119 protein-coding genes, 1 tRNA gene, 4 pseudogenes and 2 riboswitches (2 of these 126 only partly in view) are annotated in these 112,498 nt (G+C 64.5%); of the genes and pseudogenes, 58 read left to right on the forward strand and 66 right to left on the reverse strand.

The genetic code is table 11. The features are described from left to right. Positions 1-79, reverse strand: a riboswitch (glycine riboswitch); it reaches 23 nt to the left of the window's first position. Beyond that, a riboswitch (glycine riboswitch) is annotated at positions 80-173 on the reverse strand. Positions 174-366: 193 nt separating this feature from the next. From OHQ90_RS38425 to OHQ90_RS38460, 8 genes are all read right to left on the reverse strand, one after another. Further along, positions 367-1,152 (reverse strand): IclR family transcriptional regulator, encoded by a 786-nt coding sequence (locus OHQ90_RS38425; protein ID WP_328406184.1) that lies wholly within the window; start codon positions 1,150-1,152, stop codon positions 367-369. Positions 1,153-1,165: 13 nt separating this feature from the next. Beyond that, on the reverse strand, positions 1,166-2,977 hold the full coding sequence (locus OHQ90_RS38430; RefSeq protein WP_328413414.1) for a putative nucleotidyltransferase substrate binding domain-containing protein: 1,812 nt from the start codon (positions 2,975-2,977) through the stop codon (positions 1,166-1,168). A gap of 64 nt (positions 2,978-3,041) precedes the next feature. Beyond that, the gene (locus OHQ90_RS38435; RefSeq protein ID WP_328406186.1) at positions 3,042-4,598 is read right to left on the reverse strand and encodes a GMC family oxidoreductase; all 1,557 of its coding nucleotides are present in this window, start codon (positions 4,596-4,598) and stop codon (positions 3,042-3,044) included. Further along, positions 4,591-6,129, reverse strand: coding sequence for an APC family permease (locus OHQ90_RS38440; RefSeq protein WP_328406188.1), 1,539 nt, complete (start codon positions 6,127-6,129; stop codon positions 4,591-4,593). Before OHQ90_RS38440 ends, OHQ90_RS38435 begins: the two co-directional genes overlap by 8 nt. A gap of 62 nt (positions 6,130-6,191) precedes the next feature. Beyond that, a complete protein-coding gene (locus OHQ90_RS38445; protein ID WP_328406190.1) occupies positions 6,192-7,673 on the reverse strand; it encodes an aldehyde dehydrogenase family protein in 1,482 nt (493 codons plus the stop codon). A 6-nt stretch (positions 7,674-7,679) separates the two neighbouring features. Continuing rightward, positions 7,680-8,816, reverse strand: a complete 1,137-nt coding sequence (locus tag OHQ90_RS38450; RefSeq protein WP_328413416.1) for an aromatic ring-hydroxylating oxygenase subunit alpha — start codon at positions 8,814-8,816, stop codon at positions 7,680-7,682. Between the two features lie 49 nt (positions 8,817-8,865). After that, on the reverse strand, positions 8,866-10,029 hold the full coding sequence (solA, locus tag OHQ90_RS38455; RefSeq protein WP_328406192.1) for an N-methyl-L-tryptophan oxidase: 1,164 nt from the start codon (positions 10,027-10,029) through the stop codon (positions 8,866-8,868). A 4-nt stretch (positions 10,030-10,033) separates the two neighbouring features. Beyond that, positions 10,034-12,487, reverse strand: coding sequence for a GcvT family protein (locus OHQ90_RS38460; protein ID WP_328406194.1), 2,454 nt, complete (start codon positions 12,485-12,487; stop codon positions 10,034-10,036). Between the two features lie 193 nt (positions 12,488-12,680). On the opposite strand from OHQ90_RS38460, the gene OHQ90_RS38465 reads away from it, so the two are divergent. The 7 genes from OHQ90_RS38465 (at position 12,681) to OHQ90_RS38495 (ending at position 18,994) form a co-directional block, all read left to right on the forward strand. Continuing rightward, the gene (locus tag OHQ90_RS38465) at positions 12,681-13,031 is read left to right on the forward strand and encodes a bifunctional 3-phenylpropionate/cinnamic acid dioxygenase ferredoxin subunit (RefSeq protein WP_328406196.1); all 351 of its coding nucleotides are present in this window, start codon (positions 12,681-12,683) and stop codon (positions 13,029-13,031) included. 358 nt (positions 13,032-13,389) lie between these two features. Continuing rightward, positions 13,390-14,559, forward strand: a complete 1,170-nt coding sequence (locus tag OHQ90_RS38470) for an NAD(P)/FAD-dependent oxidoreductase (protein WP_328406198.1) — start codon at positions 13,390-13,392, stop codon at positions 14,557-14,559. Between the two features lie 9 nt (positions 14,560-14,568). Next, entirely contained in the window at positions 14,569-15,654 is a 1,086-nt protein-coding gene (locus OHQ90_RS38475; RefSeq protein WP_328406200.1) for an S-(hydroxymethyl)mycothiol dehydrogenase, read from the forward strand. A 141-nt stretch (positions 15,655-15,795) separates the two neighbouring features. Continuing rightward, complete coding sequence (locus tag OHQ90_RS38480; protein WP_328406202.1) at positions 15,796-16,422, forward strand: MBL fold metallo-hydrolase; 627 nt, start codon at positions 15,796-15,798, stop codon at positions 16,420-16,422. A gap of 180 nt (positions 16,423-16,602) precedes the next feature. Then, a complete protein-coding gene (locus OHQ90_RS38485) occupies positions 16,603-17,316 on the forward strand; it encodes a M24 family metallopeptidase (RefSeq protein WP_328406204.1) in 714 nt (237 codons plus the stop codon). Between the two features lie 107 nt (positions 17,317-17,423). Next, positions 17,424-17,633: a TOBE domain-containing protein gene (locus OHQ90_RS38490; protein ID WP_328406206.1), complete on the forward strand. Its 210-nt coding sequence runs from the start codon at positions 17,424-17,426 to the stop codon at positions 17,631-17,633. Between the two features lie 407 nt (positions 17,634-18,040). Further along, positions 18,041-18,994: a hypothetical protein gene (locus OHQ90_RS38495; RefSeq protein ID WP_328406208.1), complete on the forward strand. Its 954-nt coding sequence runs from the start codon at positions 18,041-18,043 to the stop codon at positions 18,992-18,994. A gap of 302 nt (positions 18,995-19,296) precedes the next feature. On the opposite strand, the gene hutG is transcribed toward OHQ90_RS38495, so the two are convergent. The 4 genes from hutG to OHQ90_RS38515 are packed head-to-tail and all read right to left on the reverse strand — an operon-like array spanning position 19,297 to position 24,633. Beyond that, positions 19,297-20,292: a formimidoylglutamase gene (hutG, locus tag OHQ90_RS38500; RefSeq protein ID WP_442941275.1), complete on the reverse strand. Its 996-nt coding sequence runs from the start codon at positions 20,290-20,292 to the stop codon at positions 19,297-19,299. Continuing rightward, on the reverse strand, positions 20,289-21,470 hold the full coding sequence (gene hutI, locus OHQ90_RS38505) for an imidazolonepropionase (protein WP_328413420.1): 1,182 nt from the start codon (positions 21,468-21,470) through the stop codon (positions 20,289-20,291). Before hutI ends, hutG begins: the two co-directional genes overlap by 4 nt. Positions 21,471-21,499: 29 nt before the next feature. Further along, positions 21,500-23,200, reverse strand: a complete 1,701-nt coding sequence (gene hutU, locus OHQ90_RS38510) for a urocanate hydratase (protein WP_328406210.1) — start codon at positions 23,198-23,200, stop codon at positions 21,500-21,502. Continuing rightward, positions 23,197-24,633: a purine-cytosine permease family protein gene (locus OHQ90_RS38515; RefSeq protein ID WP_328406211.1), complete on the reverse strand. Its 1,437-nt coding sequence runs from the start codon at positions 24,631-24,633 to the stop codon at positions 23,197-23,199. Before OHQ90_RS38515 ends, hutU begins: the two co-directional genes overlap by 4 nt. A 203-nt stretch (positions 24,634-24,836) precedes the next feature. Between OHQ90_RS38515 and hutC the strand changes: the two genes are divergently transcribed. From hutC to OHQ90_RS38535, 4 genes and pseudogenes are all read left to right on the forward strand, one after another. Next, positions 24,837-25,586, forward strand: a complete 750-nt coding sequence (gene hutC, locus OHQ90_RS38520) for a histidine utilization repressor (protein ID WP_442941276.1) — start codon at positions 24,837-24,839, stop codon at positions 25,584-25,586. A 431-nt stretch (positions 25,587-26,017) separates the two neighbouring features. Then, complete coding sequence (locus OHQ90_RS38525; protein ID WP_328406212.1) at positions 26,018-26,536, forward strand: type VII secretion system-associated protein; 519 nt, start codon at positions 26,018-26,020, stop codon at positions 26,534-26,536. Between the two features lie 225 nt (positions 26,537-26,761). Beyond that, complete coding sequence (locus tag OHQ90_RS38530; RefSeq protein ID WP_328406213.1) at positions 26,762-27,379, forward strand: hypothetical protein; 618 nt, start codon at positions 26,762-26,764, stop codon at positions 27,377-27,379. 105 nt (positions 27,380-27,484) lie between these two features. Further along, positions 27,485-27,886: pseudogene (locus OHQ90_RS38535) on the forward strand (UTRA domain-containing protein); the annotation flags it as partial. Positions 27,887-28,014: 128 nt separating this feature from the next. Here the strand turns inward: OHQ90_RS38535 and OHQ90_RS38540 are convergent. Both OHQ90_RS38540 and OHQ90_RS38545 read right to left on the reverse strand, forming a co-directional pair. Beyond that, the gene (locus tag OHQ90_RS38540; RefSeq protein WP_328406214.1) at positions 28,015-28,710 is read right to left on the reverse strand and encodes an NAD(P)-dependent oxidoreductase; all 696 of its coding nucleotides are present in this window, start codon (positions 28,708-28,710) and stop codon (positions 28,015-28,017) included. Positions 28,711-28,755: 45 nt separating this feature from the next. Further along, the gene (locus OHQ90_RS38545) at positions 28,756-29,835 is read right to left on the reverse strand and encodes an NAD(P)/FAD-dependent oxidoreductase (RefSeq protein ID WP_328406215.1); all 1,080 of its coding nucleotides are present in this window, start codon (positions 29,833-29,835) and stop codon (positions 28,756-28,758) included. Between the two features lie 166 nt (positions 29,836-30,001). Between OHQ90_RS38545 and OHQ90_RS38550 the strand changes: the two genes are divergently transcribed. Next, entirely contained in the window at positions 30,002-31,003 is a 1,002-nt protein-coding gene (locus OHQ90_RS38550) for an RNA polymerase sigma-70 factor (protein WP_328406216.1), read from the forward strand. A 279-nt stretch (positions 31,004-31,282) separates the two neighbouring features. Here the strand turns inward: OHQ90_RS38550 and OHQ90_RS38555 are convergent, their stop codons facing one another. Together OHQ90_RS38555 and OHQ90_RS38560 are read right to left on the reverse strand one after the other, a co-directional pair. Continuing rightward, positions 31,283-32,251, reverse strand: a complete 969-nt coding sequence (locus OHQ90_RS38555; RefSeq protein WP_328406217.1) for a patatin-like phospholipase family protein — start codon at positions 32,249-32,251, stop codon at positions 31,283-31,285. Between the two features lie 702 nt (positions 32,252-32,953). Beyond that, positions 32,954-33,175: a hypothetical protein gene (locus tag OHQ90_RS38560; RefSeq protein ID WP_328406218.1), complete on the reverse strand. Its 222-nt coding sequence runs from the start codon at positions 33,173-33,175 to the stop codon at positions 32,954-32,956. 184 nt (positions 33,176-33,359) lie between these two features. Here OHQ90_RS38560 and OHQ90_RS38565 point away from each other — a divergent pair, with 184 nt between their 5' ends. Both OHQ90_RS38565 and OHQ90_RS38570 read left to right on the forward strand, forming a co-directional pair. Beyond that, entirely contained in the window at positions 33,360-33,896 is a 537-nt protein-coding gene (locus tag OHQ90_RS38565; protein WP_328406219.1) for a type VII secretion system-associated protein, read from the forward strand. Positions 33,897-33,909: 13 nt separating this feature from the next. Next, on the forward strand, positions 33,910-34,929 hold the full coding sequence (locus OHQ90_RS38570) for a hypothetical protein (protein WP_328406220.1): 1,020 nt from the start codon (positions 33,910-33,912) through the stop codon (positions 34,927-34,929). A gap of 46 nt (positions 34,930-34,975) precedes the next feature. Here OHQ90_RS38570 and OHQ90_RS38575 read toward each other — a convergent pair. From OHQ90_RS38575 to OHQ90_RS38605, 7 genes and pseudogenes are all read right to left on the reverse strand, one after another. Beyond that, positions 34,976-35,167, reverse strand: a pseudogene (locus OHQ90_RS38575) (transposase); the annotation flags it as partial. Between the two features lie 108 nt (positions 35,168-35,275). Continuing rightward, entirely contained in the window at positions 35,276-35,548 is a 273-nt protein-coding gene (locus OHQ90_RS38580) for a helicase associated domain-containing protein (RefSeq protein WP_328413424.1), read from the reverse strand. Continuing rightward, a pseudogene (locus OHQ90_RS38585) lies at positions 35,528-35,911 on the reverse strand (helicase associated domain-containing protein); the annotation flags it as partial. The gene OHQ90_RS38580 and the pseudogene OHQ90_RS38585, both read right to left, overlap by 21 nt. A gap of 12 nt (positions 35,912-35,923) precedes the next feature. Next, entirely contained in the window at positions 35,924-38,260 is a 2,337-nt protein-coding gene (locus OHQ90_RS38590) for a DEAD/DEAH box helicase (RefSeq protein ID WP_328406221.1), read from the reverse strand. 93 nt (positions 38,261-38,353) lie between these two features. Beyond that, the gene (locus tag OHQ90_RS38595; protein ID WP_328406222.1) at positions 38,354-38,539 is read right to left on the reverse strand and encodes a hypothetical protein; all 186 of its coding nucleotides are present in this window, start codon (positions 38,537-38,539) and stop codon (positions 38,354-38,356) included. Between the two features lie 369 nt (positions 38,540-38,908). Then, positions 38,909-39,247: a hypothetical protein gene (locus OHQ90_RS38600; RefSeq protein WP_328406223.1), complete on the reverse strand. Its 339-nt coding sequence runs from the start codon at positions 39,245-39,247 to the stop codon at positions 38,909-38,911. Next, the gene (locus OHQ90_RS38605; protein ID WP_328406224.1) at positions 39,247-39,618 is read right to left on the reverse strand and encodes a hypothetical protein; all 372 of its coding nucleotides are present in this window, start codon (positions 39,616-39,618) and stop codon (positions 39,247-39,249) included. Before OHQ90_RS38605 ends, OHQ90_RS38600 begins: the two co-directional genes overlap by 1 nt. Positions 39,619-39,951: 333 nt before the next feature. Here OHQ90_RS38605 and OHQ90_RS38610 point away from each other — a divergent pair, with 333 nt between their 5' ends. From OHQ90_RS38610 to OHQ90_RS38655, 10 genes are all read left to right on the forward strand, one after another. Beyond that, positions 39,952-40,842, forward strand: a complete 891-nt coding sequence (locus tag OHQ90_RS38610; protein ID WP_328406225.1) for a helix-turn-helix domain-containing protein — start codon at positions 39,952-39,954, stop codon at positions 40,840-40,842. Next, entirely contained in the window at positions 40,839-41,048 is a 210-nt protein-coding gene (locus OHQ90_RS38615; protein ID WP_328406226.1) for a DUF397 domain-containing protein, read from the forward strand. Before OHQ90_RS38610 ends, OHQ90_RS38615 begins: the two co-directional genes overlap by 4 nt. 57 nt (positions 41,049-41,105) lie before the next feature. Further along, the gene (locus tag OHQ90_RS38620; protein WP_328406227.1) at positions 41,106-41,321 is read left to right on the forward strand and encodes a DUF397 domain-containing protein; all 216 of its coding nucleotides are present in this window, start codon (positions 41,106-41,108) and stop codon (positions 41,319-41,321) included. A 278-nt stretch (positions 41,322-41,599) separates the two neighbouring features. Then, positions 41,600-41,989: a hypothetical protein gene (locus tag OHQ90_RS38625; RefSeq protein ID WP_328406228.1), complete on the forward strand. Its 390-nt coding sequence runs from the start codon at positions 41,600-41,602 to the stop codon at positions 41,987-41,989. Beyond that, a complete protein-coding gene (locus OHQ90_RS38630; protein ID WP_328406229.1) occupies positions 41,986-42,363 on the forward strand; it encodes a Tn3 family transposase in 378 nt (125 codons plus the stop codon). The genes OHQ90_RS38625 and OHQ90_RS38630 overlap by 4 nt, the downstream gene beginning before the upstream one ends. Positions 42,364-42,457: 94 nt before the next feature. Further along, positions 42,458-43,030, forward strand: a complete 573-nt coding sequence (locus OHQ90_RS38635; RefSeq protein ID WP_328406230.1) for a DUF3558 domain-containing protein — start codon at positions 42,458-42,460, stop codon at positions 43,028-43,030. Positions 43,031-43,066: 36 nt separating this feature from the next. Further along, the gene (locus OHQ90_RS38640; protein ID WP_328406231.1) at positions 43,067-43,546 is read left to right on the forward strand and encodes a hypothetical protein; all 480 of its coding nucleotides are present in this window, start codon (positions 43,067-43,069) and stop codon (positions 43,544-43,546) included. Positions 43,547-43,761: 215 nt separating this feature from the next. After that, positions 43,762-44,154, forward strand: coding sequence for a hypothetical protein (locus OHQ90_RS38645; protein WP_328406232.1), 393 nt, complete (start codon positions 43,762-43,764; stop codon positions 44,152-44,154). A gap of 404 nt (positions 44,155-44,558) precedes the next feature. Beyond that, positions 44,559-45,002 carry an aminoglycoside 6'-N-acetyltransferase gene (gene aac(6'), locus OHQ90_RS38650; RefSeq protein ID WP_328406233.1) on the forward strand — a complete coding sequence of 148 codons (444 nt, stop codon included), beginning with the start codon at positions 44,559-44,561 and terminating at the stop codon, positions 45,000-45,002. Between the two features lie 9 nt (positions 45,003-45,011). Then, positions 45,012-45,497, forward strand: a complete 486-nt coding sequence (locus OHQ90_RS38655; protein WP_328406234.1) for an NUDIX hydrolase — start codon at positions 45,012-45,014, stop codon at positions 45,495-45,497. A 281-nt stretch (positions 45,498-45,778) separates the two neighbouring features. Here OHQ90_RS38655 and OHQ90_RS38660 read toward each other — a convergent pair whose 3' ends face one another. Together OHQ90_RS38660 and OHQ90_RS38665 are read right to left on the reverse strand one after the other, a co-directional pair. Continuing rightward, entirely contained in the window at positions 45,779-46,078 is a 300-nt protein-coding gene (locus tag OHQ90_RS38660) for a hypothetical protein (protein ID WP_328406235.1), read from the reverse strand. Continuing rightward, positions 46,078-46,239, reverse strand: a pseudogene (locus tag OHQ90_RS38665) (IS1380 family transposase); the annotation flags it as partial. The gene OHQ90_RS38660 and the pseudogene OHQ90_RS38665, both read right to left, overlap by 1 nt. Positions 46,240-46,580: 341 nt before the next feature. Here OHQ90_RS38665 and OHQ90_RS38670 point away from each other — a divergent pair. From OHQ90_RS38670 to OHQ90_RS38685, 4 genes are all read left to right on the forward strand, one after another. Beyond that, the gene (locus OHQ90_RS38670; RefSeq protein ID WP_328406236.1) at positions 46,581-47,267 is read left to right on the forward strand and encodes a HEAT repeat domain-containing protein; all 687 of its coding nucleotides are present in this window, start codon (positions 46,581-46,583) and stop codon (positions 47,265-47,267) included. Further along, entirely contained in the window at positions 47,261-48,268 is a 1,008-nt protein-coding gene (locus tag OHQ90_RS38675) for a HEAT repeat domain-containing protein (protein WP_328406237.1), read from the forward strand. The genes OHQ90_RS38670 and OHQ90_RS38675 overlap by 7 nt, the downstream gene beginning before the upstream one ends. A gap of 588 nt (positions 48,269-48,856) precedes the next feature. Beyond that, a complete protein-coding gene (locus OHQ90_RS38680; protein ID WP_328406238.1) occupies positions 48,857-49,765 on the forward strand; it encodes an alpha/beta hydrolase in 909 nt (302 codons plus the stop codon). Positions 49,766-50,578: 813 nt separating this feature from the next. Next, entirely contained in the window at positions 50,579-50,881 is a 303-nt protein-coding gene (locus tag OHQ90_RS38685; RefSeq protein WP_328406239.1) for a hypothetical protein, read from the forward strand. An 873-nt stretch (positions 50,882-51,754) separates the two neighbouring features. Here OHQ90_RS38685 and OHQ90_RS38690 read toward each other — a convergent pair. After that, a complete protein-coding gene (locus tag OHQ90_RS38690) occupies positions 51,755-52,408 on the reverse strand; it encodes a hypothetical protein (protein ID WP_328406240.1) in 654 nt (217 codons plus the stop codon). 629 nt (positions 52,409-53,037) lie between these two features. Here OHQ90_RS38690 and OHQ90_RS38695 point away from each other — a divergent pair. From OHQ90_RS38695 to OHQ90_RS38715, 5 genes are all read left to right on the forward strand, one after another. Beyond that, entirely contained in the window at positions 53,038-53,169 is a 132-nt protein-coding gene (locus OHQ90_RS38695; protein WP_328406241.1) for a hypothetical protein, read from the forward strand. Between the two features lie 695 nt (positions 53,170-53,864). Then, a complete protein-coding gene (locus OHQ90_RS38700) occupies positions 53,865-54,434 on the forward strand; it encodes a DUF3558 domain-containing protein (protein WP_328406242.1) in 570 nt (189 codons plus the stop codon). 34 nt (positions 54,435-54,468) lie between these two features. Continuing rightward, positions 54,469-54,948 (forward strand): hypothetical protein, encoded by a 480-nt coding sequence (locus OHQ90_RS38705; RefSeq protein ID WP_328406243.1) that lies wholly within the window; start codon positions 54,469-54,471, stop codon positions 54,946-54,948. 14 nt (positions 54,949-54,962) lie between these two features. Further along, the gene (locus tag OHQ90_RS38710; RefSeq protein WP_328406244.1) at positions 54,963-56,117 is read left to right on the forward strand and encodes a WXG100 family type VII secretion target; all 1,155 of its coding nucleotides are present in this window, start codon (positions 54,963-54,965) and stop codon (positions 56,115-56,117) included. Positions 56,118-56,299: 182 nt separating this feature from the next. Further along, entirely contained in the window at positions 56,300-57,070 is a 771-nt protein-coding gene (locus tag OHQ90_RS38715; RefSeq protein ID WP_328406245.1) for an ESX secretion-associated protein EspG, read from the forward strand. Positions 57,071-57,408: 338 nt separating this feature from the next. Here OHQ90_RS38715 and OHQ90_RS38720 read toward each other — a convergent pair whose 3' ends face one another. After that, positions 57,409-58,704 carry an FAD-dependent monooxygenase gene (locus OHQ90_RS38720; protein ID WP_328406246.1) on the reverse strand — a complete coding sequence of 432 codons (1,296 nt, stop codon included), beginning with the start codon at positions 58,702-58,704 and terminating at the stop codon, positions 57,409-57,411. Between the two features lie 595 nt (positions 58,705-59,299). Between OHQ90_RS38720 and OHQ90_RS38725 the strand changes: the two genes are divergently transcribed. After that, positions 59,300-59,896 carry a hypothetical protein gene (locus OHQ90_RS38725; RefSeq protein WP_328406247.1) on the forward strand — a complete coding sequence of 199 codons (597 nt, stop codon included), beginning with the start codon at positions 59,300-59,302 and terminating at the stop codon, positions 59,894-59,896. Between the two features lie 133 nt (positions 59,897-60,029). On the opposite strand, the gene OHQ90_RS38730 is transcribed toward OHQ90_RS38725, so the two are convergent. Beyond that, entirely contained in the window at positions 60,030-60,458 is a 429-nt protein-coding gene (locus OHQ90_RS38730) for a hypothetical protein (RefSeq protein WP_328406248.1), read from the reverse strand. Positions 60,459-60,710: 252 nt separating this feature from the next. Here OHQ90_RS38730 and OHQ90_RS38735 point away from each other — a divergent pair, with 252 nt between their 5' ends. Next, a complete protein-coding gene (locus OHQ90_RS38735) occupies positions 60,711-61,049 on the forward strand; it encodes an ankyrin repeat domain-containing protein (protein ID WP_328406249.1) in 339 nt (112 codons plus the stop codon). 391 nt (positions 61,050-61,440) lie between these two features. Here OHQ90_RS38735 and OHQ90_RS38740 read toward each other — a convergent pair whose 3' ends face one another. From OHQ90_RS38740 to OHQ90_RS38765, 6 genes are all read right to left on the reverse strand, one after another. Continuing rightward, positions 61,441-61,704, reverse strand: a complete 264-nt coding sequence (locus OHQ90_RS38740) for a hypothetical protein (protein ID WP_328406250.1) — start codon at positions 61,702-61,704, stop codon at positions 61,441-61,443. Between the two features lie 317 nt (positions 61,705-62,021). Next, a complete protein-coding gene (locus OHQ90_RS38745; protein WP_328406251.1) occupies positions 62,022-62,888 on the reverse strand; it encodes a hypothetical protein in 867 nt (288 codons plus the stop codon). Positions 62,889-62,902: 14 nt separating this feature from the next. Then, complete coding sequence (locus tag OHQ90_RS38750) at positions 62,903-63,217, reverse strand: type VII secretion target (RefSeq protein WP_328406252.1); 315 nt, start codon at positions 63,215-63,217, stop codon at positions 62,903-62,905. Between the two features lies 1 nt (position 63,218). After that, positions 63,219-64,028 carry a hypothetical protein gene (locus tag OHQ90_RS38755; RefSeq protein WP_328406253.1) on the reverse strand — a complete coding sequence of 270 codons (810 nt, stop codon included), beginning with the start codon at positions 64,026-64,028 and terminating at the stop codon, positions 63,219-63,221. A gap of 771 nt (positions 64,029-64,799) precedes the next feature. After that, on the reverse strand, positions 64,800-65,021 hold the full coding sequence (locus OHQ90_RS38760; protein WP_328406254.1) for a hypothetical protein: 222 nt from the start codon (positions 65,019-65,021) through the stop codon (positions 64,800-64,802). A gap of 52 nt (positions 65,022-65,073) precedes the next feature. Continuing rightward, positions 65,074-65,427, reverse strand: coding sequence for an Rv2640c family ArsR-like transcriptional regulator (locus OHQ90_RS38765; RefSeq protein WP_328406255.1), 354 nt, complete (start codon positions 65,425-65,427; stop codon positions 65,074-65,076). A 98-nt stretch (positions 65,428-65,525) separates the two neighbouring features. Here OHQ90_RS38765 and OHQ90_RS38770 point away from each other — a divergent pair, with 98 nt between their 5' ends. Next, positions 65,526-66,053, forward strand: a complete 528-nt coding sequence (locus tag OHQ90_RS38770) for an ArsI/CadI family heavy metal resistance metalloenzyme (protein ID WP_328406257.1) — start codon at positions 65,526-65,528, stop codon at positions 66,051-66,053. A gap of 2 nt (positions 66,054-66,055) precedes the next feature. Here the strand turns inward: OHQ90_RS38770 and OHQ90_RS38775 are convergent, their stop codons facing one another. After that, complete coding sequence (locus OHQ90_RS38775; protein ID WP_328406259.1) at positions 66,056-66,241, reverse strand: hypothetical protein; 186 nt, start codon at positions 66,239-66,241, stop codon at positions 66,056-66,058. Between the two features lie 278 nt (positions 66,242-66,519). Continuing rightward, positions 66,520-67,002 carry a hypothetical protein gene (locus OHQ90_RS38780; RefSeq protein ID WP_328406261.1) on the reverse strand — a complete coding sequence of 161 codons (483 nt, stop codon included), beginning with the start codon at positions 67,000-67,002 and terminating at the stop codon, positions 66,520-66,522. Positions 67,003-67,414: 412 nt separating this feature from the next. Between OHQ90_RS38780 and OHQ90_RS38785 the strand changes: the two genes are divergently transcribed. Next, positions 67,415-67,726: a hypothetical protein gene (locus OHQ90_RS38785; RefSeq protein ID WP_328406263.1), complete on the forward strand. Its 312-nt coding sequence runs from the start codon at positions 67,415-67,417 to the stop codon at positions 67,724-67,726. Between the two features lie 578 nt (positions 67,727-68,304). Here OHQ90_RS38785 and OHQ90_RS38790 read toward each other — a convergent pair. Both OHQ90_RS38790 and OHQ90_RS38795 read right to left on the reverse strand, forming a co-directional pair. Next, positions 68,305-68,829, reverse strand: coding sequence for a CAP family protein (locus tag OHQ90_RS38790; protein WP_328406265.1), 525 nt, complete (start codon positions 68,827-68,829; stop codon positions 68,305-68,307). 432 nt (positions 68,830-69,261) lie between these two features. Further along, the gene (locus OHQ90_RS38795; RefSeq protein WP_328406267.1) at positions 69,262-69,531 is read right to left on the reverse strand and encodes a hypothetical protein; all 270 of its coding nucleotides are present in this window, start codon (positions 69,529-69,531) and stop codon (positions 69,262-69,264) included. Positions 69,532-69,778: 247 nt separating this feature from the next. Between OHQ90_RS38795 and OHQ90_RS38800 the strand changes: the two genes are divergently transcribed. Further along, a complete protein-coding gene (locus OHQ90_RS38800) occupies positions 69,779-70,114 on the forward strand; it encodes a hypothetical protein (protein ID WP_328406269.1) in 336 nt (111 codons plus the stop codon). Between the two features lie 212 nt (positions 70,115-70,326). On the opposite strand, the gene OHQ90_RS38805 is transcribed toward OHQ90_RS38800, so the two are convergent. Continuing rightward, positions 70,327-70,485, reverse strand: coding sequence for a hypothetical protein (locus OHQ90_RS38805; protein ID WP_328413466.1), 159 nt, complete (start codon positions 70,483-70,485; stop codon positions 70,327-70,329). On the opposite strand from OHQ90_RS38805, the gene OHQ90_RS38810 reads away from it, so the two are divergent. Then, positions 70,480-70,815 (forward strand): hypothetical protein, encoded by a 336-nt coding sequence (locus tag OHQ90_RS38810; RefSeq protein WP_328413426.1) that lies wholly within the window; start codon positions 70,480-70,482, stop codon positions 70,813-70,815. The two genes, OHQ90_RS38805 and OHQ90_RS38810, sit on opposite strands and share 6 nt — an antisense overlap. Here the strand turns inward: OHQ90_RS38810 and OHQ90_RS38815 are convergent. From OHQ90_RS38815 to OHQ90_RS38825, 3 genes are all read right to left on the reverse strand, one after another. Then, the gene (locus tag OHQ90_RS38815; protein ID WP_328406271.1) at positions 70,701-73,133 is read right to left on the reverse strand and encodes an arylsulfatase; all 2,433 of its coding nucleotides are present in this window, start codon (positions 73,131-73,133) and stop codon (positions 70,701-70,703) included. The genes OHQ90_RS38810 and OHQ90_RS38815 overlap by 115 nt on opposite strands. 602 nt (positions 73,134-73,735) lie before the next feature. After that, on the reverse strand, positions 73,736-74,302 hold the full coding sequence (locus tag OHQ90_RS38820) for a hypothetical protein (RefSeq protein WP_328406273.1): 567 nt from the start codon (positions 74,300-74,302) through the stop codon (positions 73,736-73,738). Between the two features lie 410 nt (positions 74,303-74,712). Next, entirely contained in the window at positions 74,713-75,834 is a 1,122-nt protein-coding gene (locus tag OHQ90_RS38825; RefSeq protein ID WP_328406275.1) for a phage tail tip lysozyme, read from the reverse strand. A 341-nt stretch (positions 75,835-76,175) separates the two neighbouring features. On the opposite strand from OHQ90_RS38825, the gene OHQ90_RS39695 reads away from it, so the two are divergent. Together OHQ90_RS39695 and OHQ90_RS38830 are read left to right on the forward strand one after the other, a co-directional pair. After that, positions 76,176-76,571 (forward strand): MarR family winged helix-turn-helix transcriptional regulator, encoded by a 396-nt coding sequence (locus OHQ90_RS39695; RefSeq protein ID WP_442941529.1) that lies wholly within the window; start codon positions 76,176-76,178, stop codon positions 76,569-76,571. Positions 76,572-76,582: 11 nt separating this feature from the next. Next, entirely contained in the window at positions 76,583-77,281 is a 699-nt protein-coding gene (locus tag OHQ90_RS38830) for a hypothetical protein (RefSeq protein ID WP_328406277.1), read from the forward strand. Positions 77,282-77,481: 200 nt separating this feature from the next. Here the strand turns inward: OHQ90_RS38830 and OHQ90_RS38835 are convergent, their stop codons facing one another. Further along, positions 77,482-77,895, reverse strand: a complete 414-nt coding sequence (locus tag OHQ90_RS38835) for a hypothetical protein (protein WP_328406279.1) — start codon at positions 77,893-77,895, stop codon at positions 77,482-77,484. Positions 77,896-78,004: 109 nt separating this feature from the next. Here OHQ90_RS38835 and OHQ90_RS38840 point away from each other — a divergent pair, with 109 nt between their 5' ends. Next, entirely contained in the window at positions 78,005-78,184 is a 180-nt protein-coding gene (locus OHQ90_RS38840) for a hypothetical protein (protein ID WP_328406281.1), read from the forward strand. Between the two features lie 92 nt (positions 78,185-78,276). Here OHQ90_RS38840 and OHQ90_RS38845 read toward each other — a convergent pair whose 3' ends face one another. The 7 genes from OHQ90_RS38845 to OHQ90_RS38875 form a co-directional block, all read right to left on the reverse strand. Beyond that, positions 78,277-78,864, reverse strand: a complete 588-nt coding sequence (locus OHQ90_RS38845; RefSeq protein WP_328406283.1) for a hypothetical protein — start codon at positions 78,862-78,864, stop codon at positions 78,277-78,279. Between the two features lie 46 nt (positions 78,865-78,910). Further along, positions 78,911-80,035 carry a hypothetical protein gene (locus OHQ90_RS38850; protein WP_328406285.1) on the reverse strand — a complete coding sequence of 375 codons (1,125 nt, stop codon included), beginning with the start codon at positions 80,033-80,035 and terminating at the stop codon, positions 78,911-78,913. Positions 80,036-80,927: 892 nt separating this feature from the next. Further along, positions 80,928-81,000: transfer RNA gene (locus OHQ90_RS38855), tRNA-Ala, on the reverse strand. 86 nt (positions 81,001-81,086) lie between these two features. Beyond that, positions 81,087-82,280 carry a divisome protein SepX/GlpR gene (gene sepX, locus OHQ90_RS38860; protein ID WP_328406287.1) on the reverse strand — a complete coding sequence of 398 codons (1,194 nt, stop codon included), beginning with the start codon at positions 82,278-82,280 and terminating at the stop codon, positions 81,087-81,089. Between the two features lie 287 nt (positions 82,281-82,567). Next, positions 82,568-83,218 (reverse strand): GNAT family N-acetyltransferase, encoded by a 651-nt coding sequence (locus OHQ90_RS38865; protein WP_328406289.1) that lies wholly within the window; start codon positions 83,216-83,218, stop codon positions 82,568-82,570. 12 nt (positions 83,219-83,230) lie between these two features. Beyond that, positions 83,231-84,490, reverse strand: a complete 1,260-nt coding sequence (glp, locus tag OHQ90_RS38870) for a molybdotransferase-like divisome protein Glp (protein ID WP_328406291.1) — start codon at positions 84,488-84,490, stop codon at positions 83,231-83,233. A 207-nt stretch (positions 84,491-84,697) separates the two neighbouring features. Then, on the reverse strand, positions 84,698-85,666 hold the full coding sequence (locus OHQ90_RS38875; protein WP_328406293.1) for a UTP--glucose-1-phosphate uridylyltransferase: 969 nt from the start codon (positions 85,664-85,666) through the stop codon (positions 84,698-84,700). Positions 85,667-85,777: 111 nt separating this feature from the next. Here OHQ90_RS38875 and OHQ90_RS38880 point away from each other — a divergent pair, with 111 nt between their 5' ends. The 4 genes from OHQ90_RS38880 (at position 85,778) to mscL (ending at position 87,992) form a co-directional block, all read left to right on the forward strand. Beyond that, positions 85,778-86,368, forward strand: a complete 591-nt coding sequence (locus OHQ90_RS38880; protein WP_328413428.1) for a 5-formyltetrahydrofolate cyclo-ligase — start codon at positions 85,778-85,780, stop codon at positions 86,366-86,368. A gap of 69 nt (positions 86,369-86,437) precedes the next feature. Continuing rightward, on the forward strand, positions 86,438-86,731 hold the full coding sequence (locus tag OHQ90_RS38885) for an FmdB family zinc ribbon protein (protein WP_328406295.1): 294 nt from the start codon (positions 86,438-86,440) through the stop codon (positions 86,729-86,731). A gap of 79 nt (positions 86,732-86,810) precedes the next feature. Beyond that, a complete protein-coding gene (locus OHQ90_RS38890; RefSeq protein ID WP_328406297.1) occupies positions 86,811-87,479 on the forward strand; it encodes an SAF domain-containing protein in 669 nt (222 codons plus the stop codon). A 108-nt stretch (positions 87,480-87,587) separates the two neighbouring features. Then, positions 87,588-87,992 (forward strand): large conductance mechanosensitive channel protein MscL, encoded by a 405-nt coding sequence (gene mscL, locus OHQ90_RS38895; RefSeq protein WP_328406299.1) that lies wholly within the window; start codon positions 87,588-87,590, stop codon positions 87,990-87,992. A 573-nt stretch (positions 87,993-88,565) separates the two neighbouring features. Here mscL and OHQ90_RS38900 read toward each other — a convergent pair. The 9 genes from OHQ90_RS38900 to OHQ90_RS38940 all read right to left on the reverse strand — a co-directional run bounded on the left by OHQ90_RS38900 (position 88,566) and on the right by OHQ90_RS38940 (position 97,782). After that, on the reverse strand, positions 88,566-89,420 hold the full coding sequence (locus OHQ90_RS38900) for a patatin-like phospholipase family protein (RefSeq protein ID WP_328406301.1): 855 nt from the start codon (positions 89,418-89,420) through the stop codon (positions 88,566-88,568). Between the two features lie 213 nt (positions 89,421-89,633). Beyond that, the gene (locus OHQ90_RS38905) at positions 89,634-90,302 is read right to left on the reverse strand and encodes an MspA family porin (protein ID WP_328406303.1); all 669 of its coding nucleotides are present in this window, start codon (positions 90,300-90,302) and stop codon (positions 89,634-89,636) included. A gap of 62 nt (positions 90,303-90,364) precedes the next feature. Then, positions 90,365-91,039 carry an MspA family porin gene (locus tag OHQ90_RS38910; protein ID WP_328406305.1) on the reverse strand — a complete coding sequence of 225 codons (675 nt, stop codon included), beginning with the start codon at positions 91,037-91,039 and terminating at the stop codon, positions 90,365-90,367. 321 nt (positions 91,040-91,360) lie between these two features. Further along, entirely contained in the window at positions 91,361-92,029 is a 669-nt protein-coding gene (locus tag OHQ90_RS38915; protein WP_328406307.1) for an MspA family porin, read from the reverse strand. A gap of 62 nt (positions 92,030-92,091) precedes the next feature. Next, positions 92,092-92,766, reverse strand: coding sequence for an MspA family porin (locus OHQ90_RS38920; RefSeq protein WP_328406309.1), 675 nt, complete (start codon positions 92,764-92,766; stop codon positions 92,092-92,094). Positions 92,767-93,455: 689 nt separating this feature from the next. Beyond that, positions 93,456-93,950 (reverse strand): MogA/MoaB family molybdenum cofactor biosynthesis protein, encoded by a 495-nt coding sequence (locus OHQ90_RS38925; RefSeq protein WP_328413430.1) that lies wholly within the window; start codon positions 93,948-93,950, stop codon positions 93,456-93,458. 122 nt (positions 93,951-94,072) lie between these two features. Further along, positions 94,073-95,509, reverse strand: a complete 1,437-nt coding sequence (locus OHQ90_RS38930) for a S1C family serine protease (RefSeq protein ID WP_328406312.1) — start codon at positions 95,507-95,509, stop codon at positions 94,073-94,075. A gap of 102 nt (positions 95,510-95,611) precedes the next feature. Then, a complete protein-coding gene (locus OHQ90_RS38935) occupies positions 95,612-97,084 on the reverse strand; it encodes a HAMP domain-containing sensor histidine kinase (RefSeq protein ID WP_328406314.1) in 1,473 nt (490 codons plus the stop codon). 11 nt (positions 97,085-97,095) lie between these two features. Next, on the reverse strand, positions 97,096-97,782 hold the full coding sequence (locus OHQ90_RS38940) for a response regulator transcription factor (protein ID WP_328406316.1): 687 nt from the start codon (positions 97,780-97,782) through the stop codon (positions 97,096-97,098). A gap of 351 nt (positions 97,783-98,133) precedes the next feature. Between OHQ90_RS38940 and OHQ90_RS38945 the strand changes: the two genes are divergently transcribed. Genes OHQ90_RS38945 through OHQ90_RS38965 form a run of 5 tightly spaced genes read left to right on the forward strand, consistent with a single transcriptional unit; the run spans position 98,134 to position 103,124 of the window. Then, positions 98,134-100,935, forward strand: coding sequence for an ATP-binding protein (locus tag OHQ90_RS38945; RefSeq protein ID WP_328406318.1), 2,802 nt, complete (start codon positions 98,134-98,136; stop codon positions 100,933-100,935). Then, positions 100,932-101,339 (forward strand): roadblock/LC7 domain-containing protein, encoded by a 408-nt coding sequence (locus tag OHQ90_RS38950; RefSeq protein WP_328406320.1) that lies wholly within the window; start codon positions 100,932-100,934, stop codon positions 101,337-101,339. Before OHQ90_RS38945 ends, OHQ90_RS38950 begins: the two co-directional genes overlap by 4 nt. Before the next feature lie 7 nt (positions 101,340-101,346). Beyond that, the gene (locus OHQ90_RS38955; RefSeq protein WP_328406322.1) at positions 101,347-101,721 is read left to right on the forward strand and encodes a DUF742 domain-containing protein; all 375 of its coding nucleotides are present in this window, start codon (positions 101,347-101,349) and stop codon (positions 101,719-101,721) included. Next, positions 101,702-102,325, forward strand: a complete 624-nt coding sequence (locus tag OHQ90_RS38960; protein ID WP_328406324.1) for a GTP-binding protein — start codon at positions 101,702-101,704, stop codon at positions 102,323-102,325. Before OHQ90_RS38955 ends, OHQ90_RS38960 begins: the two co-directional genes overlap by 20 nt. Beyond that, positions 102,318-103,124 carry an MHYT domain-containing protein gene (locus OHQ90_RS38965; protein ID WP_328406326.1) on the forward strand — a complete coding sequence of 269 codons (807 nt, stop codon included), beginning with the start codon at positions 102,318-102,320 and terminating at the stop codon, positions 103,122-103,124. Before OHQ90_RS38960 ends, OHQ90_RS38965 begins: the two co-directional genes overlap by 8 nt. Positions 103,125-103,168: 44 nt before the next feature. Here the strand turns inward: OHQ90_RS38965 and OHQ90_RS38970 are convergent, their stop codons facing one another. Further along, complete coding sequence (locus OHQ90_RS38970) at positions 103,169-103,981, reverse strand: VOC family protein (protein ID WP_328406328.1); 813 nt, start codon at positions 103,979-103,981, stop codon at positions 103,169-103,171. A 189-nt stretch (positions 103,982-104,170) separates the two neighbouring features. Here OHQ90_RS38970 and OHQ90_RS38975 point away from each other — a divergent pair, with 189 nt between their 5' ends. Then, positions 104,171-105,217 (forward strand): DUF1906 domain-containing protein, encoded by a 1,047-nt coding sequence (locus tag OHQ90_RS38975; RefSeq protein WP_328406330.1) that lies wholly within the window; start codon positions 104,171-104,173, stop codon positions 105,215-105,217. A gap of 412 nt (positions 105,218-105,629) precedes the next feature. On the opposite strand, the gene rpmF is transcribed toward OHQ90_RS38975, so the two are convergent. From rpmF to mrf, 3 genes are read right to left on the reverse strand one after another with little or no spacing between them, the layout of a single operon-like run. After that, complete coding sequence (gene rpmF, locus OHQ90_RS38980) at positions 105,630-105,803, reverse strand: 50S ribosomal protein L32 (RefSeq protein ID WP_328406332.1); 174 nt, start codon at positions 105,801-105,803, stop codon at positions 105,630-105,632. A 1-nt stretch (position 105,804) separates the two neighbouring features. Beyond that, positions 105,805-106,086 carry a type B 50S ribosomal protein L31 gene (locus OHQ90_RS38985; RefSeq protein ID WP_328406334.1) on the reverse strand — a complete coding sequence of 94 codons (282 nt, stop codon included), beginning with the start codon at positions 106,084-106,086 and terminating at the stop codon, positions 105,805-105,807. Continuing rightward, positions 106,083-107,393 carry a ribosome hibernation factor-recruiting GTPase MRF gene (gene mrf, locus OHQ90_RS38990; RefSeq protein ID WP_442941278.1) on the reverse strand — a complete coding sequence of 437 codons (1,311 nt, stop codon included), beginning with the start codon at positions 107,391-107,393 and terminating at the stop codon, positions 106,083-106,085. The genes OHQ90_RS38985 and mrf overlap by 4 nt, the downstream gene beginning before the upstream one ends. A 101-nt stretch (positions 107,394-107,494) precedes the next feature. Between mrf and rpmB the strand changes: the two genes are divergently transcribed. From rpmB to rpsR, 4 genes are read left to right on the forward strand one after another with little or no spacing between them, the layout of a single operon-like run. Next, positions 107,495-107,731 carry a 50S ribosomal protein L28 gene (gene rpmB / locus OHQ90_RS38995; RefSeq protein WP_328406336.1) on the forward strand — a complete coding sequence of 79 codons (237 nt, stop codon included), beginning with the start codon at positions 107,495-107,497 and terminating at the stop codon, positions 107,729-107,731. An 11-nt stretch (positions 107,732-107,742) separates the two neighbouring features. Continuing rightward, positions 107,743-107,913, forward strand: a complete 171-nt coding sequence (rpmG, locus tag OHQ90_RS39000; protein ID WP_328406338.1) for a 50S ribosomal protein L33 — start codon at positions 107,743-107,745, stop codon at positions 107,911-107,913. Beyond that, positions 107,913-108,218, forward strand: coding sequence for a 30S ribosomal protein S14 (gene rpsN, locus OHQ90_RS39005; RefSeq protein WP_328406340.1), 306 nt, complete (start codon positions 107,913-107,915; stop codon positions 108,216-108,218). Before rpmG ends, rpsN begins: the two co-directional genes overlap by 1 nt. Before the next feature lie 34 nt (positions 108,219-108,252). Further along, positions 108,253-108,507 carry a 30S ribosomal protein S18 gene (rpsR, locus tag OHQ90_RS39010; RefSeq protein WP_328406342.1) on the forward strand — a complete coding sequence of 85 codons (255 nt, stop codon included), beginning with the start codon at positions 108,253-108,255 and terminating at the stop codon, positions 108,505-108,507. A 305-nt stretch (positions 108,508-108,812) separates the two neighbouring features. Here the strand turns inward: rpsR and OHQ90_RS39015 are convergent, their stop codons facing one another. Then, entirely contained in the window at positions 108,813-109,385 is a 573-nt protein-coding gene (locus OHQ90_RS39015) for a LysM peptidoglycan-binding domain-containing protein (RefSeq protein WP_328406344.1), read from the reverse strand. Positions 109,386-109,789: 404 nt separating this feature from the next. On the opposite strand from OHQ90_RS39015, the gene OHQ90_RS39020 reads away from it, so the two are divergent. Both OHQ90_RS39020 and OHQ90_RS39025 read left to right on the forward strand, forming a co-directional pair. Then, positions 109,790-110,251 (forward strand): hypothetical protein, encoded by a 462-nt coding sequence (locus tag OHQ90_RS39020; protein WP_442941279.1) that lies wholly within the window; start codon positions 109,790-109,792, stop codon positions 110,249-110,251. Positions 110,252-110,299: 48 nt separating this feature from the next. After that, entirely contained in the window at positions 110,300-110,476 is a 177-nt protein-coding gene (locus OHQ90_RS39025; RefSeq protein WP_328406346.1) for a hypothetical protein, read from the forward strand. A gap of 9 nt (positions 110,477-110,485) precedes the next feature. Here the strand turns inward: OHQ90_RS39025 and OHQ90_RS39030 are convergent, their stop codons facing one another. Next, positions 110,486-112,054 (reverse strand): beta-N-acetylhexosaminidase, encoded by a 1,569-nt coding sequence (locus OHQ90_RS39030; protein ID WP_328406348.1) that lies wholly within the window; start codon positions 112,052-112,054, stop codon positions 110,486-110,488. A 129-nt stretch (positions 112,055-112,183) separates the two neighbouring features. Then, positions 112,184-112,498: the 3' end of a bifunctional phosphoribosylaminoimidazolecarboxamide formyltransferase/IMP cyclohydrolase gene (gene purH / locus OHQ90_RS39035; protein WP_328406350.1), read on the reverse strand. The gene runs 1,257 nt beyond the window's last position; only the last 315 of its 1,572 coding nucleotides appear in the window; its start codon lies beyond the right edge, outside the window; it ends in the stop codon at positions 112,184-112,186.

Raw genomic sequence — 112,498 nt, forward strand, 5'->3', positions numbered from 1 at the left:
TGAGAGTTTCACGCACTGTGTTGGGACACTGCGCGTTTGCCCCGTCGGCGAGTGCGTGCGCACTGCTTTCCAGAGTTGCCTGTGCGCAGCGGTACTGGGCCTGAGAGATTCCCGGGAGGATTTGCTCCTTCGGCTCCCCACGAAAACCCGTGGAGATCTCCCGCTACGCGTCGAACGGCGATTATTCGATTGCACATCGAGCAACTAGTTTCGTAATACGCAACTGGTGCTCCATACGCAACTAAGTATTGGGCCGCCCCCACCCCTTGTCAACAGGAGCACCGATACCGATCGCCCCTCCTCGCGATTCGCCCCGCGTACGACGACCGCAGCGGGCACAGATCGCGAGAGCGGGTACGGATGTGGTCAGCCGAGGTACCCCAGACGGCGGCCGATGTCCGCGGCACTCGCGATGGTCAGCTCGGCGGCGCGGGCGAAACGTTCCGGAGCAAGGCGGTAGGCGGGACCCGAAACACTCAGTGCCGCAACGATTGCACCGTTGCTGTCGTAAACGGGCGCGGCGACAGCGTTCAGCCCGATCTCCAGTTCCTCGCGCACGCTCGCCCAGCCATTGTTCCTGACCTCGACGAGCTCGGCGGCCAGGTCGGCGACCTTGGTGAGAGTGTTGTCGGTGAACGCCTCGAGCTTGGCGCCGACCCGCTTACGCATCTCGCTCGGCTCGAGACCCGCGAGCAGCACCTTGCCACTGGAGGTGGCGTGCGCCGGGCAGCTCTGCCCCACCCAGGACCGCAGCGCGATCGAGCCGGGTCCCATCGCCTCGACGATATTGATGATCCGATTGCCGTCCAGGACAGCGAGATTAGTCGTCTCACCCGAGGCGATCGCGAGCTCGTTGCACGCGCCCTGGCTCTGCCCGACGAGGTCGACCTGCGCACTGGTGGATCCGGCGAGCCGGACGATGGAGAAGCCGAGCCGATACTTGCCGCGCTCCGAGAGCTGTTCGACGTATCCGCGCGATTCCAGCACGGCGACAAGCCGCGAGACGGTAGATTTGTGCACGCCGAGTTCCGCGGCGATCTCCGTGACGCCGGCCTGCCCCAGCTTGGCGATAATCTCCATGACCAGCAGCGCTCGGTCGACGGACTGCACCGCAGCCGTCCGCCCGTTGTCATCGCCGTCTCGAGTTGCCATCTCGAACGCCATTCTAAGTGGTCGTCGCTCCCAAGCTGCCGACACGTCGCTGCACCACGGCGATCTCCCGCAATGCATCGTTGAGCAGACTGCGATTCAATGGCGAAAGTTCCGACATCGTGATGATGTCGCCGGGACTGTGCCCGGCGGAGAGCTGCTCGACCTGATGGACCATCCGCATGCGCTGCAGCATGACGAAAACCTCGGTGAGGATGGTGGCATCGCGCTCGCTCAGCGCCCCCGCGCTCGCGGCGGCCGCCAACCGCACCGGCGTCGACGCCGTGGTCACGCCCGCCACCAGACCGCCCCATCGGGCGAGGTTGACGATCGGAGCCAGCGCGTGGCTCTTCAAATCGAATGTCCCGCCGCGCCGGGACAGCACATCCCGCAGCGAGCGCGCCCGCACTCGTCCCGACAATGCGTCGAGCAGCTGCAATCGCAGGGCGTTCGGGTGTTCGGCGCGCATGCTCCGGAAGGCCGCGGGCACCGTGTGCAGCGCTTCCTCGCCCCATACGACGCGCCCGTCGATGAGCAGCGAGGACAGGATCAGGCCCCGGTCTTGCAACGGATCCTCGAGCCAGCCCGCGGCCGCCGATGCCCACTGCGAGCGGGAACGGGAAAACTTCGGCCTCGCGGCGATCGCGCCATTGCTGTCCGCAGGCAAGCCGCAGGCATCGAGGATGGCGTGCACTCGCGCGGCGACGGCGCGCAGTTCCACACTGGCCGAAGACAATTCGTCGGCCCACGACAGCGCGCTGTCGACATCCGACGACGGCATCGCCTCGCGGCGGGCGATACTGCCGAGGGTCAGCCAGGCGAATCCGCCGCCGGTGACTGATTGCAGGTCGCCGGAAAGGGTCGGCCCCGGCGCGTCGCCGATCTCGGCGAGTGCCAGCTCGAGCGCCTTGCGGACCACGGAGTCGATGACGACCGACAAGATGCCGCTGGTCGCCGATGCCTTGGTGCCATTGCGGAACAGGTCGACCACGGTGCCGGTGATCTCGCGGGCGGCGCGCTGCAACTGCGTCGCGTCCGCGGCCGCGGCGATCGAACGGCGCAGCACGAAACTCTGCCGGGCCGAGGCCGCGAGCAGGTCGGCGTCCTCGAGCACGCCGAGCACCGCACCGCGCCGCGACAGCACCGGCATATGCCGCAGACCGCATTCGAGCATCTCCATCAGCACGGTTTCGGCGGTCAGGTCGGCGGTCACCCGGCGGGCCGGAGCACTCATCACCCGGGAGATCGGCACCTCGACCGACAACCCGGCCGCGACCACCCTGGTTCGCAGATCGCGATCGGTGAAGATGCCGAATTCACCCTGCGGCAATCGGATCAGCACATAGGAGACACGCTGTTCGGTCATTCGCACGACGGCATCGCGCACACTGGTCTCCGGCGCGACGAAAACGGCCGCACCGGAGACGAGTTCGCCGACCGGTCGGCTGCCGAGCACCGGCGCCATCGGAGTTCGATCGCCGGACGCCGTCTTCCAGGCCGAGGAAGCGAGGAACGCCAAGCCGTCGGGTTGGGCGAACTGAGCCCGCACCAAGGCTCCGGGCAACCGAATCAGCAGGCTCGACTCGACCGCCCGCGCCACGAAGTCGGCGCTGCCGCCCGTCAGCAGCGGAACGTAGCCGAAGATGCCGCCGGGCTCGACGGCATCGATCGGTGCGCCGTCGCCGCTGCCCTGCAGGGTGACACGGCCGGTCCACAGCATCCAGATGTCGTCGGGCACCTGGGCCGAATAGTCCATGATCACCGCGCCCGCGGCGAACGCGTGCAGCGAAGAAGCCGCCGCGAGCTGGTCGAGCTCGGGCGGCGTCATCGATTGGAACGGCGCGTGATCGGCGAGAAATGCCGCTAGCTCACCCTCCTTCGGCACCTCGCACTCAGGTTTTCCGTAGGAGGTCCGCGCATTTCTCTGCCATGGTCATGACAGTAATGTTGGGGTTCACCGCGGGCAATTTCGGCATCGCGGAGGCGTCGACGACCCGTAATCGGGACACGCCCTTCACCCGCAGTTCCGGATCGAGCACCGCCATCGGATCGTCGGCTGCCCCCATCCGCGCGGTGGCCGCCGGGTGGTAGACGGTGTTGTGCGTGGCGCGGATGTAGTCGAGCAGTTCGTCGTCGGTCGTGGCGTCCGGGCCCGGTGCGAGTTCCCTGGCGATCCAGTTCCGCAGCGGTGTCTGCTCGGCGATCTTGCGGGCCAGCCGGACGCCGGCGAGCATGGTGCGTTCGTCGTGTCCTTCCGGATCGGTGAAGTACCTCGGGTCGACCTTGGGGCGGTCCCGGAAGTCGCGGCTGCGCAGCCGGACCGTGCCGCGGGAACGGCCCTGCGTGACATTGGGTGTCAAGCAGAAACCGTTGTCGGTGGTCGGGTAGCCCTTGCGCAGGGTGTTCATGTCGAACGGCACGCTGCCGTAGTGCATCATCACGTCCGGCAGCCGCAAGGTCTCGTTGGTGGTGGCGAACAGTCCGATCTCCCACCATTGCGTCGAAGTGGTGACCATCGGCCGCGCGGCCTCCCAGAACACCAGGCCTTCGACATGGTCGTCCAGGTTCGAACCGACACCGGGAGCGTCGACCAGCACCGGAACACCGACTTCGCGCAGATGCTCGGCGGGCCCGATCCCGGACAGCATCAACAACTTCGGCGTATCGATGGCTCCAGCGGTGACAATCACCTCGCGCCGGGCCGACACCGTGTCGTACCCGGTGAGATCCGGGCGCTGATACCGCACACCGGTGGCGTTGCGGGCGTCGTCGAACAGGATCTCGCTGACCCAACACCCGGTGCGCACAAAGAGATTGGGTCGCGAGTCGAGCACCGGGTGTAGGTAGGCGTGCGAAGACGACATCCTGATGTTGTCCTCGTCGGAATTGATCTGGAACCAGCCCGCGCCATTGCGCACCGTTGTGCCGCGGTTGAATTCGACCGTCGGCAAGCCGACCAGCGCGGCGGCTTCGAGCACCGCCGCACCGCACGGGTCGACGGGTGGGACGTCGCGCAACCGGACCGGACCGCTGCGGCCGTGCTCCTGGCCCGGCGCGTCATTGTTCTCCACCCGCGCGACATAGGGCAGCACTTCGGCCGCGCTCCAGCCCTTCGCGCCCATCGCGGCCCATTCGTCCAGGCCCTCGGCCGGCGGCCAGAACGCGATACACGAGTTGTGCGAGGAACATCCGCCGAGCACCTTCGCTCTTGCGTGGCGCAGAAAGCTGTTGCCACGCTCCTGCGGTTCGACCGGATAGTCCCAGTCGTACCCGGAATCGAGCAGATACATCCACTCCGAGAGCTCGAGGATATTCCGGTCGCCGACGTCGGAGGGTCCCGCCTCCAGCAGGCACACCGACACGTCCGGATCTTCGCTGAGCCGGGCGGCCAGTACACATCCCGCGGTGCCGCCGCCCGCGATCACATAGTCGAATACGTTGTCAGACATCGGAATCCGCCTTCGTCACCACTGCCGCATGGGAGGCGAGGGTCCCGATGCTCTTGCGGCCCTTCGCCCAGTACCAGAGCAGCCCGGCGCCGAGAATCGCACCGATGTAGACGAACGCACCCCAGGTGTTGTACCAGGGTGTGCCGTACACCGCCTCGCGCGGCCAGGCCAGGTTCACCGCCATCCCGATGCCCCACACAACGGCGACGATATTGACGATCAGGCCCCATCGGCCCATCGAAAAGTAGCCGCCGGCCTGCAGATCCTTCGGCGGCCACTGCCCCTGCAGCCGCTTCTTCAGCATCGGCCCCGTCACCATCAGGTAGGCCAGGTAGATCATGATGATGGCGATCGAGGTCAGCACCGTGAAGATCTTCGGCTGGCCGATATTGATCACCAGGATCAGCGCGGCGAGCACGCCGATCAGCACGGCGGGCACCACCGGGGTCTGGGTCTTCGGGTGCACACGGGCGAGCTTCTCGCCGAAGGGCAGCGCGTTGTCGCGAGCCATGGCGAAGGTCAACCGGATAGCGGCGGTGTGCACGGCCAGCGAACACACCGTCACCGCGACCACGATGCAACACAGGAAGATGGTGCCGAGCGGGCCCCACATCACCTGTTCGACGATGTACTGCAGGCCGCCACTGGAGCTGCCGATCTGCGGGTCGTCGAGATCGGGAGCCGCCATCACCGCGAAAACCAGGATCGCGCCGCCGATCACGAACGAGGCGAGAACCGCGCGCAGGATGGCCTTCGGCGCGGTGCGCCGCGGCTCCACCGTCTCCTCACCGAGCGAGCTCGCGGTGTCGAAGCCGTACATCACATAGCCGGAGGCGAGCGAGGCAATCAGGAACGCACCCAGGTAACCGCCCGACTCCCCGGCACCGTAGCCGTGCGTGGAGAAGAACACCTGCGGGCCACGAGTCCAGTTGGCCGCCAAAATGATGGCGATCAATACGGCCGCGATGAGTTCGATGAACACGCCCGCGCTGTTGATCATGGACATGAGCCGGACGCCGAGCGCGTTGACGGCGGTGGTGAACACGATCATTATCGTGCCGAGCACCACGGCATTGGTGGCGTAGTCGTATTGACCGCTGCCGTCACCGATCAGCTGGAAGCCGCTCCACAATCGTGGCAAGTTCAACTGAAGGGCGAGCACCACCGCGGACAGTGTCACGATCGACGCGGTCAGCATCAGCCAACCCGAGGACCACCCGACGATTCTGCTGCCGAGCGCCTTGGACCAGTTGTACACCGAGCCCGCGACCGGATACTTCGCGGCCAGCTCCATGAAACACAGTGCGACGGCGAGCTGACCGACGAAAACCAAAGGCCACGACCATAGATAGGCGGGACCTGCGGTGCCGAATCCGAAATAGAACAGCTGGAATGTACCGGTGAGAATCGAAATGTAGCTGACGCCTGCCGCGAAGCTGGCGAATTTTCCGATACTCCGGTCGAGGGATTCCTTGTAGCCGAAATCCTCCATCCCATTGTCATCGGACACACTGTGTTCCTTGACTACCATTGCTACCGTGCCTTTCGCGGTGCTGGCCGGTACGGGCTGTCCGGCCGAGATCGAAACTTGGATCAGACGCCCTTGAACCACTCCGCCGGCTTCGGTGCCGTGTTGTGCCAAATGTGTTTGATTTCCTGATATTCGGCCAATCCGGTCGGGCCGAGTTCGCGTCCATTGCCGGACTTCTTGAACCCGCCCCATTCCGCGGCCGCCGTGTAATAGCCGAAGTCGTTGAGCCAGACCGTGCCGTGCCGCAGCGCGCGCACCATGCGCTCGCCGCGCGCCGGGTCGGCGGTGCGCACACCGCCCGCGAGGCCGTACTCGGTGTCGTTGCCGAGCCGAATCGCCTCGGCCTCGGTGCTGAAGCGCTCGACGGTAAGGATCGGGCCGAACGTCTCCTCTTGGACGATCCGCATCGATCGGTCACAGTTGTCGAAGATGGTCGGCAGAAAGAAGCTGCCTGCGGCCAGCGCCGGGTCGCTGGGCCCGACGCCGCCGGTCACCAGTTTCGCGCCCTCGGAAATGCCCAGCTCGACGTAGGCTTCCACCTTTGCTCGATGCTGTTCGGAGACCAGGGGGCCGGTCTCGCTGGCCGGATCGAGGCCGTCGCCGACCCGAATCCGCTCGGCCCTGCGGGCCAGTTCGGCGACGAAGTCGTCGGCGATGGATTCCTCGATGATGAGCCGCGTGCCCGCCGAGCAGACCTGGCCGGAATGCAGGAACACCCCGGTCAGCACCTGGTCGACCGAGCTCTCCCAGTCGGCGTCGGCGAACACGATGTGCGGGTTCTTGCCGCCGAGTTCCACCGCGACCTTCGTGACGTGTTGGGCAGCGACCTCGGAGATCGTCCGCCCCGTCGCGAGGCCACCGGTGAACGAGATGAAATCGACGTCCGCGTTATCGGTCAGTGCCGCGCCGAGCACCGCGCCGCTGCCCTGCACCAGGTTCAGCACCCCCGGCGGCACGCCGGCCTCCTCGGCCAGGCGGGCGAAGGCGATGGTGCTGAGCGGGGTCACCTCGCTGGGTTTGGCGACCATCGTGCAGCCGGCGGCCAGCGCGGGCGCGATCTTCCACGACATCTGCAGCAGCGGATAGTTCCATGGCGCGATCAGCACACACACGCCGATCGGCTCGCGAACCACGCGGCTGATCACTGTCGGATCGCCGACGTCGATCAGCCGGTCGGCCTGGATCTCGACCAGTCCCGCGTAATAGCGGAACACCGAAATCACATCGTCGATGTCGATCCGGCTTTCCACCAGCGTCTTGCCGGTGTCGACGGTCTCGAGGCGGGCCAGCTGCTCCTTATCGCGTTCGAGCAGATCCGCGATCCGCAGCAGCAGCGCCGCGCGTTCGGTGACCGGTGTGGCGACCCAAGCCCCGTCATCGAAGGCGGCGCGCGCAGCCGCCACCGCTCTGCGTGCGTCCTCGGGTGTGGCCTCGTCCACCTCGGCCACCACCGAGCCGTCGGCCGGGTTGACGATCTGCCTGGTGCCGCCATCGGAGGCACGCGTCCACGCGCCGTCGATGAGCAGGTCCGGTTCACCGTTCATGTCATGTCACCTCATATCGCCGATGCGGGCGAGCAACCACTCGTGGAATTCCGCAATGTGGTGCTCGGCGGGAACGAGCACACCGCCGTCCCGGTAGGCACGCGAGGACATCGTGGGCTGGGTTCGCTCACACGCCGCGAAATCCTGTTCATTGACGCGATGGAACAGCTCGACCGAGCGCGACACATCGCGACCTGCGGCAACAACGTCACCGGTGTAGAGCCAGTCGCATTCGACGAGGGTCCGGTCCGCGGCCAGCGGATACATCCTATGGAAGATGATGTGATCCGGGACCAAGTTGACGAAGACAGTCGGTCGGATCGTGATCGCGTAATACCTGCGGTCCTGCTCCGCACTGACCCCGGGCAGGCGGTCGAACCCGGCCGAACCGTCGACGGTGAACCCCTCGACCTCCGGACCGAACTCGGCGCCGTGGCCGACGAAGACCTGAGCGGCCAGGCCGTCGGCGAACTCGGGCAGCACCTCGGTGAGCTCGGGGTGGATGGTCGCGCAGTGGTAGCACTCCATGAAGTTCTCGACGATGAGCTTCCAATTCGCGGCGACGTCGTAGACCACGCGCCGGCCGACCTCCAGGGTGTCGATGTCGTAGGCATCGATCGCGGTCGCGGTGCCGAGCCGTTCGGTGACCGCACCGATCACGTCGGTCTCGAACGACGGCGGCTCGTCGGCCAAACAGACCCAGGCGTAACCGAGCCATTCCCGCAGCGCGACCGGCACCAGGCCGTAGGCGACCCGGTCGATGTCTTCGCCCGCGGCGTCCTTGAGTGCGGCCATATTGGGTGCGGCGACGAGCTTGCCGTCCAGCCCGTAGGTCCAAGCGTGGTACGGGCAGCGCAGGTTGCGGCGCACCTGCCCCTCGTCCTCGGTGCACAGCATCGCGCCGCGGTGGCGGCAGATATTGAGGAAGGCGCGCAGCGCACCGTCGCGGCCGCGCACCATCAGCACGCTCTCCCTGCCGACCTGGACTTTCTTGAATTGGCCGGGATCGGCGAGGTCGGCGGATCGGACCGCGCAGAACCACATCTTTTCGAAGAGGTGTTCCTGCTCGGCCGCGAAGATCGAATCATCGACGTACCACTTGCCGCCGAGGGTCGGGATCAGCGCCGGGGTCTGCACCGGCATATCCGCGGTAGGCCCACCCGTCTCCCGACCGCCACCCTCCAAGGAATCGCTACGCGATGCTGTTGTCATAGGTCACCAACCTTTGCGGGTCGAAAAGTGTGATGGGGTGTGCGGTTTTCGCATCGATAGCCAGGTCGGCGAGGATCTCACCGACCACCGGGACGAACTTGAAGCCGTGGCCGGAGAAACCGCACGCGACGGTCACGCGCGCGGTGTCGGGATGGCGCGCGATCACGAAGTGCTGGTCGGGGGTGTTGGAGTACATGCAGGTCGCGGTGTGCACGCAGGGACCGTCCAGTGCGGGAATCAGGTCGGCGACACGGTCGCGCATCTCCGCGATCTCGTGCGGATGCACGACGCGGTCGATGGTGTCTGGTGTGCACTCGATGCCCTTGCGGAAGAATGCCGTCTTCACCCCGCCCGCGGGTCCGTCGATGGCGGGAAACCCGTAGATCTGCTGACCGGAGCTGTTCTCGCTGATATAGATCGGCTGGTCTTCGAAGGCGGCGGTCCCGCCGATCGGGTCGAGCCAGTACAGCACTTGCCGTTCGATGGTGATCGGGATGCCGAACTGCGCCAGCAGTTCCGGAGCCCAGGCGCCGGGACAGATGACGAGCTGGTCGGCGCGGTAGGTGGCCCGCGCGGTCGTCACCGTGACGCCGGAGCCGGTCTCCGCCCAGCCGAGCACCTCCTCACCGAACGAGAGCGTCGCTCCCGCGCGCAGCGCGAGATCAATGTGCGCCTGTACCGTCAGCTCCGGGCGCGCGAATCCGGCCTTGTCCTCGTAGACCGCGATATCGCCGGAGTCCGGGGTGAAATTCGGGTATCTGCGCCGAATCTCGGCAGCGTCGAGCACTTCGTGCGGCAGCGACCATTCGCGGCTCGCGCGCAAGCTGCCCGCCACCGTCAGGCAGTCGGGTGGGCCGAGGAACAGGCCGCCGGTCAGGCGGAAGACCTCGCGCTCGCTGTCGGCGGCGAGCTGCTCCCACAGTTCGTACGAACGCAGCAGCAGCGGCACGTACGCGGGATCCTCGAAGTAGGACTGCCGGATGATCCTGGAGCCGCCGTGGCTCGAGCCCTTGTTGTGCGCGGGTGTGAACTTCTCCAGCCCGAGCACCCGCTGCCCGCGGGCGGCGAGGTGATAGGCGGCGGCGCTGCCCATCCCGCCGAGTCCGATAACGATGACGTCGTAACCGTCTGTCGTAGTCGCCATTTCGCTACCTCCTGATCCGGGACATTTCGGGGTCGACCACCGGCTCGGGGTGCACGACGGCGGTGTAGCGGGTGCCGAGATACTCGACCTCGACCACGGTGCCGGGGCCGAGGGCCGCGGGCAGCCACACGTAGGCGATGCTGCGGCCGATCGTGGCGGAATAGGCCGCGCTGGTGATGTAGCCCGCGCATGCGCCGCGCACATAGACCGGCTCTTTGCCGAGCACGACCATCGTGGGACTGTCGAATACGATGCTGCGCAGGATCTTCGCCGGTGGGTCCGCCTTCTCGAGGGCGGCTTTGCCGACGAAATCGGGCTTGTTCATACGCACCGCGAAATCGACCCCCGCGGCGGCGGGCAGATGTTCGGTGGTCATATCGGTTCCCCAACCGCGGTAGCCCTTTTCGATGCGCAGGCTGTTGAACGCGATCCGGCCTGCCGCGATCACGTCGTATGCCTGCCCGGCCGACCACAGCAGATCCCAGAGGGCCCTTCCGTATTCGGCGGTGGTGTAGATCTCCCAGCCGAGCTCGCCGACGTAGGAGACGCGCATCATCGTGACGGGTATGGCGCCGAGATAGGTCTGCAACGCACGGAAGTACTTGAAGGCCTGATGGGAGAGATCGTCGGAGCACAAGGGCTGCACCAGATCTCGCGCTTCCGGACCCCACAATCCGATACAACAGGTGCCACCGGTGATGTCACGAAGCGTCACCGACCCGTCGGCGGGCAGATTGCGCGTGAACCAGTCGAAATCGAGCGGTCCGTTCGCGCCGACCTGGAATTGCTGCGGCGCGAGCCTGGCCACCGTGAGGTCGCTGCGGATGCCGCCGTTCTCGTCGAGCAGCAGCGTGTAGGTGACCGAGCCGACGCTCTTGTCCAGATTGTTCGTCGTGAGCCGCTGCAACAGTTCCAGCGCGCCGGGGCCCGCGATGTCGTAGCGGGTCAGCGGCGTCATGTCGTACATCGCCACCCGCTGCCTGGTCCAGTGGGCTTCCGCGATGGAGATCGGCGACCAGAAATTGCTCGACCACTCGTCACGCTCGGGGAAGGTCACGCCGTCGTCGCGAAGGCGCTGCACCAGTTTGGCATTGGCCTCGTACCAGGCGGGGCGCTCCCAGCTGCCGCCCTCGAAGAAGTAGGCGCCGAGTTGCAGTTGACGGGCATAGAACGGGCTGGTCCGCAGTCCGCGCAGCGCGGTTCGATGCTGGTGTGGATGGATGATGTCGTACACCTCGACGAACGCCTGTGAACTCGTCTCCATGATGAAGCGGTCGCTGCGGGCCACCTCCTCGAAGCGGTACAGGTCGCACTCGTGCACGTCGGTCTGCGGTGCGCCTTCGATGATCCACTCGGCCATCGCCTTGGCCACGCCCGCGGAGTGGGTGACCCACACGGCCTCGGCGACCCAGAAACCGGCCAGTTCCCGATGCTCGCCCATGATCGAGAAGCCGTCGGGGGTGAAGGAGAAGATCCCGTTGAAACCCTCCTCTACCTTCGAATCACCCAGCGCGGGAAGCAGTTCCATGGATTCGTGCCATGCCGGCGCGAAGTCCTCGTCGGTGAACGACAGCATGGAAGGCATCGCCGTGCCCGCCGTCACGGCAGTCAGCGTGGACATGTCCACCGGCATGGGCTTGTGCCCGTAGTAGCCGATGCCGATCCGATCCACGTGCTCACGGAAGTAGAGGTCCTGGTCCTGATGCCGCAGGATCGGCAGACTCGCCTCACCGTGTTCGGTGTTGCGGCCCTCGAGTGCGCCGATCCGACCGGTCTTGGCGTATTGGTGCGCCATCGGAACCAGCGGCACCACGAGGCCGACCTGTCGGGCCACTTCGGCGCCCCAGAATCCGGCCGCGCAGATGACAATGTCGGCTTCGATGACACCGTCGGCGGTTTCCACCCCGGCCACCCGGCCGCCACGTGCCACGATGCCGAGTACTTCCTGGTGCGGTCGGAATACCGCGCCGCGGGCTGTCGCGAGTCGCGCCTGCGCCTCCGCGGCACGCAGCGCTTTCGCCAAACCGTCTGTCGGAGTGTGGAATCCGCCGATGATTCGGTCGACATCGAGCAGTGGATGCAGCGCGGCGCACTCGACAGGGTCGAGTAGGCGACCTTCGATTCCCCAGGACTGCGCCCAACCGGCTTTACGGTGTAGTTCCTGCCAGCGCTGTGGGGTGGTGGCCACTTCGAGTCCGCCGACCGGGTTGAACGCCCAGCCGTCCGGATGATCGAGCGCCAAAAACTTTTCGGTCGTGTATCGCGCAAACTCCGTCATTGTTTTGGACGAGTTCGTCTGGAACACCAATCCCGGCGCGTGTGAGGTGGATCCGCCGGTAACGAACAGCGGACCTTTCTCGAGCACCGTGACATCGGTCCAACCGCGTGAGGTTATTTCATCGGCGAGCGATGTCCCGACGATTCCGGCTCCGATGACGACAACTTTCGGGTGAGCCAAGGCATGCCTCCGATGTTGCTTACTGCGCAACGCAATCGCATTACGCAACAAATGGTCAACCCGATTCGGGCGTGTGTCAACCGCTGGAAACCAATCGTTCATAAATTGGCTTCGGGGTTGACGACGACCGCAAACCGGCCCACACTGTTGCGTACTGCGATCACTGTTGCGCTATCAGCAACTTGGAGGGCTCATGGAATCGACTGTGCAGCGACCGGCGACATCCACGACGGACCTGTTCGTCGCGCATCTGACAGACCTGCCGGTCGGCGAAGTCGCGACAGTGCAACCGGACGGCGACACCCCGATCGCCGTATTCCACACGGAGGACGGCTTTTTCGCGATCGATGACACCTGCACCCACCAGGACGCCTCACTGGCGGACGGCTGGGTGGAGAACTGCACGGTCGAATGCCCGCTGCACGAATCCTGCTTCGACCTACGCACCGGCGCGGTGTCCGGGCCACCGGCGAAGATCCCCGTCCGCACCTATGCGGTGCGCGTGGTCGACGGCGATGTCATGGTCGCCGCGGTGCCGTCATGAGCGAAACGGCCATGTCAGCGGGCGGTGCGTATGCCGGAGTCGAGCGTCGGCGACGAGGGGTCGTGGACGAGCGAAGCCGGCAAACCAGGCCACCACAGGAAGTGCGTACGGAGTCGAGCGTCGGCGACGAGGGGTCGTGGACGAGCGAAGCCGGCAAACCGGGCCACCACAGGAAGTGCACACGGAGTCGAGCGTCGGCGACGAGGGGTCGTCGACGAGCGAAGCCGACAAACCAGGCCACCACAGGAAGTGCGCACGAAGTCGAGCGCCAGCGAGGGGCAGTCGTGGACGAGCGAAGCCGACAAACCAGGCCACAGCGGGCAGTGCCTACGGAGTCGAGCGTCAATGAGGCGGACTCGTGAGCAGCGCGGGCTCGGTGGTGGTCGTCGGCGCGTCGCTGGCGGGGTTCTCCCTGGTGAACGCCCTGCGCGAGCACGGCCACGACGGCAGCATCACGGTCGTCGGCGACGAACCGCATCTGCCTTACGATCGGCCGCCGCTGTCCAAGGAGTTTCTCCGCGAGGATGTCGACCTGGCGTTGGGCGACGAATCCACGACCGGCGCACGCTGGCTGCTCGGGCGGCGCGCGGTCGGGATCGGCATGACCGCGGCCGGGCCCGGAGTCACGCTCGACGACGGCACCCGGCTCGCCGGAGACTCGCTCGTACTCGCCACCGGCGCACGCGCCCGAGCCCTTCCCGGCGTCGGGGCGCTGCGGGGCGTGCACACCTTGCGCACGGTCGACGACGCGCACGCGATCCGCCGTTCGCTGCGCGCCGCGCGCACGTTGACCGTTGTCGGCGCCGGTCTGATCGGCTCCGAAATCGCTTCCACCGCAGCCGCTATGGGCATTGCGGTCACCATTGTCGAGTTGTGCCACGATCCGCTCACCGCGGTATTCGGTCCACATATCGGACCATTGTGCGCATCCTTGCACAACGCGAACGGCGTCCGATTACTGACCGGTGTCGCTGTCGACCGATTCCTCGGCGACGAACACGTGAATGCGGTGCAATTGACCGATGGAACCGTACTGTCGGCCGATGCCGTGGTGATCGGAATCGGCGCCGTGCCCAACACCGAATGGGCCGCGGACTCGGATGTGCAGATCGACAATGGTTTCGTCACCGATTCGCAATGCCGTACTTCGATACCCGGCGTGTACGCCATCGGCGACTGCGCCCGCAGCTACGACGAAACATCCGGCGCTCATCACCGTTCCGAGCACTGGACCAATGCGACGGTTCAGGCGCGTATTGCGGCGGCGGCGATTCTCGGCGCACCGCAACGCCCTCCCGCCGCGCCGTATTTCTGGTCGCGGCAGTATGGACGAATGCTGCAGTTCGCGGGTGCTTGCCGACCGACCGACGAGGTCCGCTTCGTCGACGGCGACCCGTCGACCCGGTCGCTGACCGCCCTCTACGAGCGCGATGGCGCGCCGGTGGCGGTGTTCGCCATCGATAACCCTCGCCTGTTCACCAGATACCGCAAGCAGATCGAGCGGCTCACCCCGATCCCAACTCCGTAGGAGGTTTTCGTGTCCGAAACCGTGCGTGGCGTCATCGCCCGTAGCAAAGGTGCGCCGGTCGAAATCGTCGATGTCGTGATCCCCGATCCGGGGCCGCACGACGTCATCGTGCGTATCCAGTCCTGTGGGGTGTGCCACACCGACCTGCACTACCGCGAAGGCGGCATCAACGACGAATACCCGTTCCTGCTCGGACACGAGGCCGCGGGCATCGTCGAAACCATCGGCGACGCCGTCACCCACGTGGCCGCAGGCGATTTCGTCATCCTCAACTGGCGTGCGGTCTGCGGCGAGTGCCGCGCGTGCAAGCGCGGTCGCCCCTGGTATTGCTTCGCCAGCCACAATGCGAGCAAGAAGATGACCCTCGCCGACGGCACCGAACTCTCCCCTGCCCTGGGCATCGGCGCTTTCGCCGACAAGACCCTCGTCCACGAAGGCCAGTGCACCAAGGTCGATCCCGACGCCGATCCTGCCGTCGCCGGCCTGCTCGGCTGTGGCGTGATGGCGGGCATCGGTGCCGCCATGAACACCGGCAATGTCTCGCGCGGTGACACCGTCGCGGTCATCGGCTGCGGTGGCGTCGGCGATGCCGCGATCGCCGGTGCTCGGCTTGCGGGCGCGAAGACGATCATCGCGATCGACCGTGATCCGCGAAAGCTCGCGTGGGCCACCGACTTCGGCGCCACCCACGCGATCAACGCAAGCACCGACGACGTGGTGGCCAAGATTCAGGAACTCACCGAGGGCTTCGGCGCGGATGTCGTCATCGACGCGGTCGGCAGGCCCGAAACCTGGAAGCAGGCCTTCTACGGCCGCGACCTGGCGGGCACGGTGGTGCTGGTCGGCGTCCCGACTCCCGATATGACCCTCGACATGCCGCTGATCGATCTGTTCTCCCGCGGCGGTGCATTGAAGTCCTCCTGGTACGGCGACTGTCTGCCCGAACGCGATTTCCCGGTACTCATCGACCTCTACCACCAGGGCAGGCTTCCGCTGGAGCGATTCGTCACCGAACGCATCGCGCTCGACGAGGTGGAGAAGGCCTTCGATGCGATGCACGCCGGTGTGGTGCTGCGCTCGGTGGTCGTCCTGTGAGCGAGCGAATCGTGAGGCAGCGCGCATCGCGCATGCCGGAACCGAGCGTCAGCGAGGTGGCGGCATGAGCGAGCGCAGCGAGCGAATCGTGAGGCAGCGCGCATCGCGCATGCCGGAACCGAGCGTCAGCGAGGTGGCGGCATGAGCGTCCGCATCGATCGGGTGGTCACCTCGGGCACCTTCGCGTTGGACGGCGGCACCTGGGACGTCGACAACAATGTCTGGCTGATCGGCAACGACGACGAGGTCCTCGTCATCGACGCCGCGCACAATGCCGACGCCATCATCGACGCGGTCGGGGACCGCAACGTTGTCGCGGTGCTGTGCACGCACGGCCACAACGACCACGTCACCGTCGCACCTGAACTGAGCAAACGGCTCGACGCCCCGGTCCTGCTGCACCCCGGCGACGACCCGCTCTGGCGCATGACCCACCCGGACGTGAACTACCGTTCGCTGGCCGACCTGCCCCGAATCACCGTGGCAGGCACCGACATCGACATCTTGCACACACCAGGCCACTCCCCCGGCTCGGTATCGCTGCATCTACCCGAGGCCGCCGCCCTCTTCACCGGCGACACCCTGTTCTCCGGCGGCCCCGGCGCCACCGGCCGATCGTTTTCCGACTTCGACACCATCATCGATTCGATCCGCAACCGCCTCCTGACCCTCCCCGAAGAAACCGTCGTCCATACCGGGCACGGCGACACCACCACCATCGGCGCCGAAAAACCCGCCCTCGCCGACTGGATCGCCAGAGGCCACTGACAAGGTCCCGGCAAGTGGCACATGGCTGCGGCAAACGCAGAGAACATCCCGCAGCCATGTGCCACTCGGCGAGGACAGCCTGATCCCGCTCGAGTACTACGGCGGGTGCCACAATCATCCATCCCACCCTTCCCAGGGCAGCAGACCTCGTTCTGTGCGTGCTGATCTAGGGTCGAAAGCATGGAAACACTGGACCTCGACGAGTCGGAGCGCGTCGCGGCACTGTTGGACGCCGAGGCCAAAGCGACGGCCCTGTTCGACGAGGTCGTCGCTCGCAGCATCATCTCCCCCGGCGCCACCGAGTCCGAAGTCAGCGACGCCGTGCGTGACCTGGCCAACGAGATGTTCGGCACGCGCAGGTTCTGGCACAAACGCATTGTGCGATCGGGAATCAACACTCTCGAGCCCTATGCCTCGAAACCGCCGAATCTCGTCATCGAGTCCGATGACATCTGCTTCCTGGACTTCGGGCCGATCTTCGCCGAGTGGGAAGCCGACTTCGGCCGCACCTTTGTCCTCGGCGACGATCCCGCCAAGCTGGCGCTGCGTGACGCATTGGAGCCACTGTGGCAGCAGGGACGTGACTACTTCGACGCCACCCCCGACATCACCGGCGAGCAGCTCTACGCCTGGGTTGTCGATCGTGCTACCGAGCAGGGCTGGGAATTCTCGGCCCCGATCGCAGGCCATCTCGTCGGGGAGTTCCCGCACAAGCAGATCTCCGGCACCGACATCACCACCTACGTCGCCCCCGACTCCACCGCCCCGATGCGACGCCTCGACCCCACCGGCCGCGCATGCCACTGGATTTTGGAAATCCACCTCATCGACCGCGAACGCAATATCGGCGGTTTCTTCGAGCAGCTATTGGACGTGCGCCCGCTCGATCAGTAAACACTCGGCGCGTTGGACATCCGCCCGCTCGATCGAAGGTCGGGCGGCTGATCGACACCGGCTGGAGTTCCCGCTCAGCCGCCAGTGCGCTGCGTATGCTCACCTCCATGCGACTGAGCACGCGTAACCAGCTCGATGGAACCGTCCTCTCGGTCACCCGAGGCGAAGCGATGGCCGTCGTGCGGATCCAGCTGACCGGCGGAGACGAGATCACCTCCTCGATCACCAGGGATGCCGTCGACGACCTCGGACTCGCCGAAGGCAAACCGGTCAAGGTTCTCATCAAGTCGACCGAAGTCTCGCTGGGCATCGAGTAGAGCAGGGCGAGGCTTCCCGCCGAAGCGATGCGGCCTTGGCGGTAATTGCCCGTTGGTTCTGGTCACGAATCCGGGCAGCATCTGATAACACCACCCGTTGCAGACGTGGTGCTCGTGGTCGCCGACGTCGACACCGGTCCGACACCTGGGACGACGGCCGCTGTGGCTCCGAGCGCGAACAGCGCTGATCTGGGCCAACTTTGGTGACTGCACCCGATAGAGGTGACGCTCACCGGTCCGTGGGACACCACACTGCATCCAGCGAGTGGTGTCGAGATCGGCTGTCTTCATCGGCTCTCCCGTCTGGATATAACAAGTAGTCGGTTAACCGTGCCGAACGCACCCGGGCTGAGGGATCATGAGCATTCGGAGCGGCCGGAGGCTCTCCCGTGCGCAAGGAGGTAGCCGTGAACGCACTGGTTATCGTCCTGGTATGCCTCGGCTACCTCGTCATCATCATGATCACCAACCGCGGCTTGATAGCCGGACCGCGCAAACGCTTACTGCTGACTCAGGTGGATCTGGCGCGCGAGCGCGCAACGATCATCGGGGCGCGATCCAGCCGCGATGAGGTGACCGAAGTCGCGCGCGCGACGATCGAGGCGGCCCTCGACAAACTGAGTGGCCCGACAACGGCGCAGCGGCGATCGCCCGTCGGCTGGACGCGTAAGCGGCTCGCGTGGCTCTTCGATGCGCCGCTCACCCAACTCGCGGCCGATCTGCAACATTTGAATGCGGTGAACCGGCGGTTCGTGCTACTCGTCCCGGAACCCGACCTCATGACCTACGGCGCACAGATCATCGCCCGGTTGCAGGTACTCGACGACAAGGAAGCGGGGCGATTAGGGCGACAATTACACGAGGCCGCAACGCCGAACAGCAAGCGGATCGTCATCGAGCGCGCCCATGAGCTCGTGCACGAGCGCGAAGACGCCGGCCTCGTCACCGAATTCGACCATCAACGCGTATCGCTCTGGCTCGCGCTCGTCGGCCTCGACGGTGTCATCTCGATCGGGATAGTTCTCGGACACGAGGTGACGATGTTGATTGGTGCGCTCGGCGGGTTCCTGGCCCCCACGGTCAGCTCGCTCACCAACCGAAATACGCCGTCCTCGTGGGGAGTTCGGGTGCTGAGCCCGGTCGGCGGCGCGCTGACCGCAGTGGGCGGTCTACTGCTGGTCGCCCTGTTGTCCGATCCACGGGTCAATCTGCTCGGCTCGATCTTCCGTGACGTGTGGGATAAGCCGACTACGGCGATCGCCCTCGCGCTCGCATTGCTCTTCGGTTTCTCGGGCAGGCTCTTCTCCAGCATGGCGATTCGCGCGTCATCGCAGCTGGGTGCCAAGTCCGACGACGGCTAGCTCGAGTTCAGCAATCCCACTGTCCTCCAGACCATCCGGTCGCCGGGCTCGCCCTCATGCTGCGGTAATCCCGATCGAATGTGGTCGCCACGACCCCTCGTTCGTGACGTCCTTACTCGTACCCGCTCGATCCGGTGGCTCTCCCTTTCGTCGAGCACCTCGTCGATTGGTGTCGACCTGACGCGGCGTCGACTCGCATGTCGTCGATAGCTGGTATTGCAGGCCGATCGACCGATCACCCAGCTACGCGTCGTGGCAGCTCCCCGTAACGAGGCCCGGAGTCGGCGGCGCCGATCTGCTTCTCATGGCAGCTGTTGTAGCCGCACATGTCTGGTGACTATGCGGTGGATCAGCCGGGCGGCCGTGCGCGCCGTGCGATTGTCGATGTCGAATTCCGGGTTGAGCTCGGCCACGTCGCACACCGCGAGCTTGCCGCTTGCGGTCAGCAGGTCGGCGACGAATTGGATCGTCTCCAGCGGCACGCCGAAAGCGGCCGGGGCGCTCACACCGGGCGCTACTGCGGCCGGCAGCACATCGAGGTCGATCGTGAGGTAGACGAGATCGACTCTGCCGAGGAAGTCCTGCACGAAATCCTGTACGGCGGTGAGGTTTCCGGTACCGCATTCATCATCGAACAGGTAGCGGACGCCGAGGCGGTCGGCGGTGTCGAACAGCGCCGCCGTATTACTCGGCTGACTGATGCCGACCACCGCATATTCGACGGAGGTGCCCGCCGCGCTCGCCGCATCGAAGATCTGCCGGAACGGCGTGCCCGAGCTGGGGATCTCATCGGATCGAAGGTCGAAATGGGCATCGAGATTGAGGATTCCGATGCGCGGGTGCACCGTCAGCAGCGCCGAATCGGCCAAACCTCGATAGGTGCCCAAGGCCACCTCGTGGCCGCCGCCGAGCACCACAGGGAAGTGCCCGGCGTCGAGGGTGGCGCGCACCATCGAACCCAGTTCCCGCTGGCCCGCGTCCAAGTCGTCGTCGACCGGCACGGTGCCCGCATCGAAGGCACGAATCGGGGTGGCGAGCGCCATCGACGCCAGCGCCTGCCGCAGCGCACGTGGTCCCCCGGCAGCACCACGGCGACCCTTGTTCCGGTGCACTCCCTCATCGCTGGCGAAGCCGATGAATACGCAGGAGGCCAGCTTGGACTGCGCCGCATACGGTTCCACCACGTGATGCCAGCGCAGATGCTCCACACCACTGCCGTCGTCACGCCCGGTCCACGGCTCGAAAGCAGTCGCCACCGGAATGGGTAGCACCATGGTCTCCTTATCGGTAATGCTCATCGATCAGCGGTATAGCCCGAAACACCGGCCCGCCAAACCTGTTGGATCAGTGGCACTCCCGGCCGATAGGCAAGGTGCAGATAGGACGGTGCGGCCAAGGCGATCGCATCCGCCAGCGCACCCGGCCGCAAAACGCCGATGTCGTCGCGCCGCAGCGCCCGTGCCCCGCCCGCCGTCGCGGCCCACACCGCTTCCTCGGGTGTCATGTGCATGTCCCGCACCGCGATGGCGATGCAGAACGGCAGGCTGGTGGTGTACGAAGTGCCCGGATTGCAGTCGGCTCCGAGCGCGACGGTCACTCCGGCGTCGATGAGCGCCCGGGCATCCGGGTACTTGTTGCGGGTCGAAAAGTCCGCGCCGGGAAGCAGAGTCGCCACCGTCGAACTCTGGGCCAGCGCGTCGATGTCCGCTGCGGTGACATAGGTGACGTGATCGACGGACGCGGCGCCCACCTCCACCGCGAGCGCGACGCCGGGGCCGGTCTGCAATTGGTTGCCGTGCACACGCGGCACGAGCCCCTTCGCCATACCCGCCGTGAGCACCTCGTAGGCCTGATCGCGATCGAATGCGCCCCGCTCACAGAACACATCGATCCACTTGGCGTGCGGCGCACACACATCGATCATCTCGTCGCAGACCATGCGCACGTAGTCATCGGCGCGGCCCGCGTACTCCGGGGGTGGCACATGCGCGGCGAGCAGGGTGACTTCGTCGGTGAACTCGGCCGCGATCTTGGCGCTGCGCAGTTCGCTCTCCACCGACTGCCCGTAGCCCGTCTTGATTTCGACGGTCGTGCTACCCCCACGCAGCGATTCGTTCATCAACCGACGAGTGTTGGCGCGCAACTCGTCGTCGGTGGCGGCCCTGGTCGCCGCGATCGTGTTGCGGATGCCGCCCGCCGCGTAGGGAGTTCCCGACATCCGCGCCCCGAACTCCTCGGCGCGATCACCGGCGAAGACCAGGTGCGAATGGCTCTCGACAAAGCCCGGCAACACGGCGCGGCCACCGAGATCGTGTCCGTGGTCGGCGCTCGGCGCAGCGCTGGACCGACCCACCCACGCGACGACGCCCTCGTCGAAAACGATGGCGGCATCACGGATTATGCCGAGCCGACCGGCACCGAGGTCGGGATCGTTCGTGACGAGGGTGCCGATGCCGGTGAGGACTGTGGATCCCATGGCGCTGAGCACATCGGAGCGCATGGCGCTCATGCCTCGGCCATCGGCACGCGCACGCCGCGCTCCCTGGCGACATTGTTGGCATGCTCATAGCCCGCGTCGGCATGCCGGATCACGCCCATACCAGGATCATTGGTGAGGACCCTTGTCAGCTTTTCGGCGGCGAGGTGGGTGCCGTCCGCGATGCACACCTGTCCGGCGTGGATCGAACGCCCCATGCCGACGCCACCGCCGTGGTGGATCGACACCCAGGACGCACCGGACGCGGTGTTCACCAGGGCATTCAGCAACGGCCAGTCCGCGATCGCGTCGGAACCGTCTGCCATCGACTCGGTTTCGCGATACGGCGAGGCCACCGACCCCGAATCCAGGTGGTCACGCCCGATGGCGATCGGCGCGGACAGCTCACCGGAGGCCACCATCTCGTTGAACTTCAGCCCGGCGAGGTGGCGTTCGCCGTATCCGAGCCAGCAGATACGAGCGGGCAGACCCTCGAAAGCAACCTTCTCCCCTGCCATTTCGATCCAACGGCGCAGGTGCTCGTTGTCCGGGAACAGTTCCACGATCGCTTTGTCGGTGGCGGCGATGTCCTTCGGATCGCCCGACAGCGCCGCCCATCGGAACGGGCCGAGCCCCTCCTCGAACAGTGGACGGATGTAGGCGGGCACGAAGCCGGGGAAGTCGAAAGCCCGGTCGTATCCGGCCTTTCGGGCTTCGTCACGGATCGAATTGCCGTAGTCGAAGACCTCTGCGCCGCGATCGAGGAAGCCGACCATCGCCCGCACCTGGGCGGCCATCGCCGCGCGGGCGTCGTCGGTGAACTTGGCCGGATCCTTCTCCGCCATCGCCTTCATATCGGCGATGTCCATGCCGATCGGCAGGTACGCCAGCGGGTCGTGCGCCGAGGTCTGATCGGTCACGATATCGATGGGCGCCGCCATGGCAAGCAGCTGCGGAAACACCTCCGCCGCATTGCCTTCGAGGCCGATGGACAGCGGTCGCTTCGCATCACGCGCCGCGACGGCCAGGCGCAACGCGTCCTCGAGGTCGACGGCCTTGGTGTCGAGATACTTGTGAGCGATCCTGCGGTCGATGCGGGTCACATCGCAATCGATGCAGATCGCGACGCCACCGTTCATCGTGACGGCGAGCGGCTGCGCGCCGCCCATGCCACCGAGTCCCGCGGTCAAGGTGATCGTGCCCGCCAGCGTGCCGTCGCTGTTCGGCACACGACCCGATGCCGCCAGCTTCCGTGCGACGGCGCCGAAGGTTTCGTAGGTGCCCTGCAAGATGCCCTGAGTGCCGATGTAGATCCAGGAGCCTGCGGTCATCTGCCCGTACATGGTCAGGCCGAGTTCCTCGAGGCGGCGGAATTCTTCCCAGTTCGCCCAGTCGCCAACCAGATTCGAGTTCGCGATGAGCACCCGAGGCGCCCATTCGTTGGTGCGGAACACACCGACCGGCTTGCCCGACTGCACCAGCATGGTCTCGTCCGACTTCAAGGTCTTCAGCGTGCGGACCATCGCGTCGAAGGCCTCCCACGTCCGCGCGGCCTTGCCGGTGCCGCCGTAGACGACCAGCTCGTCCGGGTGCTCGGCCACGTCGGGATCCAGGTTGTTCATCAGCATGCGCAGCGCGCCCTCTTGCTGCCAGCCGAGCGTAGTGAGTTCGCTGCCGCGCGGTGCGGACACGCGGCGCGCGCCGGAGGTAGCCGGGGGGTGTGCGGTCATCGGGTGCTCCTTGTGGTCGCTGGATCGGCGGGATAGATCATCGAGGCGGGCGGATTGCTGGTGCGCCGCGCGAGCGGGTAGTACAGGGCGGCGGTGACGACGATGCCGACGATCCAGGAAATGTCCGCGCCGCCGAGCTGTTCGGTAATCGGTCCGGTGTAGAGCTTCTGGGCGAGGAACGGGATCTGGGCCAGCACGCCGATCACGTAGCACGCGAGGGCGGTGCCGTTCCAGCGGCCGTAGCGCGCGTCGGGATCGTAGAGCGCGGGGATGTCCACCTTCTCTTTCGAGATCAGGTAGTAGTCGGTGAGGTTGATGGCGCTCCACGGCGTGAAGACCATGAGCAGCACCAGCACGAAGTTCTTGAAGTTGTTGAGGAAGTCGGCGCTGGCACCGACCGCGACGACTACCGACACCGCGGTGAAGCCCACGATGTACGCGGTGCGGGCGGCACTGGAAATCTTGGTCTGGCCGTTGAACGCGGTCACCGTGGTCAGGATCGACATGAAGCCGCCGTAGGCATTGAGGCAGTTGACGGTCAGCTTGCCGACCAGCACCACCAGGTAGATCAGCGTGGCGACGACGGCGGGCCCGGCGAGTTTGCCGACGAATCCCACCTGGTCGCCGAGGAACGCCTTGCCTGCGACCGCCGCGACCAGTGCGCCGAAGGTCATCGCCCACTGCGATCCGATGACGCTGCCCGCGAAGGTCGACCAGAACGTCGCGCGGGCGCTGGTGGTGCGCGGCAGGTAGCGGGAGTAATCCGCCACGTAGGGACCGAAGGTCAGCTGCCAGCCCGCGCCGAGGGAGATCGCGAGCAGGAAGGTGGCGATGTCGAAGCCCTTGACGCCCACCACGGCCGATACGTCGTATTCGGTGAACAACCGGATCGCCAGGTAGGTGAATCCGATGATGCCCATGACCGTGGCGATGCGTCCGACGACGTGGATGAGCTTGTATCCCGTCACCGCCACGAATGCGGTGAGTGCGCCGAAAATGACGATGCCGACAGTCGGGCTATCGATGTGCAGGATCTTGTTGACCGCCTGGCCGGCGAGCACGCTGCCGGTGGCGGCGAAACCGAGATACATCAGCACCACCAGCAGCAGCGGAAGCACCGCACCGAACACGCCGAACTGTGCGCGGCTGGAAATCATCTGCGGGAGTCCGAGCCTCGGGCCCTGTGCGGAATGCAGCGCCATCACCGCGCCGCCGAGGACATTGCCGATCAGCAGGCCGAGGATCGCCCAGATCGCATCCGCACCGAACACGACGGCCAACGCACCGTCGACGATCGCGGTGATCTGCATGTTGGCGCCGAACCAGAGGGTGAACTGGCTGAACGGGGAGCCATGCCGTTCGTCGTCGGGGATGACGTCGATGGTGCGACGCTCCGGCGCGAGGACGACTTCGGATGGTTCGTCGATAGTCATAGGCCTGATCTCTCTTCCCGCGAGTCCGGCTGGTGCGACGTGATGCGGCTGCGCCACCCTCTCGTACACACTGTGCGCTGGCTCACGTTTTCCCGTGAACAGGATGTATAGTCCTGTATAGACAACCTCATGTCAAGCGCTGTCGGACAAGCGCCGACCACATGGGATGATCAGCGTGCAGTCAACGGATAGGGGTTCGAATCGTGGCGATCGTCGACGCAGAGCTTGCTGCGTTGTACAACGACGCGGGAACCGAATCGGCTCCCGCCTACGAGCGCGTGAAGAATCTCGTTGTCGCACAGATTAATTCGGGCCACTGGTCCGAAGGCGACCAGCTGCCCTCGGAGAACCAGCTCGTCGCCGCACTCGGCCTGTCACGCATGACCATCAACCGCGCACTGCGCGAACTCACCGCCGACGGACTCATCGTGCGCATGATGGGCGTCGGCACCTTCGTCGCCCCACCGAAGACCGCCTCCCCCCTCTTCGAGGTGAAGAACATCGCCGACGAGATCCAACGGCGCGGCCACCGCCACCGCACCGAGGTGATCTATGTGCGCGAGGAACACGCCGACACCGCCAACCCGGTGATCCAGGATCTGATGCGCGGCAAGGTCTTCCACTCACTGATGGTGCATTTCGAAGACGACACACCGATTCAGGTCGAAGACAGATACGTCAATCCGAGCGAAGCCCCCGGCTACCTCGACCAGGACTTCACCCGGAAAACCCCGAACAACTATCTGAGCGAAGTCGCGCCGCTGGAACGCGGGGAGCACATCGTCGAAGCAATACTCGGCAATGCGGACGAATGCCGCCTACTTCGAATCAAACGGTCCGAACCTTGCCTATTGATTCGTCGGCGAACTTGGTCGGCGCGGGGATTGGTCAGCGCGGCGCGGCTGGTCCACCCGGGATCACGAAACCGCTTGGAAGGCACCTTCACTGGTTAATGAGCCGCAAGTAGCGCGGCATCGAACCACCGGATAACCGCGGCCAGGACCTGCTTGCCGGAGACATATCTCCTGCCACGCGCGAGCGCGAACAGCGGGAGGACAAGGACACCGCTCCGAGCCCGGCAACACCGACAAGGCCCCCGCTGACACTCCGCGCCAACCCCCTACCCACGCACCGGGCACGCATTCCTGAATGGCGGTACGCACACCTTGATGTATGCCAATACGGGGTGCATACCGTCGAAAAGGAGTGCGTACCACTGCGGTGTCATTCTTCGACGACAGGGCCGCAAGCTCGTCCAGAAAAGAAGAAAGCTGGGTCGTGCTGAACATTGCGTCTGCGTGGTGGTCGCTCCGGTAGCGATTCTTCCCGACCATGGGAATTCAGCTTTATTACCGGTGGCGCTGCCCATTAGATGATTGGCGATGTGACCCCTCCGATACAGCACAACTCAGAGGAGGAGGACTGGCTGGTTGTGCTCGATCCTGGGTGGACGGCGACCGATACCGAGCCCGAGCCTCCGGTGACCGCTCTGGTCGGCGGGTGGCGGGTCCACGAGGACGGCACCGCTGGGCCGTTCGAACCGAATCCGCAGTACATGCCATTGGATGGTGCGACGCCGAGCGACCCGATCGATGCCATCCTCCGGAGGATCGTGGCAGGGGAACCGCTGGCCGAGGAACTGCTGACCACGATCCAGAACTCGATCATCGAAGTCGCCTGTCACACGATCGATCAGCCGGCGGTGACAGACGCGCCGGACGGTAGACCCTGCATCGTGGTGGCTACCGCCACACTGCAGAAGACCGGCATCCAAGTCGCCGGATGGCAGGCACTCGTCGGCGCGAACCTCGGAGACATCACTCCGGCGGGTGTCGACATCTTGATCAACCCGGTCGGGTCCGCCCCATTCCGACTGCACGCCAACCGAATTCGCAAGCAGTAAATGACTTCAGTTGAACTACGGGTAGTAACTGCGACTCTGAAGCGGGCAACGCAGGCTATTTCCGAGGAAGCTCACCTTACCTACTCGGAGACGAGTCGGAATCTAAACCGCGTCGCGGAACACACACTCTCCGGGGACGCCAGTGGCCGTCGCGCGATCAACGGCGCCACCCAGATGACCGGGACCGGCTCACGAGACCGGCCCCGAACGTTTCGACTCGACGATGTGGTCAGCATTCCGCTGCTGGATCACAACGGTTCGATCGTCGGCGTCGGGTTCCCTTCCGCGCCGGGCGACAGATTCAACATGACCGCCCGTACGAGCGCGTTGACTCAGCATGGCGACTCCCAATTCATTCATGTGACAAGGAATCCCGACGGGACGGAGAACTGGGACCGTGCCCCCAGGCATAAATCACCCTGGACGCGCGGCACCCGGTCACCGCGCGCGATCTACGCCATTGCCCATGCGAATCCAAACGAATTCTTCCTGACGGTCAGAACGGGGTTGGTCCCTCGCCGAGTAGCCGTGGACGGCACCACCTACGGTCAAATCGTCTCCGCGAGTCAGTATTTCAGGCATTCCGTTTCGGTGAACCCGCGTAGTCCGATCCTACTGTTGTCGTGTAATTCCGGAGCCGGCCCCGCGGCACGGCTTGCCGCGGACGTGCTCCACAGCGACGGCGGCGTCCTGACCGATATTCACGCCCCCAAGGGGGTCGTCTTGATGCAGGCGAAGTATTCGAAAGAGCCCTTGGTCGTTGCCACCACGGGCATGGATGTCGTCGAATCGCCATGGGTGACATACGTTCGCGATAGGCCGTCGACCAAAACGGAGGAGTGACCGTGGGATCGCACACTGTCCCTCGAGCGCATCGTGGACGGGCTTATCCGCAGACCGCAGATCAGTGGCGACGTCGTGACATTTCGTCGCGGCGTCATAGTAGGTTTGCCAGAGGAACACGCCGACACCGCCAACCCGGTGATCCAGGATCTGATGCGCGGCAAGGTCTTCCACTCCCTGATGGTGCATTTCGAAGACGACACACCGATTCAGGTCGAAGACAGATACGTCAATCCGAGCGAAGCCCCCGGCTACCTCGACCAGGACTTCACCCGGAAAACCCCGAACAACTATCTGAGCGAAGTGGCGCCACTGGAACGCGGGGAGCACATCGTCGAAGCGATCCTCGGCAGCGTGGACGAATGCCGCCTACTCCGCATCAAGCGGTCCGAACCGTGCCTGTTGATACGTCGGCGGACGTGGTCGTCGCGCGGGCTGGTGAGTGCGGCCCGACTGGTCCACCCCGGCTCACGTAACCGCCTCGAGGGCACCTTCACCGGCCATTGAGCCGCGGGGCGTAGAACAGTTGAAAGAAAGCGATACGCACACCCTGATCAACGCCAATACGGGTGCGTCGAAAAAGGAGTGCGTACCCACTGCGGTAGCGCCTCGGCGGGATGCGGACGGGAATCGGCTCAGCTCTTGGCGAGTGCTTCGCCGCGGATCCACCGGAGCAAGGTGGGGTTGTCGACGGTGGTGATGACGCCGACGGTGGTGCGGAGGTAGCGGTCGTTGTCCAGCATGGACAGCATGCTCGCGGCCAGGTCCACACGGGCGGTGAACCTGCCGTCGGCGTGACCCTCGACAACGGTGTAGTCGGTGACCGACGGCAGGTGGTAGAGCCCGCTCGGGCGCACGATCGTCCAGTCCAGATCGCTGGCGCGGACCAGCGTTTCCATCCGCCGCATGTCGTCGTACAGCGTCTTACCCAGCACCCGCGTCACGTACGGCAGTAGTACTCGGTTGAACAGGAAGCCCGCATCGGAGTACGGGTGCGGGTCGACCCCGCTCGAGCTGACCACGGCGAGCCGAGGCACCCGATGCCGTTGCATCGCGGCGACAATATTGGCCACACCACACGAATAGGTGCTGATCGGTTCCTTCCCAGCGGGCACCCCGAGCACCGACAGCACCGCATCCTGTTCCGCCACGGCGGCGTCGACCGCCACCGGATCGAGCACGTCGGCACCGACTACCTCGAGCCGATCATGGTGCAGCGGAAACGAATCCGGCTGCCGGGTGACCGCGGCGACCCGATGTCCGGCGGCGAGTGCCTGGTCGGTGAGCAGGCGGCCGGTGGGACCATTGGCTCCGAAGACTGCGATGCGCATGACGACTGTCCTTCCCTGGTTACGAACCCTTTGTGGTGTTGTTCATCAGAGGCTGGATACGCCCGCGCGGGCGGTGGAGAACGCGCTGTGGGACCCCATTTCCTTGAGCACGACCGCGCTTCGACCGGCGAGATAGGCCCGCCGGACGGTGTCGTCGGCATGGGTGAACTGGGCGATCGCATCCTTCCTGCCGAGGGAGATACCACGGTTCCAGTAGGGGAAGGAGTGCGGTTTGGGTGTGCGGCCCTCGAGCAGGCGGGCGAAGTTGTCGGCCGCGTGAATGGCCTGCGGCAGGGCGGTGTAGCAGGCGAAACGCGCTCCGGGCACGGCCGCACAGTCGCCCACCGCGAAGATCCGCTCATCGCTGACGCTGCGCAGGAATTCGTCGACGACCACGCGACCACGCGCATCGACCTGGAGGCCGCTGCGCGCCGCGAGGTCGGGAACGCCGGCCACGATCGCCCACAGGGTCAGATCGGAGGTCAGTTCCGACCCGGACCGTAGACGCACGACACCGTCGAATTGCCCTGTACCCGGGTCGATTTCGATCACCCCATCGTCGACGATATCGACCGTCAGCCGCTCCAGTCCGGCGCGGACGCGTCGGTACGCTCCCTCGGAAAGGCCCCCGCCCACCGCGGACCCGACCAGCCGCACCCGCACATCCGGCCTGGCCTCAGCGATCTCGGCCGCCGTCTCGATGCCCGTCGCACCGCCTCCGACGACCGTGACCTGCCCGCCCGCGGAAAGCGCCGCCAGCGCCGCGCGAGCTTGTTGCGCACCTTCCCACGTGCCCACCGGGACCGCTCCCGGCATCGGCACCACCGTGCTGCCCACGGCCAGGAAGGCGTAGTCGAAGTCGATTCTCTCGCCGTCGGTGAGGGCGGCAGTGCCGTCGCCGATCTTGTCGACAGTGCCCAGCCGCGCCGTGATCCCCGCGCGCAGTACCTCCGTGAGGGGTGTCGCCACCGAGGCTGTCCCGGCGATCTGCTGGTGCAGCCTTACCCGCTCCACGAAGTCCGGGCGCGGGTTGATCACCGCGATCTCGGCATCCTTCACCTTCTTGGCCACCCGGTTCGCCACGAGCGTGCCCGAGTAGCCGCTGCCCACTACTACAACCTGCATGTCAGCCTCCTGTCTGGTGTAACTCGACGAACACAAGACGCTGGTGACCACACCCCCGTGACAGTTCGACCACGTGACGTGCGCCACCGATCGCAGGTGTCACAAAGCGGGCCCGGCCGGCGTCTGGTGTGTGACACAGTCGAGAGCAAACAGGCAGGAGTCGGCTATGAGCGAGCGAACAACGGACACGGCCCAGCCGCTGCCGCATGACCGCTCGGATCCCGCCACCGAGGCGTTCATCGCCCACCGCAACCTGCTGTTCACCGTCGCCTACGAGATGCTCGGCTCGGCCGCCGACGCCGAAGACGTCCTGCAGGAGACCTGGCTGCGGTGGGCGGGCGTCGACCTCGACACCGTGCAGGATCAGCGTGCCTACCTGGTCCGGATCACCACCCGCCAATCGCTGAGCCGACTGCGTGTCCTCGACCGGCGCAAGGAGTCCTACGTCGGCCCCTGGCTGCCCGAGCCACTACTCACCGCCCCAGACGTAGCCGAGGACATCGAGCTGGCCGACAGCATCTCGATGGCAATGCTGCTCGTGCTCGAAACACTCGCACCGACCGAGCGAGCGATATTCGTTCTCCGCGAAGTATTCGACCTGGCCTACAACGACATCGCCGAAGCCGTCGACAAGACCCCCGCCGCGGTCCGCCAGATCGCCCACCGAGCACGAGCACACGTCGCCGCGCGCCGACCGCGCGGAATCGTTTCCGCGGCCGAGACCCGAGACGCACTCGAAGCGTTTCAACGAGCTGTCCAAACCGGCGATCTACAGCGCCTGCTCGAGATCCTCGCGCCCGACGTCGTCGCCCTGAACGACGGTGGCGGAATCAAGCAGGCCCTACCGCGGCCCATCGTCGGGGCCGACCAAGTGGCTCGACTGTTCGCCATCTACTGGAACACGATCGGCGCCGAGGCGACACTGCAACCGACTGAGGTCAATGGATATCCGGCGCTGATCATCCGGCTCGACGGGGAGCTCGACAGCGTGATGGCGGTGCGCATCGACGCCGGACTCATCAGCGGGATCTACTCTGTGCGCAATCCTCAGAAGCTGTCGCATATGCAACGCGAAACCTCGCTGCACCGTCGAGTCCGAATGTCCGCGGAATCAATCGTTGGTCTTGGCGGCAGGACTCGGCCGATGTCGCGGTCCTCGAGCCAGTAGTTGTCGCCCTTCAGTGAGATGACTTCGACATGGCCGTTCACCTTGCATCAACTCCGACATCCCCGGTTGACGCATGCCGAGGACCGGGCATCCACGCCGCTGCTGATGCGGACGAGTGGGCACGCTTCGGTGCGGTCGCTCAGCAAGTACGCGCGTCCGTCCCCTTGGGCTTTTATCCCATGGCAGGCCAGCACTGACCCCGCCGCCCGCAAGCAGCGGCGATGACGCAAAGGTGTTGCGGTGCCGGCGAAATGGATCGCGGAAGCAATGATGACTTCGTCAGGCGATCGACTGGATTCGATCGGTCGCAACGGTTTCATCCGGCAATCCGAGAACATGCGGGTCGACTACGTTGAGGAGTTGCTCGTCGGTCCGGGAATGAATCCAGGTCGTGGCGATGTCGTAGCCGGTGTCGAACAGTTCTCCGGATGATCGAGCGGGGGCCTTGAGCGCCGCGCCGTATGGCTGGTGGGCGAAGATGGTCGCCTCGCGCAGGGTCTTGTCGTGAAAAGGTCGCGGGCGATGGGGAATTGCAGGCAGCGATGGATGTAGGAGGGGAAAGATCAATCCGCCTCGGCTGTCGTATGGTTGCGGCCCGTAGAGGTCCAGAATCAGGGTTGGATGCGGGGAGAAGATGTCGTGTGGGACCCGGTGCTGGCAGCCGCCGTCGAAGACGTCCCCGAGCCCGGCGGCCGCGGGCAGAGCCCCCGGTATACGGGTCGCTGCGACCAGCGCATCGGCGACCGGCAGGTCGTCCAGTCCGAGCTTGGGTAGGTCTCGTGGTAGCAGCAGTGTGCCGTGTTCGGCCGAGTAGACGGGTATGAGTAGCGACGACGCCATCTGGTGTGGTTGCAGTCCGGACGGGTTGGGGTCAAGGGCGAAGTCGGCGAATGTGCGGTCACCGACGACGGCGTGGGCGAGTTCACGAATCCGCGCCTCGGGGTACAGCGTGCGTCGGGTCAGCAGAGTACGAAAGCTCTTCTCGCCCAAAACATTCTGCTGGGGGTGATCAATCGCGATCTGCCGTGCCTGGTCGCGAGTCAGGCCCAGCGTTATCGCCGCGGCCGCGATAGCACCACCACTGACACCCACGACGACCGGCTGGAACGCGGGGGCGGGCTGTCGGCTGCCCTGCGCCCGCCGGGCAGCAAGAGCATCCACCGCACCGGTGGCCATCCCAACCATCAAGGTGAGGCTGCGGCCGGCCACTCCGGCGAGAATCCGAACCACGGGCTTTTCCTGCGTCAATGACTGTCCTTCCACTCTGGTTGTCAGCGCTCACCGGTGACCGACGCGGTCCCTCGCCGCCGAAACCACCGACGCCGCACGTGATCCGCCTGCTGCCTCGATGAGTCGGCCGCGGCCAGAGCGGGGCGAAGCCCACGCCGCGTGCCGGTGATCGAGTCGGTCTCCTGCCAGATGGACCGACCGCTCGAGGTCAGCGAAATCCCGAGAAACTTTCCTTCGGACCTGGTCTCGGCGGCATCGTCGGAGGTGCGGCGCAGAAACCGGTAAGTCGCGGTCCTCGAGATCAACGATTTCTCTCCTGTTGGCCGTCAACCCACAGACCTCCGGGTTCGGCATGAGGGAAGACGAATGGAACCGCACCGAACCTAGCTTCGCCTGCACGGTTCGCCAGTAGTGGGAAAGAATCGGTGTGCGCCACCGGGCTTGTCCTGCAACGTAACCCGGTCGTGTAGCGCCCACCTGGAGCTCACCTCCCTGGTGAGAAACCGGGGAGGTGACGACAGCCGGACGGCTCAGGAACTCATCACCGTCGGCTGAGCTGCACACGGGTTTCAGTCGCCATCGTCCGAGGCGCAAGCCGGGTCGATGGCTGCCGCATTACCGGTCAGGGGTGGGATGCCAGTCGATGCCGAGTTCGGTCAGGGCCTGCTGTCGTTGCGCGGATAGTCGCCCGGTTCGATTGTCGATGCGGCGCGATCGGATCTACCTGCCGAGCCGGAAACCGTCGCGAGTGACGTGGCAGGTGAGGACGTCGATGTGCCATGGTGAGGTCGTCGTCGCCACGGTGCGCAGCAGGATCGCTCGATGGAACGCATCGCTCACCCGTGCGGGTACGCCATCGATCTGCAACCAGCCAGGCAGACAACTGGTTTCGCTGGATTCGGGCAGTCCGGGCCGCGACAGCTGACGCCGCTGCGCGGACACACCGAACCGCTACCACCGAAACACGCACGAACACAACTGACCTCATACAACCCCGCCCCAGCAGCACTATGCCACCCTGGCTCATCCGTTGCTGCCTATGCGATCGCGGACCGGCCGGTGTGGTTCCCTGGTAGAGACCCAGCACGGGCAGGCAGTGGAAGCGGTAGTGGCAATCGGAGTGACAATGGATCAGTCGACGTCCAAAGTGATTCGACAAGGCGAGTGGCTCTTCCTCACCGCACCGGGGTGGGAACCGAGTACACCGCCGCAGATACAACCACCGCCGGAAGCGATCGTGGGCGGATGGATGGTGGACGAAAACGGGAATGTGGGGCCGTTCCAACCGAATCCCGATTACCTGCCGGCCGATGAGGCGACACCGACCGACCCTCTCGATGCGATACTGCGGCTGATTGCCGGGGGCGAGCAGCAACTCATCGATGAGTTCGTGTCCATGCTCTGCCACTCGATCGTCGAGATCGGGTGCGACGAAGACGACCAACCGGTCGTGACTGTTATGCCCGATGATATCCTGTGCGTTGTGATAGCCACCGCTCAGGCGCAGAAGCTCGGCGTCGAGGTGGACCGTTGGTGGCCCGTGGCGGGTAGCGACCTTCCAGAGATCATTCCAGGCGATGCCGGCATCCTCCTCAACCCCAATGGTTGCGCTCCCCTCTGTTTAGTGGCGGATGCATTGACGCCCCCGAGATCGGGACTATGAAGGTGACCTTATTATGTTCGGCCCAGCTGCTCTTTTTAAAAAGATCCTCGCAACTCGTCTGACTCCAGCGATTGCTACCGGAGCAAAAAACGGAGCGAGCGAACCCCTGTACGGGTTCGCAGGAAAACTGCGCGATACCGCCAGGAAAGAAGCTGACACCGATCGCGCTGCCGCTATCCCCCTGAAGAATTTCATCCCTGACGCTAAAGGCAGAGTTGAATTCACGGCCGACCAAGTCGTCATCCGTTCCATGCATCGACGCACTCTTATATACCCGTATAGCAGGTATAAACGTCCGGTGATAGATAAAATAAATCCTCATATATGGAGGAAGAAATTTCCAGTGGGGGTGGATTTTCCTCCCGCTAATGGCGTTGACCACGGCCGGCATTGGGCAGCGGCGGAGGTCTCGACTTCTGAGTACAACTACAAGGTCGCATACCCCGACGGGAGGAGCCGGTCCGAAGCAGCACATTGGACCCGCGAGCGTGACGAGATGAATCTCCGAAGCAGAGCCTTGGACAGACCCTTGCCTGCGGGAACGGTAGGAGACTACAAACCTCCCGCGTATCAGCGAGTGGTGACGGTCAAGACCGGATTCTTGGGGTGGAAAAAAAGAACAGTGGTGGTGGATGACGAAACTTTCCTCAAAATACAAGCACGGGCCGTGGAAGACTACATGCAAAAGGCAGCCGAGAAAGATCTGACCTCGAGGGAATCAATCTGGCAGGAACCAAGAGCAATGGTGTTGGTGCCCGATAAGCCTTTCGACAAGGAGCACTTAACCCCTGAGTACCTCGAGGATCTGAAAGACAAAGCAGGGGTTGGTGGAGTGTACTACCCCGAAGGGGATGTTTCGACAACAACCCAGGGAGAAGCTTGGAAAGCTCCCTCCATAGCGCATTCTTCCGACCTGATAGTGAACGATCCGGGTGATGGGCGTACTCCGTGGTCGCACCATCCACCTGGGGAATTCAGCAGCACTAGAGTGCGTGCAGACCCGAACCATTCGGAAGGGTACCCTCTGCGGTGAGCTGGTGTGTAATACAAGAGGTCAGTTCGGAATGAATATTCCGGAGGCAGACGACCGAGCGGGCAAGGCTCAGTAGTGCGTGGGATGTCAGCGCGGCGTTCATAGCGGGTTCGCAGCCTTGTGAACGTATGGAGCCACGCGAATGTGCGTTCGGCCGTCACCGCAGTTTCCCGAGTCCGGAGCCGTGGCCTGTGTTACGGCGGGCGATGGTCGGGGTGGTGCCACGGGAGCTGCGAGCGGCGGAGAGGGGTCGCGAGCGTCGCCAGGAGCGGCTCCGAGCGTGGATAGGATTCGATGAGCTTGTGATCGGAATCGACAGAGGTGTCCACCGCGCGTCCGTGCTCGACTACCAGTTACGGGCGGGATGCCAGTCGATACCGAGTTCGGTCAGGGCCTGCATTCTTTGTGCGGACAGTCGGCCCGTTCGATAGTCGTTGCGGCGTGATCGGATCCACGTGCCGAGCCGGAAACCGTCGCAGGTGACATAGCAGGTGGGAATATCGATGTGCCCGTGAAGCTCGCGGTAGGCGCTCAGTGCGGCAATAGCTTTGTCCCACAGAACTTCTCGTGGGCCACGCCAGTCGATGCCGAGGGCTTCGAGTTCACGGGCGCGGGCCACGGGCAGCGTGCCCGAGCGATGGTCGCGTCGGCATTGCATGAGCCACGCGCCGAGCCGGAATCCGTCCGCGGTGCGGTGACTGTTGTCGACGTCCGCGTGGCCGTGCTCGCTGCGGTATGCCTCGAGGTGTTCGATTCCGATCCGCCACCGGGATTGTTTGTGCGCAGAGCCGCCGGTGAGCTGTGGGCCGAGATCGACGCCTAGCCGGTGCAGGTCGTCGATCTGGGCAGCGGTCAATTCGCCCGCTCGGTAGCTGGTTCGGCATCCGCTGATCCACGCACCGAGCCGAAATCCCGTTGGTGTCGTATACCTTTGGGCAGGGTTGGCGTGCCCGTGCTCGCGGCGGAAGGCGACCAGATCTTCGAGGTGCCGGTTTCACAGACGTCGGCTCCATCGCTGTTCGGCGAGGTCGATGCCCGCGGCGACCAACGCAGTGACCTGTTCACTCGACAATGTCCCGGCGCGGAACATTTCACGCCGCCGCGACAACCACTTGCCGAGCTGGAAACCGTCCGGTGCGACATAGGTGGCCGGGACTTCCGTGTGACCATGATGCGTCCGATAGGCATCGAGCGCGGACAACGCCCTCTTCCACCGGGTTGCGCGGCGGCTGATGGTCGGATTCCAGTCGATATCGAGAGATTCCAAGGCGGCGGCGTGCTCCTCCGGCAAGGTGCCCGCCTGGTATTGCTCGCGGCGTTTGCGCAGCCATTGCCCCAGCTCGAAGCCGTCGGCGGTCACATACGAGACCGCGACATCGCCGTGCCCATGCGCGGTACGAAAAGCGCGGAGCGCGGCGATTGCGGCCTCCCATCGGACGGCGAACGAATCCCAGCCGACGCCAAGGGCTTCCAGCTCCGTCACCCGCTCCACCGAAAGCTTCCCGGCCCGTTGCCGAGCGCGGTACTGCGCCAGCCACTCACCCAACCGGTGTCCGTCCGCAGCCCGGTAGTCGGCGGCGACGTTCGCATGTCCGTGCTCGGCGCGGAATCGGTGCAGCGCGGCGATTCCCGTTTCCCATCTGGTCGAAAACGGATCCCAGTCCACGCCGAGGGCTTCCAGCTTCGCAACCCGGTCGATGCGCAGTGTCGCGGCCTTGTATTCGCGTCGGCACCGTCCCAACCACCGGCCCAACGGGTAGCCGTCGGGAGTGCGGTAGTCGTAGGCGACATCGACGTGTCCGAACTCGGTGTGAAAGGCCACGAGAGCGCCGTAGTTCTCCCACCATGGTGAGGTCGTCGTCGCCACGGTGCGCAGCAAGATCGCTCGATGGAACGCATCGCTCACCCGTGCGGGTGCGCCATCGATCTGCAACCAGCCAGGGAGACAACCGGTTTCCCGAGATTCGGGCAGTCCGCGCCGCGACAGCTGACGCCGATGATCGAGGTCGTCGGCGATCCTTTCATCGTGCGCACGCAACGCCCGCACCACCCGCCAGACGGTATCGAATTCCGAACCATCCAGCGCCGCTAGCGGATTCTCGTCCTCGGTGAGGAGGATCGGCACGATGATCGTGGCGACCTTTCCCGTCTCCCCACCACGCCGCAAGGCCCGGCCCACGGCCTGCACCACGTCGGTGGTCGAGTCGCGCGGGTCGGCGAACATCACGGCGTCCAAGGCGGGCACGTCCACGCCCTCGGCGAGCACGCGTGCGTTGGAGACCACCACGGTGGAGTCACCTGGGCGCTGTAGTGCGGCCAGCGCGGCACGGCGATGCTGCGGCGGCATGTCCCCGCTCACCCAGCGGGCCCGCACCGCCCACTGTGGCCGGTCGTCCGCGGGCAACAGGTTGATCGCGGCGGCCAACCCCGTGGCGAACCGAGTCGCCGCCATCACCCGGCCGTGGTAGGTGATCACCCGCCGTAATCGGTAGTCGCGCACCGCTTTCACCAAGGCGACCTGCATACCCAGCATCCGTGCCGATACCGCACGCCCCTCCACGGTCACCAGTTGGCGTGCGGCGGTCAGTTTCGCCACCTCGGCGTCGGTCACCGTCACCACGGCCACGCGATAGTCGGCCAGCAAACCCGACTCGATCGCGGCAGCGAACGGCAGCTGGAACACCTGCCGACCGAACACCGCGGGATCGTCCATGCTCACACTGTCGGTGCCACCGATCGTCATGATCCGTGGCGTCGCGGTCAGATACAGCCGCCGGGCCGCCGGCACCAGCCGATCCTCGTGTATCTGCGCCCACTGCCCCCGCACGCCGGCAGTGCGATGGGCCTCATCGACAATGACCAAACCCCAACGCCCCAAACCATTCTGGGCATGCGCTGCGATGATCACCGGCAGACTGGCATAGGTGGCGAACACGGTGACGCGCCCAGCTCGCCCGACGAGGACTGCAATCTCGACGGGGTCGGTGGTAACCGGGGCGTGCAGGCCGATCATCTCCGCGCGTAGCTCGACCGCCGCATCCGTGGCCTGCTTGTCTCCGCACACCGCCGCGATCACACCTGCCGCCGAACCGAGGTGACTCGCATAGGAGTGCGCGGTCTGCGACAACAACTCCAGGGTGGGCAGGATGATGAGCACCGAACCGTCGGGAACCAGGCGCACCGAGCACTCCGCACCGATCAGTGTCTTACCGGTCCCGCACGCGGCCACCACCGTCGCCCGGCCTCGTTCGCCCAGCTCGACACAGACCTTCTCGACGGCATCGGCTTGGTGCGGCCACAAACTATTGCCCAACTCCTCCGCACTCCGCACCGAAGTTCCTCTGTCTCGAATGTCGTTGGTATCGGTGGTGTTCGAGCCGCCGAGTTCGGCCGCCGCAGGACCACCCCCGGCACCTCACGTCCGCTACGACTTCAACCACGCGTCGATCTGATCCAGGCTGCCGCTGTAGATGCGCTCGCCGTCTTCGGCGGCCAACAGTGTCCAGCCGCCCGGTGGATGCTCGGCATGGACGAGTAGGTACCCGGCCTGCTCGGCCCGATCCTCGGGGAAACGCACTCGCGCTACAAACGAATCCGGTTGCTGCGTCACGGGCCGTGGCCGCCTTTCGTTCTCGTTCACCAGGGTTTCCCCCAAAGTCGGTGTCGGCGTGATGAATCGGGATGGATGCGTCCGGCTGCTACCAGTGCGTCGAACGCGGCATGCTTGCGCTCGCAGTCGTGATCGCGGTGCAGTTGCATCGCCAGATGAGCGTCGGCGAGGGTGAACGGCTGACCAGGTGGGCCGCATGTCCACGCCTTCGGCCATTCGACCGGTCGTATCGGGCAGCGGCCTCGGGTAGATCGGTCGCGGCGTGGCTTGTCGACCGGCCACACGCACGCCACCCCGACCATGCCGCACGCGCTGCTCCCGACAACCGCGAGGATGCTGTGCACCACCTGCCAAGTGCCCACGCGCCGTTCATCGCTCGCAGCCATTGCCCGGATGGATCGGCGGTAGCGCTAGTTGCGCGAGCCCGTCGAGCACCTGTTGGAATGCGAGAGGTTCGGGTGCGCCGTCGGGCAGGCAGCGTTCGGTGGTGTCGGTCGGAAAGTCGATGCCACGCAGGTGGGCGCGTTCGCGCGGGCTGAACTCCTGCGGCGCGATCCGGCCGTGGTGCACGAGCGTGTAGTACGCGACCCACTTCCACGCGCACCGGTCGATCCGGCACGCACGGTGTCGCCGCATCTGCCGGTGCGCCAGCTCGACTTCAGCTGAGCCGCAGATGTTCGGTGGTGTGACGATCGTGTCAACGCTCATCACGCTGCCCCCATCTCGACGCCGGACCTGTGTTGTGCGCTACGCGCCCACATGCCTTGCGGGCAAACAGTTTCCAAGTCGAAGCCTGCATCGCAGATCAACGCGGGCAGGCAGTCCACGTGCCCGAGGTCGAAGACAACGATCACCTCGACTCCCAGTCCGGCCGCTATGCCGAGCGCGTACCTGATCGGGTCGACGTCGGCCGGTGGGCGCACGGTGTACACGTACTGGTAGCCGAGCGTGCGAGCGTGCCGCTGCACGTCGTTGGCGTGGCGTGGCGCATCCAGACCGGACACGTCATTGCGCACGAACCCAATAGCTTTCGGTTTGTCGCTTGTCGTCGGCGACTTGATGGTTTGCGTGTGTGTCATGGTTCCCCCGGAACCTGGTCGGTGTGCTGGGTTGTGAGGCGTTCGGACGACCGGCAGCAAGGATCGCTGTTTGCTCGCGGGGTGGATTCGAGCCGTGACGCACTCAGCCGAAGTTGGTGTAGTTCACGCATTTTGGAGGCCACCGTGGTCTCCAAGCTGCGGTGTCATCCGAACGCTGCGTTCAATGGCACCACGAGCGATACGATGAAACGAGCAAATCTGGGAGTCCCAAACAAGTCGTCCCAAATCTGCAGGAAGAATCCCGGATCAGCCGCGCAGTGCGTTCCACATTCGAGTCCCGACTGTCCCAGAACCGCAGGGGGTGCATGAACCTTGACCAGCGAAGATGACGCTTCGACGCTGCCCAGGCGACAGCTTGGGCGATTCCTCCGCGAAACCCGCGAAGGACAGGGGCTGTCCCTCGACCAAGCCGCGAAGCTGGCCGAACTGAGCAAGAGTGGGCTACACCGCATCGAAACCGCGCAGGTGGCGAAGGTAAAGATTCGCGAAATCAGAGCCCTGTGCGAGATATACGGAGTGTCAGCGGACGAAACCAGCCGCGTGCTCAAACTTGCCGAGCAGGCACAGGTCAAGAGTTGGCACACTGCGTTCGACGGTCTCTACAGCGATTCCACATTCAATATGTTCGTTGGACTCGAAGCCTCTGCGCGCCAGCTGATTTCATACCATGAGATCGTTCCCGGCCTGTTGCAGACGGCCGACTACGCACGCGCACTGATCAGCGCGTTCTATCGTGATAGCAGCCCGGAGGACATCGACCGCCGGGTGGAGCTGCGACTGAAACGGCAAGCGATCATCACCCGCAAGTCCGACCCAGTGAAACTCGAACTGTTGCTTCACGAATCCGCTCTACACCGCGTCCTCGGCAGCCCTCGCATCATGGCCGCACAGTTGCGACACCTGGCCGAGATCAGCAAGCTACCAAACGTCTCACTTCGGATACACCCGTTCACGAGTGGGTGCATGTTGGGCCTGTTGCACGGCCCGTTAGTGATCCTCGATTTCGGCATCAACGCCAAGGGTGAGCAGGTTGAGCCACCGCTGGTCTATTTCGAAGGTGCCGGTAAGCCGGATCTTTACCTCGAGAGTGCCGACGATGTCCGGCGTTATGCTGAGCTTGCTACGGCCATCCGGAGTACATGCGTGGATGAAACGAGATCGCGAGACCTGCTCAGGCAGGCAGCAAGGAGTTATGCAGCGTGAATGCGAACCCGACCGGAGTGAACTGGTTCAAGAGCAGCCACAGCAGCGGCCAAACCGAGTGCGTTGAGGTGGCGTGGCTCGACGGGGCCAACGTTGGCGTTCGTGACTCGAAGAACCCTACCGGCCCGGCACTGATCTTCACCCCGAGCGAATGGGACGCCTTCACCGCTGGCGTCACCAACGGAGAGTTCAACCACCCAGCCTGAGCCAGGCACAACCACCGAGCACCCTCACAGCAGCCCGGACGGCGAAGGAGCTCGAGTGTGAACAACATTGACTTGTCTCGAGCTCCCTGGTTCAAAAGCAGTCACAGTGGCAGCCAGAGCGACTGTGTTGAGGTGGCGTGGCTCGCAGGCGGCGGCGTCAGCGTCCGCGATTCGAATAACCCCAGCAGTCCGGCGCTGATCTTCACGCCGGGCGAATGGGACGCCTTCACCGCTGGCGTCATGGTCGGAGACGACCGCCCCCTAGACGAGTAGGTCCAAAGTTCGCTGACTGATAGTTCGCCAGTGTCGAAGTTTGTGGGAATTCCGGATCGCCTCGGCCCACTCGAGTCTCGACTGCATGCCGGCTGCCGCAACCGCCGCGTCTGCAGTCGGGCTGGGATACTTGCTGCCGTGCTCTCGGTAAAGATGAACGATCTGGCGGTCAGTCTGTGGGCGTGCTGCCGAGTCTCGGTTTGATGGAGCCACCGGGAGGGCTGAATGCCGCTCTCAGCGAGCGTGTGGCTCGTGGAATCGTCCACCGGGGTGAGGTTTTGACGTGGGCCGACTCCACCGCCGACGCCGACAATGCGCCATCATTCTTTCCCGATCTCACCGGTTGGGAATGCAACGACAGTTCATTTCATCTGGAGGACTTCGTCCCAGTTGACGTCGTCACCATCGATGACCAGCCGTCCATCGGAGAGGACGGCCAGCGGATTCTGCTCCTGCGCGGAGTCGCGCTGGCCGCAGCGATAGGCCGCCTCGTCCACGGACTCGATCCACCAACTCCAGTGCGCTGCATCGTCGGCGTCAACGAGACCAATGCCACGTTCAGGTTCGACCGAATTCGTGTCGGCGAACGCTGGAACTCCCCACACCTGGACGACTATCGACAGGACAAAATGATCGTCGTCGACATCGAACCAGCCGACGACATTTGAAATACACGCAGGCGGGCCCGAGCACCATCGTCTTCTGCGGCACGGACTCCGCGCTCACCGGCGCCGACCGCGAGCACGCCGAGGTGTCGATGCCTGTGCTGCACCTGCGGCAATCCGCGCTGGCGCACATCAACACCATGCTGCTGCAAGCGGTTCTGGAGGATCCGCGATTCAACGACCTGGTCGGGGCGACCGAACGGCGCGCACTGTCGCCGTTGTTCTGGTCCAACTTCAACCTCTACGCCCGGTTCCGGCTCGACACGAACACCTGCCTGGACCTCACCCGGGAAGGCAACCAGGTCGCGGTCCTCGTCCGCAGCTCACACCTTCTACTTCGCCGGAGCACCGTCCCCGGACGGTTGCACGCCGATTGACCGGCCGGTACGTTCAATCCAGCTGAACAGGGGGCGGGGAGCCGGGCCGGCCCTGATCGATGTCATCGATGCAGCCGGCGACCGGGAGGAACACATGTCCAGCAGGGGAAAAACACTGCTCGGTGCCGCGTTTGCCGTCAGCGCTGTTGTCTTGCTTTCGGGATGTGGACAATCGAGCGACGGCGACGCCAAGCCCACAACTCCTTCCACAAGTGCCGCGCCTTCGCTGGCTGCTGATGCGCCGAGCAGCTACAACCCATGCAAAGACGTTCCACAAAGCGTGCTGGACGCGGAGAAGCTGCACCAAACCCGCATCGCCAACGACGATACGAGCGCTGGGGTCAAATGGCGCGGTTGCGCCTACGTACGGTCGAGCAGCTATGGGGTGAGTATCCGCACAACGAATCTCACCATCGATGCCGTCCGCAGCCGCAACTTCCCGGAGACCGCCGAGTTCACTATCAATGGCAGGCGGGCGATCTCGACACGTCAGTTCGACGGCCCGTTCATCAAAGAGGCATGCACCGTGGATGTCGAGATGAAGGGCGGCAGCCTCGAAATCAATCTGACCAACCCCAAGGCAACCGACACCGGAAACCTTGACTCGTGTCAGTTGGCGCGCGACTTGGCGGAGAAGGTTGCACCCAGTCTGCCCGCCACTGCCTGACTACTGCTGCACGGAACGATCTGGGAGGGGACCCATATGGCAAACGACGACAAGGTTCAACCGAGCCCATTGGCGAACCTAATAGGGGAAGCCCGTGACGGTCGGCTGACGGTGCGGATGGATCTCGAGAAGTTCGTCTATATAGACCGCGACTGCCAATACTTCAAGGATCAGATCGTAGACATCCAGAACAGGATGTCCGAGATCTCTCAGCAGGACACGTGGGGTCTCGGTGAAAAATTCGATCCGCAAGGAGATCGGGACCTGATCTCAGCCAAGACGATGGTCTCGCGCTGGCGGGAGAAGTCACAGAGCACACAGAACCCGAACAACATCTACGCGGTCATGGAATCGCACTACAAGGTCATCGAGGACTTCCAGACCCTGTTCCGCACCGTCCGCGAACGCATCACCAGCGTCGACACCGACCAGGCCACCAAATACCAGGACCTGGAGGCGAACCTGCCGAAGCAACCGCCAGCCCAGGCGAAGATCTTCTCCTGGCCAGGGCTGTAATGAACTGCATTCAGTCGCAATCCAGCAATGGTCGCCGCATGTCGCATTCCCCACGAGCGGCAGTCTTTGATCACCTCCATTCGGTGCCAAAGACCATAGCCGTCGTCGCTGGGATATTCGTTTTGTCCTCGTGCGGTTCAAGCAACTATGTTACGCCAACTGCGCAGCCGAGTTCTAGTTCCCAAGCGGTGTCGACAGTTGCTTCCGCTCCGTGCGTGAACTGGAAATCCAGAAAAACGCAGAACGCGGACGAGGAATATTTGACGGCGGAAATTGCGAAACTTTCTTTTCCGTCAGGAACTTGCCTATTCATGGTATACACAACTGACAGGAGCGAGAACCTGGGCAAAATATCGGTTACCGTTGGCCTCGATGTGGCAGCGTCGGCCGGTCCCGGCGATCTACGTCCGGTCGCCACTGATATCGCGCGCCTTCTCAAGAAGACTACAATTGCGTCGCGAATCTCGGTAGTGGACATTACTAACCTAGGCGCAGCGAAACCAAAGTATCGAGCGCTTCTAACCGATGAAAACTTCCAGGACCATCCGTGGAATGGCGCGGCACCTGCAGAATCCGAAATGGCGATCTGGAAAATTGTAGATCCATAATGAGATGGACAGTGATTACGGCCGTCCCAGAAATGCAGAAGCCGAACAGTTAAGGAGTGATTTTCAGTGGCGAGGGAGCTGAAAGTAGACGTCGATCTCCTTGAGACAGTACCGAAGTTTTGACTCACCGAAGTTGCTCCAGAGTTGACGCAGACAGCTGGGGAGATCGAACCGTTAAAATATAGGCTCAGCGACAAGACCGCGATCACGTACGCGATAAACGCCCGCGCGCTGATGGAGCGTCCGGTCGGGGCGACACGGGAACATCCGCCCACCTGAACTCCGGCAGTGTGGCTGTGTCGGCGAGTTTCTGAGCGTTGCGGCGATCGATCTGGTGCCCATGACTCGACTCCTAGTGGCGAAAATCCGTTGCGACGACCACCAGTCGGGAATACCGTTCGGTCATGCATATACATGCCTGCGGTGCAGGCGATCTGGACGAGTTGGCCGTCCTGCGCACACAACTGTGGCCGGACAGCTCTGTCGCCGAGCATCGCGCCGACGTCGGCGAGCAATACGACGGTTCAACCTCTGCGTCCGCATTCCTGGCTCGCGACGAGCACGGCGCCGCAGTCGGCTTCGGTGAAGTCACGTTGCGCCATGACTACGTCAACGGTTGCGACACCTCACCGGTCGCGTTCCTCGAGGGTCTCTTCGTGATCACTACCCACCGGAGAAGAGGAGTAGCCCGGGCGCTGTGCGCGGCGGTAGAGGCATGGGGTCGCGGCCACGGCTGCACCGAACTCGGCTCTGATGCCCTGCTGGGCAACGTCAACGCGCAGGAAATGCACGCCGCCTTGGGGTTCGAAGAACGCGAACGTGTTGTGTGTTACCGAAAGATGATGTGACGTGTCCCCATGCCTTCGCTGAACCTGCGTCACTCGGCCCGTGCGATCGTTCTGGATGAGGAGGACCGCATCCTGCTGTGCAGGTTCGCCCTTCCGGAGCGGGTGGTCTGGGCGACTCCAGGGGGAGGCGTCGAAGTCGGCGAGACACCGCGCGCGGCCCTGCGCCGCGAGCTACACGAGGAGATCGGCCTCGTGGTCGCCGGGATGCCGCCACACGCGTGGCGTCGGAAAGTCGTCGAGCCCGGCTATCTGCACGGGTATGACGGTGCGCTCCAGGACTACTTCCTCGTTCGTACTGCGGCCTTCCATCCAAACGGTGCACTGTCGAGCGAGGAGCTGGCCGCCGAGAACATCACGGGGTTTCGGTGGTGGCGGCTGGCCGAAATCGCCAACTACCACGGCCCGGATCTCTTCGGTCCGCGTGAACTCGCGGGCCCACTGGCCGAGTTGATCAAGGATGGAGTACCGGACCAGCCACTGGATCTCGGGCTGTGATCAAGGGCTTGCCCGACTGAATTCCACCATCAAGTGGGTGATGATCACAGCGCTCTGGCCGCCTATCGCACTTGTCGACGGGCTGACACCGGCGTGATGCAGTCTCGTTCCGAAACTGGTTGGGCTGGAACCGGCCGACGTTTTACGGCCGGATGCACGAAACGCCGTGGGTTCCCTGCTCGGTGAGTTCACGGACCGTGAACTCACGTACTTCACCCGAGCAACTTACGGAGAACTAATACTCCAGGCGGACTTTCAGATGCTGGCGGGATGTTGGCTCGTCAGTTCAACGCTGTTGGCGGGTGACTGTCGAGTACGTAGCGGATGATGGCGGTGAGCCGTGCTGCCGGGTTCCACAGGCACGGTGATGCCCTTTCGATCGTTGTGGACGCGGCGGTCGTGTCGGGCCAGGCGGGCGGGGAACGAGAACAGCCGCAGCCGTAGGATTTTCTAGCCCAGCGGCGGGCTGGAAGGTTGGTGAGGGCGAGGGTCTGCATCCAGGCTGTGAGGTCGAGTGCGAGCGTGACGAGCGCGAGCCAGACGCGGTTGGCGTCGCAGCTGCGGAACGGCAGGTTCCGCATTGGCAGAGAGCTTCATGCAGGACCCGCTTGTGGTCGGCGGCGGTATTTCTCCCGGCGTTGCCGGGCCGCAGGCATGGCAGCTCACCAGTACCGGCCCGGCCGTGGTCGATGAACGCCCACAACGGGTGGAAGCCGAAGCCGCGCTTGAACGTCGGGGTCGCCCTTTCCGACGGCCGCGATCGGTCTATGCATCACGGTCGGCCGATCCCCGGCCGACCTCGCCCACGAAATCGGCACAACCGGTCCACCCTGGCCAGATGGGCTGCACGCCACAACATTCCCCTACGGCGACTGGACTGCTCTACAACCCCAGAACCCAACTCACGGGGTTCCGGTAGTAACCGCGCAAAAACAACGAAGTTCGGTAGCTGCTGGTCATCGGTGTCGTTCAGCTCCGGGGCCGATGGGGCTCGTGAGGGCGCGCATGGCCGGGGCGGATCCTGGCGTCTTGCCCGTGAACTTGACATTGTCACTGTGAGAAGGCCTTCACTGGCGGTCGGAGGTGGTCCCCATTAACTCGACACACAGGAATTCACAGGACACGCGGCTGCTCGACGCATTGGCCGCTGGGAACTCGTCGACGCGGCTGAAGGCGGCCCTGGCAATCGGTACGCATCCCCTACCCGGTTTCGTCGATGTGCTCGTAGAACGGTGTGCGGTCGAGCCGGACTTCTTCGTGCGCGACATGCTCACGTGGGCGCTGACCCGCCTCCCGTCGGAGATTACGGTTCCGAAACTGCGCGCGGAACTTTGTTCCGAACGCGCACAGGCTCGAAGCCAGGCCTTGCATACGCTGTCGAAGATCGGGGACAAGAACGTGTGGCCCGCAATCACGCGGTCGTTGCTACACGATTCCGACGACGAGGTCGCGCGGAGCGCATGGCGCGCTGCCGTCGTTCTCGCGCCCGATGGGGAGAAGGAAGGTCTGGCCACGGAACTGGCCACGCAATTCGGGCGCGGTGACCGGGACGTACGGTTGAGTCTGAGCCGTGCCCTCGTCGCGCTCGGCGATGTGATCGAGCCGATCCTGCAGGCGGCGATGGCAAGTCACGACCCGGCGGTGCATGCGCATGCGAGCGCCACGCGGCGGCTGCTGCACGACCCGGATGCCGGATTCGACCTCGCTGTCGATGAGGCACGACGGGTCGTCGCGCTCGGTCCGGACCAGGAGGAGGCAACTGCGTGTTGATCAGTGAGGTGGCGCGCCGCTCGGGGGTGAGCGCCCGGATGCTCAGGCACTACGACTCCCTCGGGCTGGTAAGCCCCACAGGCCGCACCGTCGGTGGCTACCGGGAATACTCTGCCGAAGACATCCGGCGGATCTTCCACGTGGAGGGTCTGCGATCCCTGGGATTGTCACTGCGCCAGATCGGATCCGCTCTCGACGATCCCGGATTCACCCCGTCCGCATTGGTCGGCGACCTCATCCGAAAAGCCGAGGAACGACTGAACCGGGAGCAGGAGCTACTCGAGCGGCTGCGCACGGTCGAGACGGCCGAGCCCTCCAGCTGGCAGGACGTCGCGCGCATCGTCGAGCTCCTGCACGGACTGGCATCGCCGAGTGCCGCGCGGCGGCAGCAAGCCGTCCTGGCCCCGGCCGAGGATCTGCCGATGCCCGCCGAGCTGCTGGCAGAGGCGGTCCTCATCGAATCCGATCCGAACGTTGCCGGGGCCCTGAGGTGGGCCCTCACGAGGGCAGGCGGTGGCGGTGTGGCAAGCCTGATACCCGCCATGAGCTCGGAGAACATCGCCATCCGGCGGCGGGCGGTCCTGGCCCTCGCCGAGCTACCCGGCGACGAGGCGACCGCAGTGCTCACGGACGCGCTCGAGGATACGGACACGACGATCCGTAGACATGCTGCTCTGGCACTGGGTGCGCGGGGCGTGACCCGAGCTGTGCCGACGCTCGTCGACACCGTGGTCGAAGGCCCGAACGATGTCGAGGCAGCCGAGATACTGGGAACCTTGGCACACGACGCCGAGTGGGCGGACCGGATCATGAGTGCGGTGGTCGATGAACTCGCCACCCACACAGCGGATTCGGCGGTGCGGATGCGGCTGACACAGGCACTCGCCGAAATGCCGGGGACCATCGCGCTCACTCCCCTGCGGCAACTGGCCCATGACGATGATAGGGCCGTGGCCCTCATGGCCTCGGCCCTCGTGAAACTGCTCGAAGAACGCCTATAGATTTCGGAGGACCCGGCACGGGTCCAGGCTCGAGGAACATCGAAGTCATCTCACTCGAAGGAGAGCGGGACCGAGACCTCGTCCGTGTCCCGACAGCCGAGGCCGACAACCAACTGCGCCTGCCGCGGACCTCTACTCGAGCCATTGCCACGGATCCGTGTGCGTGACCTCGAAATGCCGGGCGGCGCTCCCCACTGGTGAGGACAGCGTTCGAGCCACTGTATGAAGGAGGAGCGTGACAGCAGAGTTGACGATTTCTGTGACTACAACAACTCCACATTCGGGACAGCATCTTCTCGAGCGCACGTACACGCTGACGAAAGCTCACCCGTGCGCTGCACGTTCACGGCGGCTCGAGAGCGATCACGGCACAACCTATGATGGTCCTTCCGCACCGGGGCGTGACGGGACCGCAAGCGCACGGACAGCGACTTGGCCTGAGCAGCAGTCGAATTCGGGTCTCCTCGGTCACCGACCGGGGAACAAAGAGGAGGTAACGGGGTGGGTCGAGCAGCGCGATCTGGGGACCAGCGGGGAATTCGTGGTTGGCTGCGGAAGACCGGCGCTGTCATAGCAACAGCTGCGCTGATGTCGTCGACCGGTGCGGCGGTGGCTACCGCCGCACCGGTCCACGCACCGATATTGCGGACACCGGCAGGCGGTTACCAGGAGCTCTTCGTGCCGTCCGGCATGGGGCCGATCAAAGTTCAGGTGCAGTGGGCGCGCCGCGGCGGAAGCGCGGCCCTATACGTGCTCGACGGTTTCCGTGCGCCCGCCGACCACAATCAGTGGACGACCGATACCGACGCGCTGCGCCAGTTCGCAGGCGACAACGTCACATTGGTGTTCCCGGTCGGTGGTCACTCGAGCTTCTACACCGACTGGTACCGGCCGAGTAGTACCAACCGTCAGACGACGACATACAAATGGGAGACCTTCCTCACCCAGGAGCTGCCCGCATTCCTGCAACAACACGGCGTTTCGCGAACCAACAACGCCATCGTCGGGGCCTCCATGGGCGGCAACGCCGCCCTGACGCTGGCCGGCCACCATCGCGACCAGTTCAAGTTCGCCGGATCCTTTTCCGGATTCGTGCATCCGACGTATCCGCTCTGGAACGAAGCGATGCGCGTTGCCATGTGGGACGAAGGCAACTTCAATCTGGACGACATGTGGGGTCCGGCCAAGGACCCCGCCTGGACCCGCAACGATGCCACTGTGCAGGCCGAATTGCTGCGCGGACTGCCGATGTACGTCTGGACGGGCAATGGCGTGCCCGGCCCGCTCGACCTGCCGTACGGGGTCGGCAACACGGTGAACGCGATGAGCCTCGAGGCGATGGCGACAACTGCCACCCAAATGTTCCGTGATCGACTCACAGCGCTCGGAATCGCCGCTCGCGTCGACATCGTCAACGGAACACACAATTGGCCCTACTGGCAGCAAGCGCTCGCGACGGCGCGTCCGATGATCCTCGATGCGCTGGGCGTGCGCTGACGGAACCTGTCACCAACGGGGTTTCGGTTCTGAGTGAGGTTCACAGGGCAGTCGTGATCGATCGACAGCGGCGCGAATTCGGTGACCGGCCTACCACATCGGTGAACGCCGGGCATGCAGCAAATGTGGTGCGCGCCGCTTCCCCGGATGCCTGGTGTCCAAACGTCACACAATCAGGGTCTCGAGTCATCGGCGGAGCTCGCGTTGACTAGCGGGATGGGAGCTCGAGCACAGCCCGCTTCGGCTTTGGCAGCTATCGTGGCGATTCTGGCTGTGATCGTCATCGTGTTCGCCGACTCGATGCGCGCGATTCTCTGGGGTCTAGGGAGTCTGGTCGTATTTTGTGTACTGATGGCCTGGGGAGTCCGCAGGGACGAGAAAAAGGCATCGAGGCGGCGGGGGCGCAGGCGGGGAGCGTGGGGGGCGTCCAGCGGCGGCAACAGTTTCGACGGCGGCAGCGATACTTCCGATGGGGGATCAGGTTGCGGCGGTGGGGGATCCAGCTGCGGAGGCGGGGGCTGCGGAGGCGGGGGCAGCAGCTGAACGCTGTGCCTCTGCGGCCATAGCCGCGCGACATGGAAACAATTGGTATGGCCGCTGTTTCGGGTGAGTCCAATGAGTTCGAAGGCCGGTAGCCAATGGCCTTACCATCTACGGCTGCGCGAGTTCATCCGATCACTCCCGAAGGATGAGTTTGTGTTCGCCACCGAGTGGCCTTCCTGCGCCTGAGCGCTGACCTCGGCCCTCGCACCTGAACACACCGATCGGTTGTCAGGCGGACGGTGTCCGGTCCGGACATGGCATGCTGGCGGGATGAAGTCGGCCGCGATGGAGATCGTCGGCATCCTCGATCAGGTGTTGGCGATCGTGAAACGCGTACCGCAGGAGCTGATCTGGCAATCTCGGTACTCGGATGAACAAGAGCTCGTCGATGATCTCACCGATCATGCCCGGCGCATCGGGCAGGGAGATCTGAGCCGGTTACCCGATCTTTCATTCCTATTCCTGCCGACCGGACCGCTGTGTGAGATCGCCGCCAGCAGCGGATGGCTGGATGCCTACACGGTGCTGGGGAACCGGTTCGATGAGTTGCATTCGTTCCCGCATCAGCCGTGACGCTGACGAGACGTTGTCAGCCCTGTGGCAGTCGGCGTCGTCACAGACCAGCGTGCCGAGGCACGGGGCCGCGACCGACGGCCAGCGTGGGGTGATGATTTCTTGCAGTCGCTCCGTCGCGTTGTCGATCCACCAGATCCGGTCGTCGTCGACCGAGTGCCACATAACGGGACACCAGAAGTCCCGACTCGTTGAGGGCCGCTATGCAGAGACGACGACAGACCTGGGCACCGACCGAATCATTTGACACAAAACGCCTTACACTGATTACTCAGCGCTTCTAGGCATGTGAAGCTCGTGCGCTGGAGGCGAGGGTTTGTGAACACCATTCTGGAAGTCATCATCATTGTCATGATGCTCGCCGGGGCGATCGTTTTCGTCGCGGCGGGGGTCTCCGCCGGGAAAAAGGATGGGGGTCGAGCATTCGTGCGTAGTATGGCTCGGCCCGTCCTGGTCTCTGTGAGCATTTGTATTGTGTTGACGGTTCTCCTGGCTGTAGGAGTGGGCTTCTCCCTACCCCTGATCTTTCTCCTTTAGTGGAACCGCTTGACACAAAACGCCTTACGCTGATTACAGGGCGTTTGCCAACCGCGTCCAAGCTGGTGCTGCGTGCGGCCGTCCTACAGTGAGCTGCGGCCGATTCGGCGAATCTGCTTGCCAGGTGCAGAGAAGTGCACTGACGGAGCTTGGATCGGACTGGCCGGCTTCGCCATGCCCGCCGGTAACAGGCAGGGGCGCGTCGAAACTCGGCAAGGTGCTGAGCGCGCACTGTCACTCGGAAACCCGCCGCGCCGCAGTGGCACACCGCGCCGAACATGAGCTGGGGCCCACCACCGTAGCCCTGGCCTGGCTCAGCTGTGGCTCGGCGGAGGGCTACTCGAGGTTGAGGGCAGCGCCAATGTTGTCGGCCAATGCCCTTGCGATCGCGCGTGATCCGGGCTCGAGTTCGGAAACTGCCACATCCTTGCTGGAACTGTCCAATCCGGAAACAGCCACGTCGACAACCGCGTTGCTTTTGCGGAAGGCGGTGATGGCGCGGGTGACCTTGAAGCTTCCGTTTGCACCTTCGAGTGACTCGTCGCCGAGGCCTGAGGTCGCGCGGCCTTTGACCTGGTCACGGACGAAACCGAATTGGTGCTTGGCGGAGGCGACCGCATCATCGTCGGAATGGAGCGAGAACGTCAAGGTGATGAAGCGGCGTTCCGCCGCATTGATCAACTGGGTCCCGACGTGTGTGGGCGGGGCCAGATATAATGCGCCACAGACCTTTACCAACTGGCCGGGCTCCGACGCGGGCTGGTTGCCCTCATCCTCGAACGCGACGTCCGCACTGAAGAGTTTGCCAGTGGATTGCCGAATGGCGTCCATGGCCGGTGCCGCCAGTTTTGCGCAGGAATCCGACATACCGCTGAACAGAGGTGTCTCCACTGGCTTAGCCTCGGACCCGCATCCCGTCAGCCCACCCGCCACAGCCGCCACGCTCACCGCGACTACGCAAAGCCCTCGTGCATCCATCAAGATCGTCACAACCATTCGATACGCGTCGGGGCCAGGTTCCCCCGAATGACACGGCAGACCCTACCGTGCCTGCCGCCCAGCGCAATTGGATGACACGGTGGGCGTCGCATGCGGGAGGGCCACCTCTTCTGGTGCTCGGTCGCCCGTCACCACTTCTTCGATGAGGACGCGGTTGCCGGCGACGTCAGTTTCGCCCATACCAGGCGATTTCGGTCTCGCTCATCGACGTCGTAGTTCACCGATAGCCGATGTCGGAGTTCGCCAGCGTAGCCAGATCCGAATCTTGGGCGCGCAAGGAGAAATAGCGTACGCCTCGAATGCCTGCCCTCCACCAGCTCATACAGGCGTGACCGCGGCGACGCCGCGTCAACGACGACCCCACCTACCCCGTCACCGTTGTTCGCCATCACCACCCAAGATCACATCCAGGAGTGGCGAACAGTCGTCGCCCGCATGGAAAAGCATGCCTGCTGCTATTCGCGCACAAACCAGGGAGCCTCGTGCGCTACCACTAGCGCTACCTGCACGACCGAACCGGAGGCAGCATCGCCAGTCTCTCGCACCTTATCCGCGAAAGCGCCATCGAAGTCGTCTACGACGGCTCTGAAGCCCTTACCCGAAAACTCATGGAGCGCATCGTGATCGACCAGCGCGGACAGGAACAATTCCGCGACACGAAGAAGCGGCGCACCAATAGACCCAAGCCCAACCAACCGCCGAAACCCACCGAACCCGACCCGGATGTGGAAGTCGGCACCGCTTCTGCGTGAGATGCGGCGGAAGGGTGGGGACCCCGCAACAGCGGTTGAACTGCCGACGCTGACGATGGCAGGGGCGTGGAGTGCGACCCTGCTACTGCTGATGATGGAGCACTCGAAGGGGAAGTGATTCGCCGCTGTGTTGTGGCAGGCCGTGCTTAGGACGCCCGGCGGGGGTTGGATCGAAGCGATTCAGGGCACCGATCGCAATCCGCCGCCAAGGCCCAGCCCAAAGCCGAGCGCGACGCCCACTGCGCGCAGTGGGCTAGACGAACGGCCCAGCCCCAAAGTCGAGCTGGCCCACGATCAAGCAGATTGATTACCTCAGGGTCCTGATCGTCAGGGTCGACCCTGCCCTAGTGGTATTGAGATCCCGTCGGAACACTGACCTTTTCGCTGATAGAATCGCAGAACTTGGCTCGACGAGGACACAGTTCAGTGTCCAGGCCAGGGCATCGATGCACTGAACTCTTGAATGAAGTTCCACATATATTGCGCCGTAACCGATCTCGAAATGCCTTGATTGGGAAGGCATCCGGATCGCGGTCCGCGTCCGCAGAGCACGCATCCTACTTCGCCGAAACCCGCCCGGGGACGGTTGCACGCTGGTTGACCGGCCGGTACGGTCAATCCAGCTGAACAGGGGGCGGGGAGCCGGGCCGGCCCTGATCGATGTCATCGATACAGCCGGCGACCGGGAGGAACACATGACCAGCAGGGGAAACACACTGCTCGGTGCCGCGTTTGCGGTCGGGGCTGTTGTCCTGTTGTCGGGATGTGGGCCATCGACCGGCGGGGACGCGAAGCCATCGACCCCAACAAACACGGGACCATCGCTGGCGGCGGATGCGCCGCGCAGCTACGACCCATGCAAGGACGTCCCGCAAAGCGTGCTCGACTCAGAGAAGCTGCACAACCAGCACACCGTCACCGACAGTGCGGGGGGCGGGGTCCGATGGGTCGGTTGTCAATGGGTGCGGTCAAGCAGCTATGGGGTGAGCATCCGCACGACGAATCTCACGATCGATCTCATTCGCAGCCGCAACTTCCCTGAGGCCACCGAGTTCACCATTAACGGTCGGCGGGCGATCTCGACACGCCAGTTCGAGGGCCCGTCCATCAAAGAGGCATGCACTCTGAATGTCGAGATGAAGGGCGGCAGCCTCGACTTCAACCTGAACAACCCGAAATCGACCAGCACGGGAAGCCTTGACTCGTGCGACTTGGCTCGCGACTTGGCGGAGAAGGTTGTGCCCAGTCTGCCCACGACTGCCTGATCACTGATTCACGGACCGAACTGGGAGGGGACCCATGGCAAATGACGACAAGACCTCAGCGAGCCCGTTGGCGAACCTCATCACCGAGGCTCGCGAGGGACGGCTGACGGTGCGGATGGATCTCGAGAGATTCGTCTATATCGACCGCGACTGCGAATACTTCAAGGACCAGATCGTCGACATCCAGGCAACGATGACCCGCATCTCTAACCAAGATAAATGGGATCTCGGTGAGCACTTCACCCCGCAGGGCGAACGTGATCTGGTGTCCGGCAAGACGATGGTCAAGCGTTGGCGGGAGAAGTCCCAAAGCACGCAGAACCCGAACAACATCTACAAGGTGTTGGAGTCGCACTACAAGGTCATCGAAGACTTCCAGACCTTGTTCCGGACCGTCCGCGAACGCATCACCGGCGTCGACACCGACCAGGCAGCCCGATACCACGACCTCGAGACGAACCTGCCGCAGCAGGCACCGGCGACGCCGAAGATCTTCTCCTGGCCGGGACTGTAAGGAAAGGTGAACCGTTGACCGGCAACGAGTCCTCCCAAATCCCCCCGCGCGGGGAGAACGTATTCCATTGGGAACGCACTGATATCGAGGAAGCGTTCAAGCCGCTGGATCCTAAACCCGCCCACGATGCCGCCATGAGCTACTCCAATGCGGCCACATCCTGGGACCAGGGGCTCGAGACCTTCGCCCGTTCGGTCCAAGGCTCGATCGCCGAGTCATGGGAAGGCTCCGCCGCGGATAAAGCCAAAGACGCAATCACCCGCTACGTCAAAGACGCCCACGAGCTGACCCCGCTGATCACCCAGATGTCCAACGACATGGAGGCCGCCGCCGACGCGATCCGCAGCGTCGCCACCGGGATCCCGGAGGCCAACCACCACTCCTGGACCGCGAACGTATGGCCACCGCGTGCCTCAGAGGAAGAAAAGACTCGCAGCGAGGCAACCGCGGGCGCTCGCAACGCCATGCTCGAAAACTACGTGAAAAAGTTCGCCGAGTTCGATGGGCGGGTCCCGGTACTCCCCACCGCACTCAACCCCACCAATCCCCTGGACATCTCCGGTCCCACCGCGCCCGGAAGCAACGGCCCGGGCACACCCGGCGGTACGGGAAGCCCCAATTCCCCTGGCACAACGGGCGATCCGACAGATCCGAACAGCAAGACAACCGAAGAAGAGAAGAAAACCGAGGAGTCGACCGAACAGCCGTCCTCGCAGGACACCAACCCAGCCGGGACCAACCCGGCCTCGACAAACCCGACCAGCACTCCGACCACGCCGACCACCCCCACGGCGCTCGACCCATCCAAACTCGGCACCCCGACCACGCCCGCGGGCACCCCGAGCGGGCTCCCCAGCTCTCCTGGCGGCAGCGGGAAGCCGAGCACGCCGAGCCCTGGCCGCAGCGTCCCCGGCGTTCCCGGCACACCCACCGGTACCAATCCAGCGGCAGCCGCAGCGGCCAGACTCGCAGGCGGCACGGGGATGCCAGGCATGGGTGGCATGGGTGCCGGGGCAGGCAAGGGCAAGTCCGATGACGAAAACACCCACCAGACACCGGACTATCTCATCAACGAAGCCAACACGGCGGAACTGATCGGCGAAATCGCACGAACCATCCCCGGCGGTGTAATCGGCGCAGACCCCGAACCCCCGCCGCCACGCAGCTGACCATCGCCCAGGTATCCGGTTCGGCGGTGCATTCGCGCGGGGCAGCAATGACCCGCGCGGAAACGGGCCGCGCGCACCCTGCGCAGCGCGGAACCACCCGCCGATGAAACCGGAGCACCGCTCCCCGCCGCCGAGTGCGGACCCGCACAAACCCACCCCGCACGACCGATTGGAATCTCTAGATGGCTGAATGGACTTGGGAGCCCGACGATTTCGCCGCGCTATGGTTCAGCCCCGCAAACGACCGGTTCCCCAATCCACTCCGCTTCACCAGTCGCTTCCCCTACCGCGACGACTTCGACGCCCACCGCGTCACTGTGCGCGAGCGCTACTCCCGCGACGAACTCGAAGAGATCCAACTTGCCCTGCACACCTTGACCACCTCGACCATGCGCGTCGAAATCTTCGGCGGCACAACCCAACACAAGAACCCCAAGGGCGGAATCCGCGTGTACCGCGTCGTCGGCGCGCGCAACGACCACCGCGCCATGTCGCTGGCCCAAGCCACTTTCGGCGACTTCATCGGCCCCATCCGCTGCCGCCTGTTCCCCGTCGACCATCTGACCGCGCAGCTGTCCAGTGCCCTGCCACCTTGCAAACCCGGCACGCAACCACCGGACACCTTCCACCCCGACGACCTGTACGGCCGTCCCAACGGCCACCTCGAAAGCATCAGCCGCAACACCCCCCGCGAGCGCTACCAACGCCTGCTCCATCGCCCCGCCGACGGCGGCGGATCCGCACTCCTCTACACCGGCCCGGTCAACAAACTCACCGACCCACTGCACACCGTGCAATGGCACGACATCAGCGACGACGGCCGCTACACCGAATTCCGCGGCCAGCACATCACCGTCCGCCCCACCACCCCCACCGACCTCACCGCGCACTTCGGCGACTGGATCGACCGCGTCACCCAACGTCTCCGCGAAGCCGAAGAAGACCGCTGGTAGCCGACGAGACCGCACCCCGGAGGCGACGGGGCCATACCCGGAGAACGGCAGTGTCCAGCACCCTGTCAATCGATCGCTGATCAATCCGAACCACCCCACGGCCGAAGGGCTCCAGCTGCGCATCAAGCCGGTAGGCACGCGGCAAGTGACATCCAAGGCATGACCTGTAGGTTTCGGTGACTCGTTGATGATCGACGCTCGTCACGCGCCAACTGGTCGGCAGCTGAACACTGGCGATATCCTGCCGTCGTCGCGACCAGTAGAAAACGCGACATGAGCGGACGTCGTCCGGCGGTGTCCTACCGAAGCGTCGTCCCTCTCGACACGTTATGTGACACCTACGGCTTGGCCGACGGGGTGATCGGCGGTCCGGCCGAGGCCGGGGAGTCCGGCACCCCTGCGTAGTCGGGCAGCTCGACGCCGTGGATCGCACGCTCGACCAATTCGGTGAACCATTCGCTGTCGAAATCGATGCTCGGCTCGGCGTCCGGCCCAGAGACGCCGCGGCTGCGCGCGTTCAACCGGCCGATCTCCTGGTTGGCCTCGACGAACGAGCGCATCCGCCTCTCGTAGCCGGCGAACCCGGCCTGCGGGTCCCACCCGGCAGCGGCCAGCTCTCCGGCCAGCAGGTAGGCGCCGACCAGGGCCAGCCCGGTGCCCTGCCCGGACATCGGGGACGAGCTGAACGCCGCGTCCCCGAGCAGGCCCACCCGTCCGCTCGACCAGCGGTCCATCACCACCTGGGCGACCTGGTCGAGGTAGAAGTCCGGGGTGTCGTCCAGGTGCGCGAGGATGCCCGGGGTCAACCAGCCCAGGCCGGCCATCCGCTCGCGCAGCAGGCGCTTGTGGGCCTCGACGTCGCGGTAATCGACGTCGAGGTCGGCCGAAGGGAAGGAGAACATGGCCATCGCCCGGGTGGCGTCCTGGATGGGCCGCAAGCCGGCGGAGCGCCCCGACTCCTGGTAGTCGATCAGCCAGCGGTCCAGCTCGAACTCGTTGGGCACACTGTAGAAGGCCAGCACGTGCCCGAGGTGGTGGACGAACCGCTCGTGCGGCCCGAAGACCATGGCTCGTAGCGCCGAGTGCAGCCCGTCCGCCCCGACCACCAGGTCGAAACGCCGCCGGTCGCCGCCCGCGAAGGCCACGTCGACCCCGTCCGCGTCCTGGGTGAGCTCGGCGATCCGGTCGCCGAAGATGTACTCGACACCGTCCCGGGTGTCGTCGTAGAGCACCTGGGACAAGTCCCCGCGCAGGATCTCGATCTCCGCGATGAACCCGTCACCACCGTCGTCATCGGCACGGTAGGTCTCCAGCACGTTCCCGTCCACGTCCACGGTGTACGCGCCGATGGTCTCGGTGCAGGCCGCGCGTACCGCCGCGTCCAGCCCCATGCGCCGGATGACCTCCTTGGCCACACCGCGCGCGTCCACCGCCTGCCCACCCGGACGCAGCTCGGGAGCCCGCTCCACCACGGTCACCTCGGCCCCCCACCGGCGCAACCAATGGGCCAGCGCGGGCCCCGCGATGCTCGCCCCCGCCACCAACACCCTGGTACCGCTCACCCGCGCCCCCTGCTCGCCCGTCCGGATCGTGTGCTCCTGTTCGGAGTCGTCGACGCTCATCATTGCCTCCATGTGTTTCCTCCCGCACTGGAACGGTCCCAGCACAGGCCCACCGCTGTCGGTGTATCCAGCCGTATCGACTACGGATCCACACAAAATTCATCGGTACAGCCGAAATCGTGTCCACGCTCCTGCAAACACCCTGAAATCGGCATTTCCGGATGTTGGCACCGCTCATAGTTCGTTACACAGATGTTTCGAACCGCTCCCGACCACGTCCAGCGGCGAGGACATCGAGGCTGGACAGCGCGCCCAGCGGCATTATCGTGCGTTCACTCGGGGCTGACCGGGTGGCGTCGACTGCCGATGCTCGAGCGGCAGCGGCCGGGCTGTGGCGCTAGACCCGCTTCTGTCTTTCGAGATCCCGCGAGCCACATCGGCCAAGTCTTCGCGACGGCGGGCCAGCCCCCAGCGGCTTGCCTGTGGAATTGGAAGGCCATCAGACACAAGCCGGTTCCGTCGCATTCGTGTCGGCGGATATGTCGTAGCGGTGCCATAGCATTCGCCGAGAATCAGGCGGATGCAGTTCGCCAAACGAGACGCACAGGTTGAAGGAACGATGCCACAACATGAGCAAGGACGGCCCCAACCCGATGGGAACTGGAGCGTGAGTGAGGATCAGCCCGCTGCTATGGCGAGTCTCACCAGAGTGCTGTCATGCATCGGGCCGACGTGCGGGGACTCTATCGACTGGGGTGCGGCGGAGCGGATCTACGGAACCTCTTTCCCGGCCGACTACCGAGCCTTCGTCGCAGCCTTCGGCAGCGGCACGATCGAGGAGATGGTCGTTGTTTTCACCCCCGCCGTCTCTTCGGCCGAGTCACAGATGCTCAAGGTCTCGAGGCTCTCGGAGACAGCGCTCGCCGACGAAGGAGTGAACCGGTGGGCACTCGCCGACCGGGGCCGGTATCGGCTGGAGGACCTACTCATCTGGGGCGGAACAGCCGCGGCCGACACTTTGTGCTGGATCACCACAGATCCGGACCCGGACCAATGGCCGGTCGCGGTCTACACACGCGGGAATCTCGAGTGGACGGTATACCCGTGCGGTATGGCCGAGTTCCTGCTCAAGCTCCTACGCAACCAGTGGCACCTCTGGCCGATCAGCGACACCTCGCTCCAGGACGACATGGACCCGCGCTTCCTGCACGACAAGGACGAGGCAGCCGCATACGAGGCGGGCCGCGACCCCTGGGAGTACTGATCCGAGCGACCTGCTCGATCACTTTCGGAGAACCTCGGCTGATAGTGACTCGGAACCCGATCGCACATCGGCATGTGCGGATGTCCTTAGCTGCAGCAGCAGATCTCATCCGCTGACCGCGCGCCACGCGGCATTATGGGATGTCCGATACCTCGTAATCGCCTCGCTCACCTACGACGTACTGCTTGGAATAGTTGCCTTGGCGATGCACCTGTGAAGGATTCCAGTCGTCGGGGCCAGGGTCGAGGTCGAGGACGAACTCGGTCGGTGACGCCGCGACAGCCAAGCCATCGGAGAGCACTCGATACGGGTATCGCCTGCTCTCCAGGAACCGATATTCGCTGACACCGTGGACGGTCAGCCGTACCTGGCACCACTCGGACTTCCGTGCGCCGACCAGGGGGCCACGCACTGGCCTTGTGGTGTCCATCGCCTGGATATCCAGCCTTACCGTCGCAAGCTTTCCAAGTGTGGCCCGAATATCCACTCCAACAATGACGCCGTCGTAGAAGTTGACGAACCTTTGCAGGAAAGCCGAGGAGTGCTCACCTGTGATCTGCACCGATACCGCCCTTTTCGTCGAGTTGCCTGATCGGACCCCACATGATGGCAGCGGCCGTACGGATGCCGTCCTACCGTGCCGCGATCGACCGTCGGTGTGGCATGTCGGGCTCCGACGAGTCGGCAGCAAGACCGATGAGAACAACCGGAATTCTGCAGAAGCGGACATTCGCCAACCGCGCGACCAGCGGCATGAGCGTGCTTTCGTGAACCGATCGCCAACATAGGACGGTGGTTCGGGTTGACTGTTCTGGTGAGTGACGAGCACGGATACTGGACTCCGGCACATCATGCGGTCGAGCACTTCGATGTGGCGAGGCTGGCTCGCCTACTGGCCGAGGGCAGTGATCCCGATGAAGTCTTTGTTGACATGACGCTGCTGACACACGCCATCGATGCAGAGGGAGATGGCGCCGCACAGACCGGTGAACCGTTGAGCGTTCACCTGACCGCGGTACTGCTGGCCTTCGGCGCTGATCCCAGCCTGCCCGACCCTGCCGGGCGTACTCCGATGGACATGGCGGCGGCCTACCGCCACGATCTCGCGATCAAGCTGCTCCAAAGGCACATCAATCATCGACACGGAGCATGAACACCGATTCGCTGGGTTGCCTGAGCACGCTCATCGGCCAGTTAGACACTGGTGTCAGGATCCGATCCCGGCCAGGATTTGGTCCAGGTGCCCGGTGGGGTGCTCTCTCATGCGGCTGCCCACCGTCGTGATTGGTGTGGCTCTCGAGCATGCGCGTGCACGACCTGACTGTGCACCGATGATTGACAACGCGCACCGACAGGGAACCGAACCCATTGTTCAGGTCATGACAACCGCAGCGCGGACCGATAGAAAAGCATGTGAGGCCCTTGGTGTTCAGCAGTCTTGGTCGACAGCTGTCCTACTAGGGGATTCGCCATTCACGCTGGCGACACACCGCACTAATCCTCAACGGCGACAACAACTCTCAGCGGAGGGTGAAAAGGGCTCGCTACCCGAGTTCCCTGGTCAAACCAATCAGGAATTGTGATGCGTTACGGATCTGCTGGTCGGTGATTTTGAACTTTGGTTCACCGCTTTTGGCCTTGATCAGACCCGTGTTGATGGTGAGTGTGCCCTGCCAACCGTCAACCTTGGTGGCGATACGAACCGCATCGTCGGTGCGCTTCAGCCATACTTTCTCGTCGTACCCAGTTTGGGGAATATAGCTCGGGTCGTCTTTGAGCAGAGGAGGATCCGTCTCACTCGGCAACATCAGTCGAAGCCGTGTTTGGCCCACCCCCACCAAGGATGCCTGCGTTATGGTGCATGTAGCTCCTCGCTCTATTAGCCCTTCGGGTTTGTCGGACCCATACTCGATACTCACATCGGTTATTCCGAGGTCTTTTCCAAAGAAGCCGAGCGTATTATCACACTGCTCACGAAGGGCGTGGCTAGAGTTTTGTTGTACAGGATCTTTGCTTGTTATTCCGCACCCAGACATGAGCACGATGGATATCAGTCCTGCAGTCGTGCAAATCGAGCATCCTACAGCCCAACGCAATCGCCGCTCCCATCTTCAGTGAATGTCGGTTACTGTGTCCGTCTATCCGTATTTACCGACCACTTGTTTGTGCCGTCGGTGACGGTCGCGTCATCGAATTTGGCGGAATCGTTGACGGCCATTGGCGGCCATTTGTTGTCCGGCAGGCCGTCGATATCCGAGCTAGCCTGAGCTATCTTGTTTCCATTGATAATGCTGTTCTGGGCCGACGAGGCTATACTTCCAATGGCCAGGGCAATCGCATTGTATGCATTGCCGATGGCTGATACGATAGCCGCGGTCTGGAACACTGCCGCAGGACCTGTTTCGGCAGCAGCAACTATTTCCCCAATGCTGGAGATCAGCGAGAGAATCGCTTCAACTATCTCACGATAAAGCTCCAGCGTTTTTACGGCGACGTCCTCCAATGCTGCCGCTATTGTTTCACATGACGCCGGGAGCGCCGTCGGTGTACACGGCCTTTCTTGCCGCGTTCGGGAATTATCGTATGATTCTGCGGCAATGCCGGACCAATGAGCTTTCAGCGAAGTCTCACCGATCTGCGTTCCCGCGTTAGTAATGGCACTTCCAATATCGCGCCACGTGTTGGCGTAGTCTATGAACGTTACGGGAATTGCGATACCTTTGATTAGCTCCTCTAGTTTGGTGCCGGCATCTTTGATGTGTTTCTGTACTTCATCCCGCTCATCCCAAAGTCTATCGACGACCGCCTCGGCGCTGAGCCCACCGGCGATACCGAAGAATCCCCAGCCGGAAATGCGAACAGACTTTACGATATCCCCAAAGGCATCGTTGACCGAATCGGGTTTTTTACCAAGTTCTGCCGCCTTGGTTTTGATGGATTCGATATTCGTACCCAGGTCCGTACGTGTCTGAGGGTTCTTATCTTCACTCATTATTCGGCGCTACCTCAGTAGAGATTACGGATCTCGTGCTCAAACCGCTCATCCTCGGCTTCATAGGTGTCCGCCACTTGGCGAAGAGTCTGAGCAATCTCATTGAATACCGCTATGCCCTCCACCATGCGATCGCGCACAAAATCCGGAGCGTCTTTGTATTTGTCGTAAGCAAGCGCAAATACACCCGCCTCGAGCTTTTCGAATTTTGCTTTCTCGGTTGCTTTTCGTGCCTCTTCCAAGGCAGCCGCCGCTTCGTCCCAGTTGGTTGCAGCGCTACGCACTTGCGCCACCGCAACTGAGATCGCATCCTTCGACGGTGCAGCCATGTTAGACCCCCAGCTCCTCTATTAGATTTTCACGATGTTGAAGATGTTGATATTCAAGATCCTCGTCTGAATATCTTGAATAATCGCCCCGGATTTTGAAAGTGGGGCGAAGTTCGCGGACTCGATTCGCGCAGCAGAGAACCTCATCGACAATCTGGATAGGATCGGCCCGTCGCGCCCAATCTGGCCATATCCGTATCGATTTCACCTGAAACCAGTTCGCGCGCATCGAGGTAACCGGCTCGTTCTGAATCTGCGCCTGACCGTGCACCTCGAAACCGTTCCGAGCGTAAATGCGAGTTTGAGTTTCGCGGTAATCAGCCCAGCTTGCTGTTTCGAGCAAAAGCATCAACACAGTGCGTCGATCAGGAGGTGCGGACGGGTGCCGAAATTCTCCGCTAAAATATTTCCCGGATTTAATGGTTTCACCCAGGTAGATCCCAATCGCCTTTTGATATGCGCGCATCAATTCAGCACCAGCCTCACTTCCGTCCACATGGCGGTGCCACTGGGGGCTCAGCTGTACATGTACCGGCAAGAGTCCTGCATCGACCTGCACAGCGACAAATGAGGAACCCACCCCGCTCTGCAGCCGTTCTGCGCCAGCAGACTTCGACACCGGACCTGTAGTCCAGGGCTGCGGCTCAACAGGTTTTGGAGTAGGGACTACCTTCTGCGGAGGCGAAGAAGGATTCTGCGGAGGCGATGGAGAGGGGGAGGGATTGAGAGGTGTCCTCTCAATCGGCAGGGGTTCGTCGTCCCAGAACTCGTCCGGGTCGTCGTAATGGTTGAACCATCCCCCGTTCGTCATGGCAACACCTCGCGACAGAAACGGACTGCCAGCGTGGGCAGCGAACTATTCGTCGGACTCGACATAACACCCCCGTTTGCGTAGAACAGCCCGGCCTAGGCCCGGCAAACGATTATTTTGTCGGCTGCTATTCGCATTGTCAACCGGGATGACCTACAGGACGGAGTCGAAGTCCGCCGCCTGATGGTGCGACCTGGGGGTATCGGCGTGTCGTTGGAGCGGGCACGGCTTCAGCGCATCAATGATCGAGATACCAATTACGGATTGTCGTGAAAATCGTTGCAGCGCCAGCATTCTCATCACCTTCTGCCCACACCTCGTCCGTCGACTCGGCGCCACCGCCGAGGGTGTCCGGCATCCTCGCGCACCGGATTCACTCGGCGCGTGGATGTGGTGGCGTACCAGAGCCATCGACGGTCGGCGGGTGATCGCCTTCGACGGCAAGGCATTACGCGGCGCCCGCGGCGCGGCCGGGCACATGACGTTCCTGCGGATCGCGCACGCCAACTGGTTCATCGAGGCCGGAACACAGTGCGGCCGTGGTCAGCAGCGCGGATACGCCGGGACGGTTGACCGGATCGAAGGTGATGAGTCGTTGGGGGTCGGTCGGGGCTCGGCGGATCAGGGCCCCGGATCTCGGCGTGCGGCCGCACGAGCGCCTTCCTCGATCAGCGACCGTTCAGCGCGCTCTACACGGTCGACAGAACCGTTCCGGCAAACAAACCCGGCTCAGGCGACATGGAAGTCTTCCTACCGGGGTTCGATCGGGGGCTACTCGGTTGTTTCGTCCGTGTGTTGCGGCGCAACCTGCCTCGGCACCCTGGCCACGCCGGTGTCCAGATCTATGTCGAATCGAGGGCGGTGCGTCTGCCCGTCGCTGTCCTCGCCGCCCTCGTCGGCCAGCTTCTGGCCCGGAAACAGCTCACCGATGACGCCCATGCCCTCACAATAGCCGCGCAACGCTCGGTGCCGCCGGTCGATCGGCCGGGTCACGACGACCATGTCAGGGCATTGCCGCGATCGGTGCGGAACTCGGCAGCGCTCTTCAGGTGCAGCAGTTCGGGTCGAGCACAATGCACAAGGCGGACAACGCATTCCGCAGCGGCCGGTGCTGGACACTCATGCCGTGCCGGGTCGACTCGATCAGCCCGGCGGTGCGGAGCTGGCCGAGGTGATGGCTGACAGTTGATTCCGACAGCCCAACGACCTCGGCGAGCCGCCCGGTGGCTTGATCACCTTTCGCCAACAGCAGTGACATGAGTTTGACCCGCGCGGGGTCGGCCAAGGCTTTGAGGCGCAGGGCTACTTCGAGGGCGGCCTGGTCGTCGACCGGCCCGGCCGCGACCGGGGCGCAGCAGATGGGCGCGGTCACATCGATGACAGGCAATGCTTTCGGCATGACCCCACACTACCGAGGGTCTTGACATATGTCGAAAAGGTGGGCACGATCGTGGCATCCCAAGCAATTCGATATACGTCTCAAAGGTGGAGGTCATCATGTCTCGTATCCAGCTCGCCCTCAATGTCGACGATGTAGACGTGGCGGTGAAGTTCTACTCGACGCTGTTCGGCGTCGAACCCGCCAAGCGCAAGCCGGGCTACGCGAACTTCGCGATCGCGCAGCCGCCGCTGAAGCTGGTGCTCCTGGAGAACCCCGGTAAGGGCGGCAGCATCAACCACCTCGGCGTCGAAGTCGAGTCCAGCGAGCAGGTGCACGCCGAGATCGCCCGACTGTCGGAAGCGGGAGTGTTCACCGAGGAAGAGATGGCGACGACGTGTTGCTTCGCCACCCAGGACAAGGTGTGGGTCACCGCGCCCGGCGGCGAGCGATGGGAGGTCTACACAGTGCTCGCAGACAGCGAAACCTTCAGCACCGCACCGCAAACCACCGCAAACGCCGCGAATACAGAAGCCTCGGAAAGCCCGTGTTGCGGAACCGCGCAGGAAGCGGCCCAAGAGGGCGCGTGCTGCGGCAGCCAGGCCAAGAGCGCAGCCGTAGCCTCCGGAGCCGGCTGCTGCGGCTGACATCACCAGCAGATAGGCCTGGTCCTCGCAGAGCGGGCCTTTCTGCTGCCTGCGCTCACAGTCATCGGACCGAGCTCGCGGATCACGTCGGCCAGCGCGCGAATCCGCTCGTTCTCGGCGGCCGAGCGCCACACCAGATTCCAGTGCAGTAGCGCGGCCAACATGTCTTTCCGATTGACGATCGTCACGACCTTCTCCACCGTTCGGCCCGACGGTGTGTAGAACGGCAGCCGAATTCCAGGTGACCCTTGCCGCGTGATCGCACCCTGGTACCGCATGGTGTCGCGAATCCACCTGGAGAACACCTCAGCTCACGAACCACCGCTGGTCGTTGTGGCCCGTGAGCGGCGAAGTCTGCCCGACTTCTCCGCTCACGGGCCATGCGAAACAAGCCTTCACACCTCGACACCTCCGGTGGTTCATGTGGAACGGTCGCCAGCGACACCGGTGTGGAGTGGGCTCCGAGTCAGAGGGCGAGAGTTATCAGGGTCTTCACAATCATCAAGATGGCTATGAAGCCGAACAATCCGAGACCGATGACCCAGACCTGGAACACGAGCCTCAGGTGTATCAGGTTGTCTACCCAGCCGGCGTCGGGATCTGCGATGTACTGCGTCCGGAATGCCGCGCCGTGCGCGCTCCAAGCGCCCGCGCCCAGTTCCTGCTGCTCAAATTGCTCCAGCCACTGAGCATCCCGGCTTTCGGCGCGATGGTGGCTAGCCATGAGCATGATCGAGATGACCGACACATTCAACGCGAGAATGCCGGCGAGAATCTGCGGAAAAGGGTCGATGCCCTGGCTCAGCGCGACGCTGAACAAGAAAGCTTGGGCGGTCATACTGACGGCGGGCACCTGCCAGAGCAGGTTCTCGTATTGAAGACGCCGGTCCGCCACAGCTTGATACAGCGCCTCGGGATTGGGCGGGTGCTGAGAAGGAAGATTGGCCACGACGGCACTGTCTCACAGAGAAGTACCTCCCGCCATTACCGCCACGATGCTCGCACGAGGCCGTTTGCGGCTCATGGGCGCCGGAGGTACATGAAGGCGCCAGGTGGCGTTCCGACCACTGCCTCGACGGCTGAACGACCGGGCTTGTGTGCAGACCAGTGCACGGCCGGTTCCCGGCGTTGTCGCGGGTGGAGCTGGGGCGGTTCTTCCACCTGCGCTTCATTACTCACGATTGTCGAAGTCCTGCAGCGACGTCTTCGGTTATCCGTGCGAGTACGGCGACGAAGGAGGAACGTGCTCGAAATAGCGCCGGCAGTGACAGCGCGAGAGGATCAGATGGGTCGCCTTGACGGCCTGGCCGGCCGAGGCCGCCCATGTTGTCGATTGCTTTCAGACAGTCTTCGCTGGCGCCGTGAGCCTGGGACAGGAACGACTGCCAGAGTTTCTGAGCGTCCGGATCCGGGATACGGAAAAGCCGGTCGGCATCGTCGGCACCCTGCCCGAGCTTGGTACAGGTGACCCGGAGGAAGGCCAGGTCGACGGTGACAGCGTCACCGGTTTCAACGATCGCGGTGGGGAGGTCGTTGTCGAAGATTTCGACATTACGTTTGAGCAGTTCGTCGCCTCCCCGCTCGCCCCACGCACCGACCTGCAAACACGCGTGATCGATACAGGTTTGGAACGACCATCGATATCGATGTCGCTCGCGGTCGGCGGTCTTTGATCGAGTGATGCAATTCGTTGGGTAGTGCCGAATACCGCGACCGCGATCACAGCGCTGGAGACCATCATGATTCCAACGCGCTGCCTGGGACCTGTCGTGGCGACGGGAATGCGAGGCACGGACAATGGCTCGGGCTTTCGGGTGGCTTGCGATCGCTGTCGAATGCCGCGCACCAGGGAAGGCGAGCCCCGCCGGGATCAAGGCCAGCGCCAGCACCGGCCGGATGCTACGACCCCGCCAGACCCGCGACCACAGCAGTGAGCTTCAACTGTCCAGGCGCCGAACAGGATCCCGGTGATGACAGGGATGAGCAGAACCCGTGGGAGCCCCGATCCCAGCCAAAGCCCGGCAAGCCAGCCCGACGGGATCCGGCCATCGGTGAGGTCGGCATAGATCACAGCCGTGGATGGGCAGGCGGCACCAAATCCTGATCCGGACTTGGACCAGGGCGCGGAAAATAACGCTCAGTGACCGCTTGGCCTCGTGCCTGCGAGATGATTGAGGGCATCGGGACGTAGACGAAGACTCCGTGACCGGAGTGGGGACGAAAGCTGAGCGCCCCCGCCTGGGCCGGACGGCTACCCGCGCTGCACGTTCTCCCGGAAGTACTGATTGTTGTTGCCCATCATGTTGCCGGCCGGGTTGTACTGGGCGACGACGTATTGCCCACCTTCACCGCCGGTGTTGCAGGCGACCCCGACCCCGAGCTTCGTGCTGGCCTTCCAGACCACCTGTGTGAAATGCCCTGTCTGGCTGGAGAACCCCGTCGGTGTGTCGAAGTTGTAGTCCTTGATCTCGTCGTACCACGCTTTCGTCGCCGAGAAGCCGGTGTGCCGGTCGCCCCATATAGCAGCGAGGTTCTCGCCGTTGCCCGAGCCCTTCGAGTGCTCGAAAATCTGGGTGTCGGCCAGATGATCGGCCCACTTCTGGGCCGAAGCTGACACCGCCGGATCGAGCACCATTTTCGGCGAGCCGTGTTTTGCCCGGTACTGGTTGTGGGCGTCGAGCATGTCCTGGGCGAACGACGCCCCGCCACACGTGGAGTCCACTCCGGCGGTGGCCTCACCCGCCCCGCCGAGGGCGGCAGCCATCAGCACAGCCACACAAGCCGACAAAAACCGTCCATGACGCATATCGATCTCCCGGATGAGTAGGCGGGACGAGCAGGAAGCCGACGACGAAAGCTACAGGCCCCACCGGTGAATCCGGCAAGGGCGCTGAGATGTTCGGCGATCAACCTACCGTGCTGCCGGCGGGACCGTCGAGGTATCACCGCCCTGGTGAAGGGGGTCCCTGTAGTAACGGCGCAGAAAACAACGAAGTTCGTGTAGCTGCTGGACAAGCGGCCGCATCGTACGGTTCATGTTGCGGGGCAATGTGATTGGTGCTTGGCTGCTGGCGAGGGTTGATCAGCAGCGTGGAGGTTGTGGTTCGGGGCGACACGCGGGCGGGGTCGGCGGTGCGGCTCGGGCTTGCGGTGGCCATCGCTATGGGTGTCACGGTTGCGGTGGCTGTCGACCGGGCCGGTGGAGGCGTCAGCGGCCGCGGTCGAGACCGAGTACAGCGACGACCACCAGCCACACCGTTGCCCCGAAGCCTGCGGTGACGACCGTTCCCCACAGCATGATGAACGGCCCGTATTCCGCCACGCGGGCCCAGTACCCGCAGGGGCCCACATCTTCCGGGATGGTCGCGCATTCGGGGTGGCCGATGGCCGCGAAGGCCAGGGTCGCGAGCATCGGAATCGCAACGGCCACACCGAGTACGATCGCCAGGCTTCTGATGAGGCGGGAGAGGATTGCCATGCGGTCTGACCCTAATGCGCGGCCGGGGGCGATTTCCACGCGCACCCGCGCAGCCACCAAGGGTCGGCCAGTTGCTCGCGCCAGTAACCCGAGTCGGTCAGCAAGTGTGTCCAGGCGTACCAGCACATCGTGGCGCAGTTGCGATATCGGTGTGTCCGGCTTCGCAGTGCACATCGGTTCTCCAGGCAAGGGAATGCGTTAGAACTGAGTTCACCACGAGATTTCGCAGCAGACAGGAACTCAGAACATGACCTCGACAAACAAGCTGGCGGCCGTTCTTGCAGCCGCGGCTGTCTCCGTGGTGGCGTTCACCGGCGCCGCGCACGGCGAGCCGGAAGCAGCAGTGAACAGACATGAAGGTGTGGCGGGCTGTATCCAGTGGTGGTGGACCGAGGACGGCACGTCGACGACCACAACAACCATCCATTGGCACAACCTGTGCCCGGCGATGCAGCGGCTGTTGGTCTCGTGGCGGAACGATCGGACGAATATGGATCCCGATGACGTGACCTACGGAATTCCGGGCGGTCATGAGGGTTCCGACACGTGGCCGGGCATTCCGGTCGCCTTCAGGCAACTATGAGACACATCCAACCGCCTGCCCACGGTCCGATCTAGCAACGATGCCGGTAAGGATCATGCCGGTGTAGTGGTTGTCGTAGATCGTTCGGTTCTCCGACACCGCACCGCTACTGATCGCTGCGAACCGCAGTCCCTGGTCACCCACTTCGGCCATGTATCGATAAAACGTGTCGAAAAGTGTTGATATCCAACAATTCTTGTCGGCCCTTTCTCCTACAGTCCCATGGCGTGGCCACCGCGACCCGCGATCTCGACATCCCCGCACCGCTCACCCTCGACGGCGACAGGCTCGACCCGATCGGCGGAGCAGGCGCGCTGATCAGCGACGGCCGCGTCTCCACCAAGGACCAGAACCTGAATCGTCAGATCCACGCGCTCACCACCGCGGGGTGTCAGCGGATCTTCACCGACAAGAAGTCGGGAAAGGATGCCGAGCGTGTCACGAGGGTTCTCTCCGGACCCCGCGACCAGGCGATTGTTTTGCGCCGTTACTACCGGACCCCCAGCACCTGCCGGGCTCGGCTCGCGATGCCGAACCCGCTGCGGATGGGACCTGTGCCGACTGCTCGGCGGCGGTGCCGACGCCCTTATTGCCGGGCCATGTGCATGCGCATCTCGCTTTGGATGTCGGTGATCAGCTCCCCGGAGAGGTCGACAGTAACGGTGTGCAGCGTGCCGGTGAACCGGGCAGGCGGTTCGTAGTCGGGTGCCACCGCCGAGCCCGAGTTGGCGCCGCAGGTCATCCCGCCGGGGTTGAAGGCGACCGGCGTGGTGACGGGGATTTCGGCCTCGCCAACCAAGCGGTGGTCGATGTAGAGCTGGGCGCGGCCCGGTGTGCCTTTGCCGTGAGCAAGATCGGGCTCGCCGGTGGGTTCGAATTCGAAGCGCAGCTCGTGGCGGCCTTCGGGGACCGGCTCGGTGGAGTAGACACGGTAGATGGCGCGCCGGACGTAGTTGTGGGCGTAGTGCAGTCGGCCATCCTTGAGATAGAAGGACCAGCCGCCGACGTTGGTGCCCTGGCACAGTAGGACGCCTTCGGCGCCGCCGGGCGGGATCTCGGCATCGGCAGTGATGCTGTGCGGACGGTTGATCACCCGGGGCGCCACGGCCGCGGGCAATGCCTCGGTGCCGGGGCGGAGGGTGTAGCTGAGCTGCGCCGGTGTGATCTGGGGCTTCTCCACCGTCAGCCGTTGCATACCGCTGCTGTCGATGGGCAATACCTGATACTTTCCCGCCTCGACGTACCACAGTGAGATCATCTCGAGGAGTTTGTCCGGGTGCTCTGCCGCGATGTCACGGGTCTCGGCGAAGTCCTCCTCGATGTGGTAGAGCTCCCAGTGGTGGGCGTCCAACTTGCCCAGATCCGCGGCGGTGATGGGGGTGCCGAAGAGTTTGCCCGCTTCGGTGAAAGAGGGGCCCGGCCAGGGGCACACGGCACGCCATCCGCAGTGGTCGATCGCGCGGTGGCCCATCATCTCGAAGTACTGGGTGTGGTGCCGGGTCGGCGCGGCCGGGTTGTCGAAGGTGTGCGCGAAGCTGACACCGTGGAGGGGTGACTGGGGCACGCCTTTGATAGTGGCCGGGGGTTCGATTCCGAGCACGTCGAGGACGGTGGGGACCATGTCGACCAGGTGCGCGTACTGAGTGCGTACCCCACCCCGTGCCATGATGCCCCGCGGCCAGTGGACCAGGAACGGGTCACTGACACCACCGCGGTAGGTCTCACGCTTCCAACGACGGAAGGGCGTGTCGCCCGCCCAGGTCCAGCCCCACGGGTAGTGGTTGAACGTGGTAGGGCTGCCGAGTTCGTCGATCGCTCGGAGGCTGTCCTCGATCGGTTCGGGGGCGTTGTTGAAGAACTGCAGCTCATTGGTGGTCCCGGTGACTCCGCCCTCGGCGCTGGCGCCGTTGTCGGAGACGACCATGATCAGCGTGTTGTCGAACTCGCCGATCTCCTTCAGGAAGTCCAGCAGCCGCCCGATGTGATGGTCGGTGTGGGACAGGAATCCGGCAAAGACCTCCATCATCCGCGCGGCCAGGCGGCGCACATCAGGCTGCATCGAGTTCCACTCCGGCACATCCGGGTCGTGGCGGGAGAGCTGCGCGTTCGGTGGCATGATGCCCCGTTGCTTCTGCCGGTCGAAGGTGAATTCGCGGTAGGCCTCCCAGCCGTCGTCGAACCGGCCCTGGTAACGGTCCGCCCACTCCTTGGGCACATGGTGTGGAGCATGCGTCGCCCCGGTGCAGAGGTTCAAGAAGAACGGCTTGTCCGGAGCAACCTGCTTAGCGCTGGAGATGAAGGAGATCGCCTTGTCGACCAGATCCGCGGTCAGGTGGTAGCCCTCGTCCGGGGTGGCGGGCGGTTCGACCTGGTGGTTGTCGTGGATCAGATCCGGGTACCACTGGCTGGTGTCACCGCCGAGGAAGCCGTAGAACCGCTCGAAACCACGGCCGAGCGGCCACCGCTCGTACGGGCCTGCTGCCGATTCCTGGTCCGACGGCACCAGGTGCCATTTGCCGACCATGTAGGTGTTGTATCCGTGCTGCAGCAGCATCTCCGAGAGGAACCCGTTCTCGAATGGAATGTTGCCGTTATAGCCCGGATATCCCGTGGCTACTTCTGTAATGCTCGCCATCGCGTTGGCATGGTGATTGCGTCCCGTCATGATGCACGAACGCGATGGCGAACACAGCGCTGTCGTATGCATGTTGTTGTACAGCAATCCGCCCTTGGCCAGGGCGTCCAAATGCGGCGTGGCTATCGGACTGCCGTAACAACCGAGCTGTCCGAACCCGGTGTCATCGAGCACAATGAACAGCACGTTCGGCGCACCCAGTGCAGGCCGCACCGGTTGCGGCCAAGCGGGACTCGACACATCGGCCGTCCGACCGATGACTCCAGGAAAAGCAGTTCCCGGCCGGTATTCCTTCGGTGACATCTCCTCGATCCTCCGTCCCGCCGACCGGCATACATCCGGCCGATCGGCGCGTAGGTTCTTGCCGATGTTGCCCGCGGTCACGCCGTGAGACTGGTCGCCGCCAGCCTTCTCCGGAGCAATACGCGCAGTCCCGCATCCTCGACGAGGAATCTCAGCGCTGTGACTTGCCGGCTTCCTGCTCTGGGGCACGTGCGGCGACCTTGCGGAAACGGCGTTGAGGAAACATCGACGCTCCGACGGAAAATCTGGACAGCGCACCTGTTAACGACGGGTGAGGTCGCTCCGTGAGCCGTCACCGTTGATGGCTCCGCACATGTCAAAGGGAGACAAGGCCACTCAGCAAAACAACCTGGGAGGACCAACGCCACCCATGCATCCAATTATGTTCTTTTCGACCCACTCAGTACTGCAATGGCGCACTGAAAATAGTAGCCGACCAGTAGCTTAACGGCCAGTGAGCAAGGGGACGCCCTTGTCCTGCACGAGCCGGGAACGCGGCCTGCGCACGGCCGGGAGGACCGCCCGCGAAAGGCCGAAGCCTCCAGAGCGATCGTCGGCTACCTCCACAGGTGGGCCCGAACGCCCGACTCGTGGGTGAGGGCGAGGAATGCATCGTCCTCGGTCCGGATCCCGGCCTGCCGGCGATCCAGCTCGCAGTACACCGTGGCACCGCGAACAGTCGGTCACACGCAGTATTGGCAGGTGCCGCTGGCGGGGAGCTCGATGAAGCACTGGGCGCACACCGCGGCGCGGGTCGGCTGCGGCTTGACCTCGGCTTGTCCCGCAGCGCGCGCCGAACGGTGGCTCGCCACCTTGGGAGTGAGCGGCGGGACGCCTTCACCGGCCGGCATCTCGGCCCCGTGGTGCAGGTAGCACTGCCAACGAGCGTAGGCGGCATGCAGCTCGAGATCGTCCGGAATCGGCAGTCCGGCGAGTTCCAGTACGTACTTATAGGTTTCGCCGACGGTTTGGTTCTGCCGTACACACAGCGCGGTGAGCGGCGGCTCGCCCGCCTTGTGGCAGCGCCGGGCGATCTTGCGCAGGATGGCATCCATCCAGGTGCGCGTCGGCGCCTCGGTGTACACACCGGACGCCTCCTGCACGCGCTCGGCCAACTCGGCGACAGTGATGAAATGCCCATACCCGGTGGCGATCTCGGACAATTCCGCGTGCGCGGCCAGCATCCACGCCATCGTCGCCTCGCGCAATGGCACGGCAGCACCATCGCCGGCCCGCCATGCTCCTGCCACCGTGGGTATCGAATTCCTCATCACCCGAATAAGTTATCGCGTCGGTACGAGCTGACGAAATAGCCTCGCGAGGCTGATCTGCACATGATTCGAATCATGAGAGCTATGCCACTTCCACCCGCTCGCCGCGAGCGGCATGCCACGACGACGGCCGTCACAGAATCGATGCCTGCCGTATCACCGAACCGCCGCGAATCGAGACCGGCGAACCGTTCGCTGCGGCCGGTGCGCCGGCATTCCGGAGCTGAACCCGTCCCCCCATCGCCGAAGCCGATCGGCGCGCTCTCGGCGGGAATCGAAACTGACTGCGAAAGGAGGATGTGGACGCCACTGCACCGGGCCAGTGGCCGGAAGCCGACTGGCCGGAGCTGAAGGTAGAGAATTACATGGCCAAGACGGCTGGTACCGAACTACACCGCAATAGAGACGTTCGGAATTGAGTTCTTAAAGACGCCCGCGTTGGCCGCACGCTCATCCCAACTCTCCTTGGCGCATCTTTCGTAGTAATGAGCGAAAGCCTCAGCGCCTTTCTCAGGCGATATTGCGGCGTTACTTCTGAATATCGCCCAGCTATCTTTTTCGGAGGTTACAGATTCATGCATCATGTAATCAACTTGCTTATGCCAGTCGAGCCATTGATCGCCCGCGAAAGCGTGCAGCCCGTCGTCTCTGCCCCCTTCCCACTGGATCAGGCCTATGGCACCTTCACCCTTATTTACAGCGCCGGTGTTGAAGCTGGATTCGGTCAGCATATTACCAAGAATGGCAACCGCTTCATTGTGCGTCAGGAAGTATGGCTTACCCCTGAGGTATTGATAGATTTCCTCTGCGGTCGCCTGCTGGCCGGCGTCTATCGGCTTGGGGGTCCCGGAACCGTTGTACGAGGCCGGACTAGCTGTGCCGGAGCCACCATAGCCACCAGAGCCGCCCCAGCCACCAGATGCCGGAATGCCCCTCCCACTATCGGAGGGAGCGGAGCCGCCGATACCGGCAGCATGTTGCTTGATCTTCTCCTGGGCATCCTCGACCTTGTCATGGGTCTTGTGGACAGCCCCGCCCACGGCCGACATGAGGTCTACCTCGGCCTTCGCCGTCAGATACTTCGGAGGGTTCGGATTGTCCTTTGTCGGGGGATCCTGAACCGGAGCAGGTGCATCGTTCAACGCTTTCTTGAGTGCCTCGACATAATCCTGGATGTCGGCGAACGCGCTCCCTGCGATTCCGGATGTCGCAAAGGCAGAGGTGTCTACGCCTTTATCGCTGACATGTATCGCGTCTTTGGCGGCGGTGACCGTCTTCCCCAACTCACCAAGATTCTTGACCATCACGCTGCCGTTATCCTCGTCGAGGTCGACGACCTTACCGTCGCCTTCCAATCGCTTCGAGAAATCGGGAACCGTGGTGTTCCCCGAACCGAGCACCTCCAGTGAGGCCTCGATCGCCCTCCCGCCCCAATCGATGAAGAACCGCAGCGCTTCCGACGACCCATCGGGATGCTTCAGGGGCATGACATCGTAACGCTCGCCGGTCATCGGGGGCTCCGCTTCTCGGGTACCGCCATCGCATCCTCTGCTCACTACAGGACTGTCAGGCCACCGTGTGGCCCCCTTCCTCAACTGCCCTCTTCAAGTATCAATCATCCCCCATGTTGGGAAAGCGGCGTGCGAAACTCAGGTTGGCGCCTACGCCGACCGCGTGAGGCGTGGGCCGCGGGCGTGCCACCACCGACGCCACACCGAGCACGTCTGAGCTGGTCGACGTCCTCCAACAGACAGTGGGCTTGATACGGGCGCATTTCGCTGCCGCCACAGCACAATTGGGCGCGACTCCGCTGCAAGCCAAGGCGCAGCGCCAACTGGCCGAACCAATCACGGTGAAAGACCTGTCGGCCCGCTTGGGCGCCGATGTCTCCAACACGGCCGCCACGGTCGATCGGCTCGAGTCACAGGGCCTGGTCCGCAAGGAACCCCACCCCACCGACCGGCGCGCCCGGATAGTGACCCTCACCGCAACGGCCACCGCATACTCGGCAAACTCGAACCAGTCCGCGTTCGGCAAAGTCCCCCCGCTCGAGACCTTCGACCCCCGACAACGGCACGAGCTGTACGCCTACCGAAGCGCGCAACCTCGACCTGACCGGCACCGACCAGACGGAAACGACCGCAGGATGTGGCACTCGGCAGCGTCTGGACTCGGTCGAGAGCGGCAACTTCGAGGGGCGATCGATCGGAGATATTCTGGTTTCAGTTTGCTTGTCCCGTCCAAGTGAGGAGGGTCGGCATGTCGGCGTATCCAGACCCGCAAGATCCCCGAGTCCAAGAGGACATTCGAGAAGCGGTGCAGCGGGCACGTGAGTCGGCACTGAACTCGTCCATGTCCGAACAGGACATCACCAATATGGCCGCCGGCTATCTGGGGGTGGCCGACGCGAGCGCCCCGGGCATCGAGCTCGACATCCAACGTGAAGTGCGTCGCCAGTCCGGCACCGACTGGACCGTCCAAGACCGACGCGGCCGCTACGAGGGGCCACCACCCATCACACCGGCGGAACACAGCCCCGGGATGAGCGCCCCGGACCCGGTCTTCGGCGTGCGGGTGGACCATTGGTGCACCGACGAAGAAATCCAGGGCATTCAGGGCTACGCCATCTACGACAACACCATGATGCAGAGCCGCTACGACCCCACCTGCTCGTCAGAGTTCTACGACGGTTACCTCACCGCGCTCGCGGGCCTGATGCAATCCGTGGCCCCCCACGACACACTCGACCGCTATCGTTCGGTCGTCGAAACAATCGACGGAACTTTCAAGACCTGGCCGGGCACCCAGGACAGATCCACCGGTGCCGCCCTCGCGTTGACAAACGCCTGGGAGTACGCCAATTCCGGCGCCTCGGTAATACAGATCCTCGCCCACCTACGCGGCGAGATAGCCTGCATCGCCGATTGTTTCCAAATAGCTCGCGCCGACGGCCTGTAATCCGCGCGGGAGCACGCCGCCGAGCCCACACGATGCTCGAGACCAGCAGTGGGTGCGGTGACATCCAAGATTTCCCATGAAATCCGCCAGACCAGCCTGCTCACCAGCACGATCCGACTGGCGACTGCGGACCTCGGTCAGCGGGTCGGGACTTTGCCCCCATAAAACACCTGAAACCAGCCACGCTGACCGCCGCAGTATCAGGAATCGAATGCGATGAAGACTGTTGCGACCATCAGTGCGACCGGCGCGAACGATGCCGTTACGGCGATTCCGAACCGGCGCGTACGTCTGTTGGTAGCCGCTGCGAGACAAACTCCCGACAGCGCCGCGAACACGACGATCCAGATCGTCCAATAGCCCGCTGTTCGAACGAGCCCATCGGGTCCGGTAATCCCGAGTGCTCGTTGCAACATACGGACGATCCTCGGAAAGCCATACAAACCCGTCAGCCATCCGACGACAAACCCGCCGATAATCTGAACGGCGCCGATCAATCCCGCCGCAAGCGACCGACCGCCTTTCACCGGTGTCGTCCGCGGCGGCTCGGCATCGCCTGCAAGGTCAGCACGCCGCTCTGATGAAGACTCGGCTGGAGTCGCCTCCGAGGTCATGAAAAACAACCCATCTGGTCGGGATCCGGTACGCTTCCTGCGAATGCTCGTTTCCGGTGCCGGATTCGATCATGTCGTAGTCGGCACTGTCACTCCAGTACAATTTCCAATGATCCGGAACTCCGGATTCGAACCGATCCAGTCCGGATTCGCGCTTGAACTCGGCAATATCGTCGTCTGGAATATCTACGACTGCCACCGATACCTGGTCTCCGAAGAGTACCTGATCGTCGTACTCCACCAGTTCGGAGCCGGGCGGAAACGTGAATTCCCCACACGAGGCGATTGACCGCAGGTCGGCGGCCTTGGTCGAGCAGCCGCAGGCAGCGGCCAGCACAACCCCGAGGAGTATCACCCGGAGCAGCCGGCGGTTCCCTGGCGTCACAGCGCCTGAGCCCGGGTCTCGACCGATGACGACTGTCCCCTGGTGACGAAACTCCGAGCCCATCCGGCCTCTTCGAGCTGCCGCATGTGGTTACCGATGTTGTTGGCGATATTCGCCTTCAAATTCCCGAACGGTATCCAGGTGTGGGTGTCGAAATTGTAGTAGTCCCAGACATAGGCTTTGTAACTTATTTCGGCGCGGAGGCCGTCGGCGGACTCACGGACGATGGTATCGCTGCCGACCGCAACCGAGAAGTGTCCGATAGAGAATGCGACGTCCGGATCATTGGTGGGCCCACCTGGATGCCAATTGGAGGTCAGCTCCCGCATCGTTCCCACCTGCGGGTCCCGCCGCGCCTGCTCGATGATCGAGTCCAGGCAGATCGAAATCGCGGTCTTCACGTTCTCGGTAGCGACCACCTTCAGGAAGTACTCGTTCTTCATCGGATACTCGGACGTCGGGCCGGGATTCGACAGATAGAAGGCGAACAGATCTCGTGAAAAATCGTATCCCGAGCTGTCGAAATACTCCATCGCGATGGCGGCATCGACCATCTTGTACGTCCTGGCCTCGGTCTTGTCCAAGATGCCAGAATTGGACCCGTAGGCTGCCACATTGAGCTTTTCCGGGTCAGCTGGCGGATGCAATGCTGTTCTCCCACCATACGTTGTCACCGAATCCGTACCGTACGACGCCCATATCCACAACCGCCTTTTCCGGAACCTCGAATTCACTAGCGTCGAACGACGGGATCTCCCGACCCGGCACGTAGTCCATCGCCTGGGAAATTCGTTCGACGATCGTCGTTATTGCGTCTTTCCTGGCATCCGCCGATTTCCTCAGCGCATCGACCGCAGCTGCGATCTCCGATTTCATGGACGCCCGGATGGGCTGTTCGACCAGCTGAGCCCAGTCCCCTAGCGGAAGCCTGAACCCGAGAAAGCTCATCGACTGGGCGAGCCCGCCGGCCAGTCCCATCGCCTGGTTGTAAACCAGCCGCTCGAGACATGCGCCAGCGTTCTCGACGATCTTCGCCACCACATCCAGGTCGGTGCCCCGCTCCGCCACCGATTGCCCGAGCGTGGACGCGCTCGTCCCGAATGCCTGCGATGCATCCCCGGACCAGCTGCTCTGCAACCATCTGGTGCCGGCGCCGACGTTCTCCGAGGCCACGTAATCGTTGATGCCGAGCAGGCCGATCCGCTTGCCGACGGCTTGCAACGCCTCCCAGTCCGCTACCAGCGGGGTGAGGTAGTCCGCGGCCGGCTTCATCCCGATCGCCGCGCTCAACGCCTCGTCGTACCCGGAAATGTGTTCGATTGCGGTCGTCACCACCTGACGGACCGTGTATTGCTCCTCCTGTACGTCTGAGAGAGTCGGCAGCTGTAGTCCACTGAATCGTTTGACACCGTCGCCAGAACGACCTGAGACACCGGTGTCACCGAAGGCGTTCACCGAGGCCACCGACAGAGCATTCGCGGAGGTGTCGTCGGTTGTTCGGTACTTCGTCGCCGCTGTGGCGAGGTTCTCGCCCAGCGTGCCGACGGTCGCCAGATCTGTTTGTTGTGCTGCGGATATCGCGTTCCGGAACTTCTCGAAGGATGGCGCCAGCGTGGCGATGAGTCCTGCCGCCCCGGTGGGGAGCGCCACGGCAGGCAGCAGGCGTGCGGTGTTCGACGCGAGAGTTGTGCCGAGATCCCGCAGGTCCAGCTCGAATCCCGCCAGGTTGGCCACATCGACCATGAAATCGGTCATGCCGACTCCGCAGCATCCCAGTCGGTTCGGGCGATGGGCCGACGACTGACTGGACTACGCCGGCCAACACCACAGCGCGGTTGAATCATGTGCCCCCACTTTCATTCTGACAGCGACCCTACCCCCGAGGCGGGCCCGCCACCAGCCTGGCCCGATCACGCCGGGCGAGCCGGTCTCGGCCCCAAATCAGCGAAAGGCGTTCTGAGCTAGCATGATTCGACTTCATCCGAATTTCGCCGAGGTGTTCGGGTCGGTCATGTCGAACCCGACGGCACCCCGGCTGATCGCCACAATCACTTACCCGACCGGCAACCCGGGTGGCACAAGGCCGGGCACAAGCGCGCACAACGCGCCAGCGACAAGCCGCACGGGCCGGTCTCCCAAACGCAGTCCCGGTGAAGCGAATCCTTGCCACGGGAAAGTAACGTCGCTCGTTCGGCGTGTCGGTGTTGGGGTACCACCCAACGCAACCATCCGGGATCTATTGCACCACAGTAGATTTGAACCCTTAGCCATTGCCGCTACTTCCTGCGTCGTGACATGCTTCCCATCGTGGAGGACGCTTGCTGGGCCTGTGTGGTTCTGGGCAGAGCAATTGCCCGGAGTGCGGGGATCCGGACGAGCAGAATGTTCCCGCTGCGGCGGATTCGGGGGCAGGAGGTGTAGAGAGCGCCTCGGCTCCGGAGTCGACCCGTATGACGATCGGAGGCGCTGTCATACATGTGGTGGAGCACGCAACGAGGACTGCGCAACGTGCCATGGCTCCAGTGTGGAACCCTGCCTGCAATGCCTCGGCGTCAGCGACTGCACAAGCTGCGGAGGCAGTGACTGGATGTGATCGGAAACCGCTGAAAAGACGAAGGCTCGGTCCGCACGGACCGAGCCTTCTCAGTGGAGCTAAGGGGAATCGAACCCCTGACCTTCTCGATGCGAACGAGACGCGCTACCAACTGCGCTATAGCCCCGTGCGGCTCCGGGGAACCGCGCTGTGACACTGTATCAGTAGCGGGGCTCAGACTCCGAATCGGCCCGTTGACCTGCACGTATGCGATTAGGCGCCGGACGCCCTTCGCATGTCGCCGGTGCGGTTGCGGACGGCGCGGGCGATGGCGGCGTCGAAGGTTTCCAGGTGTTCGAACATGGGGTCTTCGTCGTCGGTCTCGAGCCGGGCGGAGCGGCGGCGCAGGGCGCGGGCGGTGTCGCGGTCCATGGCCTGCTGCCTGGCCTGCTTCTCGGTGTGGTGCGGGACGTGCTCGGCCTGCTCGCGGCCGCGGCCGAGGCGCGCGGCCCTGCGGCGGCGGATCTCCTCTTCCATGCGGACCTGCTTACGCAGGTACGCCAGGTAGGTCACCAGCACGACTGCCGACAAGCCGCAGGCCCACCAGAACAGCGATGCCACCGCGATGCCGAGGCCGCCGAACATGACGGCGCTCAGGAGGAGCCCGAGCACGGCGCGCTGACGGAAGGTGTAGCGGGCCGCGCGGGCGATCGCGTCGGCCTCTGGATCGAAGCCGCCGCGGCCGCGCCGGGTGGGGACGAAATCCGGGTCGGCCGAATCGGATTCGGTGTCGTCGTCGGTGTCGAGGTACTGTGCGGGCGCGGCCGAGCGCGCCGGGGGGATCCGGGCCGCCGGATCGGTGCGCTCATCGGCCACGAGGTCATCATCGACCGCCGCACCGGCGTTCGCAGCGATTCCGGCCGCGGCGATGTCGATACTGCCCGATTCGGTATGGAATTCACCGTCGACGCCATCGGATTCCGGCTCGGCATCATCGAATTCGGCCTCCGCAGCGCCGAGTTCGTTCGCACGATCGTCGAGCTCGTCATCGAGCTCATCGATGTCGGCCTCGGCCTCGGCCTCGGCGATAGCGATATCGGAATCGGATGCAGCAGATCGGGATTCACGAGGGGTGCCGCCCTCGAGCTCCAGTGTTTCGCTTCGTAGAGACTGTTCGTCGTCGATATCGGTGACGGGCTCGTCGGCCGGTGTTGTCATCCGGTCCTCCGCATCATCACTATGGGGATGCTTTCTCTGCACGCGGGTCGGCCGATAATCGGGATCACTGTCGTGCCCTGCGGCCGGTCCACTTTTCGGGCGCCGCTTGGAATCTCCGCGGTGCAATACACGGGTCGCCAGCGCCGCGTCGGTCGTCTGCCGGATTCTCGGGTGCCGGTCGGCGAGTATCGGAAACAGGACGAAGACCCAGAGAATGACGAGGCCGATCCACAGAATTGAATTCGGCATATCGCCTCAGCACCTCCGTCCCCGCCTGGGTTGTCCGTTCGGCCTTCGACCGGTTGCTCCGCTCCCCATCGCGGTGCGTTCGCTCGCCGCAAAACGCACTCGGACTCCACGGAAGTCCGGTCGCCGCCAAGCGTTTCGGCGAGTTCGCCGGACGCCTCGCAGGCTCCCTGCCGATGACGCAAGACGCACCACCGACGTCCGTAGGTTAATTCCGTGGCGCGGCGAGATCCGTCAGGCGCGCCGTGCACATCTGCCACACCTGTCACACAAATCGGCAAAAACCACGCTCAAAGCAAGGTTGCGCGGCCGTCGCGGACCAGGCGGTCGACCACTGTTCCGGCCACCTCCTCGACGGTGATACCGACGAGCAGGTGATCGCGCCAAGCTCCATCTACGTCCAGATACCGCTCGAGCAGACCTTCCTGGCGGAATCCGACATTGCGCAGCACGGCCTGGCTCGCCAGGTTCTCCGGGCGGACGGTCGCTTCGACGCGGTGCAGTCCGGCGGGTCCGAAGCAATGGTCGAGGCCGAGGGCGAGGGCGGCGGTTGCGACGCCCTGGCCGCCGAGGTCCTTGGCCACCCAGTAGCCGATCCAAGCCGAGCGCAGTGCGCCGCGCACGATATTGCCGATGGTCAGCTGGCCGCTGAAGGTGCCGTCCACCTCGATGACCAACGGAATCATCGCGCCCCGACGGGCTTCCGCCTTCAGGCTCGACCACAGCGACGGCCAGTTCGACGCATGGTTGCGCGCCTCCCACGCGCCCCGACCGGTCGGCTCCCACGGCTCCAGGTGCGCCCGATCGCGCAGCCGGATCCGGCTCCACGCTGCGGCGTCGCGCAGTCGCACCGGCCGCAACGTCACCTGACCCGCCGCGACGCGCAGCGGTCCGAGATGCGCGGGCCATCCGGGATGCTGCGTGACCCGGAACACGTTCATCGACTCCACGCCTCAGCCGCGCTGTGCGAGAAAAGCGACTCGGACCTCGTCACCGGTGCGGATCTCGGTGTCGTCCGGATCGATCACGATCAGGCTGTTGGCCTCGGCCAGCGTCGCGAGCAGATGCGAGGAGGAGCCCGCGCCGCCGCCGAGCGGTTGGACGAGGTAGTCGCCCGTGGTCTCGTCGCGCATGAGTTGCGCGCGCAGATAGCCTTTGCGTCCGGCCATCGAGGAGATCGGGGTGATGGTCCTGGCCCGGATGATCCGGCGCATCGGATGCCTGCGCCCAAGCGCGATCCGGATCAAGGGACGCACCATCACCTCGAAAACCACTAGTGCGCCAACGGGATTCGAGGGCAGTAGGAAGGTGGGCACCTCGTCACGGCCGAGCCGCCCGAAGCCCTGGACCGAACCGGGGTGCATGGCGACCCGCGCGATCTCCAACTCACCGAGACCTTCGAGCGCTTCCCTGACCTGTTCGGACGCCCAGCCGCCGATGGCCCCGGCGATCACCACGACCTCGGAACGAACAAGCTGACCTTCGACCACATCGCGTAGTCGCCGCGGATCTGCGCTCACGATGCCGACCCGATTGACATCGGCGCCCGCGTCACGGGCAGCGGCGGCCAATGCGTAGGAGTTCACGTCGTAGACCTGGCCGGGGCCGGGCGTGCGATCGATGTCGATCAGCTCGCCGCCGACGGAGATCACCGAGAGCCGGGGCCGCGGATGCACGAGCACCTTGTCCTGGCCGACGGCCGCGAGCAGTCCGACCTGCGCCGCACCGATGATGGTTCCCGCGCGCACCGCGACGTCGCCCGGCTGCACATCGTCGCCGATGCGCCGCACGTAGTCGCCGGAACGCACCGGCTCGTACACCTTGATCCTGGCCCGGCCACCATCGGTGAAGTCCAGCGGCAGAACGGCATCCGCCAAAGTCGGCAGCGGCGCACCGGTATCGACCCGAACGGTCTGGCGCGGTTGCAGCCTGCTCGGCTGCTTGGAACCGGCGACCACCTCGCCGACTACCGGCAAGGTGAGATCGACCAACTCGCCATCTTCATTGCGGATATCCGAACCGGCGGCGGCCACATCGACACTGCGCACCGCGTAGCCGTCGATGGCGGCCTGATCGAAGCCGGGCAACGGCCGCTCGGTGACGACGTCCTCGGCACACAGCAGGCCCTGGGCCTCGGAAATCGCGACCCGGACCGGCCGGGGCGCGACCGCCGCGGCGGTCACCTTGATCTGCTGATCCTCAACCGAGCGCATCCAGCCCTTCCTGATCTCTTCGCACCCAACCCGGATTCCGCATCAGCGCAACTCGGTTCGGTGCGCCCGACCGTGTCCGATCGGCGGCGTTCCCGGGGCCCTTCGTGGTCACGCAAGCTGCTGCCTCAGTGCCCGTCGCGCACGCCGCAATGAACCATCATTCGTACCCGACAGTCCACTATCGGCGAAACCCGACGCCCACCCGCGTTAGTCGTACGTTGTCAGCTGCGGATCCCAATCCGAACTCAGCCGATGCTGCAGCCACTCCCGCAAGGCGGGGCCGTATTCCTCTCGTTCCAAAGCGAAATCGACCGCAGCACGAAGATAACCGCCCGGGTTGCCCAAATCGTGGCGCGACCCACGGTGGACCACCACATGGACCGGATGGCCCTCCTCGATGAGCAGCGCGATCGCGTCGGTGAGTTGCAATTCTCCACCCGCGCCCGGCGTGATCCGGCGCAGCGCGTCGAAAATGGCGCGGTCCAACAGATATCGGCCCGCGGCCGCGAAGGTGGAGGGCGCGTCGGCGAGAGCAGGCTTTTCCACCATGCCGTTGACACGCAGCACATTCGGGTTAACCGCATCGGGCACCGGGGCGACATCGAAGACGCCGTAGGCGCTGACCTCGTCTTTGGGCACATCGATGGCGCAGAGCACAGTGCCGCCACGCTTGCGGCGCACCCGGCTCATCACGTCGAGCACACCGCACGGCAGCACCAGGTCGTCGGGCAGCAGCACGGCGATGGCGTCCTCGTCGTCATCGAGGACGCGCTCGGCCTGCGCGACCGCGTGACCGAGACCGAGCGGTTCCTCCTGCACGACCGAAGTGACATCGAGCAGACCCGGCGCCTTGCGCACCTTCTCCAACAGGTGGAACTTGCCGCGCTCTGCCAGCGTGCTCTCGAGCAACAGGTCCTCGACGAAGTGCGCGACAACGCCGTCTTTACCCGGTGAGGTGACGATCACCAACCGGTCCGCGCCGGAGTCGGCGGCCTCTGCCGCCACCAACTCGATGCCGGGGGTGTCGACGACCGGCAGCAATTCCTTGGGCACCGTCTTGGTCGCAGGCAGGAACCGCGTCCCCAGGCCGGCCGCGGGTACCACGGCCGTACGGAAACACGACACCACCGCGTCATTCGCGGGCCGTTCGGCCGTCTTATCCGGCACTGCTGTCATACGCCTACCCTATCCATCCGTCACAGCATCCCAACGCCCGTCGGGCACAGCACCGGAATCGGCCGTCGGGCCGATCCGGGTCCCGGTGAGCTTAAGGTGATCACTGTGGAGATGCCCGGTCAGCGTGACAAACATGCGTGGCGCACCGAAATCAGCGCTCGACGGGCCGCGATGACGATCGCTGACCAGCAGGCAGAGGCACGTGCGCTGGCCGAGACCGCTGCGGGGCTCGAGCTGCCCGACTGGGTGTGCGCCTATGTGCCGGTGCGCGGGGAACCCGGTTCGACGGCGCTGCTGGATGCCATACGCGCCGCGGGAGCCAAGGTGCTGCTGCCGGTCACCGGCCCCCTCGGGCCGCTGAGCTGGGCCGAATACACCGGCGTCGAGGGCCTGCGACCCGCGCGGTTCGGACTGCTCGAGCCGTCCGGAGAGGTACTGCCCACTGCCGCGGTCGGCACGGCCGGACTGATCCTGGTGCCCGCGCTCGCGGTCGACCGTCGCGGTGTCCGACTCGGGCGGGGCGCGGGCTACTACGACCGCACGCTGGCCGCTGCCGATCCGGCCGCGCGCCTGGTCGCGGTGATCCGTGACGACGAGCTCGTCGACCGGCTCCCCGAGGAACCGCACGATCTGCGCATGGGCTGGGCGCTCACACCGCAGGGCGGCCTGCAACAACTCGGTGTGGAACAGGGCACGGAATGAAACGTCGATTAGCGGCGTTGGCAGTGTCGGCTGTAGAGTGCCAGATTGACGAACCCTGCGGAGGATCCTGTGCCAACTTATTCGTACGCGTGCACCCAGTGTGACAACCGCTTCGACATCGTTCAGTCCTTCACCGATGAGGCGCTGAGCGTCTGCCCGGAGTGCTCTGGCAAGCTGCGCAAGCTGTTCAATTCGGTCGGCATTGTGTTCAAGGGCAGCGGTTTCTACCGCACCGACAGCCGCGGCGGCGCCTCGACGGCGAGCGAGCCCGCGAAGTCGGACGGTTCGAGCAGCTCGACAAGTTCGGATTCGAGCTCCTCCAGCAGCACGTCCACGCCCACGAGCACTGCCGTCGCCAGCTGAGTTATCCCCAGCCTCTCGCTGTCCACAGCTAGCCGTTTCAGCGGCCTAGCAGGTGTGATTGTGGCCATAGGATCCGGCCATGACTCGATCACTCAGCGATCTCGGTCGCGATAGCGCACTGCGTTTCGCGCTGTGGAATCGACCACCCTGGGCCGATGGCCTGCTGGTCCGGCGATTGCTGGCGGTCGTTCTCACCGCACTCGCCGCCGCCCTCTTCATCCGAGGCGATCCGGGCGCCGAGCGCACCCGGATCGTGGTCGCTGGCCGCGACCTGCCACCCGGCCATCTCATCCAGGCCGACGACCTGCGCTCAGCCGCTCGCGAATCGGGCGCCCTGCCGACGGGTGTCGTCACCGACAGCACCGCTCTTGTCGGTGCGACGCTGACGGCGGCCATGCGCACCGGCGAGATATTCACCGATCTGCGCATTGTCGGCCCACGCTTGGCCGCTGTGGCCACGGGCGGGCGCGACGCCAGGATTGTGCCCATCCGCCTGGCCGACACCTCTGTCGCGGAGATCCTGCGCGCCGGTGATCGGGTCGATGTCGTCGGCGCCGAGGAACAGACCGGTTCCGCGGCTCGCCCGGCGCGAACCCTCGCCACGGATGCCGCGGTGGTTCTGGTCTCCGGCCCCGGCGATCGACGTGGCGGCCAGGAACGGATCGTGCTGGTCGCGATGGATGCCGAGCGCGCCACCACCGTCGCGGCAGCCTCGCTGCGGACCGCACTCACCGTTGTCTTCCATTGAGAATGTTCGCCAAGCATTTGCCACAACAGTCAACTAGCATCGTCGGACCGGCTGCATAAACCGCCGAGCGCGACTGGAAAGCTCCCATCCGAAGAGGAGATATCGGCAATGCTCAAGGGTTTCAAGGACTTCTTATTACGCGGAAATGTCATAGACCTGGCCGTAGCCGTGGTGATCGGTACCGCGTTCGTCGCGATCGTCACCGCGTTCACCAATGGCATCATCAATCCGATATTGGCCGTATTCGGTGGCAACGGCGAGCTCGGCCTCGGTTTCCGGTTGGTAGCCGACAAGCCGGCGACCTTTGTGCAAGTCGGTCCGATCATCACCGCAGCTCTCAATTTCCTGATCATCGCGACGGTGCTGTACTTCGTGCTCGTGTTGCCCGCCATACACGCCAAGAAGCGCTGGGGTTCCAGCGAGACGGAACTCACCGATTCCGACGTGCTGCGCCAGATCCGCGACCTGCTCGCGGAGAGCCGGGACAGCGCAGGCGGCAAGCACGAGTTCTGAACCGAATCCTTGCCGGGACTCGGTCCTGGCATAAGTCTCCAACCAGCCGATTACAGCTCGCACGCACTGTCCGTGATGAGGATGAGCGCGCCGAGGAGCACCAAATCTGTCACTACAGTCGGATGTTCCATCCGAGGAGTATCCGCCCGGATGACGCACTCTCACGAAGCTCGGGCCAGAAGTACCTGAAGGAGGTTCTGGTATTGAGCGCGCTGGCCAGAGCACTGAAGAGTCCGGCGAGGCTGGGTGCCCATTCGTTTCCATCGATGGCACCCGAGCCCATTCCCATCTCGTAGACACGACCGCATGTCGGGCCGGGCCGGTGGTCGCCTGTGGTCAGAACCAGACATGGCGTGCCCCTGAAGCGCGGCACCGACATCCACCCCATACCAATTTCCCCGACAGCCACGCAGTAGGACCGCAAGATAGGCCGACCGCCCACTGGTCGGCTGGCGGCGGCGAGTGTCGATCGACGGGGAACAGCTCGAAACCGGCGCATCGGCGGCCACCCGACGGGCGAAAATTCAGCGCCACTTATCGCTGAGAGTCACACCGGTGGTTTCGTCGGTGAGCTCAGGAGTCGGTTCTGAAGCGAGCGAATTGGGCACGCGTCGAACTGTTTTCGGTTTGGCGTAGGCCGGCCTGATACGCGGGCGCCCAGTTTGCGCGATCGTAGAGATTCGTGCCGAAGACCTCGAGCGCGGTGGTGTCCGGGCCGATGCGAACGACTGTGTCGGCAAGCGGCTCCGGTGACGGATCATCGGAGAACAAGTGCGCCAGCGGCTCGATGACCACGAGAGTTTCTGCGCCTGAGGCAAGGTCGGCGTTGGTGGCCGATCGTAGACCGCCGTCGATGTAGTAGCGCCCATCCACTGGTATGGGTGGTTGGGCGCCAGGGAATGCGGTGCTGGCAGCGACTGCGGTCGGCAGTGGTACGCCGCTGTGTCTGTCCCAGACTGTCGGTTCGCCGGTTTCGGCGTCTACCACGGTGATTCGCAAATCTCGGTCGGGCCATTCGGATACACCGATCAGGCGACGCATCCGTTCGATCTGTTCGGTCGGGTCACCCGTGCCGATTGTGAGGGCGAGTTCGCCGACACGGCGCCGTGCGGTCGCGGGTTGCTGACCTGGCTCGCGGAGTATGGCGAATACCTCGCCCAGCCGGGGGTGTGCAGTATCTATCGGCGCGCTCCGCTGCTGTGTTCGAGCGGGCAGAGTCGCCAGTCGTTGCATCGGTTCGCCGGTGGCCAGGATGGCACCGGCGATCGCACCAGCCGAGGTGCCAACGATCAGATCGGCGGAGGCCAGGTCGACACCGTGTCGGCGCAGACCTGCGAGGAGGCCTGCCATCCATGCTGTGCCGACTACTCCACCGGCGCCGAGCACCACGGCTGTGCGCGGAGTACCCGCCTGTTCTGTGTGTGCCACGACCACATCCTCGTCAGGGAAATCACCACGATACAGCGCTGTACCGACGAGCCCGCCTTACGTCGCGTGCGTGCGGTGATCTTGTCGTGCGGAGGCAACAGCGCAGGCTGCAGGCACGAATCCTGAACCGAATTCGCCTCCGCGGGAACGCAAACGGGCCCGTCGCGGTGGCGACGGGCCCGTTCGTGTGTGCGGAGTTGGCGACTCCTATGTTCAGCCGAGGCTGAACGGCTTGCCCCACAACGTCAACCAGGTGACGACACTGTCGGTCTCGACCTCGACGCTGATGAACGACCGCGCCTGCGCGTAACCGGCACAGCCGTTCAGGCCGATGGTCTCGTCGGCCCAGGTGACCGAGCCGCTGCCACCCTTGAAGCGATTGCGCTTCTTGTGCGACTCGTTGCCGAAGTCGTCGGCCACTTCCTGGTCCAGGACGTAGAACGACTGCGACTGGCCGGGGCCGAGGGTCAGGTTGCCGCCACTGTTGGCACCGACGCCGCCCTTGACGGTGTCGCCGCTCCAGTCGGCCGTGCCTTCGACACCACCGCTGACGCCGCCGCCCGCGATGTTCACCTGACAGCCGACGGTGTAGCCCGGGAAGATCTTGCCGCCGGCATCATCGGACACCTCGACCTGGGCGCTACCGGAGACCCACGCATTACGATGCAGCGGCGTAGATCCCATGGACGGGTTGATGTTGGCAGACTCGCCGACCAGGCGGATCGTCACGACGGTGCCGTCGGACAGCGTCTTGGAGATCTCACCTCCCGGCAACGGAACGAAGGTATCGGCGTGCGCCGCTCCGGTGGACAACAGACCGAGGGCGATGGTTGTCGCGGCACCGACACCCGCCACCTTGGCCATGTTTTTACGGTTGATCATTGGTTTCCCTCGAGGTTTGAGTTCGCTTCAGCGAGAAGAGTTTTCGTTGGATTCGACAGACGTCAGCCGATGCTGAACGGCGCACCATAGAGGGTGGTCTTCGAGTAGTGGTCACCGATGATCTCCACGACTGTGTAGGAACGCGCTTGCGCATAACCCGCACAGCCCTGGATCTCGATTTCGGCATCCTGATACTCGACTGAATAGACGCCTGGTTTGAGAACGTCCTTCGAATCGATCGAAACGAACTTGACATCACCGGGGCCGAGATTGAGGCCGATCGAACCGCCCAGGCTGCCACCGTCGAGGCTGATGCCGCCCGAGAGACCCGCGGAAATCGCGTTGTCGGCGATGCTGACCTGGCAGCCGACGATGTATCCGGTGGTGAGTGCCGAAACACCATGTGTCGAGGAGTTATTGGTGCCCGGAGCGTTGGTTGCGCCATTGGTGGGGCCAACCTCCCCCTCCGGGGTCACCGAGATATCGGCGATGGCGTTGCCCGATACCCAGACGACGCGACCAGCGCCGTTGGCGGCCAACGATGGTGAAATGAGCGCGCGCTCGGCAGTGTGCCTGATAGTCACGCCTGGACCGAACTTCTGGCCGTCCGGCAACGGCACAAAAGTATCGGCGTTGGCAGCGCCGCTCGACAAGAGTCCCATAGCCACAGTTGCGGTGGCGGCGGCGCCCGCTATACGGACACCGCGTCGCAACAGGGCGGGGTGGTTGTTACTCATACTTCCCCTCATCAGGTTCTAGCGGTCGGTCTCGGGGTTTGCCGAGGCCGAAAAACTCCCTTTCAGGTCAGCCGAGCGTGGCGGATTGGACTGTCCACCATGGGAACTGCCGACCATCTCGTTGATGAACGATCTTGGGGTTCCAATGTTATTTGTTTCCGTCACTTCTCTCAGGAAATTCGCCCAAGTGACGCCGCACCGGTCCGTTGCCCGATACGATCGGCGATCATGTTGGGCACCAAAGGGTCTGCACACGAAACGGGCCCGTTGCGAATGCAACGGGCCCGTTTCGTGTGTGACGGGTCAACGACCCGCGAAGACTCAGCCGAGGCTGAAAGGCTGGCCCCACAACGTCACCCAGGTGATGACATTGTCGGTCTCGACCTCGACGCTGACGAACGCGCGCGCCTGGGCGTAGCCACCACAGCCGGTCAGGCCGATGGTCGAGTCGGCCCAGGTGACCGAGCCGCTGCCGCCCTTGAACTTGTTGCGCTTCTTGTGCACCTCGCTGCCGAAGTCGTCGGCCTGTTCCAGGTCGAGAATGTAGAACGACTTCGACTGACCGGGGCCGAGGGTCAGGTTGCCGCCACTGTTGGCGCCGACGCCGCCCTTGACGGTGTCGCCGCTCCAGTCGGCCGTGCCTTCGACACCACCGCTGACGCCACCGCCCGCGATGTTCACCTGGCAGCCGACGGTGTAGCCCGGGAAGATAGACCCGCTGCCATCGCCGGACACCTCGACCTGAGCACTACCGGAGACCCACGCGTTGCGGTGCACCGGGGTGGAGCCCATAGACGGGTTGATGTTGGCGGATTCGCCGACCAGCTTGATGGTGACGACGGTGCCATCGGACAGCGTCTTGGAGATTTCGCCACCCGGCAGCGGCACGAAGGTATCGGCATTCGCCGCGCCGGTGGAGAACAGGCCCATGGCGATGGTGGCAGCAGCACCGACACCGGCCACCCGCGCCACGTTCTTACGGTTGATCATGTTTTTCCCTCAGGGGTTGAGTTCGCTTCCGCGAGAAGAATGTTCGTGTGATTCGACCGATGTCAGCCGATGCTGAACGGCTGCCCGTAGAGGGTGGTCTTCGAGTAGTGGTCGCCGACGATCTCGACGACGGTGTAGGAACGCGCCTGGGCGTAGCCCGCGCAGCCCTGGATCTCGATTTCCGCATCCTGGTACTCGACCGAGTAGACGCCCGGCTTCAGGATGTCCTTCGAGTCGATCGAAACGAACTTGACTTCACCGGGGCCCAGGTTGAGGCCGATCGAACCGCCGAGGCTGCCACCGTCGAGGCTGACGCCGCCGGAGACACCGGCGGAGATCGCGTCGCTGGCGATGCTGACCTGGCAACCGACGATGTAGCCGGTGGTGAGCGCGGAGACGCCGTGGGTCGAGGAGTTGTTGGTGCCCGGGGCGTTGGTAGCGCCGTTGTAGGGGCCGACGGTTCCTTCCGGAGTGACAGTCACGTCGGCAATGGCGTTGCCGGAAACCCAGACAACACGGCCGGCGCCATTGGCGCTCAGCGACGGCGAAATCAGGGCGCGCTCGCCCGTGCGGTTGATGGTGACGCCTGTACCGATCTTCTGGCCGTCCGGCAACGGCACGAAGGTATCGGCGTTGGCGGCGCCGGTGGAAAACAGGCCCATGGCCACGGCCGCGGCAGCGCCGACGCCCGCGACGCGGACACCGCGGCGCAGACCGATGGTGCGGTTCTCGCTCATACTTCCCCTCATCAGGTTCGAACAGTCAGCCTCGACCATCGAGGCTGGACGGTGGTCCTCTCAGGCCCAGCTCAGTTTGTGCTCCATTTGTTGCCGACTTGTAACCGGCTGTTATTTCGGCGCAACGCTCCAGCCGGCCTGGAACCGAGCCCAGGTTCCGCCAGTTCAGCGCGTACGCGCCGAACCAGGCCCGCAAGGTCCAGCATGTGGGTGGCTCCCGGCGAACACTAAACGTTCGGTAACGGCGAAGCAACGTAGGGAATCGTTAAGATCAATGTGATGTAGATCACTACAGCTGACATGCACATGTAGCTTGACGTGCATAAATAGCTGGAAAGTGTCTCGTTTTGAGCACAAATAGGGGCTATAGGCGCAGAGAGGCCGCCCGTCAAATACGGGCCAAGGCCGTAAGTAATCGCCAAAATACATTCAGCCGGAAGTAATCACAGGTGAATAACGCCGATAACCGACCGTTATACGTAGCTGGGCAGTAGATGAGCCTCAGCCGTGGTGCGGCGGCACCTGTTCGCGGAGCCAGTCATCGGAGGGCGAACCCACCTCGGAATCCTGGTCGCGTTCGTCGCGCGTGGTGTCCGGCAGCGCGTCACCGAAGATTTTGTTCAGACGCGCGGAGTCCCTCGCCCGGCGCACGGCCGGGCGAGGGTCCTCGGAAGAATCCGGCGCCGGAATTATTCGGCCAATCCGGACAGCTCACCGATCACTCGGCTGGCAAGCGGACCGAGGGTGGCCATGCCGTCGCGGATCGCCGACCGCGTACCGGGCAGGTTCACCACCAGGGTGCTGCCCGAGACGCCGGCGAGACCACGCGACAGACCCGCGTCGAGCGAGCCCGCCACCCGGCCGGAGGAGCGCAGCGCCTCGCTGATGCCGGGCAGTTCCCGGTCCAGCACCTGTGAGGTGGCCTCCGGCGTGACATCGCGCGGGGACATTCCGGTGCCACCGACCGAGATGACCAGGTCGACGCCGCCGATCACCGCAGTGTTCAGCGCATTGCGGATCTCCACCTCATCGGCCTGAACCGTCACCGAAGCGTCGACGAGGAAACCCGCCTCGGTCAGCAGCTCGGTAACCAGTGGACCGAGCGAATCCACACCTCCATGCGCCGTTCGATCGTCGACGACCACCACAAGTGCGCGCCCAGCCACCGGAGTATCGATTTCCATGGTGCTCACCGTAGCGTCCGCATCCAGAAGCCGGGCGCCCACGCCCACAAGCTCTGCGTCCATCGCGAGCAGCTCGGCGTCGACGGCGAGTCGGGGCGTCCAGCCGCCGGGCAGCACCCGCGTCACCGGCCACCGCTCGCGGGCGCGCCGGAGAGGGTTACCTCGACGGTCTTGGCGTTGTTTCCCTGTTCGTCGGTGTAGGTCACCTTCACCTTGTCTCCTGGCTGATGTGAGCGGACCGCGGCGATGAGCGCGTTGCCCGAATCGATGGGCCGGTCGTCGAGCTTGGTCACGACCGCGCCCGGGGGAATGCCCGCCTTGGCGGCCGGGCCGTCCGGAGTTGCCTCCAGTACGCGTGCCGCGGTGTCCTGCGGCCGCAGCTTGATGCCGAGCTGCGCATAGGTCGCGTGGCCGGTCTTGACGAGTTCGTCGGCGACCCGGCGGGCCTGATCGACCGGAATCGCGAAGCCGAGGCCGATCGAACCGCTCTGCTGGCCGGGCTGCTCGCCCGCGCCGAGGCTCGCGATCGCGGTATTGATGCCGATCAGCTTTCCGCTGGTGTCGACGAGCGCACCGCCGGAGTTGCCCGGGTTGATCGCCGCGTCGGTCTGAATCGCGTCGATCACGGGATTGACCGAGGGATCGGGGGTGCCCTCGCCGTTGGTCGACACCGGCCGGTTCAACGCGGAGACGATGCCCGTGGTGACCGTGCCCGCCAGGCCGAGCGGCGACCCGATGGCGATGACCGGCTGACCGACCTGAAGGTTCGAGGAGGCCCCGAGCTCGATCGGGGTGAGACCGCTCTTGCCGTTGACCTTGATGACCGCCAGATCCGACACCGGATCCGCACCGACCAGGGATGCGGGCGCGGTGCTTCCGTCGGAGAAGACCACTTCCATCTTGGCGTTGGCGCCGCCACCGGCAGCCACGTGATTGTTGGTGAGGATCAGGCCGTCGGAGGACAGCACCACGCCGGAGCCCTCCCCCTCGGCCCTGTTGCTCGCCACCTTGATCATCACCACGCTCGGCAGCACCTTCTGCGCCACCGCCTGGGTGGAGCCCGCCGGGGTGTTGACCACGTTGTTGACATTGGGCTTCGGGGCATCGAGGGCGTTGGTCACGGCGGTGTGCCCGGTGTCCGACCGAGTGACGAGCGCGCCGACCGCACCGCCGACGCCACCGCTGAGCAGAGCGAGCGCCACCGCACCTGCGACGAGCCCGGTCCGGATCGGCGGCCGCGCCGGTCCCGGATTCGGTTGCGCCCCGAAGGCCGCGCCGGGCATCCCGCCGGGCGGGATCGGCGGATCGAACGAGGACGCGTTGTACTCCTGACCGGATTCATACCCGGGGAAAAACTGGGTCTGATGCGCTGCGGTCTGATGGGGAGCCGTCTGATTCGGCGCGGCCGGATAGTACTGCGGCTGCGGGCTGGACCAGGGCGGCCGCGCATACGTCGAACCCGGCTGTCCCGAGGCCGGGATCTGCTCAGTCGAATGAGAGCCGGTGGCGGCGCTGGCAGCTGCCCGCTCCCCCTGCCGGTCCTTGGCATCCTCGCTCATGGTTTCTCGTTTCTCCTCACGTCTGCCGACCAGCTTGGCGGCGACGGCTTAGAGCGGACTGAGACCCCGCTATCAGTTGGCCGAGATCTTCCGATCCATCGGCTACTGATCGCGTTCTTCGGTGGCGGCGCCCGCACCGGGCGCACCACCTTCACCAGGTAACACGATACGGATCAGCGCGCCACCGCGCGGCGAGGTATCGATGGTGATCGTGCCACCGTGCTTGGTGACCACCTGCTTGACAATGGCGAGACCGAGGCCCGAGCCCGGCATCGAGCGCGAGACCGTTGTTCGATAGAACCGCTCGAAGACCAGTTCGCGCTCATCGGCCGGAATGCCGGGACCTGCGTCGTCGACGGCTAGCTCGAGCAGCCCACGTCCGGCCTCGCGCATGGTGACATTCACCTGAGCCCCGGCCGGACTCCATTTGGCGGCATTGTCGAGGACGTTGAGGATCGCCCGCTCCAGCCCCGCCTCGTGGCCGTACACGAACCACGGTTTCAGCTCGGCGACGAACTCGATCGAGCCACGCCGCCGTCTGGCCCGTTCCAGCGCGCGCTCGGCCACTTCGCCGAGATCGATGCGGTCGTAGACGGTTTCGGGTGCGTCCTCCCGCGCGAGATCGACCAGGTCGCCGACCAAGGTGGACAGCTCCTCGATCTGCCCCATCACATCCGTACGCAGCCCGGCCATGTCCTCCTCAGGAAGCGCGGGTGCGCCAGGACGGCTGGAGGCGATCAGCAGTTCCATATTGGTGCGCAGCGAGGTGAGCGGGGTGCGCAATTCGTGCCCGGCATCGGCGACGAGCCTGCGCTGCCGGTCGCGCGACTCGGCGAGGGCCCGCAGCATGGTGTTGAAACTCTCGGTCAGCCGGGCGAGTTCGTCGTCACCGGTGACAGGAATCGGCGTCAGGTCGTCGGTGCGGGCCACGCGTTCGGTCGCCGCGGTCAACCGTGCGATCGGGCGCAGGCCGGTACGGCCGACCGCGGTGCCCGCCGCCGCCGCGAGCACGACGCCACAACCGCCGACCACGAACAGCAGCCACGCCAGCCGGTCGAGCACCTCGCGGGTCGGCTGCAGCCGCTGCGAAATGATCAGCGTCGCACCGGAATGCGTCGGCATGGCGAGCACTCGCTGATTGCTCACGGTGCGCAGCGACGAGGCGAGTACGCCGTCCGCGACGGCGAACTCCTGACTGCCGACCGGCGGAATCGTCTGCTGTGGTGGCATGTAGGGCTTGTGGTCGGGGAAGACCAGCGCGACGCCGACATCGTTGGAATACAGCCCAGCCAGCACGATCGACTGGAAACCGAGGCTCTCGAAATTGTTGTTGATCATCGTGGCGGCGCGGGCTTTCAGCTGCGCGTCGACATCGGCGTACAGCGCGCGCGCCACCATCGCGTAGGCCGCGATCGAGGTCACCGCGACCGCGATGGCCACCACCGAGGCCGCCAGCAGCGTCACTCGCCAGCGCAGCGAGACCGATCTGGTCAACGGCATGGGCGGGCGCATCTCCGCCGAGTCCAGCGGACCGAGCGCGGCGACGGCGGGTCGCTTGGGAATTGAGCGGGCCATGATCCGGCGGCCTACGGAGGTGTTTCGCGCAGGACGTAGCCGACGCCGCGCACTGTGTGGATCAGCCGCGATTCGCCCTCGGCCTCGGTCTTGCGGCGCAGGTATCCGATGTACACCTCCAACGCGTTGCCCGAGGTCGGGAAGTCGTAGCCCCAGACCTCCTCGAGGATGCGACTGCGAGTCAGCACCCGGCGCGGATTAGCCATCAGCATTTCCAGCAGTGAGAATTCGGTGCGGGTCAGGCTGATCGCGCGTTCGCCGCGCGATACTTCGCGCGTCACCGGATCCAGCGACAGGTCAGCGAACGTCATCGTCTCCGACATCTCGCCGGCATCGGTGGTCCGCCGACGCAACAGCGCCCGCAGCCGGGCAAGCAATTCCTCCAGCGCGAATGGCTTCGGCAAATAATCGTCGGCACCGGCATCGAGTCCAGCAACCCGCTCCGATACCGAATCCCGCGCCGTCAAAACCAGAATCGGCAGATCATCTCCAGTACTGCGCAAGCGTCGGCAAACTTCGAGCCCATCCATCCGCGGCATCATCACATCGAGCACAAGTGCATCGGGTCGCTGCGCGGTTGCTTTCTCCAACGCATCGACACCGTCTACCGCGAGGTCGACGGAGTAGCCGTTGAAGGTCAGCGACCGGCGCAGCGATTCACGGACGGCGCGATCGTCGTCGACTACCAGAATGCGCATGCCACCAGTTTGACCGCACCGACTGAGAGTCGACTGAGAGGGCAGCTTCCGACACGCCGCGTCAGGCTCGTAGCCGGCCCATGAGCAACACTGGTCGATAGACCAGCACCTTTCGTGACCTTCTACAGAACTTCCCGCGTCTGGGAACCAATTGAGTCTTGAATCATGTTCTGTATAGCCATATTCCGTGGAATATCAGACTGAGAGCCCCAGATTGCCGTGGCTCACTCTGCGCGGTATGTTCCCTGCGGTAAAAAGAAGACCTCTAGTTGGTTCTCAGCGGGTTGAATCAAAACCGAACAGCCACGCGCCATCCGGGGGCCACTCGTGAAGCGGAGGCAACGGAAGCGGATGGAAGCTGCACCGCGGTCCTGGCAATTCAGCTTGTCCAACTGGTCTGTCACTCGCAAGGTCGGCATCGTTCTGGTGCTTCCGGTGCTGCTGGCCACCGTGTTCGCCGTACTCCGTATCAACAACGAGCTGCGCACCATGTCGCAGTTGGACGCGGCGACCGAGCAAGTCATCATCATCCGCCCGATCGGCAAGTTCGGCACGGCCACCGAACAACTCGCGATCGCAGCGACCTCCTCGTGGGGCAATATCGCCGATCCCGCGACCGACGCGGCGCTGACGAAATTCGACCAGGCGCTCGCCGACCTCGAGGCCGCGATGCGAACCTCCAAAGTCAGCAACCGGGTCAGCGCCGAACTCGCCTCCGCCGTCGCCACCGGCACCACCATGCGCAACAGCCTGCGCAACGGATCACCCGCGATGGTCGGCGAGCAGGCCGACGAAATCGCGGTGCGCATCGGCAACGCCTTCGCGATGTCGCCCTCGGTCGAAGACCTCATCATCCAGCGGTACTTCCTGCAGATCGGCGCGATCCAGACCTCGCGGCGCGTACTCACCCAGCAGCGCATGCTGGTCGGCTCACCCGAGGCAGGCCACAATCCGGCCGTGCGCCCCCGAGTACTCACCTCCGCGGGCGCCGAGATGACCATGATCAACACCTATGGCGTCATCCTTCCCGACAACTCCACCAACATGCGCCAGATGCTGGACGCGGTCTCCATCCGGCTCGCGGCCTTCAGCCAGAACGCGGGCGATCCGACCTCCAATCCCACAGTGCTCGACTCACTGCAAACCAGCGCCGACCTCTATGAGAAGACCACCGCCCAGCTGACCGACACCATCGACAAGGCGCTCGCCAACCGGACCACCGAGGCCCAAACCGGCGCGCTACGGGAAACCACGATCGTGATCGGCATGCTGCTCGCCGGTCTCGCGCTCGCGCTCGCCGTCGCGCGCACCCTGGTCGTCCCGGTCCGCAGGCTACGGCGCGACGCACTCGAGGTCGCGCACGTCAAGCTGCCGGAGGAACTCGCGGTAGTGCGCAGTGGCGGCGCGACACCGGAGATCACGCCGGTCGCCGTGCACACCACCGACGAGGTCGGGCAGCTGGCCCGCGCGGTCGACGAAATCCACGAGCAAGCGCTGAATCTGGCAGCCGAGCAGGCCCGACTGCGACTGCAGATCGGGAACATGTTCGAAACTCTTTCCCGGCGCAGCCAGTCGCTCGTCGAGCAGCAGCTGGCACTGATCGAGGATCTGGAACACGACGAGGACGACGGCGAACGGCTACAGAGCCTGTTCCGCCTCGATCACCTCGCGACCCGCATGCGCCGCAACGGCGACAACCTGCTCGTGCTCGCGGGCACGGCACTGCGGCGCGGTCAGCTGCACCCGGTGCCGCTGTCGGACATGCTGTGGAGCGCGGTTTCTCAGGTCGAGGACTACCAGCGGGTCGAGATCGGCGCGGTGCCCGACGGCATTGTCGCGGGCGAGCCCGCGGTCGACATCGAGCACTTGCTCGCCGAGCTGATCGACAACGCGCTGCGCTATTCGCCGCCGACGACTCCGGTCGCGGTGATGGTCGCGCGCGCAGTGGACGGCGGCTACCTGATCGAGATCACCGACCGCGGCCTCGGCATGGGCCTCGACGATCTGCAGACGACCAACGACCGGCTCGCTTCCGGTGGTGAGGTCACCGTCGAAACCGCCCGCCGAATGGGTCTTTTCGTGGTCGGCAGGCTCGCGAAGCGGCACACCATCACCGTCAGCCTGCGCCGGACCTCGACGATGGCGCAGCAGCCCGGCATCACCGCGAGTGTGCATCTACCCGGTGCGCTCGTGGCGCCGCCGATGGATCCGGAGCCGACGCAGCAACTACTCGAAGCGCCCGCGCTGCCCGCCACACCGAGCCAGCCACCGCGCACGCTGGTGCCGGTGCCGAGTCTGCCGCAGCGCGAACCACCGCGTTTCACCAGTTCCGGGCTACCGCAACGTCGTCCAGCCATCCGGGTGGCCGACACGGCCGAGCAGCCCGCAATCGGGGCACCGACGGTCGACGACTCCGAACCGCTGCCCGATATGTTCGCCGAACATCCGATCGAGACCCCGAGCCTCGAGCTGCCGAGGGTCGCGGCGTTCGGCCCGCCGGCCTCCGCATCGAACAAGTCGGCGGCACAGTCCTCCGTCGATGTGGACACCCAGGCCTGGCCCATCTTCGACACCGGCTCCTTCGAGGCCATCGAAGATTCGACACCTGTCGCCGACATCGAACCGCAGGTGCCGCTCGGCACCGCGGGCGATACCTGGACCGAAGCCGACGCGGCGGTAACGACCGGTCCCAACCCGGTCGTCGACCGGGAGCCCGCACCGGTGTCGGCAGGCGCACGACCGGCCTCGCCCGCCAAAAAGCCCGCAGGCGCACCGGAACCCGCAACGGTCACCTCATCGCGGCTGCAGCCGGTGGCAGGCGAATCGCCGACGCCGATCTACCAGCGAATGGTCTCGGAATGGCTGGTCGAGCCCGCGACCTCACAGCAGTCGGAGGCGACCTGGTCCTCACCGGCAGTGGACGCGGGCTGGCTGGCCGCCGAGGACGCCGCCCGGCCGACCACCACCTCCCGCACCGTCGGCGGTCTGCCGATCCGGCGCCCAGGAGCGCAGTTGGTGCCCGGTGGTCTTGCGCCTGCCGAAGACGCAGCAGCTCGTGATCCGGAGGAAATCCGGAGCAACCTCACCAGGCATCTCAGTGGGGTCCGCAGTGGGCGGGCCGATGCCCAGTACAACGACGGAGGGCTTGGATGACCAACGCGAACAGCACCACCGATGAAAACCTGAACTGGCTGGTCACCCGCTTCACCAGGGACGTCCCCGGGGTATCGCACGCAGTGCTGGTCTCGGCGGACGGCCTACTGCAGGCAACCAGCCCGCATCTACCCAGTGACCGGGCCGAACAACTGGCCGCGGTTACCGCGGGCCTGGCCAGTTTGTCGGCCGGTGCCGCACAGCTTTTCGACGGCGGCAAGGTGATGCAGTCGATCGTCGAGATGCAGCGCGGCTACTTGTTGGTGATGAGTGTCGGCAACGGCTCGCACCTGGCCGTGCTCGCCAACAAGGCACACGACATCGGCCGCATCGGCTACGAGATGGCCCTGCTGGTCGATCGAGTGGGCACGGTGGTCACCGCCACCGCCCGCACCGCTGTCTGAGGGTGAGATGTCCAGCCCCAACGGCCCCGGACAACACCGACCGGCCACCCGCGTCAGACCGTATGCGCTGACCTCTGGGCGTACCGAGCCCGCGGTCGACCTGCCGCTTGAGGCTGTCATCGAAACCCTGTCTTACACTGCCCATCTCGACTGGCCATCGGGAGATCTCCGTACGGAGATCCTCAGGCTGGGCACCCACCGTCTCTCGGTTGCCGAGATCGCCGCGCACCTGGATCGTCCACTCGGAATGGTTCGGGTCATGGTCGGCGACCTGGTCGTCGACGGACACCTGCGGATGCATTCGACACTGACCGAAGAGGCGAGTTTTGACGAGCGCCGTTCACTGATGGAGAGGACTTTGCGTGGACTCCGCGCGTTATAACAACCTCGCACCGAACGATGCCGATTCCCGCGTCGCATCGACGAAAATCGTTGTAGCGGGTGGCTTCGGAGCGGGCAAGACAACCTTTGTCGGCGCGGTGTCGGAGATCGTTCCGCTACGCACCGAGGCGATGGTGACCCGCTTCTCCGACGGTATCGACGATCTCGCCGATACCCCGGAGAAGGAAACAACCACGGTCGCCATGGATTTCGGGCGGATCATCCTGCCAGGCAACCTGGTGTTGTACCTGTTCGGAACCCCGGGCCAGCGTCGCTTCTGGTTCATGTGGGACGACCTGATCCGTGGTGCAATCGGCGCGGTGGTGCTGATCGACACCAGACGGCTGGAGGACAGCTTCGCCGCGGTCGATTTCTTCGAGGCGCGCAAACTGCCGTTCCTCATCGCGGTCAACCGGTTCCCCGACGCGCCCCGCTTCCCGATCGCCGAATTGCGCGAAGCGCTTTCGGTGCGCGAGGGCGTGCCGATCGTGGACATCGACGCCCGCAACGCCATGGAGGTGCGCCAAGCACTCGCCGCGGTGACCGAATACGCAATCGCCCAGCTGAAGGCCTCGGAACTGGAAGGAACCGCCTCGCATGCATGAGGTCCGGTTGTTCTCGCTCGGGAACAACGGTGCGGTGGACCAGTTCTCGATGGGGTACTGGATCGCCGCGCTCTCCTTGGGGATCTCGGTCGTCGGCGCGGTGGTCGGGGTGGCCTGCATCCTGCACGGTTCGCGGTCGATTCGTTTCCGGCTGGTGTGGCTCGCCTCGGCGGCCGTTTCGGTCGGCGGCGTCGGGATCTGGCTGGCCACTTCGGTGGTGCTGCTCGGCGTGCACGTGCCGGGCAGCGATGTGCGGTTCGACGCGGGCAGCCTCATCACGTCGATGGTCGTGGCATTCGTCGCGGTGTTCGCCGCACTGGTGATCATCGGGCGCACCCTGCACCTGCCGCGCTTGATCGCAGGCGGCGTCGTCATGGGGCTGGGCACCGGGCTGTCGCTCTACCTCGGCATCGGTTCGATCCAGGTTCAGGGCTCGGTCGAGATTTCACCGGCGCTGGCCGCGGTATCGCTGACCGTCGCCATCATCACCGCGACCGCCACACTGTGGTCCGTACAGGCCTTCCAGTTCCCGATGGCACGAGCGGCGACGACGGTGCTGTTCGGCATCGGTGTGGCCGGGATGTACTACGCCGGTATCGGCGCGATCGAGCTCACCATCGATCCGACGGCGAAGGCGCCGACCGGACTTCCGCTGTTCGACTTCGTCTTCCCTATGTTCGTCATCGGGTCGCTGGCCCTGACCGTGCCGATCACCGCCGTGCTCGTCGCACCCGATCGGCGCGACACCGCGGCGATCGCCGAAACCACGCGGCGGGTCGGGCTCGAAGCGGCTCGCTGAGTCGCCTCGAGCCCGACCGAGTTCGCGTGGGGACTGAACCCGCCTCAGCCCTTCGGGGCAGGCATCTCGCCGGCGGCTCGACTCGGATCGATGATGCCGAACGACTCACCCTGCGGAGCCGCGAGGACGGCCGACCGCCCGACCGGGGAGTCCGACGCGGGCTGCAACACGGTGCCGCCCAGTTCGAGGGCCTTGGCGATGCCCGCGTCGACGTCGTCGAACTGGAACCACACCAGCCAGTAGTCCGGCATCGAGTCGCTCACCGTAGCCGAGTCGTCGGTCAGCCCGCCGACCCCTTCGGTCCGGCCCGGCGGGGTGAACATCAGATACTCGGCGTCGCCGAGTTGGAAATCGGCGTAGCTGAAGCCGAAGACATTTGCATAGAAGTCCTTCGCGGCCGGCAGGTCGCGGGTGTGCAGCTCGTTCCAGACGTAGGCGCCGTGCTCGTTGTAGACCGCGGCGCCGTTGTGCTGCTTGGCTTGCCATACCGCGAAGGCCGCGCCGCTCGGGTCGGCGGCGACGAACATCCGGCCGAACTCCATCACGTCGAAGGTCGGCACCATCAACCGGCCGCCCGCGGCCACCACCGCGTCGGCGCTGGTGTCGGCGTTCACGACGGCGAAGTAGGTCGTCCAGGCCGACGGCATCCCGGGCATGGCGTCGGGCTTGGGCCCGATGCCCGCCACCGCCGCGCCGGATTTCGCCGCCATCAGATAGCCGCCCGTATCCGGGCCGCCGTCCTGGATCTCCCAACCGAACAACTGGGTGTAGAACTCGCTGGCCTTCGCCGGGTCGTCGACCTGACAGTCGACCCAGGCGGGTGTACCAGGTTGCCAGGCCTCGTTGCGTATGGGCATTGGACATCTCCGTTTCGATGAGTTTCGTATCGACAAACGGCCGAGCAATCGCCTTCTCACAACTCCGCGGTGCACTCACCATCTCGGCGACCACGCGAACCACCCACAGTCAACCAGCCGGGACCGACAGTTTTCGCGGGTTCGGCAATGCCGCCGATTTCCGTGCCCGACCGTCTTACAGTGAGAGATATGCGTTTCGGTCTGGACTACGCCGCGGGACGTCCTGGGGGTGCAGCAATCCGCGCGGCAGGGTTCGATTTCGTGGTGCGCTACCTGTCCGATGGCGGCCCGACACTGCCGGGCAAGCTGCTCACGCCCGCCGAGGCCGACGATCTGCGGGCGCACGGGGTGTCGATCGTGTCGAACTGGGAAACCACCGCCGCCCGCATGCTCGACGGCCATGGTGCCGGCATCGTGGATGCCCGCGCGGGCCTGGCACAGGTGCTGCGCTGCGGTGGCCGCCGGGACCGGCCGATCTACTTCTCCGCCGATTTCGATTCGACGCCGCAGGATCAACTCGCCATCAACGCCTACCTGAATGGTGCGGCAACGGTTCTCGGCGCCGCGAATGTCGGTGTCTACGGCGGGTATTGGTCGGTCAGCAGGGCGCTGGACGCGGGCAGTGCGGCGTGGGCGTGGCAGACCGATGCCTGGTCGGGGACCAATGTCGAAACTCGCCGCAACATCCATCAGACGCTGCGCCAGGTGGTGGTCGCCGGGGTGCTCTGCGATGTGAACGAGGCCGAAACCGAAGACTTCGGCCAATGGGATTTCCTACAGGAGGAACCGGACGTGACGCCGGAACAAGAGGCAGTGCTGCGTGACATCCAGATTCAGCTGCGTGGGCCCGGCCTTGCCGGCTGGCCGCAGTTGGGCACCGACGCCGATGGCCGCAGCCTGACCCTGGTGGACGGACTGGCCGCGGCGCTGCACCGGATCGAGGACCTGGAGCGCGAATCAACTGGATTGCGAACGCAAATCGGCGAATTGCGGACCGAGATCAGTGAACTGGAGGCCACGACAGCCGATTTGGTTGATGAGGTCGAGCGGTTGAACGGGCGGCATTGGCCGTGGCCGTTGTCCCTGATCGAAGGTCCCGCGGCGCTCGTCGCGGAGCAGCTGGCTCGACTGGAGTCCTTGTTGCCGGACTTGCCCGGTATGCCCGGTCATGGCGAATCGGCGCAGGATGACCGAGCCGAGATCGCACAGCCGGCACAGCCCGGAACCGTGCAGTGAACTGAACGTCGCCTACAGCCCCACTGTTGCTGGATCGGGTGGGGACGCGCGAATCACAGGGGGACAAAGGGATTCGGAAGATCGAGGTCGGCCGATTCGGCCGGAATTTTGGCGATGAGCGGGTTCTCTCGGGGGTCCAGGAGAACCCGCCCTCTCGCACGAGGGTACCGGCGTAGGGACACGAAATCATCACTTCATGAGGACTTTTACGGGCACCAAAAACCAACTCTCAGTACGTATTTCAACCATCGGCTAACGCATCGCAACCGCGCCGTCAAAGAATTGCCATGTGGCGTAGGACACATCGGTAGCTCATCGATTGCCCTTATCGCATCGGATGCAGCGGTGGGCCGGCCGGTTTCCCGGCCGGCCCACTGTCGTTCGAGCGCACCGCGTTCGAACCGGACCTCGATCAGATCCGATCGAGGTCGATCAGCCCACGCCGTACCGCCTGCAACAACCGGCGCGGCACCTTGTGCACAACACCTCCGACAGTGACCGGCACCAGGTCGGGCGGTGTCGCCTTCCACTGTGCGCGGCGGCTGCGGGTATTCGACCGCGACATCCTGCGCTTCGGAACCGCCATGTCAGCCCTCCCCTCGTCCGGGCTGGGACGCTGCGCGGGCCCGCCTGCCGTACTTGCGCTCGAACTTCTCCACCCGGCCCTGGGTGTCCATCACGCGGTGCGCTCCGGTCCAGAACGGGTGCGAATCGGACGTCACGTCCACCATGAGCAACGGGTAGGTGTTGCCGTCCGACCACTGCACCGTCCGCGTGCTGGTGGAGGTGGACCTGGTCAGGAACTGCTTGCCGGTGCTCGAATCCTCGAAAACCACCGGGTGGTAGTCCGGATGTATTCCGATCTTCATGTGCTTTCTCCTTTCGGGCTTTTCGACTGTCCCGCACTGCCTTCCACGGGCAGGCCGGTCGATTCACCGGTCTCGCACGGGTCGGTGTGCCATTCGCCGAACGGGTCTTCCCACTGCGCGACCAGTTCGGGCGCGCGTTCGAGCAGGCGTAGTTCGTCGTCCTCGACAAGAGCCCAGTGCAGGGCCTGGCGAATCTCGGCAGGATCGGCGTCGTGCACCAGGATCACCAGCGAGATGTCCCGATCGCCGAACCTGTCGTCCCAGCGCAGTGCGGCCATCACCCGCCGAGTCGGATCGGCGCTTTCCAGCTCCGCAGGGCTCATTGCCGCCAGCCACGGTCCCGCACCACCGACGCGCAGGCCGCCGCCCGCCGACTCCAGCCACACCACCTCGTCGGGCTGAGTGGCGAGCCAGATGCGGCCACGTGCGGTCACCACACCGTCGAACAGCACGTCGAGCGCTTCGTGCAGGCGCACAGGATGGAAGGGGCGGCTCGCGGCGAACTCCATCAGCGTGACTGCGTGATCGGCGCCGAGCGGTGGCTGTCCGCGCAGGAGCGGCGCGTGCGCGTCGAAGACCCGGCCGCGCCGGGAGTCCACGGGAATTCGGGTGAGCAGGGTCTCGATCTCCTCGGAGCCGGGACCGTCGGGGGCCACCCAGGCGATGGGGGCTTCGGGCACCAGCCTGGCCAGCACCGCGCCGAGCCGCAGCCGCTCTAGCGGGTCACCCGAATCACCGAGCGCCACAACGGCATCGGCGAAATCGACCTGGCCGACCGCGAGCTGCGCGACAGCTCGTTCGTCGTCCGCGGTGGCGAGGCCGCGCTCGGCGAGCGTCTCCTCACCGGTCGCATCGGCGAGCCACCGCTCGGCCTCGAGGCAGGTCACCACGGCCTCCAGGCGCACGTCGCGACCGGCAGGCCCATCCACCCTGCCGACGATGCCGGTGACGACGACATTCTCGATCGCCTGGCAGACCGCTTCGGCTTCGAACGCCGGATCGAGCGCGAGCACAATGCGATACACCGAGTCGCGCGCGGCCAACGCGCACAGCAGGGGCAACAGATCCATGCGCAGGGTGCACGAGACGCAGCCGTGCGCGAGTTCGAGCACCGCCGAGGTCTCGTGCTCGCCGGCGCACACCGTCCGATGCACGATGCCTTCGCGCAATCCACTCAGGTCGTGCCGAATGGTCACGGTGCCTGGCGTCATGCGCAGCGCATCGGCCGCGCGGTCCACACCCGCCGTCGCGCGTCCGGAAGATCCGGCGATCACCACGACGGGCGTTCTCCGGTCGGACTCGATCACCGGTACTCCTTTCGATAACGATTTTCATTTACAGTAGCCCGACGGTACATTGTCGAACAGCCGTTGTCGAAAACGATTGTCATCTACTGGAGGGAGACCGCATGTCGGCCCACTGCCAGGTCACCGGGCGCAAGCCGGGGTTCGGCAAGTCCGTGTCGCACTCGCATAAACGGACGAGTCGTCGCTGGAACCCCAATATCCAGCGCAAGACCTACTACCTGCCCAGCGAGGATCGGCGCATCACGCTGACCGTCTCCGCCAAAGGCATCAAGACCATCGACCGGGACGGAATCGAAGCCGTTGTGGCCCGGATCCGGGCTCGCGGCGACAAGATCTGAGAGGAACACCGATGGCATCCAAGTCGACCGAGCTCCGGCCGATCATCAAGCTGAAATCCACTGCGGGAACCGGATATACGTACGTCACCCGAAAGAATCGGCGCAACGATCCGGACCGGATGGTGCTGCGCAAATACGACCCCGTGGTCCGCAAGCACGTCGATTTCCGCGAGGAACGCTGATGGCCAAGAAGTCGAAGATCGCACGCAACCAACAACGCGAGGAGGTCGTCGCGCGCTATGCCACCCGGCGCGCCGAGCTCAAGGAGCTGATCCGAAACCCGGCCACCTCCGACGCCGACCGTGCCGTCGCGCAGTCGGCGCTACAACGGCTGCCTCGCGATGCGAGTCCGGTACGATTGCGCAATCGGGACGCCGCTGACGGACGGCCGCGCGGTCATCTCCGGAAGTTCGGACTCTCCCGTGTGCGAGTGCGCGAAATGGCCCATCGGGGCGAATTGCCCGGTGTGCACAAATCGAGCTGGTAGACAACCACTGTTCTCGTGAGAAGGAACCCGTCATATGGCAGTCAAGCGAGCACCCTCGAAGAAGGTTCGCGCCGAACAGAACCGGCGGCCCAAGAAGAACCCGCTCATCTCCGCGGGCATCGAGATCGTCGACTACAAAGACGTGAATCTGCTGCGCACCTTCATCTCCGACCGCGGCAAGATCCGCAGCCGCCGGGTCACCGGGCTCACCCCCCAGCAGCAGCGCCAGGTCGCCGTCGCGGTGAAGAACGCCCGCGAGATGGCACTCTTGCCGTTCACCAGTCGGTAAGCCCACCCCGTCCAACGACCAGGGCCCCCGACGCAATGAAGAATGTGTCGGGGGCCTTGGTCGATCACAGCGCGGTCATCCAGCTCCGCAGTCATTCGGTCGCGCGAATCGCCACTGACGCGACCACCACGGAGCGAGTCTTACGAACAACCCGTTCACGACCTGCCTCGCGTCCGAGTCGTCGAAGCTTGAAGCGCCGGGGCGGACGAAGGCCCGACACTCGCGCATGCGCCGAAGGCGCGAGTCTCGACGGCTCGGACGCGAGACCAAGGGGGGCCGCGAACCCGTCGCGCCCGCGGCCAAAATTACGGGATGGTCAGGACCTGGCCGACGTTGATCGCATCCGGGTTGTCGATGCCGCTTGCGTTCGCGATCTCCTGGTAGCGGTTGCCGTCGCCGTAGAAGCGCTCGGCGATCGCCCACAGGGTGTCGCCCGGCTCGACCGTGTAGGTCTGCGCAGCCGGCGGCGGGGGCGGAACCTCTTCGGCGGCCGGCGCGGCCTCGGCCTCGGCCTCGGCGACCGGCTCGGGAGCAGACAGCGGGTTGTCGGTCTGGGTCTCCGACGACCACAGGGCGCTGCCGTCGGTGCCGTACAGCACCACGTTGCGGTCGGCCTGCACGGTCAGCCGGTCCGCGCTCCTGCCGTTGGTCTCGGTGGACCAGGCAGCGCCATCGCCCTTGTAGAGCACAAAGTTGCCATCCGCCTGCAGGACGGCGCGCTCGACACCCTGATCGTGAGTCTGGGTGGCCCACACGACATTTCCATCCGGCTCCGACAACACCAGGTTGCCATCCGGCTGCAGGGTCAGGGTGTACGCACCGCCCACCAGAGACTGGCCGAGCCCGAGTTCTTCACCTACGCGCAGCGTGTCGCCCACGTCGTTCCTTTCGAAGAGTTACTGTGCCAAGCATCCGACATCGACGCACGCCGCGACACCGCTTGCGACTGCACGCGGGTCGCCCGAAACAACACCGCTTGCGACTGCTTGCAGGTCTCCCGAAAACAACACCGCTTGCGACTGCTAGCAGGTCACAACAACACCGCTGGCGACTTGCTTGCAGATCGCTCGAAACAAGATCATGGCGTACGTCGGAGCCGAATCTACTGCCCTTCCGGGCCGCGCGGAAGGATTACGCGCACGGTTCGCCGAAAGTTCACTGTGTGGCGTTGGTCGCTGTGTTGGATTGCCGCACAGTGCAGCAGGCCATCTACGGCGATAGCTGGCACACGGCGAGGGCGATCTGCGCCGGTCGCGGGGCGTGGTCAACTAGGGTGGTGTCCATGTCTCGGATGTCGGGTGCGCGCCCCGTTGCTGCTGCCGCAGTTCTGCTCGCCGTCCTCGCTGTCGCAGGCTGCGGTGGCTCCGACGACGAAGGCGCACAACAGAAAACGACGACCGCAACGACCTCGGCGCCGACGACGCCCACCGAGCAGGCGAGCGGCAAGTCCGGCAACCCCTTCGTCGCCGATCCGACCATCGTCGGAGCCCATCCGATTCCGTTCACCTCGTGGACCCGGGTCGCCGACGATCGGATCGCGGTGAACTTCCAGACCGGCGCACCCGAGTGCTACGGCGTGGACGCAACCGCGAAGGAGACCGATTCGACGGTCACCATCGAACTGCGGTCCGGTACGCGCGCCGATGCAGTCGGGCGGATGTGCACGATGATCGCAGTGTTCGGCACGCTCGAGGTGCCGCTGCAGGCTCCACTCGGGAACCGCCAGGTCCTCAGCGCGACGTAAGGCCCCCTCAGCGAGGTCGCAGCCCCTCAGCGGCGGAAACACATCCTGGTGACCGATGTCGTAGATGTGTACGCACCGCACCGCACCGCACCGCACCGCACCGCACCGCACCGCACCGCACCGCACCGCACCGCACCGCACCGCACCGCACCGCACCGCACCGAAAAGCATTACGCACCAACATGTCTCGAGACATGGCATCGTGGTGTGCAGATCAAAGGATGAGCGCATCGCTCACGAGACGGGTTCGGCGACCGCGTCCGATAGCGCGGCGAACTCCAGGTAGCTGCCCGCGCGGGCCGGGCCCCAGGTCTTCTGCGCCATCACCCGCAGCGGCATCGTGATCGACACGGCAATCTGGGCGGGCGTCCGAACAGTCGGGTCGTCGCACCACACGAACAGACCGGACCCGAGGTTGCCTGCGTTCTGCTGCGGTGTCAGCCTGCTGCCGTCGACGAACACCGCGGGGTCCCACAGCTCGTAGGCTATCGGCGCAGGCACATTGCCGATCGAGGTCGGGCCGCCGGTCACGAAGTAGGTCGGTGTGAAGGCCGCGTTGCGGACCTCGTGTCCCGACGCGATGAGATCCACTGCGGTGCGCGCGATTCCGAAGTACGGCAGCGGCAGTTGCGCAATCCCCGCCCTACTCCAGAAATCGACGACGATGTCGGAATCGATGGCGATGGTTCCCTCGCCGGTGTGCAGACCGTCGTTCCAGATACGCGGTCGCTTGCCGTGCTCCCGCACTATCGCCGCGCCCCAATTGATCAGGCCGAGAAGGGCATCCACCGGTTGAGCCTGCGGTCCGTAGGTGGCGCGCGCATACGCGCCGATCTGTGGATAGTCCTCGAAGCTCGCGACACGGAGGCCGTCGAGCAGGAACTCGTCCGCACCGAGATGCCAATAGCGCCCAGGGAACAACGGCAGGAACTCTTCGAGGATGTCGCGCATCAGGTCGTAGCTGCGCGGATCGGCGATGTCGATGGCGGCGTCGGACACGACACCGTTCACGCTGCGCAGTTTCAACTCCGAATGGGCGGCGAGAATGCCGTTCATATGGCCGGGAAAGTCCACCTCGGGCACGATCTCGACCTGGTAGTGCGCCGCATATGCGATGAGATCGCGTAGCTCTTGTTTCGAATAGTGTTCCTGCGCTGTGACTTCCGGATGCCGGTCGCTGCCGAGCCGGAACCCGAATCGGTCCGAGAGATGCAGATGCAGCACATTCAATTTGAGCTGCCCCATCCGCCGGATCTGGGCGCGCAGCATATCGACCGGCATATACTCGCGGCCGACATCGAGCATCAGCCCGCGCTCGCGGTACTCCGGCCAATCGGTCACGACCCCGCCGGGCAGCGTGGTGCCGCGCCGTAGCAGTTGCAGCGCCGACCTGGTCGCGTAAAAGGTGCCCGCGACATCCACACCGGTCAGCTCGAGGGTTTCCGACACCGATATCCGGTAGGCCTCAGGAGATTCCGGCGCCGCTGGCACCGAACCGGTGCGCAGCACGAGGTCGCCCGACTCGCCCACCGAACCCGACTGCGCCACAACGTCATTGCCGGTGACGGCGCGCAGTCCTTCGGCAAGGTCGGTGGCGCTGTCGCGCAGCACATCCTGCGCGTATAACACCCGCGCGTGTGCACCGAGCGCGAACGAGGACCCACCGGGCACCCAGCTCTTCAGCGACGGAATGGCCTGGGGCACGACCTGCTCCGCACCGGCCTGCCCCTGCGCACCGAACACCATGGTGACCGCCGCGAGCATCATGACCACACCGGACGCCATCGCTGCACGAGTCGACATGCGACCAACTGTAGAAAGCCGGGTTCGATATCCGCCGAAGGTTGGCGACCTGTGTCGTGCGCGGACGCGAAGAGGGCGGACCCGATGGGCCCGCCCTCTTGCTCGACCAAGTGCGTGACGTGGTGTAGCTCAGTGCGCGAAGTGGCGAGAACCCGTGAGGTACAGGGTGACTCCGGCCTCGCGGGCCAGATCCACGGTGTCCTGATCGCGGACCGAGCCGCCCGGCTGCACGATCGCGCGGATGCCCGCTTGAATGAGCTGCTGCGGACCATCCGAGAAGGGGAAGAACGCGTCCGAAGCGGCGACCGAGCCCTTGGCGCGGTCACCGGCGCGCTGCACGGCAAGGCCGACCGCGTCAACCCGGTTCACCTGTCCCATGCCGACGCCGACCGAGGCACCGTCGTGGGCGAGCAGGATCGCGTTCGACTTCACGGCACGGCAGGC

This window comes from Nocardia sp. NBC_00403 (assembly GCF_036046055.1).
Classification (GTDB): Bacteria; Actinomycetota; Actinomycetes; order Mycobacteriales; family Mycobacteriaceae; genus Nocardia.

What these genes read in the sequence shown, in the direction of transcription:
- hutI (WP_328413420.1), bottom strand. Translation starts at nt 21,470, where the DNA reads ATGGGATCCACAGTCCTCACCGGCATCGGCACCCTCGTCACGAACGAT.
- OHQ90_RS38465 (WP_328406196.1), top strand. Translation starts at nt 12,681, where the DNA reads ATGGAATCGACTGTGCAGCGACCGGCGACATCCACGACGGACCTGTTC.
- OHQ90_RS38720 (WP_328406246.1), bottom strand. Translation starts at nt 58,704, where the DNA reads ATGGAGGCAATGATGAGCGTCGACGACTCCGAACAGGAGCACACGATC.
- OHQ90_RS38490 (WP_328406206.1), top strand. Translation starts at nt 17,424, where the DNA reads ATGCGACTGAGCACGCGTAACCAGCTCGATGGAACCGTCCTCTCGGTC.
- OHQ90_RS38480 (WP_328406202.1), top strand. Translation starts at nt 15,796, where the DNA reads ATGAGCGTCCGCATCGATCGGGTGGTCACCTCGGGCACCTTCGCGTTG.
- OHQ90_RS38485 (WP_328406204.1), top strand. Translation starts at nt 16,603, where the DNA reads ATGGAAACACTGGACCTCGACGAGTCGGAGCGCGTCGCGGCACTGTTG.
- OHQ90_RS38865 (WP_328406289.1), bottom strand. Translation starts at nt 83,218, where the DNA reads ATGAACGTGTTCCGGGTCACGCAGCATCCCGGATGGCCCGCGCATCTC.
- OHQ90_RS38440 (WP_328406188.1), bottom strand. Translation starts at nt 6,129, where the DNA reads ATGGTAGTCAAGGAACACAGTGTGTCCGATGACAATGGGATGGAGGAT.
- OHQ90_RS38975 (WP_328406330.1), top strand. Translation starts at nt 104,171, where the DNA reads ATGCGTTTCGGTCTGGACTACGCCGCGGGACGTCCTGGGGGTGCAGCA.
- glp (WP_328406291.1), bottom strand. Translation starts at nt 84,490, where the DNA reads ATGCGCTCGGTTGAGGATCAGCAGATCAAGGTGACCGCCGCGGCGGTC.
- rpmG (WP_328406338.1), top strand. Translation starts at nt 107,743, where the DNA reads ATGGCATCCAAGTCGACCGAGCTCCGGCCGATCATCAAGCTGAAATCC.
- OHQ90_RS38835 (WP_328406279.1), bottom strand. Translation starts at nt 77,895, where the DNA reads ATGACCTCGGAGGCGACTCCAGCCGAGTCTTCATCAGAGCGGCGTGCT.
- hutU (WP_328406210.1), bottom strand. Translation starts at nt 23,200, where the DNA reads ATGACCGCACACCCCCCGGCTACCTCCGGCGCGCGCCGCGTGTCCGCA.
- OHQ90_RS38915 (WP_328406307.1), bottom strand. Translation starts at nt 92,029, where the DNA reads ATGATCAACCGTAAGAACGTGGCGCGGGTGGCCGGTGTCGGTGCTGCT.
- OHQ90_RS38875 (WP_328406293.1), bottom strand. Translation starts at nt 85,666, where the DNA reads ATGACAGCAGTGCCGGATAAGACGGCCGAACGGCCCGCGAATGACGCG.
- OHQ90_RS38905 (WP_328406303.1), bottom strand. Translation starts at nt 90,302, where the DNA reads ATGATCAACCGTAAAAACATGGCCAAGGTGGCGGGTGTCGGTGCCGCG.
- OHQ90_RS38745 (WP_328406251.1), bottom strand. Translation starts at nt 62,888, where the DNA reads ATGAGTGAAGATAAGAACCCTCAGACACGTACGGACCTGGGTACGAAT.
- OHQ90_RS38945 (WP_328406318.1), top strand. Translation starts at nt 98,134, where the DNA reads ATGGAAGCTGCACCGCGGTCCTGGCAATTCAGCTTGTCCAACTGGTCT.
- OHQ90_RS39030 (WP_328406348.1), bottom strand. Translation starts at nt 112,054, where the DNA reads ATGTCGACTCGTGCAGCGATGGCGTCCGGTGTGGTCATGATGCTCGCG.
- OHQ90_RS38425 (WP_328406184.1), bottom strand. Translation starts at nt 1,152, where the DNA reads ATGGCAACTCGAGACGGCGATGACAACGGGCGGACGGCTGCGGTGCAG.
- OHQ90_RS38430 (WP_328413414.1), bottom strand. Translation starts at nt 2,977, where the DNA reads ATGACGCCGCCCGAGCTCGACCAGCTCGCGGCGGCTTCTTCGCTGCAC.
- OHQ90_RS38940 (WP_328406316.1), bottom strand. Translation starts at nt 97,782, where the DNA reads ATGCGCATTCTGGTAGTCGACGACGATCGCGCCGTCCGTGAATCGCTG.
- OHQ90_RS38545 (WP_328406215.1), bottom strand. Translation starts at nt 29,835, where the DNA reads ATGCAGGTTGTAGTAGTGGGCAGCGGCTACTCGGGCACGCTCGTGGCG.
- OHQ90_RS38850 (WP_328406285.1), bottom strand. Translation starts at nt 80,035, where the DNA reads ATGACCGATTTCATGGTCGATGTGGCCAACCTGGCGGGATTCGAGCTG.
- OHQ90_RS38770 (WP_328406257.1), top strand. Translation starts at nt 65,526, where the DNA reads ATGTCTCGTATCCAGCTCGCCCTCAATGTCGACGATGTAGACGTGGCG.
- OHQ90_RS38890 (WP_328406297.1), top strand. Translation starts at nt 86,811, where the DNA reads ATGACTCGATCACTCAGCGATCTCGGTCGCGATAGCGCACTGCGTTTC.
- hutG (WP_442941275.1), bottom strand. Translation starts at nt 20,292, where the DNA reads ATGAGCATTACCGATAAGGAGACCATGGTGCTACCCATTCCGGTGGCG.
- rpmF (WP_328406332.1), bottom strand. Translation starts at nt 105,803, where the DNA reads ATGGCGGTTCCGAAGCGCAGGATGTCGCGGTCGAATACCCGCAGCCGC.
- OHQ90_RS38920 (WP_328406309.1), bottom strand. Translation starts at nt 92,766, where the DNA reads ATGAGCGAGAACCGCACCATCGGTCTGCGCCGCGGTGTCCGCGTCGCG.
- OHQ90_RS38660 (WP_328406235.1), bottom strand. Translation starts at nt 46,078, where the DNA reads ATGCGGAACCTGCCGTTCCGCAGCTGCGACGCCAACCGCGTCTGGCTC.
- OHQ90_RS38830 (WP_328406277.1), top strand. Translation starts at nt 76,583, where the DNA reads ATGTCGGCGTATCCAGACCCGCAAGATCCCCGAGTCCAAGAGGACATT.
- OHQ90_RS38740 (WP_328406250.1), bottom strand. Translation starts at nt 61,704, where the DNA reads ATGTTGCCGAGTGAGACGGATCCTCCTCTGCTCAAAGACGACCCGAGC.
- OHQ90_RS38655 (WP_328406234.1), top strand. Translation starts at nt 45,012, where the DNA reads ATGCCTTCGCTGAACCTGCGTCACTCGGCCCGTGCGATCGTTCTGGAT.
- rpsR (WP_328406342.1), top strand. Translation starts at nt 108,253, where the DNA reads ATGGCAGTCAAGCGAGCACCCTCGAAGAAGGTTCGCGCCGAACAGAAC.
- OHQ90_RS38925 (WP_328413430.1), bottom strand. Translation starts at nt 93,950, where the DNA reads ATGGAAATCGATACTCCGGTGGCTGGGCGCGCACTTGTGGTGGTCGTC.
- OHQ90_RS38985 (WP_328406334.1), bottom strand. Translation starts at nt 106,086, where the DNA reads ATGAAGATCGGAATACATCCGGACTACCACCCGGTGGTTTTCGAGGAT.
- OHQ90_RS38825 (WP_328406275.1), bottom strand. Translation starts at nt 75,834, where the DNA reads ATGACCGGCGAGCGTTACGATGTCATGCCCCTGAAGCATCCCGATGGG.
- OHQ90_RS38795 (WP_328406267.1), bottom strand. Translation starts at nt 69,531, where the DNA reads ATGGCAATCCTCTCCCGCCTCATCAGAAGCCTGGCGATCGTACTCGGT.
- OHQ90_RS38880 (WP_328413428.1), top strand. Translation starts at nt 85,778, where the DNA reads ATGCCCGGTCAGCGTGACAAACATGCGTGGCGCACCGAAATCAGCGCT.
- OHQ90_RS38570 (WP_328406220.1), top strand. Translation starts at nt 33,910, where the DNA reads ATGTTCGGCCCAGCTGCTCTTTTTAAAAAGATCCTCGCAACTCGTCTG.
- OHQ90_RS38750 (WP_328406252.1), bottom strand. Translation starts at nt 63,217, where the DNA reads ATGGCTGCACCGTCGAAGGATGCGATCTCAGTTGCGGTGGCGCAAGTG.
- OHQ90_RS38565 (WP_328406219.1), top strand. Translation starts at nt 33,360, where the DNA reads ATGGATCAGTCGACGTCCAAAGTGATTCGACAAGGCGAGTGGCTCTTC.
- OHQ90_RS38635 (WP_328406230.1), top strand. Translation starts at nt 42,458, where the DNA reads ATGTCCAGCAGGGGAAAAACACTGCTCGGTGCCGCGTTTGCCGTCAGC.
- OHQ90_RS39020 (WP_442941279.1), top strand. Translation starts at nt 109,790, where the DNA reads ATGTCTCGGATGTCGGGTGCGCGCCCCGTTGCTGCTGCCGCAGTTCTG.
- OHQ90_RS38715 (WP_328406245.1), top strand. Translation starts at nt 56,300, where the DNA reads ATGGCTGAATGGACTTGGGAGCCCGACGATTTCGCCGCGCTATGGTTC.
- OHQ90_RS38800 (WP_328406269.1), top strand. Translation starts at nt 69,779, where the DNA reads ATGACCTCGACAAACAAGCTGGCGGCCGTTCTTGCAGCCGCGGCTGTC.
- solA (WP_328406192.1), bottom strand. Translation starts at nt 10,029, where the DNA reads ATGGCGACTACGACAGACGGTTACGACGTCATCGTTATCGGACTCGGC.
- OHQ90_RS38910 (WP_328406305.1), bottom strand. Translation starts at nt 91,039, where the DNA reads ATGAGTAACAACCACCCCGCCCTGTTGCGACGCGGTGTCCGTATAGCG.
- OHQ90_RS38605 (WP_328406224.1), bottom strand. Translation starts at nt 39,618, where the DNA reads ATGACACACACGCAAACCATCAAGTCGCCGACGACAAGCGACAAACCG.
- OHQ90_RS38515 (WP_328406211.1), bottom strand. Translation starts at nt 24,633, where the DNA reads ATGACTATCGACGAACCATCCGAAGTCGTCCTCGCGCCGGAGCGTCGC.
- OHQ90_RS38445 (WP_328406190.1), bottom strand. Translation starts at nt 7,673, where the DNA reads ATGAACGGTGAACCGGACCTGCTCATCGACGGCGCGTGGACGCGTGCC.
- rpmB (WP_328406336.1), top strand. Translation starts at nt 107,495, where the DNA reads ATGTCGGCCCACTGCCAGGTCACCGGGCGCAAGCCGGGGTTCGGCAAG.
- OHQ90_RS38840 (WP_328406281.1), top strand. Translation starts at nt 78,005, where the DNA reads ATGATCCGGAACTCCGGATTCGAACCGATCCAGTCCGGATTCGCGCTT.
- OHQ90_RS38955 (WP_328406322.1), top strand. Translation starts at nt 101,347, where the DNA reads ATGTCCAGCCCCAACGGCCCCGGACAACACCGACCGGCCACCCGCGTC.
- OHQ90_RS38930 (WP_328406312.1), bottom strand. Translation starts at nt 95,509, where the DNA reads ATGAGCGAGGATGCCAAGGACCGGCAGGGGGAGCGGGCAGCTGCCAGC.
- OHQ90_RS38755 (WP_328406253.1), bottom strand. Translation starts at nt 64,028, where the DNA reads ATGACGAACGGGGGATGGTTCAACCATTACGACGACCCGGACGAGTTC.
- OHQ90_RS38450 (WP_328413416.1), bottom strand. Translation starts at nt 8,816, where the DNA reads ATGCCGGTGCAGACCCCGGCGCTGATCCCGACCCTCGGCGGCAAGTGG.
- OHQ90_RS38550 (WP_328406216.1), top strand. Translation starts at nt 30,002, where the DNA reads ATGAGCGAGCGAACAACGGACACGGCCCAGCCGCTGCCGCATGACCGC.
- OHQ90_RS38950 (WP_328406320.1), top strand. Translation starts at nt 100,932, where the DNA reads ATGACCAACGCGAACAGCACCACCGATGAAAACCTGAACTGGCTGGTC.
- OHQ90_RS38600 (WP_328406223.1), bottom strand. Translation starts at nt 39,247, where the DNA reads ATGAGCGTTGACACGATCGTCACACCACCGAACATCTGCGGCTCAGCT.
- OHQ90_RS38700 (WP_328406242.1), top strand. Translation starts at nt 53,865, where the DNA reads ATGACCAGCAGGGGAAACACACTGCTCGGTGCCGCGTTTGCGGTCGGG.
- OHQ90_RS38540 (WP_328406214.1), bottom strand. Translation starts at nt 28,710, where the DNA reads ATGCGCATCGCAGTCTTCGGAGCCAATGGTCCCACCGGCCGCCTGCTC.
- OHQ90_RS38685 (WP_328406239.1), top strand. Translation starts at nt 50,579, where the DNA reads ATGAAGTCGGCCGCGATGGAGATCGTCGGCATCCTCGATCAGGTGTTG.
- rpsN (WP_328406340.1), top strand. Translation starts at nt 107,913, where the DNA reads ATGGCCAAGAAGTCGAAGATCGCACGCAACCAACAACGCGAGGAGGTC.
- sepX (WP_328406287.1), bottom strand. Translation starts at nt 82,280, where the DNA reads ATGCCGAATTCAATTCTGTGGATCGGCCTCGTCATTCTCTGGGTCTTC.
- OHQ90_RS38765 (WP_328406255.1), bottom strand. Translation starts at nt 65,427, where the DNA reads ATGCCGAAAGCATTGCCTGTCATCGATGTGACCGCGCCCATCTGCTGC.
- OHQ90_RS38680 (WP_328406238.1), top strand. Translation starts at nt 48,857, where the DNA reads ATGTCGTCGACCGGTGCGGCGGTGGCTACCGCCGCACCGGTCCACGCA.
- OHQ90_RS38935 (WP_328406314.1), bottom strand. Translation starts at nt 97,084, where the DNA reads ATGGCCCGCTCAATTCCCAAGCGACCCGCCGTCGCCGCGCTCGGTCCG.
- OHQ90_RS38965 (WP_328406326.1), top strand. Translation starts at nt 102,318, where the DNA reads ATGCATGAGGTCCGGTTGTTCTCGCTCGGGAACAACGGTGCGGTGGAC.
- mscL (WP_328406299.1), top strand. Translation starts at nt 87,588, where the DNA reads ATGCTCAAGGGTTTCAAGGACTTCTTATTACGCGGAAATGTCATAGAC.
- OHQ90_RS38970 (WP_328406328.1), bottom strand. Translation starts at nt 103,981, where the DNA reads ATGCCCATACGCAACGAGGCCTGGCAACCTGGTACACCCGCCTGGGTC.
- OHQ90_RS38705 (WP_328406243.1), top strand. Translation starts at nt 54,469, where the DNA reads ATGGCAAATGACGACAAGACCTCAGCGAGCCCGTTGGCGAACCTCATC.
- OHQ90_RS38435 (WP_328406186.1), bottom strand. Translation starts at nt 4,598, where the DNA reads ATGTCTGACAACGTATTCGACTATGTGATCGCGGGCGGCGGCACCGCG.
- OHQ90_RS38640 (WP_328406231.1), top strand. Translation starts at nt 43,067, where the DNA reads ATGGCAAACGACGACAAGGTTCAACCGAGCCCATTGGCGAACCTAATA.